83 protein-coding genes are annotated in these 99,676 nt (G+C 65.8%); 43 read left to right on the plus strand and 40 right to left on the minus strand.

Going from position 1 to position 99,676, the window contains the following annotated elements:
• Positions 1-32 precede the first annotated feature (32 nt).
• The 8 genes from ACFW0H_RS24425 to salA all read right to left on the minus strand — a co-directional run bounded on the left by ACFW0H_RS24425 (position 33) and on the right by salA (position 9,520).
• On the minus strand, positions 33-434 hold the full coding sequence (locus ACFW0H_RS24425; RefSeq protein WP_422916432.1) for a DUF1801 domain-containing protein: 402 nt from the start codon (positions 432-434) through the stop codon (positions 33-35).
• Positions 435-640: 206 nt separating this feature from the next.
• The gene (locus ACFW0H_RS24430) at positions 641-1,039 is read right to left on the minus strand and encodes a DoxX family protein (protein ID WP_422916433.1); all 399 of its coding nucleotides are present in this window, start codon (positions 1,037-1,039) and stop codon (positions 641-643) included.
• A gap of 205 nt (positions 1,040-1,244) precedes the next feature.
• Positions 1,245-2,687 (minus strand): amidase, encoded by a 1,443-nt coding sequence (locus ACFW0H_RS24435; RefSeq protein ID WP_422916434.1) that lies wholly within the window; start codon positions 2,685-2,687, stop codon positions 1,245-1,247.
• Between the two features lie 231 nt (positions 2,688-2,918).
• Positions 2,919-4,595, minus strand: coding sequence for an MFS transporter (locus tag ACFW0H_RS24440; protein WP_422916435.1), 1,677 nt, complete (start codon positions 4,593-4,595; stop codon positions 2,919-2,921).
• A 341-nt stretch (positions 4,596-4,936) separates the two neighbouring features.
• Positions 4,937-5,194, minus strand: a complete 258-nt coding sequence (locus ACFW0H_RS24445; protein ID WP_422916436.1) for a hypothetical protein — start codon at positions 5,192-5,194, stop codon at positions 4,937-4,939.
• 182 nt (positions 5,195-5,376) lie between these two features.
• Positions 5,377-6,657: an OprD family porin gene (locus tag ACFW0H_RS24450; protein ID WP_422916437.1), complete on the minus strand. Its 1,281-nt coding sequence runs from the start codon at positions 6,655-6,657 to the stop codon at positions 5,377-5,379.
• A 144-nt stretch (positions 6,658-6,801) separates the two neighbouring features.
• Positions 6,802-8,157, minus strand: coding sequence for an MFS transporter (locus tag ACFW0H_RS24455; protein ID WP_422916438.1), 1,356 nt, complete (start codon positions 8,155-8,157; stop codon positions 6,802-6,804).
• A gap of 73 nt (positions 8,158-8,230) precedes the next feature.
• On the minus strand, positions 8,231-9,520 hold the full coding sequence (salA, locus tag ACFW0H_RS24460; RefSeq protein ID WP_422916439.1) for a salicylate 1-monooxygenase: 1,290 nt from the start codon (positions 9,518-9,520) through the stop codon (positions 8,231-8,233).
• 130 nt (positions 9,521-9,650) lie between these two features.
• Here salA and ACFW0H_RS24465 point away from each other — a divergent pair, with 130 nt between their 5' ends.
• Entirely contained in the window at positions 9,651-10,553 is a 903-nt protein-coding gene (locus ACFW0H_RS24465) for a LysR family transcriptional regulator (RefSeq protein ID WP_422916440.1), read from the plus strand.
• A gap of 191 nt (positions 10,554-10,744) precedes the next feature.
• Positions 10,745-12,454 (plus strand): amidase, encoded by a 1,710-nt coding sequence (locus ACFW0H_RS24470; RefSeq protein WP_422916441.1) that lies wholly within the window; start codon positions 10,745-10,747, stop codon positions 12,452-12,454.
• Between the two features lie 358 nt (positions 12,455-12,812).
• On the opposite strand, the gene ACFW0H_RS24475 is transcribed toward ACFW0H_RS24470, so the two are convergent.
• Complete coding sequence (locus ACFW0H_RS24475; RefSeq protein ID WP_422916442.1) at positions 12,813-13,739, minus strand: carbon-nitrogen hydrolase family protein; 927 nt, start codon at positions 13,737-13,739, stop codon at positions 12,813-12,815.
• Between the two features lie 89 nt (positions 13,740-13,828).
• On the opposite strand from ACFW0H_RS24475, the gene ACFW0H_RS24480 reads away from it, so the two are divergent.
• A complete protein-coding gene (locus ACFW0H_RS24480; protein WP_422916443.1) occupies positions 13,829-14,740 on the plus strand; it encodes a LysR family transcriptional regulator in 912 nt (303 codons plus the stop codon).
• 41 nt (positions 14,741-14,781) lie between these two features.
• On the opposite strand, the gene ACFW0H_RS24485 is transcribed toward ACFW0H_RS24480, so the two are convergent.
• Positions 14,782-15,057, minus strand: a complete 276-nt coding sequence (locus ACFW0H_RS24485) for a metal/formaldehyde-sensitive transcriptional repressor (RefSeq protein ID WP_422916444.1) — start codon at positions 15,055-15,057, stop codon at positions 14,782-14,784.
• A gap of 66 nt (positions 15,058-15,123) precedes the next feature.
• Between ACFW0H_RS24485 and dmeF the strand changes: the two genes are divergently transcribed.
• Together dmeF and ACFW0H_RS24495 are read left to right on the plus strand one after the other, a co-directional pair.
• On the plus strand, positions 15,124-16,074 hold the full coding sequence (dmeF, locus tag ACFW0H_RS24490) for a CDF family Co(II)/Ni(II) efflux transporter DmeF (RefSeq protein WP_422916445.1): 951 nt from the start codon (positions 15,124-15,126) through the stop codon (positions 16,072-16,074).
• A 171-nt stretch (positions 16,075-16,245) separates the two neighbouring features.
• On the plus strand, positions 16,246-16,707 hold the full coding sequence (locus ACFW0H_RS24495; RefSeq protein ID WP_422916446.1) for a methyltransferase family protein: 462 nt from the start codon (positions 16,246-16,248) through the stop codon (positions 16,705-16,707).
• A 258-nt stretch (positions 16,708-16,965) separates the two neighbouring features.
• On the opposite strand, the gene ACFW0H_RS24500 is transcribed toward ACFW0H_RS24495, so the two are convergent.
• Together ACFW0H_RS24500 and ACFW0H_RS24505 are read right to left on the minus strand one after the other, a co-directional pair.
• Positions 16,966-18,549 (minus strand): rhodanese-related sulfurtransferase, encoded by a 1,584-nt coding sequence (locus tag ACFW0H_RS24500; protein WP_422916447.1) that lies wholly within the window; start codon positions 18,547-18,549, stop codon positions 16,966-16,968.
• Between the two features lie 5 nt (positions 18,550-18,554).
• The gene (locus ACFW0H_RS24505; RefSeq protein ID WP_422916448.1) at positions 18,555-19,154 is read right to left on the minus strand and encodes a cysteine dioxygenase family protein; all 600 of its coding nucleotides are present in this window, start codon (positions 19,152-19,154) and stop codon (positions 18,555-18,557) included.
• A 97-nt stretch (positions 19,155-19,251) separates the two neighbouring features.
• Between ACFW0H_RS24505 and ACFW0H_RS24510 the strand changes: the two genes are divergently transcribed.
• From ACFW0H_RS24510 to ACFW0H_RS24520, 3 genes are all read left to right on the plus strand, one after another.
• Positions 19,252-20,166, plus strand: a complete 915-nt coding sequence (locus tag ACFW0H_RS24510) for a LysR family transcriptional regulator (protein ID WP_422916449.1) — start codon at positions 19,252-19,254, stop codon at positions 20,164-20,166.
• 265 nt (positions 20,167-20,431) lie between these two features.
• Entirely contained in the window at positions 20,432-21,496 is a 1,065-nt protein-coding gene (locus ACFW0H_RS24515; protein ID WP_422916511.1) for an LLM class flavin-dependent oxidoreductase, read from the plus strand.
• A 9-nt stretch (positions 21,497-21,505) separates the two neighbouring features.
• A complete protein-coding gene (locus ACFW0H_RS24520; RefSeq protein WP_422916450.1) occupies positions 21,506-22,453 on the plus strand; it encodes an ABC transporter substrate-binding protein in 948 nt (315 codons plus the stop codon).
• A gap of 65 nt (positions 22,454-22,518) precedes the next feature.
• Here ACFW0H_RS24520 and ACFW0H_RS24525 read toward each other — a convergent pair whose 3' ends face one another.
• Positions 22,519-23,544, minus strand: a complete 1,026-nt coding sequence (locus ACFW0H_RS24525) for a YeiH family protein (RefSeq protein WP_422916451.1) — start codon at positions 23,542-23,544, stop codon at positions 22,519-22,521.
• A gap of 92 nt (positions 23,545-23,636) precedes the next feature.
• Here ACFW0H_RS24525 and ACFW0H_RS24530 point away from each other — a divergent pair, with 92 nt between their 5' ends.
• Together ACFW0H_RS24530 and ACFW0H_RS24535 are read left to right on the plus strand one after the other, a co-directional pair.
• Entirely contained in the window at positions 23,637-24,509 is an 873-nt protein-coding gene (locus ACFW0H_RS24530; protein WP_422916452.1) for a LysR family transcriptional regulator, read from the plus strand.
• A 640-nt stretch (positions 24,510-25,149) separates the two neighbouring features.
• The gene (locus ACFW0H_RS24535; protein ID WP_422916453.1) at positions 25,150-27,630 is read left to right on the plus strand and encodes a putative bifunctional diguanylate cyclase/phosphodiesterase; all 2,481 of its coding nucleotides are present in this window, start codon (positions 25,150-25,152) and stop codon (positions 27,628-27,630) included.
• Positions 27,631-27,705: 75 nt separating this feature from the next.
• Here the strand turns inward: ACFW0H_RS24535 and ACFW0H_RS24540 are convergent, their stop codons facing one another.
• The gene (locus tag ACFW0H_RS24540) at positions 27,706-28,665 is read right to left on the minus strand and encodes a LysR family transcriptional regulator (RefSeq protein WP_422916512.1); all 960 of its coding nucleotides are present in this window, start codon (positions 28,663-28,665) and stop codon (positions 27,706-27,708) included.
• Positions 28,666-29,093: 428 nt separating this feature from the next.
• Here ACFW0H_RS24540 and ACFW0H_RS24545 point away from each other — a divergent pair, with 428 nt between their 5' ends.
• From ACFW0H_RS24545 to pdxR, 10 genes are all read left to right on the plus strand, one after another.
• Positions 29,094-29,423: a DUF485 domain-containing protein gene (locus tag ACFW0H_RS24545; protein WP_422916454.1), complete on the plus strand. Its 330-nt coding sequence runs from the start codon at positions 29,094-29,096 to the stop codon at positions 29,421-29,423.
• Positions 29,420-31,078: a cation acetate symporter gene (locus tag ACFW0H_RS24550; protein WP_422916455.1), complete on the plus strand. Its 1,659-nt coding sequence runs from the start codon at positions 29,420-29,422 to the stop codon at positions 31,076-31,078. Before ACFW0H_RS24545 ends, ACFW0H_RS24550 begins: the two co-directional genes overlap by 4 nt.
• A 125-nt stretch (positions 31,079-31,203) precedes the next feature.
• The gene (locus ACFW0H_RS24555; protein WP_422916456.1) at positions 31,204-32,466 is read left to right on the plus strand and encodes an OprD family porin; all 1,263 of its coding nucleotides are present in this window, start codon (positions 31,204-31,206) and stop codon (positions 32,464-32,466) included.
• A gap of 513 nt (positions 32,467-32,979) precedes the next feature.
• Entirely contained in the window at positions 32,980-34,683 is a 1,704-nt protein-coding gene (locus ACFW0H_RS24560; protein WP_422916457.1) for an AMP-binding protein, read from the plus strand.
• A 108-nt stretch (positions 34,684-34,791) separates the two neighbouring features.
• Positions 34,792-36,300 (plus strand): CoA-acylating methylmalonate-semialdehyde dehydrogenase, encoded by a 1,509-nt coding sequence (locus tag ACFW0H_RS24565; RefSeq protein ID WP_422916458.1) that lies wholly within the window; start codon positions 34,792-34,794, stop codon positions 36,298-36,300.
• A 45-nt stretch (positions 36,301-36,345) separates the two neighbouring features.
• The gene (locus ACFW0H_RS24570) at positions 36,346-37,119 is read left to right on the plus strand and encodes an enoyl-CoA hydratase (RefSeq protein WP_422916459.1); all 774 of its coding nucleotides are present in this window, start codon (positions 36,346-36,348) and stop codon (positions 37,117-37,119) included.
• A gap of 36 nt (positions 37,120-37,155) precedes the next feature.
• A complete protein-coding gene (mmsB, locus tag ACFW0H_RS24575; RefSeq protein ID WP_422916460.1) occupies positions 37,156-38,046 on the plus strand; it encodes a 3-hydroxyisobutyrate dehydrogenase in 891 nt (296 codons plus the stop codon).
• 2 nt (positions 38,047-38,048) lie between these two features.
• On the plus strand, positions 38,049-39,137 hold the full coding sequence (locus ACFW0H_RS24580; protein ID WP_422916461.1) for an enoyl-CoA hydratase/isomerase family protein: 1,089 nt from the start codon (positions 38,049-38,051) through the stop codon (positions 39,135-39,137).
• A gap of 28 nt (positions 39,138-39,165) precedes the next feature.
• Positions 39,166-40,317, plus strand: a complete 1,152-nt coding sequence (locus ACFW0H_RS24585) for an acyl-CoA dehydrogenase family protein (RefSeq protein WP_422916462.1) — start codon at positions 39,166-39,168, stop codon at positions 40,315-40,317.
• A gap of 143 nt (positions 40,318-40,460) precedes the next feature.
• Positions 40,461-41,894 carry a MocR-like pyridoxine biosynthesis transcription factor PdxR gene (gene pdxR, locus ACFW0H_RS24590; RefSeq protein ID WP_422916463.1) on the plus strand — a complete coding sequence of 478 codons (1,434 nt, stop codon included), beginning with the start codon at positions 40,461-40,463 and terminating at the stop codon, positions 41,892-41,894.
• A 276-nt stretch (positions 41,895-42,170) separates the two neighbouring features.
• Here the strand turns inward: pdxR and ACFW0H_RS24595 are convergent, their stop codons facing one another.
• On the minus strand, positions 42,171-43,550 hold the full coding sequence (locus tag ACFW0H_RS24595; protein WP_422916464.1) for an aldehyde dehydrogenase family protein: 1,380 nt from the start codon (positions 43,548-43,550) through the stop codon (positions 42,171-42,173).
• A 151-nt stretch (positions 43,551-43,701) separates the two neighbouring features.
• A complete protein-coding gene (locus ACFW0H_RS24600) occupies positions 43,702-44,148 on the minus strand; it encodes a hypothetical protein (RefSeq protein ID WP_422916465.1) in 447 nt (148 codons plus the stop codon).
• Positions 44,149-44,612: 464 nt separating this feature from the next.
• Here ACFW0H_RS24600 and ACFW0H_RS24605 point away from each other — a divergent pair, with 464 nt between their 5' ends.
• From ACFW0H_RS24605 to ACFW0H_RS24625, 5 genes are all read left to right on the plus strand, one after another.
• Positions 44,613-44,924, plus strand: a complete 312-nt coding sequence (locus ACFW0H_RS24605; RefSeq protein WP_422916466.1) for a BufA1 family periplasmic bufferin-type metallophore — start codon at positions 44,613-44,615, stop codon at positions 44,922-44,924.
• Positions 44,925-44,948: 24 nt separating this feature from the next.
• A complete protein-coding gene (gene bufB, locus ACFW0H_RS24610; protein WP_422916467.1) occupies positions 44,949-45,818 on the plus strand; it encodes an MNIO family bufferin maturase in 870 nt (289 codons plus the stop codon).
• Entirely contained in the window at positions 45,815-46,591 is a 777-nt protein-coding gene (locus ACFW0H_RS24615; RefSeq protein WP_422916468.1) for an HvfC/BufC N-terminal domain-containing protein, read from the plus strand. The genes bufB and ACFW0H_RS24615 overlap by 4 nt, the downstream gene beginning before the upstream one ends.
• Positions 46,588-47,100, plus strand: coding sequence for a DoxX family protein (locus tag ACFW0H_RS24620; RefSeq protein WP_422916469.1), 513 nt, complete (start codon positions 46,588-46,590; stop codon positions 47,098-47,100). Before ACFW0H_RS24615 ends, ACFW0H_RS24620 begins: the two co-directional genes overlap by 4 nt.
• Before the next feature lie 307 nt (positions 47,101-47,407).
• Positions 47,408-48,535: a glycoside hydrolase family 5 protein gene (locus ACFW0H_RS24625; RefSeq protein WP_422916470.1), complete on the plus strand. Its 1,128-nt coding sequence runs from the start codon at positions 47,408-47,410 to the stop codon at positions 48,533-48,535.
• Here ACFW0H_RS24625 and ACFW0H_RS24630 read toward each other — a convergent pair.
• The 11 genes from ACFW0H_RS24630 to ACFW0H_RS24680 all read right to left on the minus strand — a co-directional run bounded on the left by ACFW0H_RS24630 (position 48,521) and on the right by ACFW0H_RS24680 (position 62,787).
• The gene (locus tag ACFW0H_RS24630) at positions 48,521-50,287 is read right to left on the minus strand and encodes an ABC transporter ATP-binding protein/permease (protein WP_422916471.1); all 1,767 of its coding nucleotides are present in this window, start codon (positions 50,285-50,287) and stop codon (positions 48,521-48,523) included. The two genes, ACFW0H_RS24625 and ACFW0H_RS24630, sit on opposite strands and share 15 nt — an antisense overlap.
• Positions 50,288-51,051: 764 nt before the next feature.
• The gene (locus tag ACFW0H_RS24635) at positions 51,052-52,746 is read right to left on the minus strand and encodes a PAS domain-containing hybrid sensor histidine kinase/response regulator (protein ID WP_422916472.1); all 1,695 of its coding nucleotides are present in this window, start codon (positions 52,744-52,746) and stop codon (positions 51,052-51,054) included.
• Positions 52,730-53,893, minus strand: coding sequence for an alcohol dehydrogenase-like regulatory protein ErcA (ercA, locus tag ACFW0H_RS24640; RefSeq protein ID WP_422916473.1), 1,164 nt, complete (start codon positions 53,891-53,893; stop codon positions 52,730-52,732). The genes ACFW0H_RS24635 and ercA overlap by 17 nt, the downstream gene beginning before the upstream one ends.
• A gap of 205 nt (positions 53,894-54,098) precedes the next feature.
• Complete coding sequence (locus tag ACFW0H_RS24645) at positions 54,099-55,949, minus strand: S9 family peptidase (protein ID WP_422916474.1); 1,851 nt, start codon at positions 55,947-55,949, stop codon at positions 54,099-54,101.
• Positions 55,915-57,066, minus strand: a complete 1,152-nt coding sequence (gene pqqE / locus ACFW0H_RS24650) for a pyrroloquinoline quinone biosynthesis protein PqqE (protein ID WP_422916475.1) — start codon at positions 57,064-57,066, stop codon at positions 55,915-55,917. Before pqqE ends, ACFW0H_RS24645 begins: the two co-directional genes overlap by 35 nt.
• The gene (pqqD, locus tag ACFW0H_RS24655; RefSeq protein WP_422916476.1) at positions 57,035-57,316 is read right to left on the minus strand and encodes a pyrroloquinoline quinone biosynthesis peptide chaperone PqqD; all 282 of its coding nucleotides are present in this window, start codon (positions 57,314-57,316) and stop codon (positions 57,035-57,037) included. The genes pqqE and pqqD overlap by 32 nt, the downstream gene beginning before the upstream one ends.
• Positions 57,313-58,065: a pyrroloquinoline-quinone synthase PqqC gene (gene pqqC / locus ACFW0H_RS24660; protein WP_422916477.1), complete on the minus strand. Its 753-nt coding sequence runs from the start codon at positions 58,063-58,065 to the stop codon at positions 57,313-57,315. Before pqqC ends, pqqD begins: the two co-directional genes overlap by 4 nt.
• A gap of 64 nt (positions 58,066-58,129) precedes the next feature.
• Positions 58,130-59,044: a pyrroloquinoline quinone biosynthesis protein PqqB gene (gene pqqB, locus ACFW0H_RS24665; RefSeq protein ID WP_422916478.1), complete on the minus strand. Its 915-nt coding sequence runs from the start codon at positions 59,042-59,044 to the stop codon at positions 58,130-58,132.
• Positions 59,045-59,092: 48 nt separating this feature from the next.
• Positions 59,093-59,164, minus strand: coding sequence for a pyrroloquinoline quinone precursor peptide PqqA (gene pqqA / locus ACFW0H_RS24670; RefSeq protein WP_072432761.1), 72 nt, complete (start codon positions 59,162-59,164; stop codon positions 59,093-59,095).
• A gap of 393 nt (positions 59,165-59,557) precedes the next feature.
• Positions 59,558-61,078 (minus strand): acetaldehyde dehydrogenase ExaC, encoded by a 1,521-nt coding sequence (gene exaC / locus ACFW0H_RS24675; RefSeq protein ID WP_422916479.1) that lies wholly within the window; start codon positions 61,076-61,078, stop codon positions 59,558-59,560.
• Between the two features lie 131 nt (positions 61,079-61,209).
• A complete protein-coding gene (locus tag ACFW0H_RS24680) occupies positions 61,210-62,787 on the minus strand; it encodes a methyl-accepting chemotaxis protein (protein WP_422916480.1) in 1,578 nt (525 codons plus the stop codon).
• A 410-nt stretch (positions 62,788-63,197) separates the two neighbouring features.
• Here ACFW0H_RS24680 and ACFW0H_RS24685 point away from each other — a divergent pair, with 410 nt between their 5' ends.
• Positions 63,198-63,542 (plus strand): BRO-N domain-containing protein, encoded by a 345-nt coding sequence (locus ACFW0H_RS24685; protein ID WP_422916481.1) that lies wholly within the window; start codon positions 63,198-63,200, stop codon positions 63,540-63,542.
• Positions 63,543-63,566: 24 nt separating this feature from the next.
• Here ACFW0H_RS24685 and ACFW0H_RS24690 read toward each other — a convergent pair whose 3' ends face one another.
• The 3 genes from ACFW0H_RS24690 to ACFW0H_RS24700 all read right to left on the minus strand — a co-directional run bounded on the left by ACFW0H_RS24690 (position 63,567) and on the right by ACFW0H_RS24700 (position 67,014).
• A complete protein-coding gene (locus tag ACFW0H_RS24690; protein WP_422916482.1) occupies positions 63,567-64,811 on the minus strand; it encodes a type II toxin-antitoxin system HipA family toxin in 1,245 nt (414 codons plus the stop codon).
• Positions 64,808-65,044 (minus strand): helix-turn-helix domain-containing protein, encoded by a 237-nt coding sequence (locus ACFW0H_RS24695; RefSeq protein ID WP_422916483.1) that lies wholly within the window; start codon positions 65,042-65,044, stop codon positions 64,808-64,810. The genes ACFW0H_RS24690 and ACFW0H_RS24695 overlap by 4 nt, the downstream gene beginning before the upstream one ends.
• Positions 65,045-65,229: 185 nt before the next feature.
• Positions 65,230-67,014, minus strand: a complete 1,785-nt coding sequence (locus ACFW0H_RS24700) for a PQQ-dependent methanol/ethanol family dehydrogenase (protein ID WP_422916484.1) — start codon at positions 67,012-67,014, stop codon at positions 65,230-65,232.
• Between the two features lie 228 nt (positions 67,015-67,242).
• Here ACFW0H_RS24700 and ACFW0H_RS24705 point away from each other — a divergent pair, with 228 nt between their 5' ends.
• Entirely contained in the window at positions 67,243-68,256 is a 1,014-nt protein-coding gene (locus ACFW0H_RS24705) for an AI-2E family transporter (protein ID WP_422916485.1), read from the plus strand.
• A gap of 97 nt (positions 68,257-68,353) precedes the next feature.
• Here the strand turns inward: ACFW0H_RS24705 and ACFW0H_RS24710 are convergent, their stop codons facing one another.
• From ACFW0H_RS24710 to ACFW0H_RS24735, 6 genes are all read right to left on the minus strand, one after another.
• Positions 68,354-69,289: a quinoprotein relay system zinc metallohydrolase 1 gene (locus ACFW0H_RS24710; protein ID WP_422916486.1), complete on the minus strand. Its 936-nt coding sequence runs from the start codon at positions 69,287-69,289 to the stop codon at positions 68,354-68,356.
• 9 nt (positions 69,290-69,298) lie between these two features.
• The gene (locus ACFW0H_RS24715; RefSeq protein ID WP_422916487.1) at positions 69,299-70,045 is read right to left on the minus strand and encodes a quinoprotein dehydrogenase-associated SoxYZ-like carrier; all 747 of its coding nucleotides are present in this window, start codon (positions 70,043-70,045) and stop codon (positions 69,299-69,301) included.
• 13 nt (positions 70,046-70,058) lie between these two features.
• Positions 70,059-70,937 carry a substrate-binding periplasmic protein gene (locus tag ACFW0H_RS24720; protein ID WP_422916488.1) on the minus strand — a complete coding sequence of 293 codons (879 nt, stop codon included), beginning with the start codon at positions 70,935-70,937 and terminating at the stop codon, positions 70,059-70,061.
• A 5-nt stretch (positions 70,938-70,942) separates the two neighbouring features.
• Positions 70,943-71,380 (minus strand): cytochrome c-550 PedF, encoded by a 438-nt coding sequence (gene pedF, locus ACFW0H_RS24725; RefSeq protein WP_422916489.1) that lies wholly within the window; start codon positions 71,378-71,380, stop codon positions 70,943-70,945.
• Between the two features lie 256 nt (positions 71,381-71,636).
• Positions 71,637-71,792, minus strand: a complete 156-nt coding sequence (locus ACFW0H_RS24730) for a hypothetical protein (protein WP_422916490.1) — start codon at positions 71,790-71,792, stop codon at positions 71,637-71,639.
• An 885-nt stretch (positions 71,793-72,677) separates the two neighbouring features.
• Entirely contained in the window at positions 72,678-72,812 is a 135-nt protein-coding gene (locus tag ACFW0H_RS24735; RefSeq protein ID WP_422916491.1) for a hypothetical protein, read from the minus strand.
• Between the two features lie 151 nt (positions 72,813-72,963).
• Here ACFW0H_RS24735 and ACFW0H_RS24740 point away from each other — a divergent pair, with 151 nt between their 5' ends.
• The 10 genes from ACFW0H_RS24740 (at position 72,964) to ACFW0H_RS24785 (ending at position 83,273) form a co-directional block, all read left to right on the plus strand.
• Positions 72,964-74,160, plus strand: a complete 1,197-nt coding sequence (locus ACFW0H_RS24740; protein WP_422916492.1) for an ABC transporter substrate-binding protein — start codon at positions 72,964-72,966, stop codon at positions 74,158-74,160.
• 23 nt (positions 74,161-74,183) lie between these two features.
• On the plus strand, positions 74,184-75,152 hold the full coding sequence (locus ACFW0H_RS24745) for a YVTN family beta-propeller repeat protein (protein ID WP_422916493.1): 969 nt from the start codon (positions 74,184-74,186) through the stop codon (positions 75,150-75,152).
• A complete protein-coding gene (locus ACFW0H_RS24750) occupies positions 75,149-75,865 on the plus strand; it encodes an ABC transporter ATP-binding protein (protein WP_422916494.1) in 717 nt (238 codons plus the stop codon). Before ACFW0H_RS24745 ends, ACFW0H_RS24750 begins: the two co-directional genes overlap by 4 nt.
• 220 nt (positions 75,866-76,085) lie before the next feature.
• Positions 76,086-76,877 carry an ABC transporter permease gene (locus ACFW0H_RS24755; protein WP_422916513.1) on the plus strand — a complete coding sequence of 264 codons (792 nt, stop codon included), beginning with the start codon at positions 76,086-76,088 and terminating at the stop codon, positions 76,875-76,877.
• 448 nt (positions 76,878-77,325) lie between these two features.
• Positions 77,326-79,488, plus strand: a complete 2,163-nt coding sequence (locus tag ACFW0H_RS24760; RefSeq protein WP_422916495.1) for a multicopper oxidase family protein — start codon at positions 77,326-77,328, stop codon at positions 79,486-79,488.
• 11 nt (positions 79,489-79,499) lie between these two features.
• Entirely contained in the window at positions 79,500-80,471 is a 972-nt protein-coding gene (locus tag ACFW0H_RS24765; protein ID WP_422916496.1) for an SCO family protein, read from the plus strand.
• Positions 80,472-80,499: 28 nt separating this feature from the next.
• Positions 80,500-80,994, plus strand: coding sequence for a hypothetical protein (locus ACFW0H_RS24770; RefSeq protein WP_422916497.1), 495 nt, complete (start codon positions 80,500-80,502; stop codon positions 80,992-80,994).
• A gap of 137 nt (positions 80,995-81,131) precedes the next feature.
• Positions 81,132-81,677, plus strand: coding sequence for a PQQ-dependent catabolism-associated CXXCW motif protein (locus ACFW0H_RS24775; protein WP_422916498.1), 546 nt, complete (start codon positions 81,132-81,134; stop codon positions 81,675-81,677).
• Positions 81,678-81,730: 53 nt separating this feature from the next.
• Positions 81,731-82,393: a response regulator gene (locus ACFW0H_RS24780; RefSeq protein WP_422916499.1), complete on the plus strand. Its 663-nt coding sequence runs from the start codon at positions 81,731-81,733 to the stop codon at positions 82,391-82,393.
• 22 nt (positions 82,394-82,415) lie between these two features.
• On the plus strand, positions 82,416-83,273 hold the full coding sequence (locus ACFW0H_RS24785; RefSeq protein WP_422916500.1) for an EamA family transporter: 858 nt from the start codon (positions 82,416-82,418) through the stop codon (positions 83,271-83,273).
• Positions 83,274-83,399: 126 nt separating this feature from the next.
• On the opposite strand, the gene nahK is transcribed toward ACFW0H_RS24785, so the two are convergent.
• From nahK to pqqF, 4 genes are all read right to left on the minus strand, one after another.
• Complete coding sequence (gene nahK, locus ACFW0H_RS24790) at positions 83,400-86,027, minus strand: hybrid sensor histidine kinase/response regulator NahK/ErcS' (RefSeq protein ID WP_422916501.1); 2,628 nt, start codon at positions 86,025-86,027, stop codon at positions 83,400-83,402.
• Positions 85,957-87,123: a nitric oxide-sensing protein NosP gene (gene nosP / locus ACFW0H_RS24795; RefSeq protein WP_422916502.1), complete on the minus strand. Its 1,167-nt coding sequence runs from the start codon at positions 87,121-87,123 to the stop codon at positions 85,957-85,959. Before nosP ends, nahK begins: the two co-directional genes overlap by 71 nt.
• Positions 87,124-87,472: 349 nt before the next feature.
• Positions 87,473-88,651 carry a porin gene (locus ACFW0H_RS24800; RefSeq protein WP_422916503.1) on the minus strand — a complete coding sequence of 393 codons (1,179 nt, stop codon included), beginning with the start codon at positions 88,649-88,651 and terminating at the stop codon, positions 87,473-87,475.
• Between the two features lie 249 nt (positions 88,652-88,900).
• The gene (pqqF, locus tag ACFW0H_RS24805) at positions 88,901-91,357 is read right to left on the minus strand and encodes a pyrroloquinoline quinone biosynthesis protein PqqF (RefSeq protein WP_422916504.1); all 2,457 of its coding nucleotides are present in this window, start codon (positions 91,355-91,357) and stop codon (positions 88,901-88,903) included.
• A gap of 242 nt (positions 91,358-91,599) precedes the next feature.
• On the opposite strand from pqqF, the gene ACFW0H_RS24810 reads away from it, so the two are divergent.
• The 6 genes from ACFW0H_RS24810 (at position 91,600) to ACFW0H_RS24835 (ending at position 99,576) form a co-directional block, all read left to right on the plus strand.
• Positions 91,600-91,923, plus strand: a complete 324-nt coding sequence (locus ACFW0H_RS24810; RefSeq protein WP_422916505.1) for a hypothetical protein — start codon at positions 91,600-91,602, stop codon at positions 91,921-91,923.
• Between the two features lie 393 nt (positions 91,924-92,316).
• A complete protein-coding gene (locus tag ACFW0H_RS24815; protein WP_422916506.1) occupies positions 92,317-92,541 on the plus strand; it encodes a hypothetical protein in 225 nt (74 codons plus the stop codon).
• Positions 92,542-92,676: 135 nt separating this feature from the next.
• On the plus strand, positions 92,677-94,200 hold the full coding sequence (locus tag ACFW0H_RS24820) for a sigma-54-dependent transcriptional regulator (RefSeq protein ID WP_422916507.1): 1,524 nt from the start codon (positions 92,677-92,679) through the stop codon (positions 94,198-94,200).
• Between the two features lie 541 nt (positions 94,201-94,741).
• Positions 94,742-95,119 (plus strand): glycine cleavage system protein GcvH, encoded by a 378-nt coding sequence (gene gcvH, locus ACFW0H_RS24825; RefSeq protein ID WP_422916508.1) that lies wholly within the window; start codon positions 94,742-94,744, stop codon positions 95,117-95,119.
• 9 nt (positions 95,120-95,128) lie between these two features.
• Entirely contained in the window at positions 95,129-97,993 is a 2,865-nt protein-coding gene (gcvP, locus tag ACFW0H_RS24830; protein WP_459077331.1) for an aminomethyl-transferring glycine dehydrogenase, read from the plus strand.
• Between the two features lie 206 nt (positions 97,994-98,199).
• The gene (locus ACFW0H_RS24835) at positions 98,200-99,576 is read left to right on the plus strand and encodes an L-serine ammonia-lyase (protein WP_422916510.1); all 1,377 of its coding nucleotides are present in this window, start codon (positions 98,200-98,202) and stop codon (positions 99,574-99,576) included.
• Positions 99,577-99,676: the final 100 nt, after the last annotated feature.

Here is a 99,676-nt window from a genome sequence, read left to right on the forward strand (position 1 = left end):
GGCCGGTTCGAGGTGCTGAACCGGCCGCGCGGTCATTTCCGACGGGTGTTGAGTGTGACGGCGGCGCGAATGAGCGCCTTCAGCGCCGCTTCATAGATCCTCTCGCCCTCGCGGATGTCGATGGCACGCCGGGTATTGCCCTCGAGGCTGGCGTTGAACAGAGCGGTCGGGTCATCCAGCGACGCACCCTTGGCGAAGGTCAGCTTCACGACCTGCTTGTAGGTCTCGCCGGTGCAGATGATGCCGGCGTGGGACCACACCGGAACGCCCCGCCATTTCCACTCCTCCACCACCTCGGGGTCGGCCTGGCGGATCAGCCCCCGAACCCGCGCGAGCATCTCGCCTCGCCAATCCCCCAGTTCCTCGATTCGCGCGTCTATCAGGCGCGAGGCGGAGCCGTCCCCCTGCCCTGGCTGTGCGTCGGTCTTCGTCATGCGGTCCTTGCCTCCTGCTGGTTGCCGTTCGCCGGACACCTGAGTATCGCCAAACGGCGGCGTCCTTAACTGCATCCAGCACCTGCTTGGCCAGATGCCCTACGAGTAAGTGGAACAGCCCTCGGTGGAACTGCCGAAGCGCATGCGCCACAAGGACTACGTGCAGATTCCCACGCCGAAACCCGATCGCAGCCAGGATTGCCTCGTCACTGCCGACGATCAAAGCTCCAGGCGCCACCGCCGGCCGCAGCCAGATACAGGAAAACGAAGCAGAACAGGATCGCCGGCTCACCGCCATTCAGTAGCGGGATAATCCCCTTGGGGGCATGTCCGATGAAATAGGCGAAAGCCATTTCCCCGGAGAGGATAAAGGCCACCGGTCGCGTGAATAAACCAATCACCAACAGCAGTCCGCCGACCACTTCAAGCAAACCAGCAAAGCCGATCAAGGAAAACAGGCTCAACTCATCGAAAAAAGCAACGTGCGGGAATCCAAACAACTTGGAGGTTCCATGCTGGAGGAACAGGAAGGCCGTGATGATCCGCAGGACACTGAGCAGGCGCGGGGCCCATAGCGTATCGAGCTGGGAAATGAGGGCAGACATCAAATTATCTCCTGAATGAGGTAGAGCGCTGGATGCCACTTATGAAAGCCGTAACGCACTGCACAGGAGCAATTGTAGTCGCCAAGGATGAATTGCATCTTTGCACGGAACATCGAACATTCACCGATCTTCGAGCACGTTTAAACTTCACAACTTACCGAGCTGTATGATCGATGGTGGAAAGGAAGCCCAGCAGCGAAAGTCCTCAATCTCCACTACTCAGCTGGAAATACCGCTTGAACCAGGATGACGTTCTCTCCAATTCGGCGCTGGCCCTGAGAATCGTGTCCTCAGCCCCGAAGTGCCCGATCAACTGAATACCGACAGGAATGCCCTGCGCGTTCCAGTAGAGCGGTACGCTGGCTGCGGGTTGGCCGGACGCATTGATGATCGCCAGGAACAGGGTGTACCTCGCCGCCTTCAGCCTGAACGTCCGGAAGTCGTCATTCATCGACAGGGTGCCCAGCTTGACGGGGAGCTGCGTGAGTGTCGGGGTCAGCACCAGGTCGAAGCCGCGCATGTACTGCTCCATCACCCGGGATATCTGGTGGAAGCGCGCTATTGCCGCGACGTAATCGGTCGCGTAGAGCGTCTTGCCGAAGTGGTAGGCATCCAGGATTGCAGGCTCCAGGAGCCTCTCCCAATGATCGATCCGCTTACCGCTGACCAGGGTATCGACAGAGACGACCGCATTGGAGGCGACCACCTTGATGAGCGCATCGACAAAAGCGTCGAAATCAATCTCGGGCGCTTTGACGTCGACGACTTCGTGACCGTTCTGCCGGAGCAGTCTTGCCGCCATGTCGACGGCGGCCAGGCAATCCGGGTCGACGATGATGTCGTTCCACGGCGAGACCCACTTGGCCACGCGAAGCGGCCGGTCGAATGGTGTATCCAGATTCGCCAGGTACGAGGCCGGTGTTGCAGGGGCCGCGTAGGGCGCCCCGGGATCAGCGCCTGTGATCGCATCGAGAACGGCCGCGGTATCCCTGACGGTCCGGGTAAGCACGCCGTCGGTGGCGAGTCCGCCCCACCCTTCTCCACGGGCAGGGCCCATCGGCAGGAGCCCGCGCGATGGCTTCAGGCCGAATACACCGCAGCACGATGCCGGGATTCGGATGGAACCGCCGCCGTCGCTTCCATGGGCAATGGGGACGACGCCCAGGGCGACCGCGACCGCGGCGCCACCGCTGGAGCCGCCAGAAGATCGAGTCGGGTCCCAGGGATTGAGCGTCGGGCCGCCGTACACGACGGCTTCAGTCGTGGGCGCCATGCAGAGTTCGGGAACCGTTGTCCGGGCGAAACCGAGAAGTCCCGCAGCCTCGAACCGCTCCACCAGGGTGCTATCGAAACTGAATGGCGTATCGCGAAACAGCCGCGATCCCATGGACGAAGGCAGGCGCCTGGACGGAAGGCCGGAGTCCTTGAGCAGAAAAGGCAGGGCGCCAAACGGCCCGGTCAACTGCGCCTTCTTCGCGATCTTCAGCGACTCTTCGAAACGCTGGCAGCACAGCGCATTGAATGGCATCGCCCTCTCCTCGGCGAGCTTCACCGCGATGCTCATCAGCTCGAACGGGGAGATTTCCCCGCTGCGTAGCAGGGAGGCCAGTGCGACACCATCGAGCCCGTCGTAGTCCGCTGGAGACATGGTTCCCCCTGGCTAAAGCCGTGCTATTGCTGATCCAGAAACCTTAGCTGCGTCTCAACCAATGTCGCCTCACGACCAGGTCGTTCTGAATCACAGGAGTTGGGGCGATCGAGGCCGGCGCTGATGTCCGGTCAGCCCCAAGGCGCACCCGCGCAGAAATTTCCAGCAAGGCAGTTTGCTTGGGGAAGAAAAGCCCGCCCTCCCCCTGCCGGGAGAGAGCGGGCGCCAACCTCATGCGTGATGAATCTCCCGATCCTTGGTTTCCGGCAGGAAGAAGGTGCCAAGAATGGCCGTCATCACGGCGATGACGATGGGGTACCACAATCCGTAGTAGATATCGCCCGTGGCCGCCACCATGGCGAACGCCACCGTGGGCAGGAAGCCGCCGAACCATCCGTTGCCGATGTGGTAAGGCAGCGACATCGAGGTGTAGCGGATGCGCGCCGGGAAGAGTTCAACCAGCCAGGCGGCGATCGGACCGTAGACCATGGTCACGTAGATCACCAGGATGGTCAGGAGCAGTAGCACCATCGGGTAGTTGGTCTTGGCCGGGTCGGCCTTCTCAGGGTAGCCGGCGTCCTTGAGGGCGGTGCCGAGGGTAGCGGTGAAGGCGTCGCTCTGGGCCTTGAAGTCGGCGGCGGGCATGCCGGTGCCTTCGAAGCTCGGGATCAGCTTGTCGCCGATGCGGATCTGCGCGACGTCGCCAGGCTCAGCCGTTTCGTTCTCGTACGGGATGGCCTTTTTCGCCAGCAGGCTCTTGGCCAGGTCGCAGGAGCTGGTGAATTTGGCCTTGCCCACCGGGTCGAACTGGAACGAGCACTGGCCAGGATCGGCGACGACGGTGACCGGGTATTGCGTCTGGGCGGCGAACACCGCCGGGTTACCGAATTCGGTAAGGCCCTTGAAGATCGGGAAGTAGGTCAGCGCGGCAAGGATGCAGCCAGCAATGACGATTTTCTTGCGGCCGATCTTGTCGGAGAGGCTGCCGAAGAAGATGAAGAACGGCGTGCCGAGCAACAGGGAGCCGGCGATCAGCAGGTTGGCGGTCTGCGGGTCGATCTTGAGGGTCTGCAGCAGGAAGAACAGCGCATAGAACTGCCCCGTGTACCAGACCACCGCCTGGCCCGCGGTGCCGCCGAGCAGGGACATGATCACCACCTTGAGGTTGTCCCAGCGGGCGAAGGATTCGGTCAGCGGCGCCTTGGAAGCCTTGCCTTCGGCCTTGATCTTCTTGAACACCGGCGACTCGTTGAGCTGCAGGCGGATATACACGGAGATGATCAGCAGCAGGATCGACAGCAGGAACGGAATCCGCCAGCCCCAGGCCTCGAAGGCTTCGGTGCCGAGGGAGACACGGCAGGCGAGGATCACCAGCAACGACAGGAACAGGCCGAGGGTCGCGGTGGTCTGGATCCACGAGGTGAAGAAGCCGCGCTTGCCTTGTGGCGCATGTTCCGCCACGTAGGTCGCCGCGCCGCCGTACTCGCCTCCCAGGGCCAGGCCCTGCAGCAGGCGCAGGCTGATCAGGATGATCGGTGCCGCCACGCCGATGCTTGCGTAGCCGGGCAGCACGCCCACCACGGCGGTGGAGGTACCCATGATCACGATGGTGATGAGGAAGGTGTACTTGCGCCCGATCATGTCGCCCAGCCGGCCGAACACGATAGCGCCGAAGGGGCGTACGGCGAAGCCAGCGGCGAAGGCGAGCAAGGCGAAGATAAAGGAGGTGGTCTCGTTGACGCCGGCGAAGAAGTGCTTCGCGATGATCGCGGCGAGGGAGCCGTAGAGGTAGAAGTCATACCACTCGAACACGGTGCCCAGAGACGATGCGAAGATGACCTTGCGCTCCTCCCTGGTTATCCCGCGGTTGGGAGCGCTGCCCGTGGTTGTGTTTGCGATCGTCGCCATGAGTTTTCTCCGTGTCGGCCGGAGTACCTCACTACGGTTGCCGCACCCAGGCCCAGGGGCTGATGTATCCGCATTACGGACTGCGTGAAGCGTGGATACAGGCTGACGGCCTCACATCGCTGCAAGGTCCCTGTAAAGCATAATCGCCATCACACAGATATCCACTCGCCATCGTGCTCAAACCCAGAGCGGGCGCACTGTTGAGCGGCTTTGCCCGACTGCGGTCCGGCCTGGACGTCTGGGCCAAGTCAAGGGCAGGCGGCAGGAACGCTTCGCCCCGCGCCCTGGTGGTTATTGCATGAGACCTACCCGCTCGAAAGGCGGTTCCACCGGGACGACACTCAGTATTTGATATCCCGGGCTCTCTCCCGCCCTTGCTGCTTGGTCTGGCGCTTGTCCTGCCGGCATTCGGCGTTCCATTGCTGGTCGGCGGCGCGGCAATTCTGCTTGATCTGGCGCGCATCCTGGCGCGTTTCCTGCCGCACATCCCGCGCCTCGCGCCGTATCTCTGCCCGCTCCGTAGCCCAGGCCGCTCCCGCCGAGGCCACCAGGAAGATCCCAGCTGCCGTTACCACGGCAGCCAACCGTTGAATGGGCATGACAATCCCTCCTCTCGCCCGCATACCGGGGCTATTGAGTACAGCTGATTTTGCTCCCTTTTGCAGCAGGCCGGAGAAACGGCACTCCTGGGCGAGCGCACGCGCGCCAGCCTGAGACCTGGCCGGGGGCGCCATTCGCGCCCCTCCCCGAATCCCAGGCGGGCCATCCGGCGGCGGCAGTATCAGAACACCGCCAGCGTATAGCTCAGGATCAGGCGGTTCTCGTCGATGTCGGTGCGGTAGTTGGAGCGTGCCGTGGCGTTGCGCACCCGTACCGAGAAGTTCTTCAACGGACCGCTCTGCACCGTGTAGCCGATGTCCAGGTCGCGCTCCCAGTCCTTGCCCTCGAAGCTGCCGGTTTCGACATTGTCGCCCCGGATATAGCGCACCCCGGCGATCAGGCCGGGCACGCCAAGGGCGGCGAAGTCGTAGTCGTAGCGCAGCTGCCAGGAGCGCTCCTCGGGCGAGGCGAACTCATAGGTGGGCACTTCGTTGCCAAGCGGCGAGACGGTGACGAACACCCGCGGGAAGCCCTGGTCACCGAACATCGCCTGGTAGCCCAGGTAGACGGTGTGGCCGCCGTGCCGTGCCGAGAGCAGCGAGTAGAACGCGCGGTTGTCGATCTCGCCGATGAGCTGCTGACCGTCTTCGGACGAGTCGAAATAGCCGAGGTTCGCCCCCAGCGTCCACACGCCCAGCGGCTCGCTGTGCTTGAGCCCGAGGAAGCGCTGGTCGTAGAGGTCCTCCAACTGGCCGTACCAGGCACTCAGGGTGGTGCGGTTCTGATTGAAGGTGTAGTCGCCACCGGCGTAGTTGAAGCGGTCGGAGGTGATCAGGCGAGCCTGGGCATCGCGCCGGGGCGCAAAGCCGACGATGGCGCCGATCTCTTCGTCGCCCGCTTCGCTGCGGATGCTGGTGGAATGCAGTTGGCCGGCCTGCAGCGTCAGCCCGGCAATTTCCGCCGAGCTGATGGCCACGCCCTGGTAGGTGTTGGGCAGCAGGCGGTTGTCGGTCAGCATCAGTACCGGCACGTTGGGTTGCAGTTCGCCAACGCGCAGCTCCGTCTTCGATACCCGCACCTTGGCGGTCAGGCCCAGGCGACCGTAGTCGTCCGGCGCGGTCTCGCCGAAGGCGCCGGGCAACAGGCCGGTGCCGGCGCGGTCGGGGCTGCTGTCCAGCTTCAGGCCGAGCAGGCCGATGGCGTCGACCCCCAGACCCACCGGCCCCGGCGTGTAGCCGGATCTGACATTGAGGATGAAGCCCTGGGCCCACTCCTCCGCCCTCGATTGCCGGCTCGGGCCGACGATGTCGGAAAAGTCGCGGCTGAAGTAGTAGTTGCGCGCGGTGAGGGTGGCCGTGGAGTCGGCGATGAAGCCGCCCTCCGCGGCCTGGATGCCGAATGGCAGGGCGATGACGGTGGCAGCGGCCAGCGCCGAACAGGTTTTATTCGGGTTGCAGGTCATATCGGGTTCTCTTGTTCTTGTTGTATGCAGACAGCCCACCGCTGCGCCATGGGCAGGCGCCGGGCAGTGGGGAGTCAGGTTTCACGCAGGCGGAGTCCGCTTCCTCGCCTGGTCGGCCCAGGGCGAACTCCGTGGTTCCGGTTCTCAGTTGGAGGTGGGCTCCAGCGGCCGTTCGGCCACGGTGCTTGCCTGGACGCGCTGCCCCGGCCGCTGCCAGAGGAACACCAGGATGGCGGCGGCGCCGATCAGCCCCGGCAGGGCAAAGGCCAGGAAGCTCGCCTGGATCGGTAATTGCGCGGCATGCAGCGCGCCGCCCAGCAGCGGACCGATGATGGCGCCGATGCGGCCGATGCCCATGGCCCAGCCCAGCCCGGTGGAGCGGATATGCGCCGGGTAGAACTGCACGGTGCAGGCGTTGGAGAGGATCTGCGTGCCGATGGTGCAGGCGCCGGCCACACCGATCAGCAGGTACAGCACCGGCAGCGGGGATTTCAGCGCGAGCAGGCTGAGGGACAGCGCACCGAGGGTGAAGAAGGCGAACAGCACGCGGCCGAGGCCGATGCGGTCGCCGAGCCAACCACCGCCGATGGCCCCGAAGATGGCGCCGATATTCAGCACCAGCAGGAACGCGAGGCTGGAGTTGAGCCCGTAACCGGCAGCGTTCATCAGCTTCGGCAGCCAGGAGCTCAAGGCGTAGACCATCAGCAGGCAGCAGAAGAACGCGGCCCATAGCATCAGGGTGTTCAGCGCGCGTCCGTCCTGGAAGAGCTGGGAGATGGCCACCTTGTTCGCCTGTCCCCTGGCCAGGACCAGCTCGTCGCCAGCGCTCGGCCTGGACTCGGGCACAGCCTTCGCCAACAGGGCCCGGGCGCGTTCGACTTCGCCCTGGCGCACCAGGAAGTTGAGCGATTCCGGCAGCTGGCGAACCAGCAGCGGCAGTACCAGCAAGGGCACCAGGGCGACGAAGAACACCGCTGGCCAGCCCCAGGTGGGCATCAGCGCCATGCCCAACCCGGCGGAGAGCATGCCGCCCACCGAGTAGCCGCTGAACATGATAGCGACCAGGGTGCTGCGGATTCTCTTCGGCGCATATTCGTTCATCAGCGCCACGACATTGGGCATCACGCCACCGATACCGAGTCCGGCGATGAAGCGGCAGATCGCGAACTCCTCGGGCGTGCGCGCGAAGCCGTTGATCACGGTAAAGCCGCTGAACAGCATCACGCAGGTCATGATGGTCTTGCGCCGTCCGATGCGGTCCGATAGCGGGCCGAAGAACAGCGCACCCACCATCATCCCGACCAGCGCGCAACTGCCGAGCAGGCCGGCCTGGAGCGCGGTCAGGTTCCAGGTCTGCATCAGCGCGGGCAGCACCACGCCGTAAATGACCAGGTCATAGCCGTCGAAAATGATGATCAGCGCGCACCAGAACAGCACGCGCGCATGAAAGGCATTGAAGCGGGCCCCGTCGAGCAGGGCGGAAACGTCGAGGGTACGCATGGCATGGCTCTTCTTGTCTTTGTTATAGAGCCGGGGCGGCCGCCTGGGCTCGCCCCGGTAGATCGGCGCGGAATCAGGCGCAGCGGCTGAGGGTCTGCCAGCCCAGGCGCGCGCGGGCATCACGCAGGTCGGCGTCCAGGTCGTGGTTCCACAGCCAGTCGAAACGGCTGGCCAGGGTGGTGCCCAGGGCCTGCTCGTCGGCACCCACGGCCGGATCGCGCAGTTCGTAGAGTTCGCCAGCTTCCCAGGAGCTGCGCTGCACGCGGCAGGCGCGGGGGCGGCGCAGCGCATCGTAGGCCGCCAGCAGCTCGCCGAGGTTGTCCTGGCTCGCTTGCGGGTCGCCCAGCAGACGCGCCAGGAAGTAGGCATCTTCCAGGCCCTGCCCTGCCCCGGCGCCCTGGTGCGGCAGCATGGCGTGGGCGGCATCGCCGATCAGCGCCACCCGGCCATGCACGTAGCCGGGCAGTTCCGCCAGGTCGTGCAGCGCCCAGTGGGTCGGCGCCGCGATGCACTCCAGCAGGATGCGTGCGGCATCGCCCCAGCCGGCGAAGGCCTCGAGCATTTCGCGCTGGCTGGCCTCGCGCACCCAGGGCGCATCCTGGGGCCAAGTGGGATTTGCGCTGCTGCGGTCGGAGACGAAGGCCACCACATTGATGATGCGGCCCTGCTTCACCGGGAAAGTGAGGATGTGACCATCAAGTCCAAGGTACATCTGCGGAACGTCCACCAGGCGCTCGTCGACGCCGGCGGCGCGATAGGCCTCGCGCAGGCGCAGGCTGTCGATCAGCCCACGGTAGGCGCAGGTGCCGGAAAAGCGCGGTGCAGCGGGTGGTGCACCAATACCCTCCAGCACATGACTGCGAATGGCGGACTTGATGCCGTCGGCGGCGATCAGCAGGTCACCCCGGTATTCGCTGCCGTCGGTGAACAGCACGCGGACCTCATCGTCCTGCTGCTCCACGCTGACGGCGCGCTTCTTGAACCGTGCCACGCCTTCGGGCAAGCGGCTTGCCAGCACATCCAGGAAATCCGCGCGGTGCACCGAAGACTGCCCCACGCCCGGCGCCAGGCTGGCGCCGAGGTAGCCGGCATCGTTGCTGCGGCGCCACTCGAACCAGACATCCTGCCAGGGCTCCGGAGTGCGGTCGGCGACCTCGCCATAGGGCTCGGCCAGCCCGAGACCGGCGATGGCGCGGACCGCGTTGGCGCCGAAGGAAACGCCCGCGCCCACTTCGCCGAAAGCCGGTGCGGACTCGAAGAGCTGAACGTCGAGATGGGAGTGACGGCACAGGTCCAGTGCCAGGGCGACGCCGGAGATACCGCCGCCGATGATGCCGATACGCAGGGCAGGCTTCTTGCTCATGTTCGTACCCACGATGGTGTTGTTGTTGGAGTGGGACCATCATGGCCATGCCAGGAATATTGATAAATGCAGTGGCTCGCATACAGACTATTTCAGCTATGAATATTCCTCCCGACACCCGAGACGCCCCATGGACCTGCGCGACCTGGACCTGAACCTGCTGGTGGTTTTCAACCAGTTGCTCATCGACCGGCGGGTTTCCACCGCCGCCGACAACCTGGGGCTGACCCAGCCCGCCGTCAGCAACGCCCTCAAGCGTCTGCGCACCGCGCTGCAGGACGACCTCTTCGTGCGCACCTACCAGGGCATGGAGCCGACGCCCTATGCCGAGCAACTGGCCGAGCCGGTGTCATTGGCGATCCACACCCTGCGCGAGGCATTGAGCCGACAGGACAGCTTCGATCCGCTGACCTGCGAGCGCACCTTCACCATCGCCATGACCGATATCGGCGAGATCTACTTCACCCCGCGCCTGATGGATGCCCTCGCCCGCCTGGCGCCGAAGTGCCGCATCAGCACCGTGCGCAACACCTCGGTGACCCTGATCGAAGCCTTGCAGAACGGCACCGTCGATCTCGCCGTGGGGCTGCTGCCGAACCTGCAGGCGGGCTTCTTCACACGCCGGCTGTTCCACCATCGCTATGTCTGCATGTGCCGCAAGGATCACCCGGCCACCCGTACGCCGCTGACCCTGGAGCGCTTCTGTGCCTATGGTCACGTTCGCGTGATCGCCGCCACCACCGGCCATGGCGAGGTGGACGCCCACATGGCGCGCATTGGCATCGAGCGCGACATCCGCCTTGAAGTGCCCCACTTCGTCGCGGTGGGCCATATCCTCCAGCGCACCGATTTGCTCGCCACCGTGCCCGAGCGCTTTGCCGACTCCTGCGTCGAGCCTTTCGGCCTGGTCGCCCTGCCCCACCCGGTCCAGCTCCCGGAGATCGACATCAACCTGTTCTGGCATGCGAAGTACCACCGGGACTCGGCCAACCGCTGGCTGAGGCAGTTGATGTTCGAGTTGTTCTCGGATTGATGGCGTGGCGGTTTTGCATGGGATGCCGCCCGGATCGTTCGCCAGCCCGGGTTGCCGGACCGAACCTTGTCCGCTAATGCCGCAAAACGGGAACTGTTTTGAAAGCCGGTTCTGAGATAATCGGCGTCCCTGAATTGGTGCAGCGATGGAGACATTCGCTGCACACCCCGTCAACAGCCAGCGGTGACAACATGATTGAGGTAACCGAGGTTTCCATTGCCGACCTGCGCGCCGCACTCGAGTCCGGCCGCACTACTGCGGTTGAGCTCGTCCAGGCGTATCTCGCCCGGATCGACGCCTACGATGGACCCGACACGCCCACTGCGCTCAACGCGGTAGTGGTTCGAAACCCTGATGCGCTCAAGGAGGCGGAGGCTTCCGACGCCCGCCGCGCCCGGGGCGAAACCCTTGGCCCGCTCGACGGCATTCCATACACGGCCAAGGACAGCTACCTGGTCAAGGGGCTCACCGCGGCCTCCGGCAGTCCGGCATTTGCGAACCTGGTCGCTTATCGCGATGCGTTCACCATCGAACGACTTCGCGCCGCCGGCGCCGTCTGCCTGGGCAAGACCAATATGCCGCCCATGGCCAACGGCGGCATGCAGCGCGGGGTGTATGGTCGCGCCGAGAGCCCGTACAACGCGGGCTACCTGACCGCGCCCTTTGCATCCGGATCGTCGAACGGCGCCGGTACCGCGACTGCGGCGAGTTTCTCGGCATTCGGCCTGGCTGAGGAAACCTGGTCGAGCGGACGCGGGCCCGCCTCGAACAATGGCCTCTGCGCCTACACCCCGTCCCGTGGGGTGATCTCGGTGCGCGGCAACTGGCCGCTGACCCCGACCATGGACGTTGTCGTGCCCTATGCCAGGACCATGGCAGACCTCCTCGAAGTGCTTGACGTGGTGGTGGCGGATGACCCGGATACCCGCGGCGACCTGTGGCGGATGCAACCCTGGGTACCGATTCCCAGCGCCGCCTCGGTACGCCCCGCCTCCTACCTGGAACTCGCCGCGAAGGCAGACGCCCTGGCGGGCAAGCGCTTCGGTATTCCGCGCATGTTCATCAACAAGGACCCCGATGCGGGCACCAGCGAAGCACCTGGCATCGGTGGCCCGACCGGACAGCGAATCAACACCCGCCCCTCCGTGATCGGACTCTGGGAGGAGGCGCGCAAGGCACTCGAAGCCGCCGGGGCGGAAGTGGTCGAAGTCGATTTCCCGCTGGTCTCCAATTGCGAGGGCGATCGCCCCGGCGCGCCGACCGCCTTCACCCGCGGCCTGGTGTCCAAGGAGTTCCTGCATCACGAGCTGTGGGACCTGTCGGCCTGGGCGTTCGATGATTTCCTGCGCGCTAATGGCGATCCCAAGCTGAACCGCCTGGTCGACGCGGACGGACCGCAGATCTTCCCCCACGAGCCGGGCACCCTGCCCAACCGCGAAGGCGACCTGGTCGCCGGCATGGATGAGTACGTGCGGATGGCCGAGCGTGGCATCACCCCGTGGGACCAGATTCCCACCCTCCCTGACGGGCTGCGGGGACTCGAGGAGACGCGTCGCATCGACCTCGAGGACTGGATGGACCGACTGGGGCTGGACGCCGTGCTATTCCCGACCGTGGCCGACGTCGGTCCGGCGGATGCCGACGTGAATCCGCAGTCGGCGGATATCGCATGGAGCAACGGCATCTGGGTCGCCAACGGCAACCTGGCTATCCGGCATCTGGGCGTCCCCACGGTGACCGTGCCGATGGGCGTGATGCCGGACATCGGCATGCCGATAGGGCTGACCTTCGCCGGTCGCGCCTACGATGACTCGGCTCTGCTGCGCTTCGCTTCGGCGTTCGAGTCGACCGGGTCGAAGCGACTGGTCCCGCCGCGAACCCCGCCGTTGCAGCAAAGCTGAAAGTAAACACCCACGTTCGTAGAACATGGACTTGCTTTAGCCCCCTGGAAGGGGGCGATGCCGACCCGGACTCCGTAGGTTGGTGCCGAGCGCAGCGAGGCCCAACAACCCGCAAATCGCTGGGCTTCGCAAGCTCAGCACCAGCCTACGAAAAGCCTTCGCTCCGGCCTCTTTGGCCACCTATGCCGTACACCTTTCAGCCCAGCAATCGTCACAGGCAGAGCCGGTGACTCATGACCACGCCCTAAGGACGTGGTTTCCCAAGTTCAAATGAACCTGGCGGGATTGGGGTGGCACAAGCCCCGATCCCGCCCGGTCTCGGCAAGCGCGCGCGAACCGGCGCGCCCGCCACGACATCTCACCCTTGGACGAAGCGCACGCCTGGCTTGGCCCGCTCATCGACCACCAGTTCGAAGACATCGGGTCGCGCGTAGTGACCCGTCACGTCGAAGTCATAGCGTGCGCGTACCAGGTCAGCCGTATCGATCTCCGCCACCAGCAAGCCGCGCTCCCCGGTCATCGGGCCGGCCAGCACTTCCCCCAGGGGGCCGACGATCACGCTGCCGCCATTGATCAACGGACGATTCTCGGGCCAGTTCTCGACCTCGATACCCAGCGCCGCAGGCGAGTCCTGAACCTGGCAGGCACTGACCACGAAGCAGCGCCCTTCACAGGCGATGTGACGCATCGTGGCCTGCCACATCTCCCGCTCGTCGACGGTGGGGGCACACCAGACGTCCACGCCCTTGGCATACATCGCGGTGCGCAGCAGGGGCATGTAGTTCTCCCAGCAGATAGCCGTCCCGAGGCTTCCTGCCTCACCGTCCACCACAGGCAGGGTCGAACCATCCCCTTTCGCCCAGATCAGCCGCTCGGTGCCGGTGGGCATCAGCTTGCGATGCCTGGCGACGAATCCCTCCCGGGGCGTGAAGAACAGCGCGGTGCAGTAAAGGCTGTTGCCGCTGCGCTCGATCACACCGATCACCAGGTCGGCACCGGTGCGTTCGGAAAGCGCCGCCAGCGCTTCGGTTTCAGCGCCGGGAACATCGATTGCGTTTTCGTAGTACCGGGCGAACGCCTCGCGCCCCTCCGGCAGCCGGTAACCCAGTTGGGTGCCGAATCGCTCCCCCTTGGGATAGCCGCCCAGCAGCGCCTCCGGCATCACCACCAGCTTGGCGCCGGCTTCGCGAATGGCGGCCTCGTAGGACAGTATCTGTTCAAGGGTTTCGGCCTTGCCGCCCGGTAGCGAGCCGATCTGCAGCGCTGCGACGATGGACTTGGACATATCGGTGAGGCTCCTCGGTGTGCGGTGGTGTTGCAGACATTTTCAGGGCCGGCAAACTATGAATAAATAGCCATTCACTTCTAATTGATATGAATTGCATGAATATCATCGATGTCGACCTCAACCTGCTCAAGGTGTTCGAAGCCCTGTATGAGGAAGCCAGCGCAAGCCGAGCGGCCCTGCGCCTCGGTGTCACCCAGTCGGCGGTGAGCGCGGCATTGCGACGATTGCGCGATGTCTATGGCGATTCGCTGTTCGTGCGGACCGGGCGTGGCCTGGCGCCCACGCTACGGGCGAACCAGTTGCGGCCACTGATCAGCGATGCCCTCGGCAAATGCAGGCAGAGCCTGGCCTTGCTGGACCCCGCAGCAAACGACTACACCGGCCGAGCCGTCTCACTGGGCCTGTCGGATGATTTCGAGATTGCGTTCGGCCGCCGGCTTATCGATGCCGTCCAGCAACGGGCGCCGAACCTGCGGTTGATCTTTCGCCAGACCCACAGCCAGATCGTTGCGGACGCCCTGCTTGAACGCAGCATCGACCTGGCGATCACCGCCGGAGGTTTCAATGCGCGGATGCTCAGCCGGGAGATTCTTGCCGAGGGCGGCTACAGCTGCCTGCTGGACGCGAGCAGCCTGGCGCCTGGGCAAGTCGTATTGAGCCTCGATGAATTCGTCTCCCGGGAACACATACTGATCTCCTCAGGCGGATTCATTGGCATTGTCGATGAAGCCCTGGCCGCACTCGGGCTGACTCGCCGGGTCAGCGTTTCCACCACGCACTTTGCCGCGTTGCCTTACCTGTTACGGGGTACCGGAGCGGTGGCCACCATCCCCGGCCATGCAGCCGAAGAAATCGCCCGGGTGACCGGGCTGGTCGCACTGCCCTGTCCCCTGCCCCTGCCTCACTATCCAATCGAACTGGGATGGCGGACGACGACCCAGGTCGACCCCGCACTGTTGCGGGTGCGGGACGCCATAACCGATTGCTTCCGCCGATAGGCCTGGCTGCCACGCAGACGATGCCGGGGCGTTCCGGATGACTACTTCATATAGGACCTGAGCAAGGTCGCGATCTGCTCGACCTCCACCTGCCGCTCTTGCGCTGTCAGCCCCTCCGCACCCAGGTGTTCGCGGATATGGCCTTCCATCATTTCCGCCATCAATCCGTTCACCGCACCTCTGATCGCCGCGATCTGCTGGAGGATTGCGAGACAGTCGCGCTCCTGCTCCAGAGCGGTTTCAAGGGCGCTCGCCTGCCCCTTGATCTTGCGTACTCGCGTCAGCAATTGCTTCTTTTCCTTGCTGGCGTGGGCCATCGCCTTTCTCCTCGATAGGTATACTGGGGTATAGTATATGCATTGCATTTCAGGAGCATGATAAACATGACTACCCATGGGCCGGAACAATGGGTGCATTCCCACCATTTTAACCAGGGCAACGCTCGGGCTGAGCGCAAGACCCGCCTTGCCGTGTGGCTGACCGCGCTCATGATGGTCGCCGAGATATCCGGGGGCTGGTACTTCAACTCCATGGCGCTGCTGGCCGACGGCTGGCACATGAGCTCCCATGCACTGGCACTGGGCCTTTCACTGTTCGCCTTTGCGGCAGCTCGGCGCCTCGCCCATGACCGGCGTTTCGCGTTCGGCACCTGGAAAGTCGAAATCCTGGGTGGCTACTCCAGCGCCATCCTGCTACTCGGTGTTGCCGGCCTGATGGCATTCCAATCCGTGGAACGCCTGCTTTCCCCGGGCACCATCCACTACGACGAAGCCATCGCCATCGCCGTGATCGGCCTGGTGGTGAACCTGCTGTGCGCATGGCTGCTGCGTGACGACCACGACCACCACCATGGGCACGAGCACGGGCACGAGCACCACCATCACGCAGCCGGCCATCATCACCACGACCTCAACCTGCGCTCGGCCTATCTGCATGTGGTAGCGGATGCGGCTACGTCGGTGCTGGCGATCATCGCGCTGATGGCGGGGAAATTCTGGGGCGCGGGCTGGCTCGACCCGGTGATGGGGCTGGTGGGCGCAGTCCTGGTCGGCCTCTGGGCCAAAGGCTTGCTGCGGGATACCGCGCGGGTGTTGCTGGACGCGGAGATGGATGCGCCGGTGGTGGAAGAAGTCCGCCAGGCCGTTGCGCAGTTGCCTGTGCCGGCAATCGTCACCGACCTGCACGTCTGGCGCGTCAGCAAGGATCAGTACGCCTGCGTCCTCAGCCTGGCGACCACGGGCTCGCTGGACGCCGATTCGGTTCGCCAAGCGCTCGATGTTCATGAAGAGCTGGCGCATGTGACGGTGGAGATCAACCAGTTGCATGCCGCGTAGGGCCGTCTGCCGGGGCGCTGCCATGAGCCAGGCCCCTTGGCAATGTGCCAATGGTGACGCTGGCCCTTTCAGGCGCGCTTGCTAGAGTCCCAGGAGCCCGTCGCCAGCGTCGGGCTGGAGCTACCGCGCACCTGGCGCGCTTCGACAACACACAGGCAAGGAACCGAGCCCATGCACTGGTTGGAACACCGCATACCGCCGCCCCTGGTCGCAATCCTGTTCGGGATATTGATGTGGCTGCTTGCGCGGTTGACGCCGTCCATCGACACCGCCGCCGCTTGGCGCATCGGGGCCTCGGCCGCACTGCTGCTGGCGGGTATGGCGGTCTGCCTCAGCGGCGTGCTCTCCTTCCGTCGCGCCATGACCACCGTCAACCCGCTGAAGCCGGACACGGCCACTGCATTGGTCAGTACCGGCATCTACCGCCACACGCGCAACCCGATGTACCTCGGCTTCGCCATCGCCCTGGTTGCGTGGACGATCTACCTTGCCTCCCCCATTGCGCTCCTGGGCGTGGCCGGGTTCGTGCTCTACATGAACCGTTTCCAGATCGGCCCGGAAGAACAGGCCCTGGCGGGGCTGTTTGGCGAAGCCTTCAGCGCCTATCGAATCCGCGTGCGCCGGTGGCTCTGACAGGGGCCGGCAATGGAATCGACGGCGTAGCCGGCCCATTTCACGCGTCCCACGGCCTGGGGGAACTAGACTCACATTAAGGCCCCACGGAGAAGAGCCCCTGGCCGTCGTAGCACCTTCCCCATCCGCGATTGATCGCGAAGCTCCGGCGGCCTCCTTTAGGGAAGGGTCCTTTCACGCCTCTGAGGTAATGACCGCGCGGTGGTAACCAAAGGCAATGGCGTGATGGGAGGGCCGGAAAGCCCTCCCGGAACAGCGTCAGATCACGAAGAAGCCGTGGGTGCTGTCACGCCCCAGCTGCTCCACTAGACCGAATTCCCAGTCCAGATAGCCTTGCATGGCTTCGCGGGGATTGTCGGTGCCCTCGTAGGGACGGCGGTATCGGTCGATGCGCGGGGAGGCGAGGTGCTGCTCGCCCTCTTCCACCGGCAACCCGGCGGCCACCCAGGCAGCGGTGCCCCCCGCCAGCAGATAGACGTCACGGCCGGTGGTCGCCTTCACCTCGGCCACCGCGAAACGCGCCAGCAGGCTGCTACCGCAGGTAAGTACGTAGCGCGACGCCGCCGGCACCCGCGCCAGCGCCTCAGCCAGTTGGCCGCGCAGGGCCCACCAGGCACCGGGAATGTGCCGCTTCACATGGTTGGCACTGGCGGTGAAATCCAACACCCGGGCATCACCCTCCTGCAACCAGTCGGCCAGGGTTTGCGGGGTGATCTCCTCGGTCGCGGGCAAGGCTGGCAGCGGCGCCTGCCAGGGGCCCGCCTGGGTGAAGGTGGAGGCCGGTACATCGTCCAGCACATGTACCTCCCAGCCCATCTGCGCCAGCCAGGAAGCACTCATGTTGGCGCGCACACCGTCATCGTCCGCCAGCACCAGGCGGGCGCCACGCACCGAGGCCACGTGGTCGGTTTCCTGCACCAGCTGGCCACCCGGCACCGACCGCGCTCCCGGCAGGTGGCCGGCTTCGTACTCTTCCGGGGTACGCACGTCGAACAGGTAGGTGGTACGGGCTGTCTCGGCCTGCCAGGCGCCCAACTGCGCCAGGCTCGCCCGACCCACGCCAGCCTTGTCCGCCACCGCGCGGGCCGCTTCCGCTGCCTGCCGGCGCGTGACTTCCGAAACCTCGGAGAAACGCCGTGCCTGGCCGTGGTCCAGCTGCTGGCCGGCCAGGGTCCAGCCGATGGTGCCGTTACGCAAGGCGGCCACCGGGTTGGGAATGCCGGCATTCACCAGGGACTGGGTGCCGATGATGCTGCGGGTCCGCCCGGCGCAGTTGACGATCACCCGGGTCGCGGGATTCGGCGCGATTTCCGCCACCCGCAGCACCAGTTCGGCGCCCGGCACGCTGACCCCGGTGGGAATGCTCATGGTCTGGTACTCATCGAAGCGGCGGGCGTCCAGCACCACCACATCGGCCTTGGCATCCAGCAGCGCCTTCACCTCCTCGGCCGCCAGGGACGGCGTGTGGCGCTCGCTCTCCACCAGCTCGCCAAAGGCCTTGCTGGGCACGTTGACATCCTTGAACAGCTCGCCGCCGGCCGCGCGCCAGCCTTCCAGTCCGCCCTCCAGCAGCGCCACGTCGACATAGCCCAAGTCCCGCAGCTTGTGTGCGGCCCGCTCGGCAAGACCTTCACCGGCGTCATAGACGGTAACGCGGGTATCGCGCCGGGGGATGCGCGCATAGACCTCCAGCTCCAGCTTCGATAGCGGGATATTGGCGGCGAACAGCGGATGGGCTTCGGCGAAGGGCGCCTCCTCGCGCACATCCAGCAGCGCGGTTTCCTCCCCGGCCAGCAGGGCCTTGCGGATATCGGCGTAGGAACGGTTCGGGGTCTGGCTCATGGGGCTCAACTCTCTTTTGACAGGTCCCAGATATTGGGCAGGAAGGTGTTGGAGTAACCGGAAATGAACGGCTTTTCGGTGCCTTCGGGCAGGTACACGGCGCGGCGCACCGCACCGATGTTGGCGCCGTACACGTGAATGCTGACGGAGACGCGGTCATCGAAGGCGTTGCGGACCTGGTGGATGTCCCCGATGCGCGGCGAAACCGCCTCTACCTGGCCGGGCTCAAGAAGCACGGCGGCGCCCTCCACCACCAATTGGCCGGTGGGCGAGCGGCGAAAGCCCTGGGACAGTTCCGCGCCGCGCAACATGCCGATCAGGCCCCAGACACGATGGTCGTGGACTGGCGTGGACTGCCCCGGCCCCCAGACGAAACTCACCACGCTGAAGCGCTGCCGGGAATCCACATGCAGCAGATACTGCTGGTAGCGTTCCGCATCCGGCCGGGACAGTGCCGCCGGCAGCCAGTCGTCATGGCGCACCAGCTCCGCCAGCAGGGCTCCGCCCCGTTCCAGCACGGTGGGCTCGTCGGGGTTCTCGTCGAGCAGTACGGCGAGTCGATCGATGAAGTGTCGCAGTCGGTCCAGTCGTAGTGTCTGGGTCATGGGATCGGATTCGTTCGGCGAAAAGTGGTGCTACGGTAGCAAGCGGTCTAACATTATATAAATGCAATTTATTCATAAGCTAATATGCGTACAAAGCATGAAGACAGATGACATAGAGGCGTTCGTCGCGGTGATCCGCAACCAGTCCCTAAGCCTGGCTGCCGACAGCCTGCAACTCACCCAGTCCGCCATAACCCGCCGCGTTCAGAGTTTCGAGGACGCCCTGGGGGTGGAACTGCTGGACCGCAACACCAAGCCCCTCAAGCCCACCGCGATGGGGCTGCGGGTATACGAGCGCTGCCTCGAGGTGCTGCGCGCCATGGATTCGCTGCGGGAGCTGGTGACCCAGGACGGCCCGCCTAGCGGCACCCTGCGACTGGGTGTGCCGCAGACGATCGGCGACGTAGTGCTGCTGGAAGCCCTGCAGCAGCTGCGCGACGCCTACCCGGACCTGCGCACCCAAATGGCCAACGGCTGGGGCAGCAGCCTGGTGGGCCGGATCGAGAATGGCGAACTGGACGCCGCCGCCGCGCTGTTTCCCGCCGGCAAGGTCTTCCCCGAGGGGCTGGTGGGCCGCTCCCTCGCCCGCATGAAACTGGTGGTTGTGGCGGCACGGGGCAGCACCGGCAGGCGCAGTTGCCGGCTCGCCGAATGCCAGGAACTTGGCTGGGTGCTTAATCCCGATGGCTGTGGCTTCCGTGCCGGCCTTCAGCGCGCCCTGGCCGAACAGGGCCTGGGCCTGAAGCTCAACCTGGAAACCTTCGGCACCGAGCTGCAACTTGGCCTGGTGGCCAACGGCATGGGCCTGGGCCTGGTGCCGCAGCCGCTCCTGGAAGGCAGTCAGCATCGCGATCGCCTGGAGGTGGTGAACCTGAGCGACTTCCGCCCGCTGATCGACCTCTGGCTGATCCATCTGCGCTTCCTTGGCAACCTCCAGGGGCCGGTGGAGCTCTTCGGCAACCTGATTGCCGAGCGACTGGGCCTGGCGGCTGAAAGCGCGGCAGACGTCTAGGCCTGAGTGTCGTCCTGCCGGGGTCCATTCGGGCCCCGGCTCCTCCTCCCATTTCCCGGGTCATGTCCGTCGTGCAGATTGACTCAGGACAAATTGCTAGTTTTGCATATTAGAATATGCAAAAAATGAATTTCCATCATTAAATCCTTGTCGTTAGATTCTAAGAACGAGTTCGGCAAGCTCGTTTCCTTATAAAGAAATGCGCGCCGCCGGGCCTCCGCGCTTCTAACGACAGGACAGAACAATGAGCGTTGAAATCCTCGGCATGATTACCGCCTCCCCCGGTTCGGAGGTGGACCAGCCCTTGGGCGACGCGGTGAATCCGGACTTCGTCCGGCGCTTCGCCCAGGCCCACGAAGCGGCCGGCTTCGACCGCATCCTGGTGGGCTACTTCTCCAACGGACCCGAAGGCGCGGTGGTCAGCTCCTTCGCCATCGCCGCCACCGAGCGCCTGGGCATCCTCCTGGCCTATCGCCCGGGAGTGATCGCCCCGCCCCTGGCCGCGCGCCAACTGGCGACCCTGGACCAGTTCAGCAATGGCCGCCTGGCCCTGAACGTGGTCAGCGGCGGCAATGACCTGGACCTGCAGCGCGATGGTGACTTCCTCGACCACGACCGTCGCTACGCCCGCACCGGCGAATACCTGGACGCGCTCAAGGCCATCTGGACCGCCGACCAGCCGGTGGACTTCGCCGGCGAGTTCTACCGCTTCAAGGGTGCTTCCCCCGCCGTGCGCACCGTGCAGCGGCCACACATCCCGATCTATTTCAGCGGTTCGTCGGACGCGGCCATCCGTGTCGCCGCGCGCCATGCCGATACCTACATGCTCTGGGGCGAGCCCCTTGCCGCCGTGGGCGAACATATCGGCCATGTGCGCCGTGCGGCCGCCGCCGAAGGCCGTTCTCCGCGCTTCTCGGTGTCCTTCCGCCCCATAATCGCCGACACCGAGGAAGCCGCCTGGAAGCGTGCCGCCGAGGTGCTCGAACAAGTCCGCGAAACCCGCCAGAAGCTGGGCTTGCCGCTGCACGGCCACGAGCCCGAGAACGTCGGTTCCCAGCGCCTGCTGGCGGCCGCGCAGAAAGGCGATGTGCTGGACAAGCGGCTCTGGACCGGCGTCGCCCGGTTGACCGGTGCGCGCTGGAACTCCACCGCCCTGGTGGGCACTCCCGAGCAGGTCGCCGAAGCACTGGCCGAGTACTACAAGCTCGGCGTTTCCACCTTCCTGATTCGTGGCTTCGACCCACTGAACGACACCCTCGAGTACGGCAAGGGCCTGATTCCCGCCATCCACCACCAGATCGACCGCCTGCCCATCCGCCAGGCTTCCTGAGGACAACCCATGAAACTCTCCCAGCTGATCCGCACCACCCTTGCCGGCCTGTTCCTGGCCGCGCCCCTGGCCCAGGCCGCCGAGCAGATCACCCTGCGCGTCGGCGACCAGAACTATTACAACGTGCGCGCCTCCATCGAAGCCTCCGGCGCCCTCGAAGGTGCGCCCTATAAGGTCGAGTTCAAGCACTTCCAGTCCGCCGCGCCGGTGGCCGAAGGCCTCGAGGCCGGCGCCCTGGACCTGGGCTTCCTTGGTGATTCGGGCTTTCTCTTCCTGGCCGCCAAGGGCGCGCCGGTGAAACTGGTGGGCGTGTCGCGACAAAATCTGGACACCATCGCCCTGCTGGTGCCCAAGGACTCCCCGGCCAAGACCATTGCCGACCTCAAGGGCAAGAAGGTCGCCTACTGGCCCGGTGCCTGGAGTCAGCAGCTCACCCTGCGCGCCCTGGACAAGGCCGGCCTGCCCCGCGACTACGTCGAGTTCGTCAAGCTGATGCCCATCGATGCCGCAGCCGCCCTGCCCCAGGGCAGCATCGACGCCTTCCCGGTGTGGGAGCCCTACATTTCCCAGCAGATCGTCTTCTCCGGCGCTCGCAAGCTGATCACCGCCGAGGGTCTGATGCCGGGCCTGAGCAGCATCGCCGCCCATGCCGACGCCATCGAGTCCAAGCGTGCCGCCATCGCGGACTTCCTCGGCCGCCTGCAGAAGGCGCGCGCCTGGGTCGACAGCCACAAGGAGGAGTACGCCGACATCTGGGCGAAGAACGCCAACCTGGACCAGAGCGTGTCCCGTCACTGGATCGGTCAGGCCAACATGACCGTCGGCCCCGTGGACGCCCAGGCTGCGAAGGACTACCAGGCCACCGCCGACTTCCTCGTCGAGACCGGTGCCCTGCCCAAGGCCCTGGATACCCACACGATCATCGACACGTCCTTCACCCAGGCCTTCCCGAACTGAACCCGACCAGGGGAGCGCTCCCTTCGCGAGGCGAGACGTTCCCCTGGACAGGGCTTGGAAAGCGTTCAGATCAAGCTCAGGGCGCCGCCCAGGATGATCAGTTGCGTGGTCAGCACAAAGGCCAGCAGCAGCGGTTTGATGCCAGCATTGCACAGGTCGGCCAGGCGGGTGCTGAAGCCCAGGGCGCCCATGGCGGCGGCCAGCAGCAGGTCATCCAGGCCGATCATCGTCTGGTGCATGGCCTCTGGCAGGGGCAGCCAGGAATTGAGCAGCATGCAGGCCACGAAGCCGATGACGAAGAGCGGAACCTTGACCGGAGCTGCCGCCCGGCCAGGTGCGGAGCGGCGTGCCAGCCAGAAGCCGAGGCCCAGCAGGAACGGCGCCAGCAACAGGACACGGATGAGCTTGGCCACTACCGCCGCCTCGGCGGCCTGCGGGTCCATGGCCTGGCCAGCGGCGACCACCTGGGCGACTTCGTGCAGCGTCGCGCCGGCGAATACACCGAATCCGTGGCTGTCACCGAACAGCGTCGGCATCAGGGTGAACAGCCAGGGATAGAGCAGCATGCCCAGTGTGCCGAACAGCACCACGCAGGCAATGGCGACGGCCACCTGGTCGTTGCGTCCCTTGACCAGGCCGGCACTGGCGAGGATCGCCGCGGCACCGCAGATGGCATGGCCAGCGCCGATCAGGATGGCGGTCTCAAGCTCCAGGCGCAGGACCCGGGTGCCCATCCAGATCGCCAGGCCCATGGTGGAGAGAATCAGCACTGCGTCGATGACGAAAGCCTGCACGCCCAGCGCCTGGACCTGCTGGACCGTCAGGCGCAGGCCGTAGAGCGCGACGCCGAAGCGCAGCACCGGCTGCTTGCAGAATTGCAGGCCGGCGCCGAGCAGGCCATGGATGCGCTCGGACGTCAGGTTGCCCGCCAGTAGCCCCAGCAGCATGGCCAGGGTCAGCGCGCCGAACCCCGTCCCCTGCAACGCCGGATAGTTGGACAGCCAAAGCGCCAGGCCGGCCAGCAGGAAGCTGGTGCCGACTCCGGCGAGCAGGAATAAAGGCGAACGTTCAATACGACTCAGGGCTAGCATGGCGATACCTCGCTTGTGGTAGCGCAAGCTTGCCGTCGCATATAACCTAAACGAAGCAACCTATTCTTATTGGTCATATCAGGAATGCTGATATGCAGTGCCGAATCACGCTCCGCCAACTCGCCACCTTCATCGCCATTGCCGATCTGGGCAGCGTCACTCGTGCCAGCAAGGAGCTCAGCCTCACCCAGTCGGCGGCGAGCATGTCCCTGCAGGACCTGGAGCATCAGCTCGGCACGCGCCTGTTCGATCGCAATGGCAAGCGCCTGGTGCTGAACGAGCACGGCCGTCGCCTGTACCCCCGCGCACAAGCCACCCTGGAAGGCGCCCAGGAGGTGGAGTCGCTGTTCCAGCAGCAACTCACCTGCCACCTGCGCATCGGCGCCAGCACGACCATTGGCGGTTATCTGCTGCCGGACAAGCTGGCGGCCTTCCTTGAAGCGGAGCCGGACAGTCGCCTCGAACTGAAGGTGGAGAACACCGAGCGCATCGTCGAATCGCTGTGCAACTTCACAGTCGACGTGGCCTTCGTGGAGGGTCCGGTGCAGCACCCGGATATCGATGTGCGGCCCTGGCAGGAAGACGAACTGGTCCTGATCGCCGCACCGGGCCACTCGCTGGCCCGGCAGCCCCAACCGACGGCGGAGGATCTGGCCAAGGCCCGCTGGATCATGCGTGAACCGGGCTCCGGCACCCGCAACATGCTGGAACACCTGATCGGGCCCTGGCTGGGCAGCCCGCGCCAGGTACTGGAGGTTTCCGACGGCGAGGCGATCAAGCGCTGCGTGATTGCCGGCGCGGGCATCGCCTGCGTGTCGCGCATCATGGTGCGCAGCGAACTCGCCCTCGGCCAGCTGTGTACCCTGCCCTCTCCCAGCGGCCCGCTCAAGCGCATGCTCTATCGCGCCATCCACCAGGACAAGCAGCCGACACGCGGGCTGAAGCGCTTCCTGGATTTCCTGTAGGAGCGAATTCATTCGCGCAATGGCGTGGCACCGAGCCGGCCGGCACCCACCCTCACCCCCGGCCCCTCTCCCGCAAGCGGTAGAGGGGTGACTCCCGGCCCAGCTTCGGCACAGTCCTGTAGGGGCGAATTCATTCGCGAAATGACATGGCACCGAACCGGCCGGCACCCACCCTCACCCCCGGCCCCTCTCCCGCAAGCGGTAGAGGGGTGACTCCCGGCCCACCTTCGGCACAGTCCTGTAGGGGCGAATTCATTCGCCAAGCAGGACGCAGTCCTGCCCTTGTAGGAGCGAATTCATTCGCGAAATGGCCCAACACCGAGCCGGCCGGCACCCACCCTCACCCCCGGCCCCTCTCCCGCAAGCGGTAGAGGGGTGACTCCCGGCCCACCTTCGGCCCAGTCCTGTAGGCGCCAAGAGGGATTCCGAGAAAGATTTGCGGCCAGGACGATCGGCACAGAACGATCATTCGGCGGAAAGATTAATGGCCAACTGGTAGCTATGCTTGGATTGCTGGCATTACTGGCGGGCTACTCGCGTGTTGCCTTCACACCTGCACAAACTCACGAATACGGATTAACTGGTTTCCGAACAGCGCTTTATAGATCCATCTGGAAGGAAAGTGTTTGGAGAGTGCGAAATGGATTTTTTGAAGGATAAAAGCGCCGCAGCACAAGATGCTCAAGGCAGCTCGAAGACCCCGCGCCCGACCAGATGGCATCGCATGTATTTCTTCCTCGCCGGCTTCGACGTACTGGTCGTCGTGCTGAGCGTGCTGCTAAATCACCTCATCGTCGATACCTATCACCGCTCCATCAAGGCGAACCAATCCTGGGTCAAGCAGTTGTCGAGCTATTCGACGCTGGGCAGCCTCGCGTCCGAGGTCAATGCGCCGGGCAACAACGTCTTCGATACCCATGACGTCGAGGCCGAATCGCGCAACATGAATGAAGCCTTGCGTGCGTTCAACGAACACCTGGCGATGGCCAATACCCAGTTGAATGAGCGAATCGCCCGCCAGGCTGAACACAGCGCGGATATCCAGGGCTTCACCCTTGCGTTGAAGGACGAGGTGGGCGAAGTCGACGCCGCGATGGTGGAAATGGTGAATGAGGCCCTGCTGATTTTTTCCTACTTCAGGGATGGCCAGTCGGATAATGCCGGCAAGCGCATGGCAACCATGGACAGGAAGTACGCCAAGTTGCTGTCTTCACTCGCGACCGTGCGCGAGCGCGTGGGCCAGATTCAGAGCAAGCTCCTGGAAGAGGAACTGGAATCGGTCGAAGAGCTGCGCCGGGTCGAATACGCGATCATGATGTTCGTCCTGCTGATGGTCAGCGCCGCGGTCATCTATGGGCGCAAGATCAGGCGCGAGATGGAGGCGCAGGCGGTCGAACGGGAGGGCTACCTCGCCGTGCTGCGCGAGAGCGAGCTGCAGTTCCGCCAGCAGGCGTCACTGCTGGACAAGGCCCAGGATGCCATCGTCGTTTACGGGATGGACCAGCGCATCCTCTACTGGAACAAGAGTGCCGAGCGCCTCTACGGTTATTCCAAGGAAGAGGCACTTGGCAAATCGGCACAAGAACTGTTCCGCCAGGTCAATTCCTCGTTCGATGCCGCCAACGACAGCCTGATAGAAACCGGCGATTGGGTTGGCGAAGTCACCCTTCGACGCCGCGATGGTTGCACCGTCACCCTCGAGAGCCACCGGACCCTGGTGCGCGACGACAATGGCCAACCCCAATCCGTGCTGTCGATCAATACCGACATCACCCACCGCAAGGTGGCCGAGCAGGAGGTCAAGCGCCTGGCCTTCTACGACCAGCTGACCGGACTGGCCAACAGGCGGCTCATGCTTGACCGGCTGCAGCACGTGCTGGCGGCCAGCTCACGCAGCCTGCATACCAGCGCGGTGATTCTCATCGACCTGGATAACTTCAAGGCGCTGAACGACACCCTGGGGCACGACAGGGGCGACATGCTGCTGCGGCAGGTTGCGCTGCGCCTGACCAGCTGCATACGCGAGAGCGACACGGTGGCGCGCCTTGGTGGCGATGAGTTCGTCGTCCTGCTGGAAAATCTCAGCGAGAATCCACCAGAGGCGGCGTTCCAGGCCAAGTCGATCGGCGAAAAGATCCTCAGGTCGCTGAACATTTCCTACCAACTGGATGGCTACGAGCACCACAGCACCCCCAGTCTCGGCATCGCCCTGTTCCAGGGGCAGTTGAACACCGTGGACGACATCATCAAGCGCGCCGACCTGGCGATGTACCGGGCCAAGGCAGCCGGCCGGAATACCTTGTGTTTCTTCGATCCGGAAATGCAGGCGGTGGCCACCGCGCGCGCCAGACTCGAAGCCGATCTGCGCCAGGGCCTGCAGAGCAAGGAGCTGTTGCTCTATTTCCAGCCGCAGGTGAATTGCGATGGCCGGGTCATCGGGGCAGAGGCCCTCATGCGCTGGCAGCATCCGGAACGCGGGATCGTGCTGCCGGCGGAATTCATCCCACTGGCCGAGGAAACCGGGCTGATCCTGCCGTTGGGCCGCTGGGCCCTGCAATCCGCCTGTGCCCAACTGGTCGCCTGGGCAAGGCAACCGGAAACCGCCCGCTTCGTCATGGCCGTGAATGTCAGCGCCCGGCAGTTCCACCATCCGGACTTCGTCGAGGAAGTGCTGGAGGTGCTGAGGTGCACGGGGGCCGACCCGAAGAAATTGAAACTGGAACTGACCGAAGGCCTGCTCATCGAGGATGTGGAAAGCACGGTCGCCAAGATGATCCGGCTGAAGGATATCGGCATCGGCCTTTCCCTGGACGATTTCGGCACCGGTTATTCGTCGCTCTCCTACCTCAAGAGCCTGCCGCTGGATCAGCTCAAGATCGACCAGTCCTTCATCAGGGATGTGCTGATCGACCCCAACGATGCCGCCATCGCCTGCGCAATCGTGAGCCTGAGCCAGATCCTCGGTCTTTCGGTGATCGCCGAAGGCGTGGAGACCGAGGCCCAGCGCACCTTCCTGATGAACCATGGCTGCCAGACCTTCCAGGGCTTCCTGTTTTCGCCGCCACTTACGGCCGAGCAGTTCAGGAAGTACGTGCATGAACGCCTGATGGCCGCGCACTGATCGGCCGGGGGCCGGGCTCGACCCTCGGTGCGCGCAGCGCACCCTACTCTGTCGCTCCATTCAAACCACTGATGTCTACTGAAGCTGTTCCAGGGTCGGAATGTGCAGTGTGCTGTCGTCGCCGAGCAGCCATGCCCGATTGAGTTCGGCGCAGGTGTGCAGGTATTCGGCGACCAGGGTTATCCGCTTGAGCCGGCGCAAGTCCTCGCTGTAGTAGATCCAGAACTGGCGGGTGACCTCCAGCTCGTCCGGCAGCACCGCCTGCAGGCGCGGGTCGCCGGCCACCAGGAAGCTCGGCAGGATGGCCAGCGCCTTCCCCTGCAAGGCCGCCTGGTACTGGGCGATCACGCTGGTGCTGCGTAGCTGGCTCACGGCGCCCGGCAGCAGGTCGTTCAGGTAAAGCAGCTTGGGGCTGAAGGCCAGATCCTCGACGTAGGTGATGAAGGGATGGCCGGCCAGGTCTTCACGGCGCTCGATCGGCGGATGCCTTTCCAGGTACTCGGGGGCGGCGTAGAGGCGCAGGCGGTAGTCGCAGAGCTTGGAACAGACGTAGGGCCCACGCTCCGGACGTTCGAGGGTGATGGCGATGTCCGCCTCGCGGCGTGACAGGCTGACGAAGTGCGGCACCGGCAGGATATCGGCGGAGATGTGCGGATAGCGCTCCAGGAAGCGGCTCATCTGCGCCGTCACGAAGTAGGAACCGAAGCCTTCGGTGCAACCGATCCGCACATGGCCGGACAGCCCCAGGCGGGTGCCGGACACCTGCTCGCAAGCGGCCTGCAGCGTGCTTTCCAGCGTCTCGGCATGCCCCAGCAGACGCTGGCCTTCCACCGTGAGCACGAACCCCGCGGCGCGTGATTTCTCGAACAGCAACGCACCCAGTGCCTGCTCCAGGGCACGCACGCGCCGCGACACCGTGGTGTAGTCGACGCCCAGGCGACGCGCCGCTCCGGTGGCGGTACGGGTGCGGGCGACTTCCAGGAAGAAACGGAGATCGTCCCATTTCACCTGATCAAGGTTGGGACTTTTTTGCATGTCCATCAGGATTTTTTGTCTGTTCATTGGTGGATGGATGCCTACATATACTCACAGCCATCGCCCCAGCCAAGAGATTTTTTTCGCGGCCGGGCCAGCCCCTCAGCCAACAAGAACCAAGGGCTACCCGCATGAGCGCATGCTTGATTTCCGGCTTTGCTGCCGGGCACATGCCTTGCCGGCGCGCCGCCTCGCAGGCGGTGCCCCGATCATGGATGAACGCTGCCGGCGCTGCCGCGCCCTGCCCTTGGGCCATCCATCACCTGCTGGCCCCCGGAGGGGCCGGCAGCCACTGACGACCCTTCCCACACTCGAACAGTGACGACGAACTTGGCGACGCCCCGACCGGGGCGCTGCCGGGAATGCCGCACGCCCGAAAAGGGCGGCGGAGAAAGGCATCGACAACAACAACTAAAGCGGAGCCCGACATGACACCCCACCACTCCCCCGACTCGCCGGCCTACGAACGCATCCGGTCCAATCCCAAGTTCCAGCGCCTGGCCCGCCAGCGCGCGCTGCTCGCCTGGTCCCTCAGCGCCCTGGTGCTGGGGGTTTACTACCTCTTCATCCTGCTGGTGGCCTTCGTCCCCGGCTGGCTGCACCTGCCGCTGTATGAGGGCAGCCACCTCAGCCGCGGCATCCCGGTGGGCGCCGCCATCATCATCCTCTCCTGGCTGCTGACCGCCTGGTACGTGCGCCACGCCAACACCCGCTTCGACAGCCTCAGCGCGGAAATCCTCGAGGAGCACCAAGCATGAAAGCGCGTCTCGCCCCAGCCGCCCTCCTCGCCCTGGCGCCGCTCTGCAGCTTCGCCGCCCCCATCACCGCCGAGAAGCAACCGCTGAACCTCACCGCCATCGGCATGTTCTTCGTCTTCGTCCTCGCCACCCTGGCGATCACCTGGTGGGCCGCCCGCCGCACCCGTTCCACCGCCGACTTCTACACCGCCGGCGGCGGCATCTCCGGCTTCCAGAATGGCCTGGCGATCGCCGGCGACTACATGTCGGCGGCCACCCTGCTGGGGCTGTCGAGCATGGTATTCGCCAAGGGTTATGACGGCTTCGTCTACATCATCGGCTTCTTCGTCGGCTGGCCCATCGTCACCTTCCTGATGGCCGAGCGCCTGCGCAACCTCGGCCGCTACACCTTCGCCGACATCGTCTCCTACCGCCTGGATCAGGTGCGCGTGCGCAGCTTCGCCGCCCTCGGCTCGCTGACCGTGGTCTGCTGCTACCTGATCGTGCAGATGGTCGGCGCCGGCCAGCTGATCAAACTGCTGTTCGGCCTGGACTACCAGATGGCCGTGGTGGTGGTCGGCGTGCTGATGCTGGTCTACGTGATCTTCGGCGGCATGATCGCCACCACCTGGGTGCAGATCACCAAGGCCGTGCTGCTGCTCGCCGGCGGCACGACCCTGGTGCTGATGGCCATGAGCGAATTCGGCTTCAGTTTCGAGGAGCTGGCGGGCAGGGCCGTCGCCGTGCATGCCAGCGGGGCGAAGATCATGGGGCCGGGCACCTTGCTGGCGGACCCGATCAGCGCGGTGTCGCTGTCCCTCGGCCTGGTGTTCGGCATCGCCGGCCTGCCACATATCCTGATGCGCTTCTTCACCGTGCCCAACGCCAAGGAAGCCCGCCGCTCGGTGCTGTTCGCCACGCTGTTCATCGGCTTCTTCTTCCTGGTGGTCTGCGTGCTCGGCTACACCGCCATCGTCATCGTCGGCACCGACCCGCAGTACTTCGTCGACGGCAAGCTCGGTGGCGCCCTGGTCGGCGGCGGCAACATGGTCGCCATGCACCTGGCCCAGGCGGTAGGCGGCAACCTGTTCCTCGGCTTCCTCTCCGCCGTGGCCTTCGCCACCATCCTCGCGGTGGTCGCCGGCCTCGCCCTGGCCGGCGCCTCGGCCATCTCCCACGACCTCTACGCCACCGTGCTGAAGAAGGGCCAGGCCAGCGAGAAGGACGAGATGCGCGTATCGCGCCTGGCCACCGTGGTCATCGGCGTGATCGCCATCGCCCTGGGCATCCTCTTCGAGCAGATGAACATCGCCTTCCTCGTCGGCCTGACGTTCGGCGTCGCCGCCTCGGCCAACTTCCCGGTGCTGATCATGGCCATGTACTGGCCGGGGCTGACCACCCGCGGCGCCCTCTGGGGCGGGCTGACCGGCCTGGTCAGCGCCCTCGCCCTGGTCATCTGCGGGCCTGCGGTGTGGGTCGGAGTGCTGGGCCATGCCAAGGCCCTGTTCCCCTACGACCAGCCGGCGCTGTTCTCCATGCCACTGGCCTTCGCCGTGATCGTGCTGGTCTCCAGCCTCGACCGCAGCGCCCGTGCCAGCCGCGAGCGCGCCGCCTACGCCGACCAGTCCGTCCGTGCCCAGACCGGCCTGGGCGCGGCGGCGGCCAGCAGCCACTGATCGGTCGCGTTTTCCGGGCGCGCCCCTGGCTCCTTTGGGACGCGCCCTTTTTCACTTTCCCGCAGTCCCTGCCGGCTCCCCGGAGCCGGTACGGCAGCGATTCGTCAATACAAACAGAGGCAAGCATGAAGCTCACCCCCCTCACCTCCGGCCTGCTGCTCGGCGGCGGCGCCCTGCTACTCACCACCTCCGCCAGCGCCGAGTTCATCAAGGACAGCAAGGCCAGCCTGGAGCTGCGCAATTTCTACTTCAACCGCGACTTCCGCCAGGCCAACGCGCCCCAGAACAAGGCCGAGGAATGGGCCCAGGGCTTCCTGCTGCGCTATGAGTCGGGCTTCACCGAAGGCTCCGTCGGCGTGGGCGTCGACGCCATCGGCCTGCTCGGCGTCAAGCTGGATTCGAGCCCCGACCGCGCCGGCTCCGGCCTGCTGAAGCGCGACCGCGAGGCACCCAAGCGCGCCCAGGACGAGTACGGCGAACTCGGCCTGACCGCCAAGCTGCGCGCCTCGAAAAGCACCCTCAAGCTCGGCACCCTGCTGCCCAAGGTGCCGGTGCTGCTGGCCAACGACTCGCGCCTGCTGCCGCAGACCTTCAAGGGCGGCCAGCTGAATTCCCTGGAGCTCGACGGCCTGACCTTCGATGCCGGCCACCTGCGCCAGGTCAACCAGCGCGATTCCTCCGACTACGAGGACCTGAGCATCACCACCGTCGGCGTGAAGAACATCCGCGCACGCCAGGCCACCAGCGATGCCTTCGACTTCGCCAACCTCAGCTACAAGTGGAACGACCGCCTCACCACCGGTTACGGCTTCGGCCGCCTCGACGACTTCTACCGCCAGCACATGCTGACCCTGAACCACCTGCTGCCGCTGGGCGATGGCCAGAGCCTGAAGAGCGACCTGCGCTTCGCCCGCTCCAGCGACGAGGGCGGCAGCAACGTCGACAACCAGGCCTTCGGCGCGCTGTTCACCTATGGCATCGGCGGCCATGCCTTCGGCCTCGGCTACCAGCGCATGAGCGGCGACACCGGCTTCGCCTACGTCAATGGCAGCGATGCCTACCTGGTGAACTTCGTGCAGATCAGCGACTTCGCCAACCGCGAGGAACGCTCCTGGCAGGCCCGCTACGACTACAACTTCGCCGCCGTGGGGATTCCCGGGCTGACCTTCATGACCCGCTACCTGTCCGGCGACGACATCGAACTGGGCGCGGGTCGGTCAGCAGGCAAAGAGTGGGAGCGCGACACCGACCTCGCCTACGTGGTGCAGAGCGGACCGCTGAAGAACCTCGGGCTCAAATGGCGCAACGCCACGCTGCGCTCGACGAACTTCGGCAATGACCTGGACGAGAACCGCCTGATCCTCAGCTACACCCTGCCGCTCTGGTAAGGCAGCCTGTGGGGGCGATTCAAGCACTGAGCGGACCGCGGTTCGCCCAGTCGGCCTTCGGATTTCATCCAGCTCACCTACTGCCGCATAGCCCCTCGTAGGATGGGTGGAGCTTGCGATACCCATCAGCCCTGTCCGCATGGGTATCGCTCCGCTCCACCCATCCTACGAACTACACGGCCGGTAAGCCCGAGCGATGGCCTTGTGGGGGCGATTTCAATCGCTGAGCGGACCGCAGGTTCGCCCCTTCGACCCTGAAGGGGGCGGCTTCGCCGCTCTTCGCGAAAGACCGAGCCAGCCTGAGACCTCCCTCTCCCCCGCCCCTCTCCCAGAGGGAGAGGGGTGACTCGCGCCGGATGTGAATGAGCCGGCCGACCACCCCAGCCATGATTTTTTTGCACATCGCACCGGTTTTTCTGCGCGTTCTTATTTGATTTGCGCATGCCTATACTCAACTCACCAACCCGGCCACCAGCCGGAAAGACCCTACAAAAACAATCAAGGGCACGCACCATGAATCACAACAGCCTTCCTTTCCTCGCCGCCCGTGACTTCCTGCTGGCCAACCGCACCGACTACGACACCGCCGTACGCGATTTCCGCTGGCCGCAACTCACCGAGTTCAACTGGGCGCTGGATTACTTCGATGGCATGGCCAAGGACAACCAGGCCACCGCGCTGTGGATCGTCGAGGAAGACGGCAGCGAGCGCCGCTACAGCTTCCAGGAGCTGGCGGAGCGCTCCAACCGCGTCGCCAACCATCTGCGTGCCCTGGGCGTAAAGCGCGGCGAGCGCATCCTGATGATGCTGGGCAATGACATCGCCCTGTGGGAAACCATGCTGGCCGCCTTCAAGCTGGGTGCCGTGGTGATCCCCGCCACCGCCCTGCTCACCCCCGAAGACCTGCGTGACCGCATCGAGCGCGGCCATGTCCGCCACCTGGTGGTGGGCAGCGCCAACCTGGAGAAATTCAACGGCTTGGCCGAAGGCTGTACCCGCATCAGCGTCGGCCTCGGCGCCCCGGGCTGGACGCCCCACGAAGCGGCCCTGGAACACTCCGCCGAATTCGCGGCCGATGGCGTCACCCTCGCCACCGATCCGATGCTCCTCTACTTCACCTCCGGCACCACCTCCAAGCCGAAGATGGTGCTGCACAGCCACCAGAGCTACCCGGTCGGCCACCTCTCCACCATGTACTGGATCGGCCTCAAGCCCGGCGACCTGCACCTGAACATTTCCTCGCCCGGCTGGGCCAAGCACGCCTGGAGCTGCTTCTTCGCCCCGTGGAACGCCGGCGCCTGCATCTTCATCCACAACACCTCGCGCTTCAGCGCCCTGGCCCTGCTCGGCGTGCTGGAACGCTATGGCGTGACCAGTCTCTGCGCGCCGCCCACCGTCTGGCGCATGCTGATCCAGGAAGACCTGGCCAGCTACCGTGGTCGCCTGTGCCTGCGCGAACTGGTGGGTGCCGGCGAGCCACTCAACCCGGAGATCATCGAGCAGATCCAGCACGCCTGGGGCCTCGACCTGCGTGACGGCTTCGGCCAGTCGGAAACCACCGCCCTGGTCGGCAACACCCCCGGCCAGAAGCTCAAGCCCGGCTCCATGGGGCGTCCGCTGCCCGGCTACCGGGTGACCATGCTCGACCCCGACGGCCAGCCCGGCAACGAGGGCGAAGTGGCCCTGCCGCTGGACGTGCGCCCGCTGGGGCTGATGCTCTGCTACGAGGACAGCCCGGAGAAAACTGCCGAAGTCATGCGTGACGGCTACTACCGCACCGGCGACACCGCGCAGATCTGCGAGGACGGATACATCACCTTCGTCGGCCGCGCCGATGACGTGTTCAAGGCGTCCGACTACCGCATCAGCCCGTTCGAGCTGGAAAGCGCCCTGATCGAACACCCCTCGGTGATGGAAGTAGCCGTGGTGCCCAGCCCAGACCCGGTGCGCCTGGCGGTGCCCAAGGCCTTCCTGATCCTGGCCCATGACGAACCCGGCAGCGCCGAACTGGCCTGCAACATCCTGGCGTTCGCCCGCGAACACCTGGCGCCGTACAAGCGTGTGCGCCGCATCGAGTTCGTCAGCGAGCTGCCCAAGACCATCTCTGGAAAGATTCGCAGGGTGGAATTGCGGCAGATCGAAGTCCAGCGCCGCCAGGGCGATACCCGCGGGCCGCTGGAGTTCTTCGAAGAAGACTTCCCGCAGCTCAAGGGCTGACACCGGGCCGGTACGCCGGCCCCTCGCGACACCCCCGAAAACCCGACCACTCGGACCCTAGCACCGAGGGGCCTCACTCGACCCAACGAAAGCAGGCAGGACCCGCAAATGACCTCTTCCAGCGTTCCCAGCGTCAAGCTGCTCATCAACGGCGAATTCGTCGAGTCGCGCACCACCGAGTGGCGCGATGTGGTCAACCCGGCCACCCAGGAAGTCCTGGCCCGCGTGCCCTTCGCTACCCAGGACGAAATGGCCGCTGCCGTCGCCGCCGCCCAGGAAGCCTTCAAGACCTGGCGCAAGACCCCCATCGGCGCCCGCGCGCGCGTCTTCCTCAAGTACCAGCAGCTGATCCGCGAAAACATGAAGGAGCTGGCCGCCCTGCTCACCGCCGAACAGGGCAAGACCCTGCCGGACGCCGAAGGCGACATCTTCCGTGGCCTGGAGGTCGTGGAGCACGCCGCCAACATCGGCACCCTGCAAATGGGTGAACTGGCCAACAACGTCGCCAGCGGGGTGGACACCTACACCCTGCTGCAACCGATCGGCGTGTGCGCCGGCATCACCCCCTTCAACTTCCCGGCGATGATCCCGCTGTGGATGTTCCCCATGGCCATCGCCTGCGGCAACACCTTCGTCCTCAAGCCCTCCGAGCAGGACCCGCTGGTGACCATGCGCCTGGTCGAGCTGGCCCTGGAAGCCGGCGTACCGAAAGGCGTGCTGAACGTGATCCATGGCGGCGTCGATGCGGTGAACCTGCTCTGTGACCACCCGGATATCAAGGCCGTGTCCTTCGTCGGCTCGACCAAGGTCGGCACCCACGTCTACAACCGCGCCACCGCCAACGGCAAGCGCGCCCAGTGCATGATGGGCGCCAAGAACCACGCCATCGTCCTGCCCGACGCCCACAAGCAACAGACCCTCAACAACCTGCTCGGCGCCTCCTTCGGCGCTGCCGGCCAGCGCTGCATGGCCCTGCCGGTGGTGATCCTGGTCGGCGAGGCACAGACCTGGCTGCCGGAGCTGGTGGAAAAGGCCAAGACCCTCAAGGTCAACGCCGGCGTCGAGCCGGGCACCGACATCGGCCCGGTGGTTTCCTGCGCCGCCCTGGATCGCATCAGCGGCCTGATTGCCACCGGCATCGCGGAAGGTGCCAAGCTGGAACTGGACGGTCGCAACCCGAGCGTGCCCGGCTACCAGGATGGCAACTTCGTCGGCCCGACCCTGTTCTCCGGTGTGACCGCCGAGATGACCATCTACCGCGAAGAAATCTTCGGCCCGGTCCTTTGCGTGGTGAACGCCGCCACCCTGGACGAGGCCATCGCCTTCATCAACGCCAACCCGAACGGCAACGGCACCGCCCTCTTCACCCGCTCCGGCGCCGCCGCGCGGCACTTCCAGGAAGAGATCGATGTGGGCCAGGTGGGCATCAACGTACCGATCCCGGTGCCGGTCCCGCTGTTCTCCTTCAGCGGTTCGCGCGCCTCCAAGCTGGGCGACCTCGGCCCGTACGGCAAGCAGGTGGTGCTGTTCTACACCCAGACCAAGACCATCACCCAGCGCTGGTTCGACGAGAGCGACGTCGGCGGCGCCGTGAACACCACCATCACCCTGAAATGACCCCTCCGGGCCGGCGCGTCGCGCCGGCCCGCCTGGAGCAACGCCATGGAATTCGAAACCCTGCTGGTCTCGGTGCAGGAGCGCGTCGGCCTGATCACCCTGAATCGGCCCAAGGCGCTCAACGCCCTCAACACGCAGCTGATCAGCGAACTGAACCAGGCCCTCGACCGCCTGGAGGCCGATCCCGATGTCGGCTGCCTGGTCATCACCGGTTCGACCAAGGCCTTCGCCGCCGGCGCCGACATCAAGGAGATGTCCGCCTTCGGCTTCCCGCAGATCTACCTGGATGACTTCTTCGCCGCCGCCGACCGCATCGGCGCCCGGCGCAAGCCCCTGATCGCCGCAGTCGCCGGCTACGCCCTGGGCGGCGGCTGCGAACTGGCGCTGATGTGCGACTTCATCTACGCCGCCGACAACGCCCGCTTCGGCCTGCCGGAACTGACCCTGGGGGTGATCCCCGGCATCGGCGGCACCCAGCGCCTGACCCATGCCCTGGGCAAGGCCAAGGCCATGGAGCTCTGCCTCACCGGCCGCCAACTGACCGCCGAGGAAGCCGAGCGCGCCGGCCTGGTGGCCCGCGTACTGCCGGCCGACAGCCTGCTGGACGAAACCCTGGTCGTGGCCCGCGGCATCGCCGCCAAGTCACTGCCCGCCGCGATGATGACCAAGGAGTGCGTCAACCGCGCCTTCGAATTGGGCCTCGCCGAAGGCGTGCGCTTCGAACGGCGGCTGTTCCATTCGCTGTTCGCCAGCGCCGACCAGAAGGAAGGCATGAACGCCTTCGTCGAAAAGCGCGCCCCCCACTTTAACCACCGCTGACCGAATTTCCCGGCCCCACTTCAAGAGGACGCCAACATGCATATCGGATTCCTTGGCCTCGGCAACATGGGCGGCCCCATGGCCCGCAACCTACTGAAAGCCGGCCACAGCCTCACCGTATTCGATCCCTCGCCGCTGGCCACCGCCGCCCTGGTGGAGCTCGGTGCCCGCGTGGCCCACAGCCCGGCGGAAGTCGCCCGCGACGGTGTCGCGGCGATCATCACCATGCTGCCCACCGCGGCTCACGTGAAGCAGGTCTACCTCGGCCAGGACGGCCTGCTGGCCAACATTGGCAAGGGCGCGCTGCTGATCGACAGCTCCACCATCGACCCGCTGAGCGCCCGTGAGGTCGCCAAAGCCGCCGCCGCCCAGGGCAATCCCATGCTCGATGCCCCGGTCTCCGGCGGCACCGGCGGCGCCGCGGCGGGCACCCTGACCTTCATGGTCGGCGGCACCGCCAGCGCCTTCGACCAGGCGCAGCCGATACTCGCCGCCATGGGCAGGAACATCGTCCACTGCGGCGACACCGGCAACGGCCAAGTGGCGAAGATCGCCAACAACATGCTGCTGGGCATCTCCATGGTCGGCGTCGCCGAAGCCATGGCCCTGGGCGTCTCCCTCGGGATGGACGCCAAAGTTCTGGCCGGCATCATCAACACCTCCAGCGGCCGCTGCTGGAGCTCGGAAATCAACAACCCCTTCCCCGGCGTGCTGGAGAATGCCCCGGCCTCCCGCGGCTACAGCGGTGGCTTCGGTACCGACCTGATGCTCAAGGACCTGGGCCTGGCCACCGAGGCCGCGCGCCACGCGAAACAGCCGGTGGTGCTCGGCGCCGCGGCCCAGCAGCTCTACCAGACCTTCAGCCTGCAAGGGCATGGCGGCCTGGACTTCTCCGCGATCATCAACCTGTTCCGTCGGGAAGCCTGAGCATGAGCGAGCACGAGGCACCGGTCCTGGCCAGCGTGCGCAACCACGTCGGCCACCTCACCCTCAACCGCCCGACCGGGCTGAACGCCCTGACCCTGCCCATGGTGCGCCTGCTGCATCGGCATCTGTGGGCCTGGGAGCTGGACCCGGACATTGTCGCGGTGGTGATCCGCGGCGCCGGCGAGAAGGCCTTCTGTGCCGGTGGCGACATCCGCATGCTCTACGAGAGCCATGCGGCCGGCGACAACCAGCACGAGCTGTTCCTCGAAGAGGAATACGCCCTGGACGAGTACCTGCACGGTTACGCCAAGCCGGTGCTGGCGCTGATGGACGGTTTCGTCCTCGGCGGCGGCATGGGCCTGGCCCAGTCCGCCTCGCTGCGGGTCATCACCGAGCGCACACGGATGGGCATGCCGGAAGTCGGCATCGGCTTCTTCCCGGATGTCGGCGGCAGCTACTTCCTGCCGCGCCTGCCGGGTGAACTGGGCGTCTACCTCGGTGTCACCGGTCGCCATGTGCGTGCCGCCGACGCGCTCGATGCCGGGCTGGCCGATTACTGCCTGCCCAGTGAACGCCTTGCTGATCTCGACCGCGCACTGGACAGCCTGAGCTGGAGCTACGCCCCTCGGGAGAACCTCCACCAGTTGCTGGCTGGCCTGGCCACCGAGCGTATTCCGGGTTCGGAGCTCAAGGCGTTCCGCCAGGCCATCGACCGGCATTTCGCCCTGCCCGACATCGCGGCCATTCGTCAATCGCTGCAGGCCGAGCACAGTCCGGAGTTCCGCGACTGGGCCGAGGAAACCCTCCGTCTGCTGGACAGCCGCTCACCGCTCGCCATGGCGGTGACCCTGGAACTGCTGCGCCGCGGCCGCCACCTGCCCCTGGCCGACTGCTTCGCCCTGGAGCTGCACCTGGACTACCAGTGGTTCGACAAGGGCGACCTGATGGAGGGCATCCGTGCCCTGATCATCGACAAGGACAAGAACCCGCGCTGGAACCCGCCGACCCTGGCGGAACTGACGCAACAACGGGTGCTGTCCTTCTTCAGCGGCTTCCAGGCCGCGACCGGCAAACCCCTTCGCACTGCCTGACGGCACCAGCCTGCGGGAGATACGCACGATGCACGATATCGAACTCACCGAAGAACAACGCATGATCCGCGACATGGCGCGGGAATTCGCTCGCGCCGAAGTCGCCCCCCGCGCCCAGGCCTGGGAGAAGGCCGGCTGGATCGACGACGACCTGGTACGGCAGATGGGCGAGCTGGGCCTGCTCGGCATGGTGGTGCCCGAAGAATGGGGCGGCACCTACATCGACTACGTCGCCTACGCCCTGGCGGTGGAGGAAATCTCCGCCGGCGACGGCGCCCTCGGCGCGCTGATGAGCATCCACAACTCCGTCGGCTGCGGGCCGCTGCTCAAGTACGGCAGCGAGACGCAGAAGGACCGCTGGCTGGCGGAACTGGCCAGTGGCGCCGCCATCGGCTGCTTCTGCCTCACCGAACCCCAGGCCGGCTCGGAAGCGCACAACCTGCGCACCCGCGCCGAACTCAAGGACGGCCACTGGGTGCTGAACGGCGCCAAGCAGTTCGTCAGCAACGGCAAGCGGGCGAAGCTCGCCATCGTCTTCGCGGTGACCGATCCGGAACTGGGCAAGAAAGGCCTGTCGGCTTTCCTGGTGCCCACCGACACCCCCGGCTTCGCGGTCGACCGCAGCGAGCACAAGATGGGCATCAAGGCCTCCGACACCTGCGCGGTGACCCTCAGCGACTGCCGCATTCCGGAAGCGAACCTGCTGGGCCAGCGCGGCAAGGGCCTGGCCATCGCCCTGTCCAACCTCGAAGGCGGGCGCATCGGCATCGCCGCCCAGGCACTCGGCATCGCCCGGGCGGCGTTCGAGGCGGCGCTTGGCTATGCGCGGGAGCGGGTGCAGTTCGGCAAGCCGATCATCGAGCACCAGAGCATCGGCAACCTGCTGGCGGACATGCAGGTCCGCCTCAACGCCGCGCGCCTGATGATCCTCCATGCCGCCCGCCTGAAGAGCGCCGGCCTGCCCTGCCTCTCGGAAGCGTCCCAGGCCAAGCTGTTCGCCTCGGAGATCGCCGAGCAGGTGTGCTCCAGCGCCATCCAGGTCCACGGCGGCTACGGCTACCTGGAGGACTACCCGGTGGAGAAGCACTACCGCGATGCCCGCATCACCCAGATCTACGAAGGCTCCAGCGAAGTGCAACGCCTGCTCATCGCGCGCGAGCTGGCCAATTACCAACTCTGAGCCACCCACGCTTTCCGGGCGCCCCCTGTTCCAAGGGTCGCCCGGTTTTTTTGCTGACTCCGGCGCGCAGGGCGCTGTCACTCGTGGCCACGGAAGCCAACCGGGATTTGCGGTATTTTTAGCTGTCCCCTCCGGAGCCACGCATGGAACTGCATATCGTCATCCAGGGCAGCAAGGATCTGTCCGGGCAGCTGTACCGCCAGTTGCGCGAAGCCATCGAGTCAGGCCGCCTGAAGGCGGGTACCCGGCTGCCGCCGAGCCGCCTGCTCGCCGAACAACTGGGCATCTCGCGCAAGACGGTGTCCGACACCTACACCCTGCTCACCTACGACAACCTGCTCACCGGCAAGGTGGGCTCCGGTACCTTCGTCAATGCCCAGGCCGCCGGCCAGGGCCGCAAGCAGGGCCATGAGTCCCTCGCCAGTGCGGCGATCATTTCCAAGTGGCGCAACATCTCCACGTCCCTGGGCCATCCCCCGATGGACGCGATACTGCGCTACGACTTCATCGGCGGCGCCACCAACAAGAGCCAGTTCCCCCAGGACGACTGGCGCCGCTGCGCCCAGCATGCCCTGCGGCAGACGGCCAAGTCCCGTGGGCTCTACAGCCAGCCGGCGGGACTGCCTGCCCTGCGCGACGCCATTGCCCGGCACGTGGCCTTTTCCCGGGGCGTGCGCTGCAACGCGGAAGATGTGGTGGTGTGCCACGGTGCCCAGCAGGCCCTCGATCTGCTCGCCCGGGTGCTGATCGAACCCGGCTGCAGCGTCGCGGTCGAGGACCCCGGCTACCCGCCGGCGCGCCAGCTGTTCGCCGCCCAGGGTGCCGAGGTGATCGGCGTGCCGGTGGATGCCGAAGGCATATGCGTCGAAGCCATTCCCGAGCATGTGCGGCTGATCTACGTGACCCCTTCGCACCAGTTCCCCCTCGGCATGCCCATGAGTCAGGCGCGGCGCGAGGCGCTGCTGGACAAGGCGCTGCGCATCGGTGCGGTGATCATCGAGGACGACTACGACTGCGAATTCCGCTACGAAGGCCGACCCACCGAGACATTGCAGAGCCTCGACAGCCAGGGCGCGGTGGCCTACGTCGGCACCTTCTCCAAGTCCCTGCTGCCGGAGTTGCGCCTGGGCTACTGCATCCTTCCGCCGGCACTGATCGCAGCGGTCACCGCGGCCAAGCGATTGAGCGACTGGCACTGTTCCACCCTCACCCAGTGGACCCTGGCCAGGTTCATCGATGACGGCTGCCTGCTCAAGCACATCCGCCGTTGCCACGGCATCTACGCCAGCCGCCGGGAACGCCTCCTCGAACGTTTCAATGGCGACCTGGCGCGCTGGTTCGAACTGGTGCCCTCGGCAGCCGGTTTCCACCTCGCCGCCCTGGCCAGGGTGCCGGTGAACATCCCGCTACTGGTTGAGCTGACGCGCAAGGTGGATGTCGGCCTCTATCCACTGGCCGAGTTCTCCTACCAGCAACCCCCGCGCGATGGCCTGCTTCTCGGTTACGGCGCCATAGAAACCCTGGACCTGGACCCGGCGCTGGACCGCGTCCGGGATATCCTGGAGCAGATTGGCTAGCGACAAGGGCGGGAAGCACCTTTAGGAGCGATTTCAATCGCGAAGCAGGCCGCAGGCGTGCCCTGCTGGCGCCCATGGGGCCGCTTCGCAGGCCTTTCGCGAATGAATTCGCCCCAATTCGGATGGGTCGGGCGGCGTTCCGCGAGCTTGCGATACCCATCGACCGTGGCTGATGGGTATCGCTCCGCTCCACCCATCCTACGGGGCCAAGCCCCTTACAGGGGACAACGAAAAAAGGGCTGCACCAGGCAGCCCTTTTTCATTCAACCCGAAGGCTCAGCGACGATCCCGCCAGATGGTCTGCACGTTGAGGAATTCGCGCAGGCCGAAGTGGGACAACTCGCGGCCATAACCGCTCTTCTTCACGCCGCCGATGGGCACGCGTGGATCGGAGGCGGTGAAACCGTTGATGAACACCGCGCCGCTGACGATGCGGCGGGCCAGCTTCTGCGCCTTGGCCAGGTCGGTGGTCCAGAGCGCGCCGCCCAGGCCGAATTCGCTGTCGTTGGCCAGCTCCACGGCGTGCTCTGCGTCCTTGGCGACAATGAGCGAAGCCACCGGGCCGAAGATTTCCTTGCGGAAGGACGTCATGTCCGGCGTAACGTCCGCCAGCACGGTGGGCGCGTAATAGTTGCCCTCGCCCTCCAGCTTGTGGCCGCCCAGCAGCAGGGTCGCGCCCTCGGCCAGGGTGGCCTGGACCTGGCCATCCAGTTCGTCGCGCAGGTCGAAGCGGGCCATGGGGCCGACGTAGGTGGAGTCGGCCTGCGGATCGCCGATCTGCAGCGCGCTGACCGCTGCCACGAAGCGCTCGGTGAAGGCGTCGGCGATGGGCGCTTCGAGAATGATGCGCTTGGCGGCGATGCAAACCTGGCCGGCGTTGTTGAAGCGGCTGGCGACCGCGGCCTTCACCGCGGCATCCAGGTCGGCGTCGGCCAGGACGATGAAGGGGTCGGAGCCGCCCAGCTCCAGCACGCACTTCTTCAGCGCCGCACCGGCCTGGGAGGCGATCGCAGCACCGGCACCGACGCTGCCGGTCACCGCCACCATGGCGATGCGCGGATCAGCGATGGCCACGGAAACCAGCGGCGGCTCGACGTTGATCACCTCGAACACGCCTTCCGGCAGGCCGGCCTCGGCCCAGGCGGCGCCCAGCAGGCGCGCGCCGCCCATGACGTTCGGTGCATGCTTGAGCACGTAGCTGTTGCCGCCGAAGATGATCGGCACCGCGCCGCGCATCACCTGCCACACGGGGAAGTTCCAGGGCATCACGGCCAGCACCGGGCCCAGCGGCAGGTAGGCCACCACGGCCTTGTCTTCCTCCACCAGGGTCGGCTCGTCGGCCAGCATGGCCGGGCCATGCTCGGCGTACCACTCGCAGAGCTTGGCGCACTTCTCGATCTCGCCACGGGACTGGCTGATGGGCATGCCCATTTCGCTGGTGGTCATGCGCGCCATGGCCTCGGCATTGGCGCGCAGGGCCTTGGCCATGCGCAGCAGGGTTTCGGCGCGGGCCTCGACGCTGAACTGGCTCCAGGCCTCGAAACCACGCTGGGCACAGGCCAGGCTGGCGTCCAGGGCGGCGGCGTCCTGATACGGATAGCGGGCGATTTCTTCGCCCGTGGCGGGGTTCCGGGAAATGGCGGCGGGCTGAGTCATGCTGTCCTCGTCGTACGTGAGAGCCGGTCAGGGCTCGCGATCGGTGTTGCGGCGAACTTAAGGCAGCGACCGATTCACGTAAAACGAATAATCGAGAAGAAATTCTTCACGAAAAAAGAATGGGTGGCAGCAGGTCCCACCCTCCCCGGGCTCAGGCGCGGTGCGCCAGGCGACTCCGCCCGCCATGGCCCCGGGTCAGCGGCCAGCTGCGATGCTGCTCGTCCAGCGACTGGGTGGTGACCACATAGACCCGCTGTTCATGACCATGGCGCAGCAGCACGCATTGCAGCGACTTGCCGTCCTCCACCTGGAACCAGCGTGGCTCGCCGTCGCGGGTCACCTCCATGAATCGCGTTACCCGCGCCAGCACCGTGGCCGGGCTGTAGCGATCCCAGCCTTCGGGCAGCGAACCGTCGCCCAGCAACCAGCCGGTGGCCGGGAGTTCGCCACACTCCTGGCTGCGACGTCCCCAGGGAATCCACACCACCCCGCGTAGCGGGTCGTGGATGGGCAATGCCGCATCGGCGTCGGGGTACTGGATGAGCTGCCGGCTCCCTCCGGCCGTATACAGCCCGCTGACCTCCACTGCATGACACATGACTGCCTCCCCTAGCCGAAGCAATTGTCATAGTTGCCAGTACTGCTGGTTCAGGGCGGTTGGGAAAGCGCAGTTTCTTGTTGGCCCCTGCGCCTGAGTTTCGTGGCCCCGGAACAGGAGTCAAGAAGGCGCGGCGGCAGCCTTGACAGGAGGGCGAGAGACGCGACGAATCGCAATTGCGGACGTAATCTATGGAAATTCGCCAAGCAATTGTCAGAAGTTTGACCCTACAGCATTGGCGCATCGGCGTGCAGCCGGGCACGCCTGACAGGCGTTGGGCGGCCCCGACTGCCACGTCGCCTGAAAGCACCCGCAAAAAAACTGCGGGAGCGCTGTAACGCGCTCCCGTGTGCCTTGTCTCCTATTTCGAAGGCGCTGCTTCCCCTCCCCGACTAACCTGAGGGATGCTTCGCCACCTTTGGGCAACATGCCCTTGTCGACCCACAGAAACGGAGAGAACAACCATGAAAACCCCGACTGCCAGTGTCGTCTCTGCAACCGGCCTCGCCCTGGCGCTGAGCACCGCCCTCGGCCTGGCAATGGCGCCGATGAGCGCCCAGGCCGCCGACAAGGAGAAATGTTTCGGCGTCGCCATGAAAGGCAAGAACGACTGCGCCGCCGGCGCCGGCACCAGCTGCGCAGGCACCGCGAAGATGGACTTCGAGGGCAGCCACTGGAAATACGTGCCGGCCGGCAGCTGCGAGAAGACCGCCTCCCCCACCTCGCCCACCGGTTTTGGCCAGCTGCAGGCATTCAAGGAAGAGAAGAAAAGCTGATCGCCGCCGGCAGGAGCACTGACCATGACCCCTTCCCCACGTCCCCCCGCTCCTGCCGGACAGCTCCCGGCCCGGGCCGGCATCGGGCTAAAGTCCCAGCATTACCGGGACATCCTCGAAACCCGGCCGGCCCTCGGCTTCTTCGAAATTCACGCTGAGAACTACATGGTGGCGGGCGGCCCCTTCCACCATTACCTGGGCCTGATCCGCGCGGACTATCCGCTGTCGATCCACGGTGTCGGCCTTTCCATCGGCGCAGACCAGCCGCTGGATGCAGACCATCTGCAGCGCCTGGCCGCATTGCTGGCGTGCTATGAGCCGGAGTCCTTTTCCGAGCACCTCGCCTGGTCCACCCATGGCGACGTCTTCCTCAACGACCTGCTGCCCCTGGCCTACGACCAGGCCAGCCTGGAGCGGGTGTGCGGGCACATCGACCAGGTGCAGACACAACTGAAGCGCCGGATGCTGCTGGAAAACCCGGCCACCTACGTCGAATTCGAAAGTGCCGGGCTGGACGAAGCCGAGTTCATCGCCGAGGTGGTGAAGCGCACCGGCTGCGGGCTGCTGCTGGACCTCAACAACGCCTATGTGTCCTGCATCAACCACAACCGCGATGTCCGGACCTACCTGAATGCCCTCCCGCTGCACGCGGTCGGCGAGATTCACCTGGCGGGCTTCGCCGAGGACCGCGATGCCCTTGGCGCGCGCCTTTTGATCGACCAGCACGGCTCGGCGGTGGACGCCGCCGTCTGGGCGCTATACAGCGAAACCCTGCAACGCCTCGGCCCGCTGCCGACGCTGATCGAACGGGACAACGACATCCCGGCCCTGCGCATCCTGGTCGATGAAGCCGCGCGTGCCGACGCCCTGCTGCGCCAGGAGCGGGCCGCATGAACGCCGGTGCCTTCGCCAGCGCCCTGCTCGACCCGGAACTGCCCTGCCCGGCTGGCCTTCGCGCCTGGAACGGCTCCGATCCGGCACGGCGTTTCGCGGTCTACCGCAACAATGTGCTGGCCTCCCTCATCGCAGCCCTGGCCGATACCTTCCCGGTGGTGCGGCAACTGGTGGGCGCCGACTTCTTCCAGGCCATGGCCCGCCTCTATGTGCAGGCCAACCCGCCGCGTTCGCCGCTGCTGGCGTTCTATGGCGAGGACTTCCCCGGCTTCATCGCCGAATTCCCGCCGGCCGCGGGCCTGCCTTACCTCGCCGACCTGGCCCGCCTGGAACTGCTGCGGGTGCGCGCCTACCACGCCGTCGACCTGCCGCCCGTGGACAACGCCCGCCTCGCCGGTGTCCTCGGCGACCCGGAATTGCTCCCGGGCATGCGCCTGCTGCTGCACCCTTGCGTGGCGGCCTTAAGCTCGGAGTACGCCATCGCCTCCCTCTGGGCGGCCCACCAGGGGCTGCTGGAGATCGGCAGCGTCGAACCCACCCAGGCCGAATGCGCGCTGGTCCTGCGCAATGGCCTGGAGGTGGAAGTCAGCCGGGTCGGTCCGGGCGTCGTGGCATTCATCCAGGGCCTTGGCGCCGCAGTCCCGCTGGGGCAGGCGGTGGGCGCCGCCTTGTCCGTCGATGGCGGCTTCGACCTCGGCACCACCCTCGCGCAGCTCCTTGCGGGCGGCGCCATCACCCAGTTCGCCCTCGACAGCGAGAGACCGACACCATGAACGCGACCCTACCGATCCACTCCAGCCACCTGCCGGTAAAACTGGTGCTCCAGGGTATCGAGCTGTGCAAGCGCATCCCCTACGGCCTGTTGGCCTTCGTCGCGCGCTTCTCCATCGCGGCCACCTTCTGGAAGTCGGGCCAGACCAAGGTGGAGGGATTGGCCATCGACCTGGTGGACGGGACCTTCCAGCTGGGGCTGCCGCACCTCTCGGATTCGGCCGTCCCGCTCTTCGCCGAGGAATACAAGCTGCCCTTGCTCTCCCCGGAAATCGCCGCCCACCTGGCGGCCTTCGGCGAGCACTTCTTCCCGGTGCTGATCCTGTTCGGCCTGGCCACGCGTTTCTCGGCCCTGGCCCTGCTGGGCATGACCCTGGTGATCGAGATCTTCGTCTACCCCGACGCCTACCCGACCCACGGAGTCTGGGCCGCCTGCCTGTTGCTGCTGATCCGCGAGGGGCCGGGGATGCTCTCCATCGACCACCTGATTGCCCGGCGGTACCAGGCGTGATGTCTCTCGCACTTCTGTAGGGGCGAATGAATTCGCCCCTACAGAAGCGCTCTCACCCCATCGCACCGAGTCCGCTCTGCAGGATGGGTACTGACGGCCCCCGCTACACGCACCACCCTCTCAGTCGCAGTCTGACACCCGCCTGCCCATGACCTAGGCTTGCACAGGCAGCCTGGAAGAGTTCTGCAGGTTGGGGCAAGGAACGACAAGACAAGGGATTGGCCAACAAAGGGCAGGCCATTTGGTTGCCCGCAAAGATTCTCTGTTCGTACTTCGTGCAGTTCTTACTGATCAAAGGAGTGCAGTCATGGAGCAGCAGATTCCCGTTCACGAAAACCCCCGCATGAAATTACGCGGGGTGAATCTCGGCGGCTGGCTGGTTCTGGAGAAGTGGATGACCCCCAGCCTGTTCGAGGGATTGCAGGCCACCGATGAAACCACCTGGTGCGCCGAGATGGGCGAGCGTGCCGCGGACCGGTTGCGGCGACACTGGAACAGCTTCATCACCCGAGAGGATTTTGCCTGGCTGCACGAGCACGGCATCAATGCCGTGCGCATTCCACTGGGCCACTGGATCTTCGGCCCTGACTACCCCTACCACCCCAAATACGGCGAGAGCCGCTACCCCTTCGTCGAGGGCGGGATCGAGGTTCTCGACCGCGCCTTCACCTGGGCGGCCGAATTCCAGTTGCGGGTGGTCCTCGACCTGCACGCCGCGCCCGGCTGCCAGAACGGCTTCGATAACGGCGGCATCAAGGACATCTGCGAATGGCACACCGACGTGCAGTACCGCGACCACTCGCTGAGTGTGCTGGAACGCCTGGCCGAGCGTTACCACGACCACCCCAACCTGCACGCCATCGAGGTACTCAACGAGCCGCGCTGGGATGTCCCCACCGAGTACCTCAAAAGCTACAACCTCGACGCCTACCAGCGCATTCGCCGCCACTGCGAACCGGAGCGGGTCAGCGTGGTCTTCCATGACGGCTTCCGCTCCTTCGAGGAATACCTGGGCTTCATGCAGGCGCCGGAATTCGCCAACGTGGTGTTCGATCTCCATCGCTACCAGTGCTTCGAGCGCGGTGACATCGACAGCGATATCTACACCCACATCCACAAGGCCAGCGGCCAATGGAAAGCCGAAGCCGACGCGATCATCGGCCGGCTGGGATTACCGGCCTATTGCGGTGAGTGGAGCCTGGGCCTCGATCTGAAGGTGGTCTCGCTCTGGGCCGAAGGACCGTTCAACCACGCCCTGGAAAACATGGACAGCGTCCAGCAGGATATGGCCTACCGCGGCTACGCCGCCGCCCAGTTGCTGACCTTCGAGAAATACCTGGGCTGGTTCTTCTGGAGCTACAAGACCGAAACCACGCCGGCCTGGTGTTTCCGCGAGTGCGTCCGTCGCGGCTGGCTGCCCTCAACTTTTTCTTAGTGCACGAAGGGGCGTGCCGTAGCCGACGAACTGCTCCTGCGGCAAGTGATTGAGCAGGAGCCTGCGCTGGTAGTGCCGGTCGAGGCCGGTCTGGAAGCTGATGGCCATCAGCGTCGCCTCGGGCAGTTCGCGGTGCAGCATGTCCATCAGGTAGTCCTCGCCCTTGGACTCGTAGGCGCTGGCCGCCTCTTCGATGAACACCCAGGCGGGCTGCTGCAGGAACAACCGGGCTATGCCCAGCCGTTGCTGCGCGCGCAGCGGCAACACACTCTGCCAGTTGTCGACCTCGTCCAGGCGCGCCGCCAGCCAGGCGATCCCCGCGCATTCAAGGGCATGCTGCATGGCCACGCTGGTAAAGGTGCCGGCCGGCTGCGGGTAGCTCAGCGCCGAGCACAGGCTGCCGACCGGCAGGAACGGTCGCTGCGGCAGGAAGCAGATCGACGGGCCCGCCGGCAGCCGGACCTCGCCATGCCCCCACGGCCACAAGCCGGCGAGCACCTTGAACAGGCCGATGGTGACCGTCGGATCGCCGGAAATCAGCACCCGCTCGCCTGGCTGGATCACCACGTTGAGTCCCTCGATCAGGACCTGCCCGTCGGGGTTGGCGATACACAGGTCGCGCAGCACCAGTTCCGGCTTGTTCGACTGCACCAGGCTGATGCGGTCGGCTTGCGGTTCGGCAGCCAGTTCCTCGAGACCCAGCAGGTCGTTGTAGAGACTCATGACCCGGTCCGCGGACGCCCGGCAACGCGCGAGTTCGGCCAGGTTGTCGATGGGCCAGGAGAGCGCCGAGGTCAGTTGCTGGAAGGCCTGCGCCGCCTGCATCAACACGCCCAGGGTCATGCTGCCGGAAATGTACTGGGGCGCCATGACCAGGATCGGGAACACCGGTAGCAGCACACCATAGCCCGAGGAGAACGACACGATGCCGAGATAGGCCAGCGTCTGCCGATACCAGCGGTGGCCCAGTTCGGCGAAATGGGTGTTCGAACTCCTGCGCTCGGCATCTTCGCCCTGCATCAGCGCGATCGACTCGGAGCTTTCCCGCGCATGGGCCAGCCCGAAGCGGAAGTTCGCCTCCGCGGTCTGCAGCTTGTTGGTCGCCTTGATCAGCGGCCGCCCCAGCAGCAGGCCGAAGAAGGTGCCGGCCGCGGCGTAGGCCAGCGCCAGGATCACCATGTAGCCCGGCACCAGCAGGGCCGTGCCGGGCAGGTTCACGCTGCCGGTGACCGTCAGCAGGATGTCGGCAAAACTGCCGAATATCAGCAGCGAATAAACCAGTGAGTGAGTCAGGGAAATCGCGCTTTCGGTCACGACGTGGACGTCTTCGGCGATACGACCGTCCGGGTTGTCATGCTCACCTTCGGTCAACTGCAGCTGGTAGTGATGTCCGTGGGTCATCCACTTGTCGAGGACCTTCTCCGTCAGCCATTTGCGCCAGTCCAGTTGCAACCAGCGCTTGGTCCGCATGTGCAGCGCCGTGACGCCGACGGTCAGCAGCAGGATCACCACGAAGGTGCCGATCTGCATGATCAGGCGGTCCGGCGACTTCGCTTCCAGGGCATCGAAGAGCGCGCGGTTCCAGTAATTCATCCAGATCACCAGCGCGACCTGGGCCAGGGTGAGCAGCAACAACGCCAGGGTGAAACCGCGCACCTTCCACTTCTGTGCGCAATTCCAGTACGGCATGACCAGCCGCAGGAACTGCCAGTGCAGTTTCGGCGGTTGCCGGACACCTGGCAGCCGGAGCATCAGTCGCTCCCCCGCGCAGTCAGCGGCGGCGCGGCCGAATCGTTCGGTCTGCGCCCACTGAAGTTGACGGGTGGTTGGCTGGCCTGTCCGGGAATTCCCCGCGAGGGGCTGGACTGCGTGCACGCCGGCTGTTGCCGGGCTGCTGGCGCACGGGCGGCGAGCTGCGTTCCGCCACCGGGCAGGCAATCCACCAGCGGGGCACGCGCCCCGGAATTCCCGCGTTGGGCGAAACGTTGCAAGCGAACCCCTCGCCGGCTCGCAGCGCAGAATGTTCCCCGACACAGGCGGGTATGCGCCCCCGCCATTTCTATTGGCAGATACATCATCCGACCCCCTACAGCGCAAGGTCGAAGCCCTAGTTATCAACGTGCTCCGGGGAGCGCGTTGTCTATAGCCTGCGGAACTCTTCGCGTCCCGTCAGGATTTGCCGCGCGGCGCAGCGGCGGTAGGTGTGAGCCAACGATGGCCGATGATGGTAGTTGTGCGGCTCGCTGGGCTCAGCGCCGGTCTGCACCGGATATCTTCATTCAAGCACACGGAGCTCGAACGGCACTGATGATTCCTACCGTTGAGCGGGTTCGGCGAACGGCGATTGCGCTAGGGCCTGAGCGGTCAGGCCGACGCGCTGACAGCGCCGAAACAACGACCATCCGCGCCCGCCAGCGGATAGGGGCGACTTGCCGCGAGCTCCGTTGTGCCGCCATCGCGCCGTCCGCTGCGGGGACCGACGGCTCGATCGGTCGCTCGTGTGGCAGCGTAGGCCTTCAGCCCGCCTTGCCGATCAACTGGCTCAGCACCGCGCGCAACTTGCCGGGCTTCACCGGCTTGTTCAGCAACGGTATGCCGAGGCCCAGCAGGTCGCGGCGGCACTGGTCGCTGCGGTCGGCGGTGATGATCACCGCCGGCACCTCACGGGCGAAGTGCTGGCGCAGGGTACGGATCACGTCGCAGCCGAGCATGTCGTGGTCCAGGTGGTAGTCCACCAGCAGCAGGTCCGGCGCCCGGCCCTGCAGCGCCTCCAGGGCGCCATCGAGGTCGGTGGCGGTGAGCACCTGGCAGCCCCACTGGCCGAGCAGCGCCGACATGCTCTCGAGGATGCCCGGTTCGTTGTCCACCACCAGCAGGCGCTGGCCCGGCAGCGGGTCACCGGTGACCGGTCGCGCCTCGACATTGGGTCGCACCGGCGGCAGCGAATCAGCCAGGGGCACCTCGATGCTGAACACCGAGCCCCGACCCACTTGCGAACGCACTTCCACCCGGTACTCCAGCATGCTGGCGATGCGATCGACGATGGCCAGGCCCAGGCCCACACCCTTGCGTTCCGCCGCGCGGCCCACATCCAACTGGTTGAATTCGAGAAAGATCGCTTCCAGCTTGTCCGCGGGAATCCCCCGCCCGCTGTCCCAGACCTCCAGCCGCAGCCGAGCCCCGCGACGACGCGCGCCGAGCAGGATGCGCCCGCGCTCGGTGTAGCGGCAGGCGTTGCTGAGGAAGTTGCGCAGGATGCGCGTCAGCAGGCGGAAGTCGGTGCTGATGCTGATATCCGGGATGCGCACCCGCAGGCCCAGCCCGGCGGCTTCGGCGACGCTCTCGAATTCCGAGGCCAGGGGACCGAGCACCTCGTCCAGCCGATAGACATCCAGGTCCGGCTTGATGGCGCTCTGGTCCAGCTTGGAAATATCCAGCAGGTCGGTGAGCAGGTCTTCGGCCCCTTCCAGGGCCTGGTGGGTACGCTCCACCAGTTGCTGCTCCGCGGCCGGCAGCGAGCGCTCGCGCAGGGTGGATACCAGCAGCCGGGCGGCATTCAGCGGTTGCAGCAGATCGTGGCTGGCGGCCGCCAGGTACTTGTCCTTGCTGAGGTTGGCGGCCTCGGCGGCATCGCGCGCCTCGCGCAGTTGCGCGTTCAGCGTCTGCAGCTCGCAGGTGCGCTCCATCACCCGCTTTTCCAGTTCGTCATTGAGGGTCTGCAGACGCTGCTGGGCCAGGATGCGCTCGGTGATGTCGGCGACGAAGCCCTCCACCAGCCCCTCTTCATCGGGCTTGAGCAGCAGGTTCATCAGCACATCGACATGACTGCCGTCCTTGCGTACCAGGCGTGTCTCATAGCCGAACAGCCCGCCCTCGCGCTGCAGCAGTCGGCGAATCTCCACCAGCTCGGCGGCGCCACCGACGAACAGGTGGCTGGCGAGGTCGGTGAGGCTCCACAGGCAATCCTGGGGCGAGTCGTAGCCGAGCATCCGCGCCAGGGCCGGGTTCGCGGCGCGCAACCCCTGTTGCAGGCTGGCCTGGAAGATGCCGTGCACTGCGTGCTCGAACAACCACTTGTAGCGGTTGCGCTCGGTCTCCAGCTCTTCCAGGCGCGCCAGCAGTTCGGGGTAGTGGCTCTTGCGCGCGGAATGGCTGCCCAGGCCGAGCAGCCCGGTCAGGGCCTCGCGCTGCTCGTCAGAGGGCCTCGGCATAGACCACCTCGACATCCCGCTGGCTGGACTCGCGCGGGTTGGTGAGGATGCAGGGATCGTCCATGGCGTGACGCGAGAGGAACGGAATGTCCGAAGTGCCGACGCCGTGCAGGCGCAGGGTCTCGTGGAAGCCCACCGCGTGCTTGAGAGTCACCAGGTGTTCCACCAGGCGCTGACGCACCTGATTCTGGGTCAGGCCTCGGCAGTCGATGCCGAACGTCTCGGCGATAACCTTGAAGCGCTCCGGCGCGGCGCTGTAGTTGAAGGCCACCACGTGCTCCACCAGTACCGCGTTGCACAGGCCATGGGGCAGGTCGAGGAAGCCGCCGAGGCTGTGGGACATGGCGTGTACGGCGCCGAGGATGGCGTTGGAGAAGGCCAGCCCGGCCTGCATGCTGCCGAGCATGATCTTCTCGCGCAGGGCAATGTCATTGGGGTTGGCGATCATCGCCACCAGGTTGCCGTTGATCAGGCGCATGGCCTCCAGCGCATGGGGATCGGTGAGCGGACCGTGGCCGGTGGAGACGAAGGCCTCGATGGCATGCACCAGGGCGTCGATGCCGGTACAGGCGGAGAGGAAGGGGTCCATGCTCAGGGTGGTTTCCGGGTCGATCAGCGACACGTCGGGCACCACCGCCTTGCTGACGATGGAGAACTTCATCCGCTCCTGCTGGTTGGAGATGATCACGAACTGCGACACGTCGGCCGAGGTGCCGGCAGTGGTGGGGATGAGGATCAAGGGCGGGCTGGGCACGCTGAGGGTATCCACCCCTTCGAATTCGAGAATGTTGCGGCCGTGGGCGGCGACTATGCCGATGCCCTTGGCGCAATCCATGGGGCTGCCGCCACCCACGGCGACTATCACGTTGCAGCCCATGCTGCAGTAGAACTCGGCACCCTGCATCACCTCCTCCACACGGGGGTTGGGTGATACCTGGGTGTAGAGGCAGTAATCGATGCCCTGGGCCTGGAGGCTGGCCTCCACGTCGGCGACCCAGCCGGCGGCCTGCACGCCGGGGTCGGACACCACCAGCACCTTGCGCGCGCCGAAGGTGCTGGCGTAGTTGCCGACATTGTGCCGGCAACCGGCGCCGAAAATGATCTCGGGAGAAACGAACTTGCGAAGCAGGCTGATATCGTGACGCATCAAACGGCTCGTTCTTGTAGTTATGGAATGAGTAGGACCCAGCCTACTGGATTCATGGGGCATTTCAATCAGACCTTGGGCGGCTTTCCTACAATGGCGGGGTTGGCTCTTGTTGTAGGGGCGAATTCATTCGCCAAGGGCAGCGAAGCTGCCCCGGATAGTCCGATGGGCAGACCTGCGGTCTGCTTGGCGAATGAATTCGCCCCTACAGGCTTATCACCCCTCGATAGAACTCCAGCTCCGCCTCCAGGGCATGGGCCAGGTTGGCGGCTTGGCGGAAGCCGTGGCGTTCTTCGGGATAGAGGTGGCACTCGACCCGCTGGCCGGCCTCGCGCAAGGCGCTGACCATGCTGGCGGTCTGTTCCGGCACCACCACGGCATCCAGCCCGCCCTGGAAGAAGATCAGCGGCGCGGCGATCTCCCGCGCCCGCAGCACCGCCGAGCGCTGCCGGTAGCGCTCGGCGTCCCGCTCGGGATCGCCGATCAGCCAGTCCAGGTAGTCGGCTTCGAACTTGTGGGTCTTCTCGCGCAGCACCAAGGGGTCGCTGACCCCGTAATAGCTGGCACCGCCGCTGAAGGGCGTATCCCCCAGCAGCGCCAGCAAGGTGGTGAAGCCACCGGCGCTGGAGCCACGGATGAAGGCCCTGGCCGGGTCCACCCAGCCCAGTTCGCCGAGATGACGGAGTAATGCCTTGGCATCGTCCACATCCAGTTCGCCCCAGCCACCGGCGAGCCGTTGCCGGTAGGCCCGGCCATAGCCGCTGCTGCCCCGGTAATCCAGGTCGGCCACGGCAAAGCCGCGCTGGGTCCAGAACTGGATGCGCGGGTCCAGCACCGGCTGGCAGGCGGACGTGGGCCCGCCGTGGCAGAACACCAACAGGGGCGGACGCTGGCCTTCCGGGGCCTGGTAGCGGCCATTGCAGGGCGGATAGAAAAAAGCATTGGCCCACTCCCCCGCCCCCACGGCAAAACGCAGTGGCCGCGGCCGGGAAATCTCCTCCGGCGGCAGCCCTGTGCCACCGCCCGCCAGAACCTGTGCGGCGCCGCTGGCACGGTCGATGGCCAGCACCGCACTGGTGCTTTCGGGACCGGCGGCGATGCAGTAGTAGCACCGTGGGTCCGCCGCCAACTGGCGGAAGCGGCTGTAACCGCTGGCCAGGGGCTCACCGGACGGGCCGGCCAGGTAGCCCTGACCATTTTCCAGCCAGGTGCGCAAGCCGGCCTCAGGCAGGTGATTGCTGGCGCCCATCTGCCAGGGTGCCGATGCGTGGTCCGCCTGCCTGGCAGGCAAGGGCAGGAAGCCATCCGCGTGCAGACGCCAGGGTTGCCACCAGCCATTGCGGTCACTCAGGCAATGCAGGCGCCCTTCGGCATCGAAGCACGGCTGCTGCAGGGACTCGCCACCCTCCCCGCCCGCGACGATTTCAACCGTCCCCCAAGCCCCATCCTGGAGCCGGCGCAGGCAGAGCCGGGATTCCGTCCAGGGCTGCGCCGGGCGGTTCCACTCGATCCAGGCCAGGGTCCGGCCATCCGGGCTGATGCGCGGCGCGGCATAGAAGTCGGCGCCCTCGGCCAATACCTGGCGCTGGCCATCGTCCAGGGCAACGGCAATCAGCCGGTGGTCACCCTGCTCCTCCTCCACCGCCAGCACGAGCCGGCCCGACGGCCAGAGATCGCCATAGCGGCACCGGCCATTGCGGGTCAGCGCAACCGGCACGCCGGACAACGGCTGGAAGTAGAGCTGCTGGTCCGCCTCGTTGACGAACGCCACGCCGCCGTCAACCAGGCAGAAGGCGCCGCCGCCGTACTCGTAGACCCGGCTGCGCAGCGAGAAACCCGCCGGCGTCAGGCACTGGGCCCCGGCCTCACGCCAGTGCCACAGGGTGGTGCGGCTGTCGGCCGGATCGAACGACGTCCAGAACAAGCCGGCCGGGCCGCAACGCAGTTCGGCGAAGTCGCGGCTGGCGGCGACGGCCCGCTGCGCGCTCCAGGGGCTGTCCCAGAAGCCGAAGCCGCGAGTTTCAAGCGCGGCAGATGATCTTGGAGGTGCGCTCATTGCGATAGGTCAGTTGCTCCAGGGTCCCGGGAGCATGCTCCGCCTCCTCCCGCGCCGCCAGTATCTTGCCGTGGTGGGGGGACTTGGCGCACACCGGATCGGCATTGCTGGCATCACCGGTGAGCAGGAAGGCCTGGCAGCGGCAGCCGCCGAAGTCGCGCTCCTTCTCGTCACAGGAACGGCACGGCTCGGGCATCCAGTCATAGCCGCGGAAGCGGTTGAAACCGAATGAGTCGTACCAGATGTGCTTGAGGTCGTGGTCCTTGACGTTGGGAAACTGCACCGGCAGTTGGCGCGCGCTGTGACAGGGCAAGGCAGTGCCGTCCGGGGTGATGTCGAGAAACAGGCTGCCCCAGCCGTTCATGCAGGCCTTGGGACGCTCCTCGTAGTAGTCCGGGGTGACGAAGATCAGCTTGCAGGGGTGGTTCTGGGCCGCCAGCTTGGCTCGGTACTGGTTGGTGATGCGTTCGGCGCGTTCCAGCTGGGCACGGGTCGGCAGCAGCCCGGCGCGGTTCAGCTCGGCCCAGCCGTAGAACTGGCAGGTCGCGAGCTCGACGAAGTCCGCCTCCAACTCGATGCACAGCTCGATGATCCGCTCGATGCTGTCGATGTTGTGCCGGTGGGTGACGAAGTTCAGCACCATCGGGTAGCCCTGGGCCTTCACCGCGCGGGCCATGGCCAGCTTCTGGGCGAACGCCTTGCGTGAGCCGGCCAGCAGGTTGTTCACCTCCTCGTCGGCGGCCTGGAAGCTGATCTGGATATGGTCCAGCCCGGCCTCCTTGAACGCCGCCATGCGCGCCTCGGTCAGGCCGATGCCGGAGGTGATCAGGTTAGTGTAGAAGCCCAGCTCGCGGGCGGCGCGGATCAGCTCTTCCAGGTCCTGGCGCACCAGCGGCTCGCCACCGGAAAAGCCCAGCTGCGCGGCGCCCAGCTCACGGGCCTGGCGGAACACCTCGATCCACTCGGCGGTGGTGAGCTCCTCGCTGTGCTTGGCGAAATCCAGCGGGTTGGAGCAGTACGGGCACTGCAGCGGGCAGCGGTAGGTCAGCTCGGCCAGCAGCCAGAACGGCGGCCCCGGCTGGTTCTCAGGCTTCGAGTTGCAACCAGAACTGGGCATGGGCCACCTCGATGAACGCCAGAATGTCTTCGTCCAGGCCGGGTACGTCGGGGAAGCGCCGGCGCAGGTCGAAAATGATCTGCGCCACCGACCGCTGGCCATCCACCAGCCGGAGGATTTCCCCGGCGCTCTCGTTCAGCCGCACCATGCCTTCCGGGTAGAGCAGCACGTGGCAACCCTGGGCCGGCTCCCATTGCAGGCGAAAGCCCCGGCGCAAGTTGGGCACCTGGTGTACGTCGAAATCACTCATAGGGCGATCCCCCGGTGCCAGACCCGCTCGCGGGTCACGGTGTGATAAGGCGGACGCTCCAGCTCGTAGGCCATGCTCATGGCGTCGAGCATGCTCCAGAGCACGTCCAGCTTGAATTGCAGGATCTCCAGCATGCGCTGCTGGGCCTCCCAGGTGCGGTAATGCGCCAGGGTGATGCGCAGGCCGTGCTCGACATCACGGCGCGCCTCCTTCAGGCGCTTGCGGAAATAGTCGTAGCCAGCCGGGTCGATCCAGGGGTAGTGCTGCGGCCAGGCGTCGAGCCGCGACTGGTGGATCTGCGGGGCGAACAGCTCGGTCAGCGAACTGCTCGCCGCTTCCTGCCAGCTGGCGCGGCGGGCGAAGTTGACGTAGGCGTCCACCGCGAAGCGCACCCCCGGCAGCACCAGCTCCTGGGACAGCACCTGCTCGCGCGGGAGGCCGACCGCTTCGGCCAGGCGCAGCCAGGCCTCGATGCCGCCTTCTTCTCCGGGCGCGCCGTCGTGGTCCTGGATGCGCTGGATCCATTCGCGGCGGGTGTCGCGGTCCGCGCAGTTGGCGAGGATCGCCGCATCCTTCAGCGGGATGCTCACCTGGTAGTAAAAGCGGTTGGCCACCCAGCCCTGGATCTGCTCGCGGCTCGCGCGGCCCTCGTACATCGCGCGATGGTACGGGTGATGGATGTGGTAGCAGGCGCCCTTGGCGCGCAGGGCTTGCTCGAATTCCGCGGGGCTCATGGCTCTCTGGCTCATGCTCGATTCCCTCGTAGGGTGCGCCGTGCGCACCGGAAACAGGTCATGGTGCGCACGGCGCACCCTACAACTCGATGCTCATGCCGTCCCAGGCGACTTCGATGCCGTGGCGGCCGAGTTCGGCGCGCTCGGGGGAATCGACGTCAAGGATCGGGTTGGTGTTGTTGATGTGGATCAGCACCTTGCGCGGGCCGGGAATGCCGTCGAGCACTTCGATCATTCCGCCGGGGCCGCTCTGCGGCAGGTGGCCCATCTCGCTGCCGAGCTTGTCGCCCACCTCGCAGTGGCGCAGCTCGTCGTCACGCCAGAGGGTGCCGTCCACCAGCAGGCAATCGGCGCGGCGCATCCAGGCCAGCAGGGCGTCATCCACCTGGCCGAGGCCGGGGGCATAGAACAGTGTGCCGCCGGTTTCCAGGTCCTCGATGAACAGGCCGATATTGTCGCCAGGGTGCGGGTTGCCGCGGTGCGGCGAGTACGGTGGCGCGCTGCTCTGCAGGGGGATGGCGGTGAAGCGCAGGCCCGCGCAGGCCGGGGTTTCGAAGGTGGGCGCGGCGAGGTCGATGGGGTTCCAGATGAGGCCGCCATTCCAGTGCCGCAGCATGTTGAACAGCGGGAAGCCGCTGGTGAGGTCCTGGTGGACCATGTCGGTGCACCAGACCGAGTGCGGGCAGCCTTCGCGCAGGCTGAGCAGGCCAGTGACGTGGTCGATCTGACTGTCCAGCAGGACGATCGCTTTGACGCCGGTGTCGCGCGCCCGGCGCGCCGGCTGCAGCGGCCCAAAGGCCTCGAGCTGGGCGCGGATATCCGGAGAGGCGTTGCACAACACCCAGTCGACGCCGTTGGCACTGAGGGCGATGGAGGACTGGGTGCGCGGCTGGGCGCGCAGCTTGCCGCTGCGTACGCCACGGCAGTTGCGGCAATTGCAGTTCCACTGGGGGAAGCCGCCACCGGCGGCCGAACCGAGAATCTGGATGTGCATGGGATTTGCCCTGGCGGGGGCCCCGGCACAGGGCCGGGGCGATGCGGATCAGCGGTTGGCGAAGTACAGGGTCACTTCGAAACCAATGCGCAGATCGGTAAAGGCGGGTTTAGTCCACATGGAGCAATCCTCTTGTTATGGCGCCGGAGGATTCCGGCAAGTCCAGTTAATCACCGGGCCGGAGGGGGCCGAATGGTACTTTCGGAGGAGATTCGCTCGTGATTTGGTAGGGGCTGCGAGGTGGTTGGGCGCCCTCATTTGTAGGGGCGAATTCATTCGCCAAGGGCTGCGCAGCAGCCCCTGCTAGGCCCAAGGGCAGGCCTGCGGCCTGCTTGGCGAATGAATTCGCCCCTACAGGATCTTGCCCATGCACCAAACAAAAAACGCGGCCGAGGCCGCGTCGCGATAAAGCCCTGCAGGGCATGGGATGGGGTGCGCAGTTCCCGCTGACAGGGCGCCATCGGCAAAGGGCGTGTGGCGCCCGTCCAGCGCGCCACACGGGTCGACAAGGGATCAGAAGAAGCCCAGCGGGTTGATGTCGTAGCTCACCAGCAGGTTCTTGGTCTGCTGGTAGTGGTCGAGCATCATCTTGTGGGTCTCGCGGCCGACGCCGGACTTCTTGTAGCCACCGAAGGCGGCATGGGCCGGGTACAGGTGGTAGCAGTTGGTCCACACGCGGCCGGCCTTGATGCCGCGGCCCATGCGGTAGGCGCGGTTGATGTCGCGGGTCCAGAGGCCGGCGCCGAGGCCGAACTCGGTGTCGTTGGCGATCGCCAGGGCTTCGGCTTCGTCCTTGAAGGTGGTGACGCCCACCACCGGGCCGAAGATCTCCTCCTGGAACACGCGCATCTTGTTGTGGCCCTTCAGCAGGGTCGGCTGGATGTAGTAGCCGCTGGAAAGGTCACCACCCAGGCGCTCGGAGCTACCGCCGGCCAGCAGCTCGGCACCTTCCTGCTGGGCGATGTCGAGGTAGGAGAGGATCTTCTCGAACTGCTGCTGCGAGGCCTGGGCGCCGACCATGGTCTCGGTGTCCAGCGGGTCGCCGCGCTTGATCGCCTTGATCTTCTTCATCACCTCGGCCATGAAGGGCTCGAAGATCGACTCCTGTACCAGCGCCCGCGACGGGCAGGTGCACACCTCGCCCTGGTTGAAGAAGGCCAGTACCAGGCCTTCGGCGGCCTTCTCGATGAAGGCCGGCTCGGCCTGCATGATGTCTTCGAAGAAGATGTTCGGGCTCTTGCCGCCCAGTTCCACAGTGGAGGGAATGATGTTCTCGGCGGCGCAGTGAAGGATGTGGGCGCCCACCGGGGTGGAGCCGGTGAAGGCGATCTTGGCGATGCGCTTGCTGGTGGCCAAGGCCTGGCCCGCTTCCTTGCCGAAGCCCTGGACGATGTTCAGCACGCCGGCCGGCAACAGGTCACCGATGATTTCCGCCAGCACCATGATCGACAGCGGGGTCTGCTCGGCGGGTTTCAGCACCACGCAGTTGCCGGCGGCGAGCGCCGGGGCGAGCTTCCAGGCGGCCATCAGCAGCGGGAAGTTCCACGGGATGATCTGGCCGACCACGCCCAGCGGCTCGTGGAAATGGTAGGCGGCGGTGTGCTCGTTGATCTCGGCGGCGGAACCTTCCTGGGCGCGGATGCAGCCGGCGAAATAGCGGAAGTGGTCGGCGGCCAGCGGCACGTCGGCGTTGAGGGTTTCGCGCACGGCCTTGCCGTTGTCCCAGGTTTCGGTAACAGCCAGCACTTCCAGGTTCTGCTCGATGCGGTCGGCGATCTTCAGCAGGATCAGGGCGCGGTCCTGGACCGAGGTGCGGCCCCAGGCATCGACGGCGGCATGGGCGGCGTCCAGGGCTTTTTCGACGTCTTCGGCGCCGGAACGGGGGAATTCGGCGATCACTTCGCCGTTCACCGGAGAGGTATTGGTGAAGTACTCGCCGCCCAGCGGCGGTACGAATTCGCCACCGATGTAATTGCCGTAACGCGGCTTGAAGCTGACGACGGCGCCCGGAGTGCCTGGTTGTGCGTAGATCATGGCGTTGCTCTCTCTGGTCGGTGCCTGCCCGACTGGGCAGGTTGTGGACCGATCTTAGTCAGCCGCCGCCGGAGCCCGGAATGCGCCCATGGGAGAGACGCCCTCGTCATTTGGTAGTAGTCGACTCGCTCTCAGGCCCGTGCCAGAGCGCCCCTGCGGGAGGCCTGGGTCGCCGGCGCAGCGGCCTGTTCCGGCCGGTAACCCAGGCGCAGGCCGCCCCAATGGCGCCCCTGGACGATGATCGGCACCGAGAGGTCGTGCATCAGCTCACCGGTATCGCGGGTGTAGGTCTGCAGCAGCAGCGGCTGCTGGTGACTGCCGCAACGGATGCCGGTGCGGTCGTTGAACATGCGCTTGCTGCGGCTGCGGGCCATGTCCTGCTCGCGATCCCCGCTGGGCGGCTGGCTGAAGGCCAGGTTGTGGGTGGGCACATAGCCTTCCTGCGTACAGGCGATGGCGAACACCAGGCCCTCGTGGCCTTTGAGCAACGGCTCCTGGATGTCCGGCAGGACCTGGTCGGTGTAGCGGTCGAAGCGCGAGCCGTACTTCTGCGGGTAGGTGCCGGGCACCACTTGGAAGCGCCGGTCGAACAGGTCGTCGAGGCTGATCCGGCCGTCCCGCACATCGGCCGCGAAGCGCTCGGAAATGGCCGCCGCAGCTCCGCGCGCCAGGTCGTAGACCCGCTGGTGATAGTCATCCAGGCCCACTTCGGCGAGGCGCTCGCTGATGGTTTCGGCCTGCCCCTCCAACTGGCTGGCGGCTTCGGCCAGGCGCCGGGTCTGCTGGTCGCTGACACCCAGGTCGCTGCGCATCTGCCCTACCGCCTCGAACAAATCGGCCAGCTGGTCGCGGTTGGTCCGGGCACCGTGGGCAATCTCATCCACCTGCCCTTCCACCGCGGCCGCCAGGCCGGCGATCTTCTCCAGTTGGCGTCCCGTCAACTCCACCTGGCCGACGCCGGCGTCCAGGTCGGCGGAGAGCTGCTGGATCTGCTCCACCACCAGGGCGGTCTGGCGCTGGATATCGGCGACCATCTGCCCGACTTCACCGGTGGCGCTGGCAGTACGTCCGGCCAGGCCGCGCACCTCGTCCGCCACCACGGCGAATCCGCGACCATGCTCGCCAGCCCTCGCGGCCTCGATGGCGGCATTGAGGGCCAGCAGATTGGTCTGACTGGCAATGGACTGGATGACCTGGGCCACCTGCTGGATTTCCTCGCTGCGCTGGCTGAGGGCGCCGATCAGCTCACGGCTGGCGCCGGCGCGGGCGCTGAGCTGGTGCATGAGTTCGATGGCCTGCTGCAGCACCTCACGGCCTTCATCGCTGCTCTGCCGGGCGTCATGGGCGGCGGCGAAAGCCTGCTGGCTGAGCGCGGATGTCGCGGCCTCCGTTCCGATCATCACCTCGGCGCTGCCGACGATGCGCTCGGCGGCCTGCAACTGGGATTTCAAACGCTCAGCCAGACGATCCACCGAGTAGGCCACGCCAGCGGCGGACAGGGCGTTGTGACTGGTGCTGCGGGACAGGTCGCGGGTGAGGCGCGCAACGTCGGTACCCTCTTCCACTGCTCTGTGCTCCTGCCGCCTCGGCCGGAACAGCCAAGGCAATGGCAGGCAAAGCAGGATTCCCAGCCAGGGCGGCAGGCCTGCGAAGGTCACGGCGCCGGCAAGGAGGAGGATGAGGAGACTCTGGAACAGGCAGTGGCGCATCGCTTACCCCTTTCTTGTCATTGTTTGGGGCGTATTAAGCGGCCTTTGGCCAGTACAAAGCCATGGTTCCTTGGTCGTAGAGCCCGCGGGATCGCTCTCAGCACGAAGGAAAATCGCGCTCCCGAACAGGAAATGGGCCTACGCGGAGACTGCATTGCTGGACTACAGAGGACTTGGATAGGGTTTGCGCCGTTGTGCCCCTCGGGTCGCAATCGGGTGTGGAAGCCCGTTCATTGATAATCAGCACGCCATAGCGACAGGTCACACGTCGGCAGTCTATGGCGGACCGTGCGAGCGGGCTCCGGCCCGACCGGTCTTGCTGATTATCCCGGTACTTCCACACTCGCACGGTCCGCCACCCTTCAAGGATTTGGTGGCGGCTCCCCAACCCAATGGACGGAGCTCTCCCTATGAACCTTCCCGAAATCACTCCGCAGGTCTTCCGGCGCCACCGCCGCCAACTTCGCGCCTTCCTCATCGGCCATGAAGCCTGGTTCTCCACCCGTGACCTGCGCCGCGTGGTCAATGCCAACATCAACGACTGCATCACCCGACAACTCTGTGACGACCAGCATCAGCACGTACTGCTGCGAACCGCCAATGGCTGGTTCGACGAGGAAATGGTGGTCAGCGAATCCGGCCTCCACGCCTTGCTCTACGTGTACTGCTACCACCCGGAGAACCGGATGCTGAGGCAGTGGATCAGCCAGGAAGTGGTCGCGGGGTTGTGGAGCGGCCGAGCGCTGGCTGGATAAGCTCCTGGCCCGAGCGGTGCCGGCTTATGCCAGCTTCCGGTACCGTCGGCACTGCTGCACCACGTACTTGCGCACATGCTGGAGCTTGCTCCAGTCGCCCTCTTCCATGCCGGCATCGATCAGCGCTTGCCTAACCTCGTTGCCTTGGGCAGCCGGCTCCATGGCATCGACCATCTCCCGTAACTCTCGCAGCACGAAGGGTGGCGCCAGGGTCATTTCCCGGGCGAATTGTTCCCAGTCCTTGAGACGAAGCTCCTGGGGGTGGAAGTTCTCTCCGACTGCAAACCCTAGCTGTGGGCTGTAGTTGAGTACACGGGTGCAGACCAGGTCGTAGGCCGGTGCGAGGTTCCAGCGGCCGTTGGCGTCCTGAAGCAGGGAAAGGTTCTTGGCGTGTCCGTCGCTGTTGCCGGCCAGCACGTTGAATATCTGCCAGTGCAGCAATTGCCGGACCTGCAGCGCGGGCTTGGCGGTCACCGCCCGAACCAGTTCGGCGCAGCGGCCAAGGCTTGGGCCTCCTTCTTCCTGGTACTTCAGTCGCCGCGGCACGCCGAGCGCCTGGCACATGTCTTCCTGGTGTACGCGCAGCATACGGCCACCGCTGTCGATGCGGTCATAGCGGGCCACGGCCAGGTAGCTACCCTTGCCGGAGCGGCCGATGAAGCTGTCCGGCACTGGCAGACCGGCCAGTTTCGCCAGTCGGTTCATGTAGAGCTCGTTGAGGATGAGCCCCGGATTGGCTGCGAACTTGATCAGGTGCGAGGACGCGTTGCTGCCCTGGGGCAGAAACATGGCGCCGTCCCGAATCAGTACCGGCACCTTGTCCTGCGCCCCCGCCAAGGACAGTCGGGTCTCCTGCTCGCGCCCCGGCCGGAACAGGGCATAGCGCTCGGTACCTTCGGCCCAGCGGGCGAGTTGCTGTTCCTCGACGGGCACCAGGTCCGCTGCTGCTTCGTCTTGCGCGCCGGCCGGCAGCAGGCGCAAGGCGCCGGCGCAATCGCCGCCGATGGCAGCCAGCAGCGAGAAGTCCTCATCCGCCACACCTAGCCTGCGCACCAGCACCTGGCGCGCCCCCTCTTCCGGCAGCAGGTTGGCGAACCAGTTATGCGCGATACCGATGTCTTCCGGGAATGGCGAACCGGTCAGGGGCAGGCTGTTGGAAATGGGCATCTCGGCAGCGTCATAGGCAAAACCCATAGAGCGGCCATCCTCACCCAGCCACAGTTCGCCGATGCGCTGCTCGCTGCGCCAGACTTCCAGGCTTGGCCTCACAGTTCACCCCCATCACGGCGCGTGGCCGAGAGGTCGATGCCCAGGGTCTGGCAGACCTGGATAACGCGGCCTATGGAGCAACTGTCCCGGCCGTTTTCCAACTCGCTGAGGAAACGCATGCTGACGCCGCACAGACCCGCGGTGTCCGCCAAGGTCAACTGCTGCGCCTTGCGGGTCTTGCGGATCATCCGGCCCAGTTCGGCCATGCTGGAGAAGTGCGCGGTAGAGGCCATATTTTTCCCGATAGGTAAAAAAATGGATGTCGGCTGGGGATCAGCCGAAAATTTTCCCAATCGGGAAAATACTCCTACCGGTTGGTGAAATGCACGTAATTTTTCCCGAACGGGAAAATAAACCTCGCCAAGGTGTTTCTCAAGGAGAAAGCAAAGGCCCGCCGAAGCGGGCCTTTGCGTGGCGGTCAGCGCTTGGCGACCACCGCTTCCTTCGGCAACTTGAAGGTCCAGAGCATGCCGCCCTGGTTCAGGTCCTTGATGCGCTTGGCCACTTCGCCACCCCAGAGCGGTACGGCGCCGCCCCAGCCGGACAGCACCGAGACGTACTGCTCGCCGTCCATTTCCCAGGTAATGGGCGAGCCGATCACGCCGGAGCCGGTGTTGAACTCATAGAGTTTCTTGCCGGTCTTGGCGTCGAAGGCCATCAGGAAGCCCTCGGGGTTGCCGGTGAACACCAGGTTGCCCTTGGTGGCCAGCACACCGCCCCAGAGCGGCGCGTAGTTCTTGTAGCGCCAGACTTCCTTGCCGCTCTTCGGATCGATGGCGCGCAACACGCCGATGTACTCCTCGTTCAGCGGCTTGATGGTGAAGCCGGCGCCCAGGTAGGCCGCGCCCTTCTTGTAGGCGACGTTTTCGTTCCACATGTCCATGCCCCACTCGTTGGAAGGCACGTAGAACAGGCCGGTGTCCTGGCTGTAGGCCATGGGCATCCAGTTCTTGCCACCGAGGAAGGACGGTGCGACGAACACCGGGCTGCCGTGCTTGCCATCGCCACCCGGTGCCCCCGGGCGCTTGGTGTCGTCGTAGATCGGGCGGCCGTCCTTGTCCAGGCCCTTGGCCCAGGTCACCACATCGACGAAGGGGAAGCCGCGGATGAACTTGCCATTGGTGCGGTCCAGCACATAGAAGAAGCCGTTACGGTCGGCAGTGGCGGCGGCCTTCACCGTCTTGCCGCCGTCCTTGTAGTCGAAGGACACCAGCTCGTTGACGCCGTCGAAGTCCCAGCCGTCATGCGGGGTGGTCTGGAAGTGCCACTTGATCGAACCGTCGTCCGGGTTCAGCGCCAGGCGCGAGGAAGAGTAGAGGTTGTCGCCAGGGCGCAGGTGGGAGTTCCAGGGCGAGGGGTTGCCGGTGCCGAACAGCAGCGAGTCGGTTTCCGGGTCGTAGTAGCCGCCCAGCCAGGGGGCGGCGCCGCCGGTCTTCCACAGATCCCCGGGCCAGGTCTTGCCGGCTTCGCCGCCGGAGATACCGCTCTCGACCTTCTTGCCGTCCTTGTAGACGTAGCCCATGTGGCCTTCCACGGTGGGACGGGTCCAGAGCAGCTCGCCATTCTTCGGGTCGTAGGCCTCGATCTTGCCCACCACGCCGAACTCGCCACCGGCCACGCCGGTGATCAGCTTGCCCTTGACCACCAGCGGCGCGGCGGAGATGGAATAGCCGGCCTTGTAGTCGGCCACCGTCTTGCGCCACACCACCTTGCCGGTGTCCTTGTTCAGCGCCACCAGCTTGGCGTCCAGGGTGCCGAAGATCACCAGGTCCTCGTACAGCGCCACACCCCGGTTGATCACGTCGCAGCAGGGCATGATGCCGTCGGGCAGGCGCGCGTCGTACTGCCAGAGTTTCTTGCCGGTGCGCGCGTCCACGGCGAACACCCGCGAGTAGGAGCCGGTGACGTACATCACGCCATCCTTCACCAGTGGCTGGGCCTGCTGGCCACGCTGCTTCTCGCCACCGAAGGACAGCGCCCACACCGGGCGCAGCTGCTGCACGTTGTCGGCGTTGAGGGCGTCCAGGGTGCTGTAGCGCTGGCCCTGCAGGCCCAGGCCGTTGGTCACCACCTGGTCGGTGGACTTGGCATCGTCGAGGATGTCTTTGTCGGTGACGCCAGCCAGGGCCAGGCTGCTGGACAGCATCAGGGCGACGGACAACAGCGTCCGGGCGAAAGGCTGGTGGGGTGTGGCGAGCTTCATTAGCGGCTACCTCTGCGGGCTTGTTGTTGTGATCCGGGAAAATTTCCCGGTCTGCCGCAAATTCTTGGTTTGCCAGGGGTGGCCAACAATTGGACGCAGTGCGGATTTTCCTCCTCCGTTGGTAGCAATACCGCCACGCCCCTGCATACTTCAGCTGCCGATTGTGCAGCGGCGCCTACCACTGGCAGACTGCCGCCCCTGCTCCGCTTTCCAATGCCCACGGGACCTATGCAACTCTTCACTGATCGTCAATTGCTCCTGGCCAGCTGGGCCATCGTCCTCATCGGCCTGCTGCTGGTGTTGCCCTTCCACCTGTTGCCATCCCTGCTTTCGGGCCTGCTGGTCTATGAGCTGGTGATCAGCCTGGCCCCGCGCCTGCAGCCGGTGATCCCCGGGGGGCGCCGCGCCCGCTGGCTGGCGGTGGCGCTGCTGGGCACCCTGGTGGTGAGCCTGCTGTCGCTGTTCTTCGTCTGGATCGGCGGTGTGGTGACGCAGGAATTGCACAACCCCGGCCAGTTGCTGGAGAAGTTCATCGTCCTGACCGAACAGGCCCGGGCGCAATTGCCGGCGTCCATCGAGAACTACCTGCCGGCCAGCGCCGATGACCTGCGCCGCGAACTGATGGACTGGCTGCGCGCCCACGTCGGCCAGCTGCAACTCTTGGGCAAGGGTGCGGCGCATACCTTCGTGACCATGCTGATCGGCATGATCCTCGGCGCCATCATCGCCCTGCAGCCGATCCCCAATTTCGAGACCCTGCGCCCGCTCAGCCGGGTGCTGCTGGAGCGCATGGCCATGCTGGTGACCGCGTTCCGCAACATCGTCTTCGCGCAGATCAAGATTTCCCTGGTCAACACCACGCTCACCGGCATCTTCCTCGCCGTGGTGCTGCCGCTGATGGACATCCACATGCCGCTGACCAAGGTGCTGATCCTGCTGACGTTCATCCTCGGTCTGCTGCCGGTGATCGGCAACCTGATGTCCAACACCCTGATCTTCATCGCCGGATTCTCGGTATCGCTCTGGGTGGCGGTCGGAGCCCTGGGCTACCTGATCGCCATTCACAAGCTGGAATACTTCCTCAACGCGCGCATCGTCGGTGGCCAGATCAGCGCCAGGGCCTGGGAGCTGCTGCTGGCGATGCTGGCGTTCGAGTCGATCTTCGGCCTGCAGGGGCTGGTGGCGGCGCCGATCTACTACGCCTACCTGAAGAGCGAGCTGAAGCACGCGGAATTGGTGTAGCGCCAGAGTTCGAAACGGTGCGCACGGCGCACCCTACGAGGCAGACCCAGCACTCGGGCTCGACCGTAGGGTGCGCCGCGCGCACCGATGAACCCGTTCACTCCGCCGCGTCATCCACCCTCGGCATCCGCTGCAGTTCGTACTTCGGATACAGGTGGCTGACGCTGCGGATCAGCTCGTAGCGGTTCAGACTCACCGAAGCGAACCGCTCCGGAATCGGCGACCGGATCACTTCATTCATCTCCTCCCCCTTCAGTGCCGCCTCCTTCAGCAAGCCATCCAGCCAATCCAGGTAATCGCGCATCTGCGCAAAGGGCGCCGGGTCCTGGCTGATGGGGCCGTGGCCGGGCACCAGGGTTTTCCAGGGCAGTTGCTCCAGGCTGTCGAGGTCCGCCAGCCAGGCATCCAGGCCGGGGCTGTTGGGTGTGGTCAGGGCGCGCTGGTAGAACACCAGGTCGCCGGCGAAGAGCACGCCGGTGCGCTCGTCCAGCACCGCCAGGTCGGCGCCGGTGTGGCCGCGCAGGGCCAGCAGGCGCAGGCGGTGGCCGCCGATCTCACGGACGCCGGGTTCGAGGACTTCGTTCGGCAGTACTACTTCGGTGCCGCGCATCCAATCGCCGACGAGCCGGTACATGTTCTCCGCCATGGCATCGCCCTGCTCCTCCAGCAGCGTGCGGGTACCGGCCAGGGCCGCGATGGGCGCGCCGGCGAAGGCCTGGTTGCCCAGCACATGGTCGGGGTGATGGTGGGTCAGCAGCACCAGGCTCACCGGCTGGTCGGTGACCCCGGCAATGGCGCGGCGCATGGCTTGGCCATAGGCTCTGGACGGACCGGTATCGATCACCACGACACCGGCATCGGTGACGATGAAGCCGGTGTTGACGATATTGCCGCCATTGGCCTTATCGAAATTGTCGGTGCTGCCCTCCAGCAGCCAGGTGCCCTCGGCGATCTGCCTGGGCTTGAGGTCGTAGTCCTGGCCTGCCTGGACGGAGAAGGTCAGGCAGGCCAGCAATAGAGTGATCAAACGCATGCTCCCTCCCTAGAAACTCGCCTCGAATTCGTTGCCATTGTTGTCCCGCAGCCACAGGCGTGCCCCATCCCTGCCCTGCACTTCCAGGCTGATGGTCGGGTTCTCGCTCACCGCCGGGAACAACTCCAGGGTGGCCAGGGCCTTGCCGTCGGCGTCACGCAATTCGGCCTGGTTGAGAAAGAACTCCGGGATGCCGCCGATAAGGCCGTTGTCCATGGGGTGGTCGATGCGCAGGCGCAGGCGGCTGGTGTCGCCATGGGCGAAACGGCCCCCGTGGACCTGGCCGAGCCGGTCCTCCCAGCCTGACTGGGCGCGCACCACGCTGGGCGCGGTGCAACCGCCACCGGCGGCATCGATGCGGGTCGAGCCGATGTGCCAGAGACCGTCGCGGGTCAGCACGGCGGCGCGGATGGGGGTGGCCTGCTCGACGCGGATGCGGATGGCCAGCAGCGGCGCTACCCGCTCGCCAGGGTGGAAGATGAAGATCTGCGGGATCGGATTGAGCTCGGCCCAAGCCATGATTTTCACCACCTCGCCGGCGAAGGCGCGGGCATCCACCTGGATCGGCACCTGTCGCGAGTCCTCGGCGAAGGGCGGTGCTTCCAGCACCACGCCGTGGTCATGGACGAAGGGCTGGCCACCGAGCAGACGCTGGTGGAAATAGTCCCACATCACCGATTCCACCGGGTCCTGCGCGGCCCAGAGCGGCGCCGCGCAACCCAGCATGCCCAGCAACAACACCGAACGCCTGTGCATCCCGCACCTCCGGTCATTGAACGTCCTGATAGAGCCCCGGCAATTCGTAGCGCAGCCCGTAGCCGGCGTAGAGTTTTTCCATGCGGCCATCGCGCACCATGGCGTCGAGGGTCTCCTCCAGCGCATTGGCGAGCTGGCGATTGCTCTCGTGCACGGCCATGCCGATGTCCCACTCGGGCTGCCCCAGGTTGGGATAGGTGTTATCGGCATTGCGGATCTGCGGGTCCCGGGCCTCGTGCTCGAGCCAATCCAGTTCGCCACGCAGCGCCATCACCGCGTCCACCTCGCCTTTGCGCATGCCCTCGAAGGCGGCCTGCGGCCCCGGATAGTGATGGGTATTGCGCGAGAGGCGCCCGGCGAAGACCGAGGTGAGGTAGAAGGACGGCACGCTATCCAGCTCCACGCCTATGGGGTGGAACTGGAACACCCCCATGCTCGGCACCTCGTCCAGCCGGCGGCTGTCGTAGGCCACCTGCCAGCGCTCGCGCTGGTAGGGACCGAACATCACCACCTGGTCGTTGGAGATTTCCCCCACGTCATTGCGCTTCTGCGCGAAGTCGCGGTCATACGGCACCCGCAACATCACGTCGGCGAGCACCCCGGGGCGCATGTAATGCCCCTTCCAGACGTAATTGCGCAGGTCGTCGTCGAGCTTCTCGCCGGGGGTCACCCAGAGCAGTTCCAGCTCCAGGCCCAGTCCTTCCGCCAGGGCACGCGCCAGGTCGACGTCCACGCCGCGCGCCTGACCTTTCTCCTGGAAGCTGTAGGGCGCGAAGTTCTCGTAAACGGCCACCTTGAGCACGCCGGAGTCGACGATGTCGTCATAGGGCCGAACCTGTGCCTGCGCCAATGGCAGGCACAGCAGCCAGCACAGCAGGAGCAGCGGGCGCATGACCGTCACTCTTCCACGTGCACGCTTTCCAGGTAGCTGCGGATGGCCCAGAGCGCTTCCTGGCTGAGGTAGTCGGCCATCTTCGGCATGTACACCGCGCCGTCGCGCACCGCGCCGTTGATCACCCGCTCCTTGAACCACTCGTCGCCGTCAGCGCTGATCTCCAGGTAGCGCAGGTCGGGGGCGATGCCGCCGGACTTGGCTTCCAGGCCGTGGCAGCGGGCGCAGTTCTGGTTGTAGGCCGAGGAGCCGATTTCCACCGCCAGGTCGTTCTTCTCATAGGGCTTGCGGTAGGGGTTCTCGTCACGCCATTCCTTGCCCAGCGGCTCCAGGCCATCGGTGTTCACGGCTTGGGGCACCACGTCGCCATGGGCGAGGACGATTCCGCTGAGGGTCAGGCCGGCCAGGAATGCGAGGCCGCGCAGTGCGCTGTTCTTGTTCATCTGTTACATCCTCATTGAGCTGCTGGGCAAGGCGGCGCCCCATCGGAGCGCTGTGGGGACATGGTAAGAAGCCCCCGGCAGCGCCCCCATGCTGCTTTGGTGGCCAGGCACTACTCCCTTGGTAGTAATGCGGGCGGAGGCAGGTCGACGGCTTGCCAGGCGCTATCGATCGCGCAGGCGCAAGCGCGCTGGCGAACGGCGGGAAGCCGTTCGCCAGCACGCTGGCTGTTGCGGAAAAGACGGGAGGTCGGGCCGTTCAGTCGGCCCCAAGCTGAGGTACCGGGAGGGATTGGACCGGTCCGGACATATGGATGCCGCAGCCGGCAAGATCATCGGACGCCCTGGCCAGTTCGAATTCGAGCGCGCAGCAGATCACCAGCAGTGGTAGCAGCAGATGCTTGATGATGACCATGGCGGCGTCCTCTTGCAGGTTCCTCTGGTTGTCAGGCTAGGACCGGGCGACCCGCCTGGCTGTACTACCTTGGTACCGCCAGGGCAGTACCTTGGGGTGGGTGGTCGTTCTACTCCCTGGGGTTCCTGGCGACGGAACTGTGGGGCGAGTTCATTGGCTATGTCTGCGTTAGCTGTTGCAGAACCGAATAGAAGCCTCTAGTACGGTGATTTCAGGCCTTCGTGCCAGCCTGATATAGCCCTCTCCCCCGGCCCCCGCCCTGCGCCCCCGCCTGATCGCTTCGCGCTCAGGCGTTCATCGGCAGCGGAAGCGGTGCTTCCGAAAGCGTGCCTCTTCACCCCTGAAGAGGAGAGGGGTGACTCGCGCCTGACAGGGCTCGGCAATCCTGATGCCTGGTCAGTGCCTGAATCAGCGCAGGAGAGGTGGGGCGGCGACTCCGCCCCGTCAGGAGGCCGAGCGGATTCGTTGCAGAGGGGGACGAGCGGCATGGATGCCGCGAGAGGCGTGCGGGGCCATGGATGGCCCCTCACGCCGGGCCCCTGGCGCAACGATGGAGCAAGGGAAACGCAGTAACAGCCGAAGGCTGGTCACCCGGCGAAGCCGGGCCGGATGCAGGGGCAAGCGTTTTTGGTTTCTTTTTTGTGGGCGGCATTCCGACGACTGAAAAAAGAGACTCGCCGGGAGGCGAAACAGGGACTCGCAGCCTGCACGATAATCAGCTTGGCTCTGGACGTTCCAGCAACATTCAATGCAGACATAGCCAATTCATTCGCGAACCGGACCGCAGGTTCGGCCTGGGAGTCAGCTTGGGGCTGCTGCGCAGCCCTTGGCGAATGAATTCGCCCCCACAACAAAGGCCCCGCAAGAACGCGGACTTGCCCGGCCTCACTCATCCAGCCAGATGACCGGCAGCACCAGGGCGCCGCTCCGATAGCCGGAATCGGAGGGCCTGGGGTGGTCGAAACCGACCATGCTGAGGATCAGCAGCAAGGGCAAGAGCAGGTGCTTGAGGATGTGCATGGCGGCCTCCTTCTGGTTCTTGTGCGGCCATGCTAGGGCCGAATCGCCGACCGGTTCCTACTACCTTGGTAGCGCCCGACCGGTACTTTCTTCATATTTCCCAGGCGCTGCCCCATTCCTATGCTGGCTCCACGTACAGAGGAGCCATGAAATGCGCCATTACCTGCTTCACGGCCTAGCGTACTTGCTGGCACTATCCGGCTCCGCCCTGGTCGCGACACACGTCCATGCCGAAGACGACAGCCTGGACGTGCGCATCGGTTACCTGGCCTGGGCGCCGGCCCCCGGACCGCTGCTGTCCAACGTCATCCCGGAGCCGGAGGACGCGGGGCTGCGCGGCGCCGAACTGGCCATCACCGACAGCAACAGCACCGGTCGCTTCCTCAAGCACAGCTACACCCTGACGGCGGTCCGCACTTCCACCCCCGAAGCCTTGCTGACCCAGGCCCGCGCCCTGCATGACCAGGGGCTGCGCCTGTTCGTGGTCAACGCCCCAGCTGAACAAGTCGTGCAGCTGGCCGACGCCCTCCCCGACAGCCTGCTGTTCAACGCCGGCAGCCCCAGCGATGAGCTGCGTGGCGCGCAATGCCGGTCCAACCTGCTGCACAGCCTGCCCAATCGCGCCATGCTGGCCGATGCCCTGGCGCAGTTCCTCGCCACCCGCCGCTGGCAGCGCTGGCTGCTGGTGAACGGCCAGACGCCCGACGACCAAGCCTACGCCGCCGCCCTGCGCCGCGCCGCCGGGCGCTTCGGCGCGAAGATCATCGAGGAGAAGCCCTGGAGCTTCGACAACGACCAGCGCCGCAGCGCCCAGGCGGAAATGCCGCTGTTCACCCAGGCCAGCGAGTACGACGTGGTGCTGGTGGCCGACGAGCGTGGCGACTTCGGCGAGTACCTGCCCTACAACACCTGGTATCCGCGCCCGGTGGCCGGCACCCAGGGCCTGACGCCCACCGGCTGGCACAAGACGGTAGAGACCTATGGCGCCGCGCAGTTGCAGAAGCGTTTCGAAGCCCTGGCCGGCCGCTGGATGAACGACCGCGACTTCGCCGCCTGGATCGCCGTGCGCAGTATCGCCAGCGCCGTGACCCACCTGAAGAGCGCAGACTCGCAGGCCGTTCGCCGCCTGGCGCTGTCCGCCGACCTGCCCCTGGACGGTTTCAAGGGCCGCAAGCTGAGCTACCGCGACTGGGATGGCCAGCTGCGCCAGCCGATTCCCCTGGTGCAGCCCCGCGCCCTGGTCAGCACCTCGCCCCAGGATGGGTTCCTGCACCCGGTGAGCGAACTCGACAGCCTCGGCTTCGACCGCCCGGAAAGCGCCTGCCGCCAGTTCGCGGCGGCCGACTGAGCACAACAAGAAGGACAACTGCCATGCCCACGCCCCTTGCCGCCGCCGTCGGCGCCGCCCTGCTGGTCCTCGCCGGCCCGGCCCTGGCCGCCACCGCCTACGTCTCCAATGAAAAGGACGACAGCGTCAGCGTGATCGACCTGGACAGCCTGGAGGTCACCGCCAGCCTGCCCGTGGGCGCGCGTCCCCGCGGCCTCGCGCTGTCCAGCGACAACAAGCTGCTCTACATCTGCGCCAGCGACGCAGACACGGTGCAGGTGATGGACCTGGCGACGCGAAAGATCGTCAAGGAACTGCCCTCCGGCGCCGACCCCGAGCAATTCGCCCTGCATCCCAACGACCGCTGGTTGTACATCTCCAACGAGGACGATGCCCTGGTGACGGTGGTCGACACCCAGAGCGACCAGGTGCTGGCGCAGATGGAAGTGGGCGTGGAGCCCGAGGGCATGGCGGTGAGCCCGGACGGCAAGTGGGCGGTGAACACCAGCGAAACCACCAACATGCTGCACTGGATCGACACCGCCACCCAGAGCCTGGTGGACAACACCCTGGTGGACCAGCGTCCGCGCCATGTGGAATTCAGCCAAGACGGCAAGCTGCTCTGGGCCTCCGCCGAGATCGGCGGCACGGTGACGGTGGTCGACGTCGCCAGCCGCCAGGTGCAGAAGGTGCTGAAGTTCCAGATCAAGGGCGTGCACCCGGACAAGGTGCAGCCGGTGGGCGTCAAGCTGACCCGCGACGGCAAGTACGCCTTCATCGCCCTGGGGCCGGCCAACCACGTGGCGGTGGTGGATGCCAGGACCTACGAGGTTCTCGACTATCTGCTGGTGGGCCGGCGGGTCTGGCACCTGGCCTTTACCCCGGACGAGAAGCGACTGCTGGCCACCAATGGCATCAGCGGCGATGTCTCGGTGATAGACACCGACAGCCTCAAGGTGACCAAGTCGATCAAGGTCGGCCGCTATCCCTGGGGCGTGGTGGTGACGCCATGAGCGCGCTGGAACTGACCGGAGTCGACTTTGCCTACGGTCCACGCCGCGCCCTGGAGCAGGTGGGTTTCGTCCTGCAGCCGGGCAGCTTCACCGCCCTGCTCGGCCCCAACGGCGCCGGCAAGTCCACCCTGATCGCCCTGCTCACGCGCCTCTACGACCTGCAGCAGGGCGAGATCAGCGTGTGCGGCCACTCCCTGCGCCGCGAGCCGCGCAAGGCCCTGGCCAGGCTCGGCGTGGTGTTCCAGCAGAGCACCCTGGATCTCGACCTCAGCGTCGAACAGAACCTGCGCTACCACGCCGCCCTGCACGGGCTGCCCGGCAAGCTCGCCGGCAAACGCATCGAGCGCGAGCTGGAGCGCCAGCAGCTGGGTCCGCGCCGGCACGACAAGGTGCGGCTGCTCAACGGTGGCCACCGGCGGCGGGTGGAGATCGCCCGCGCCCTGCTCCAGGAGCCGCACCTGCTGCTGCTCGACGAAGCCAGCGCCGGCCTCGACCCGGCCAGCCGCGACGGCCTCAACCGCCACGTCCGCCAGCTCTGTCGCGACCGCGACATGGCCGTGCTCTGGACCACCCACCTGCTGGACGAGGTACAGCCCGAGGATCGCCTGCTGCTGCTGCACCAGGGGCGGATCATCGCCAATGACAGCGCCGCCGGCCTCGGCTCACGCGACGAAGGCGGACTGGCCGGTGCCTTCGAGCGATTGACTGCATGAACAGGCACGGGCGAATCCCCGTAGGGTGTGCCGTGCGCACCAGCGGCGCATCGGTCTGGTGCAGAGTTCATCCGGTCGCTCGAATCGGTGCGCGCAGCGCACCCTACGGTCGGGCGCGGAGTGTCCCGGCAGGGTACGCCGCGCGCACCAGCGACCCCGCACGGAAACACCGGTGCGCACGGCGCACCCTATCCATTGGCATTTCGGAGTCCATCCCATGCTGACCCCCTACTGGCAATGCCTGCGCGGCATCCTGCTGCGCGAGTGGCTGCGCTTCGTGCTGCAGCGCACGCGATTCCTCAGCGCCCTGGTGCGCCCACTGCTCTGGCTGCTGGTGTTCGCCGCCGGTTTCCGCGCGGCCCTGGGGATCGCCATCATCGAGCCCTACGACACCTACATCACCTACGAGACCTACATCGTGCCGGGGCTGGCCTGCATGATCCTGCTGTTCAACGGCATGCAGGGCTCGCTGTCGATGGTCTACGACCGGGAAATGGGCAGCATGCGCCTGCTGCTCACCAGTCCCCTGCCCCGGCCCTTCCTGCTGGCGGCCAAGCTGTTGGCGACTTCGCTGGTGTCGCTGCTGCAGGTCTATGCCTTCCTCGCCATCGCCTGGCTCTACGGGGTTCAGCCGCCGGCCGCGGGCCTGCTCGCCGCGTTGCCGGCACTGCTGCTGGCCGCCCTGCTGCTCAGCGCCCTGGGCCTGCTGTTGTCCAACGGCATCCGCCAGCTGGAGAACTTCGCCGGCGTGATGAACTTCGTGATCTTTCCGCTGTTCTTCCTCTCCTCGGCGCTCTACCCGCTGTGGAAGATGCGTGAGGCCAGCGAGTGGCTGTACTGGCTCTGCGCCCTGAACCCCTTCAGCCATGCGGTGGAAATGGTGCGCTTCGCCCTTTACCAACGCTTCAACGGGCTGGCGATCAGCGTCTGCCTGGTGCTGACCTTGCTTTTCGCCGTGGCCGCCCTGCTCAGCTTCAACCCCCAGCATGCGGCATTGCGCAAGGCGGGCTGACGAGGTTTGCGCGGCGAGTTGTAACGCAGCAGAGACGCCTGGCCCCCCCATGCTTCCGCCCGGAATCAGCCACACAGGGTTAGTCGCAAAGAGCCTGAAGACAGCACAATGGCCAATTGACGCTATCGGTTGTCAGTAACAAGATATTTCGAGATGGATAGGGAGCCGCCGGAAGCTTTCTCCCGCCTCGGTTCTGCATTCGATCATGACCCACGGGGTTGAAGTGGGGGGTCGGGTCGTTACCTCGCGAAAGCCGCTGGAAATGTGCCGTGCTCTCATTCTTCCGACACGCCGCTCAGTCGGAAGTCTTTTCCTTGCTGCCCCTTTTGGCGCGCAGGGACGTGATGCACCAGGGGACTATTGCGAGGAGGAGTCAATGTACCTTCCAAGGGATGTGTCTAGGGCACGCCTCAGGGACGCGGAAATTGCCAGTAGGAATTTCAAGGAGTTGGCGACCGCCATTACAAGAGGCGAGGTCACACGACGCGATTTCATCAAATGGGGCCTGGCCACCTCCGGCGGATTGCTGGTCCCGGTTCACGGCCTGAGTCCCTTCACCAGCAGCGCCTATGCCGGCGTCTTCGATATTCCCTCCGGGCTCCCACCCAGCCCGCTGTTCGGCGTCCAGCCTTTCACCCAGGCCATGCCGCGCTTCGATGTTCTGCCACGCAAGGCCTATGTGCCGGGTACGGGGGTGATGGACCCCATTCCCGCTTTCCCCGGAACGCCGGGCCCTGACCCCACCGAGCAGGCGAACACCACCCAGCAGCCGGTAGCGGAGGTGCTGGGCGGCGGAACCGGGCCGATCGAAGGCCGTCCACCGGGACCGATCTGGGCCCACCAGCGTTGGGGCGAGTTTCCGCCCAAGGTCGTGGTGGAGGTCACCCAGGAAGGCGCCAAACCCAATGCCGTCTACAACCCCGGCGTGCCGTCAACCCTGAATTCCGGGATCGATCCGGCACAGGCTTTACGTCCGGCCTTCCACCCTGGCCTTCCGGACCAGGGGCCGCTGGCGCTGTGGACCTTCAACGGCACGCTGCCGCCCAAGTTGATGATCGGCCGGTACCACGAGCACATCCTGTTCCGCCATCACAATCGGCTGCCGGAGGACCCGACGCAGAACGGCGGCTTCGGCATCCACACCATCAGCACCCATGAGCACAACGGCCACCACGGTGCGGAGAACGATGGCTTCACCGGGGCCTACTTCTTCCCCCAGCAGTTCTATGACTACCACTACCCGATCTGCCATGGCGGCTACTTCAGCGCCAACCCGGACGCGAACGACCCGCGCTGCGGCAGCCCCAACGACGCCGGTGGCATCGACAACCTCCAGGGCGACTACCACGAGACCATGAGCACCCACTGGTTCCATGACCACATGTTCAGCTTCACCTCGCAGAACGTGTACAAGGGCATCGCCGGGATGTTCAACCTCTACAGCAGCGTCGACCGTGGCAACGAGGAGATCAACGATGGCGTGAACCTGCGCCTGCCCAGCGGCACGGCCAATTCCTACGGCAACCTGGACTACGACGTTAACCTGATGCTCGCCGACAAGGCCTGGGACGGCGAGGGCCAACTGGCGATGGACATCTTCGACTTCGACGGTTTCCTCGGCGATGTCATGACGGTGAACCTGGTCTACAAGCCCTACTTCGAGGTCGAGCGGCGCAAGTACCGTTTCCGCATCCTCAATGCGGCAGTGGCGCGTTTCTTCAAGCTCGCCCTGAGCGACGCCTCGCCGATGATCCAGATCGCCAATGACGGCAATCTGCTGCCGTCCCCCGTGGTGCTCTCGACCCTCGACGAAATGGGCATCGCCGAACGCTATGACATCGTCATCGACTTCGCTCGCTATCCAGTGGGCGCGAAAGTCTGGATGGTCAACCTCGCCGAGCACGAGAACGGTCGCCGGCCCGTGCAGGACCTCTCGCTACGCGAAGCGATGTCGGGCAATTCCAGCGATCCTTGCGTGGGCCGCTTCCTCGAGTTCCGCATCGTCCGCGACCCGGCCCGGCCCGATATCAGCCAGGTCCCCGATGTCCTCGTGCCGAACCCGGACCTGTCGCACATTCCCGTGGCGGCGGAGCGGACGTTCGAGTTCGGCCGTGGCGCCATCCAGACCACCAGCGACCCCATATCGAGCTTCTTCGGCCACTGGGGCGTCGGCACCGATCGCGGCGACAAGCTGGCTGCCGATTTCGGCCGCATCTCGGCGGCCCCGCGCTTCGGCACCCGCGAGATCTGGACGTTGAAGAACGGCGGCGCTGGCTGGGACCACCCCATCCACATCCACTTCGAGGAGGGTCAGATCCTTGCCCGCGACGGCCGCCCGGACAATGTCCCGGCCTGGGAACGGGGCCGCAAGGATGTCTACCGGCTGCACCCGGGTAGCAGCGTCACCCTGACCATGCAGTTCCGCGATTTCGGCGGGATGTTCATGGAGCACTGTCACAACACCACCCACGAGGACAATGCCATGTTGCTGCGCTGGGAAATCGACAACGCGGGCGGCGCCTTCCTCCGGCCGCTGCCGACGCCGATCCCGACCCCGCAGGGCGTACGCTTCGTGGACCCGACCGAAATCCTGCCAACGGCCTTCAGGTAGGAGGTCCCAGCATGGGCCGCTTGAGGTGGTGGGGCAGTCTGGCGGCCTGCTTGCTGTTGGCCGGACGCATGGGTATGGCCGGGCAACCCTGGGGGGCCGGCTATTTCCCGGATGCGCCCCTGGTCACCCAGGACGGCCAGGAGGTCCGTTTCTACAGCGACCTGCTCAAGGGCAAGTCGGTGGTGGTGAACATGATCTACACCCGCTGTCAGGACACCTGCCCGCTCAGCACCGCCAATCTGGCACGGGTGCAAAAGCTGCTTGGCGATCGGGTGGGCAAGGATATTTTTTTCTACTCCATTACCGTCGACCCCGAGCACGACACGCCGGAGGTGCTCAAGGCCTACGCGGAGAAGTTCCATGCGGGGCCGGGCTGGCTGTTCCTCACCGGCAAGCCGGACGACCTCACCCTGGTGCAGAAGAAGCTCGGTCTGTGGTCGAGCTCCGATGCCGTCGACCCGGACGGCCACCTCTCCAGCCTCATGGCCGGCAACGAGCCCACCGGCCAGTGGATGCGCCAATCCACCGTGGACAACCCGCAATTCCTGGCCACCAAGCTCAGTTCCTTTCTGCTGGGGTGGCAGAACCAGGCTGGGGTCAGCAGCCAGAGCTACACCGCCGTCAAGCCGATCGAAAACCTCGAGGCAGGTGGCTACCTGTTCCGCAGCGCCTGCGCCGCTTGCCACACCATAGGCCAGGGCGAGGCCCTGGGCCCGGACCTCAAGGGCGTCACCGCGCGCCGCGACCGCGCCTGGCTGAGCCGCTACATCAAGACGCCGGATGAACTGCGCGCGCAAAAGGACCCGATCGCCCTGGAACTCTTCGGCAAGTACCGTCAGGTGGCGATGCCCAATCTGCGCCTGGGTGACGAAGACGTGGAACTGCTGATCCGTTATCTCGAACAACAGGGCGCCGCCCCAGCCCAGCTGCCAGCGCTACAGCCGGTCGCGGCCCCTCACGACCCACACGCCGGAGGCAACTAGGACTCCGCAAGGAGTCCAGGAGGACAAGATGAACATTACCCATGGAAAAATCCCGCCAGCCCTGGTCGCGTTCGTCGGGTTGCTGGCCAGTCTGGTTTCCAGCAGTGCCGCCACCTCTCCGCTCTTCCAGCGCCGCACCGACGTGAGGACGACCCCCATCGCCGGCACCCTGGCCGGCAAGACCGAAGACATCGACCTCAGCGGGCTCGCGCGCATCAACGCCACCGCCTTCACCGATGACGACCCGGGCTCGCCAGCGGGGGTCTTCCTGCTTGTCGATTTGCAAGAAGTGACCGGTGTCGGCCAACAGACGGGGACTCGCTATCTCGCCCATGGCCAGAACCAGGTGCTCCGCGAGTTGCAGCAGGTAACAGTAGTGGAACTGGTCTTCCCCGTCTCGCCGGAAAACGCCAGCAAGACCGAGGCCACGGAAGCCGTGCTGGCCACTTTCCAGCTGACCTTCGACGTCGCCCAGGGCCAACTGAAAGACGCCACGGCCAGCTTTTCCACCCCTGTTTTCTAGGCGCTGGACAGGCAACGCCGGGCTCCGGCCCGGCGCACCTCTACTACTTTGGTACTGATCACCCCCTCTCAACGTCGAATTCCAAAAGCAGCGGCGCTGGCCTGTAATGGCTGCATAAAAAGAACAGAGAGCCCGCCATGAAGCGTCTCCTCGCCTGCCTGACCTGCCTTGCCCTGGTGCTGCCCGCTGCTGCCAACGACGCGGCTGATACCGCGTTGTTCTCCGCCGACGGCTATCGCCTTGGCCGCTATCGCAGCCCCACCCCGGAACGGGTCGAGCCCGCCCGCACCCTGGATACCACCCAGCTCCAGGCGCAATTGAAAGAACGACCCGACACGCTGCTGATCGACGTCTACCGTCGCCAGTGGCTCAATGGCCAGTTCATCGCCGACGAACCCCACGCGAACCTGCCGGGCAGCCTGTGGCTGGCCAACACCGGCGATGGCCAGCTCGCCCCGCAATGGCAGGGTTACTTCGCCCACCATCTGCGGCGGGCCAGCCAGGGTCGCCAGGACCGGCCGCTGGTGTTCTACTGCCGTTCCGACTGCTGGCTGAGCTGGAACGCGGTCAAGCGCGCCGCCACGCTGGGCTATACCAACCTCTACTGGTACCGTGACGGCATCGACGCCTGGGAACAGGCCGGCCTGCCCCTGCAGCCCGCCCGTCCAGAGCCACTCCCCTGACCCGGCGCACCCGGGCATGCCGCACCATAATCAAAACAACGAGGTGAAAGGCCGTGTACAAGATTCTGATTGCCGATGACCACCCGCTCTTCCGCGAAGCCATCCACAACGTCATCAGCGACGGCTTCCCGGAAAGCGAAGTGATGGAGACCGCCGACCTGGACAGCGCCCTGGCCCTGACCCAGGAGCACGACGATCTGGACTTGATCCTCCTCGACCTGAACATGCCCGGCATGCACGGGCTGAACGGGCTGATCAACTTGCGCAACGAAGCCCCCACGGTGCCCGTGGTTATCGTCTCCGCCGAGCAGGACAAGCAGGTGGTGCTGCAAGCGATCACCTACGGGGCGGTGGGTTTCATCACCAAGTCCTCACCTCGGGCGCAGATGACCGACGCCATCGAGCAGATTCTCAACGGCAACGTCTACCTGCCGTCGGACATCATCCGCACCCAGAAAGCCTCGCCGCGCCGCCACCACGAAGAGCCCGGTATCCCGCCGGAACTCTTGCAGGCCCTGACCCGCAAGCAACTGCTGGTGCTGGAACGCATGACCAAGGGCGAATCGAACAAGCAGATCGCCTACAACCTGGACATCGCCGAAACCACAGTGAAGGCCCATGTCTCGGCCATCCTGCGCAAGCTCAATGTGCACAATCGCGTGCAGGCCATTCTCTCGGCCAGCGATATCGACTTCACCGCCTACCTGCGCCGCTGAACGCCCGCTCACAAGGACGAAGATGCCTGCCGCTCGCACCCTGCTGCTCACGGCCCTGGCCATGCTGGCCTTCGCCGGCAATTCCCTGCTCTGCCGTATCGCCCTGAAGGAAACCGCCATCGACGCGGTGAGCTTCACCGCCATCCGCCTCGCCTCCGGCGCGCTGATGCTCTGGCTGCTGCTGCGCCTGCGGCGCCAACCCCTGGCCGCCACGGGTAACTGGCGCGCGGCGGCGGCGTTGTTCGTCTACGCAGCGGCCTTTTCCTATGCCTACCTGCAGCTGGACGCCGGTAGCGGCGCCCTCCTGCTGTTCGGTGCCGTGCAGCTGTGCATGGTGGTGTTTGGCCTGCTGCGCGGTGAGCGCCTGAATATCCAGCAGGCGCTGGGTTTCGCCCTGGCCACAGGCGGACTGGTGGTCCTGCTGCTGCCCGGCGCCAGCGCGCCACCCCTTGTCGGCGGCCTGCTGATGCTGCTCTCGGGTCTCGCCTGGGGTGCCTACACCCTGCTGGGGCGTCAGGCCGGATTGCCGCTGGCGGCCACCGCCGGCAACTTCATTCGCACGCTGCCTTTCGCCGGCCTGCTCCTGCTGCCTTTCCTCGGCGAATTGCGCTGGGACCTGCCGGGGTTGATCTACGCGCTGCTTTCCGGCGCCCTGACCTCGGGCATCGGCTACGCCATCTGGTACAGCGCCCTGCCCGGCCTCGGCGCCCTCCAGGCCGCCAGCGTGCAGCTCAGCGTCCCCATCCTCGCCGCCCTCGGCGGCGCACTGCTGCTGGGCGAAACCATCAGCCTGCGCCTGGCGCTGGTGTCGCTGGCGGTGCTGGGCGGCATCGCCCTCGTGCTGCGGGCGAAGTTTCAGGCGGTGCCGCAGCGGGCCTGACCCTCAGTCGCCGACCTGTTCCCCTCGTAGGGTGGAAATCGCTCTTCATTTCCACCATTCGGAGTCCGGCCAGACCACCCATGGTGGACCGGTGAAGCGTGGTCCACCCTACACCTGGCCCAGCCTTCACCGCTCCAGCAAATGACTCATCGCCGTCTTCAGCTTCATCGGCCGCACAGGCTTGTGCATCAGCGTATGGCCCAGTTCGCGCATCTGTTGCTTCAGCTCATTGCTGTAATTGGCGGTGATCATCAGCGCCGGTAACGGCGTGCTGCGGCGGGCGTTGATGGTGGCGACGGCGTCGACGCCGTTGCAGCCGTCATCCAGGTGGTAGTCGGCGATCAGCAGGTCGGCATCGGCGTGGAAGTTGTCCACCTGGCGCGCCAGGTCCTGTTCGGAAAGCGCGGTGGTGACCCGGCAACCCCAGCCTTCCAGCAAGGTACGCATGCCGGCGCAAATGGCGGCGTCGTTGTCCAGCACCCAGACCCGCGCCCCCTGCAGCCGCTCCAGCACCGCCTGGGGTTCGTCGCGCTCCTGTCTCTGCCGCGGCACGCGCCGGGCCAGGGGTACTTCCACGGAAAACAACGAGCCCTTGCCCACCGCCGAGGCGACCCGGATGCGGTGGCCGAGCATGCGCGCGATCTTCTCCACGATGGCCAGCCCCAGACCCAGGCCGCGATCCTGCTTGGCGCGCACGGTCTCGCCACGCTTGAACTCCTGGAAGATCTCGCCGAGCTTGTCCGCGGCGATGCCGACGCCGGTGTCGTGCACCTCGATCCACAGGCTCTGCCGCCCGCGCCGGCAACCTAGCAGAATGCGGCCATGGGGCGTGTAGCGGATGGCGTTGCTCAGCAGGTTGCGCAGGATCCGCGCCAGCAGTTGCAGGTCGCTGCGGACCAGCGCGGAACTGGGCACGAAGTCCAGTTGCAGGCCCTCGCTGGCGGCGATCTGGCGGTACTCAACGGCCAGGTTGTCGAGCAACTCACCCACGGCGAAGGGCGCGATATCCGGCTTGATCACCCCGGCGTCCAGCTTGGAGATGTCCACCAGGGTACCCAGCAGGTTCTCCACGTCCTCCAGCGAGTTGCTGACATTGCGCACCAGGGCCAGGTTGCAGCGCTGCTCGCGCTGTTCCAGCAGCGCGCTGGTGAACAGCCGCGCGGCATTCAGCGGCTGCAGCAGGTCGTGGCTGACGGCGGCGAGGAACTTGGTCTTGGACAGGTTGGCCTGGTCCGCCTCGTGCTTGGCCTCGCGCAGGCGCAGTTCCACCTGGCTGCGCTCGTCGATCTCGCGGCGCAACTGGCTGTTCAGGGCGGTCAGCTCGGTGGTGCGCTCGCGCACCCGCTGTTCCAGGTTCTGGTAGGCCTGGTGCAAGGCTTCGGCGGTACGGCGGCGCTCGGTGATGTCGCGGATCAGCACGAAGATGCCCACCACCTCGCCATTGGCCAGGCGGTTGGGCACGTAGGACCGCAGCATGCAGCGCTCCTGGCCGTTGAGGTTGGTCTCGGTGACCTCGAAGGATAGGCTCTCCCCCGCCAGCACCCGCTCCACGTAGGGCTCCAGGCGGCGCCAGTGCTCGTCGCTGTGGACCTCGCGCAGGCTCTGGCCGAGCATCGCGCCGCGCGGCCAGCGGTACCACTCCTCGTAGACCTTGTTGGTGAACTCGTAGACCAGGTCAGCGCTGAGGTAGGCGATCAGCGCCGGCACGTGATCAGTGATCAGGCGGATCCAGCGCTCGCTTTCGGCCAGTGCTTCGGCGTGGCGGTAGCGCTCGGTGATGTCGGTGAAGGTATTGACGAAGCCGCCGGTGGGCAGCGGATGGGTACGCACCTCCAGCACCCGGCCGTTGTACAGGCGCTGCTCCATTTCGCGGATCGGGCGGCCATGGCTGTCGCGGGTGTCGGGGGTGAGCAGGGGCAACTCGCTGTCAGCCATGACGCCGGCGAAGCTGCGATGCGCCTCCACCGGCGCCAGGCCGCAGAGTTCGAGGAAACGGTGGTTCCAGAGTTCGAGGATGCCCTCGGCGCTGACCATCGCCACCCCTTGCGAAAGGTTGTCCACGGCGCGCTGCAACAATCGCGACTTCTGCGCCAGGGCCTGCTCGCGGCGTGCGGTCTCGCTCTGCTTCACCTCGGTGATGTCGGTGTAGAGGATCACCAGGCCGCCTTCGCGGGTGGGTCGCTCGCTGACCTGTACCCAGCGCCCGTCGTGGAGGCGGTAGAGGATGTTGTCGTCGCTGCCGCGGTGCTCCTCCACTATCAGGCCAGTGCTGTTGGCCAGCCGGCGGATTTCCGACAACCGCGTGCCGCTACCGATGCGCGCGCGGGTACGGGCCCAGAAGGACTTGAAGCGGCTGTTGAAGAGCACAATGCGCTGTTCGCGGTCGAACAGCACGAAGGCATCGGAGATGCTTTCTATGGCGTCGATCAGGTGCTGGTGGGCGGTTTCCGCGCGCAACCGGGCATCGCTCAACAGCCGGTTGCTGGCCTTAAGCTCGGCCATGGCCTGGTTCAGGGCGTCGGTGCGCTCGCGCACCTGCTCGGCCAGCACCACCGAGTGCTGGAACGCGGCGTAACTGCCGTCGCGGCGGGAAGCGCTGGACTCCACCCGCTCGATCAGCGCCGCATTGATCCGCTTGAGCTTGCGGTTCTCCTCCTCCAGCGCCGCCAGCCGGGCCTGCTGTTCAGCGGCAGCCATTGCGACCCCGGCGGCCGATGGCGACTCCGGTGAAGGTCTGGTTGATGTGCATGCCATTGAACTGCTCTCCATAGGAGTTGAAGCCGATGACCCGATGCCGGCGCAAGACCTCCGAGGTGCGGGCGACGGCGTCGGCGTCGGCCTCGATTTCCAGGCGGCGCAGCACGCAATCGCAGCCGATGGTCAGCAAGGGCGGGCCGAGCCGTTGACCGAGGCGCTCGAACAGCGCCTCGAGGTTCGGCAGCAAGGGGCCGGGACGCATGGCGGTCAGGACGATGCCGTTTTCCACCGCGCAGTAGAAACTCAGGCTGAGGTCCGGGTTGACCCTCTGGATGGAACGCACGTAGTAGGAATCGCCCAGGCGCACGGCCAGTGGGTGGGCCGCGAACACGCGCTCATCCAGGTTCTCCAGGGGTACGCCCATCAGTTGGGCATAGGCCAGGGCGGCCGGCTCGGCATTGAGCTCGAAGACCCGCCGGGTCGCGTTGTCGGCACGGGTGACCACCAGTTTGTCGCTGCCTGGAAGGATGTGGTGGGTGCTGAACACCTCGAAATCCAGGGCCGTATTGATCAGCACCACCACTGCCGCACCGGCATGGAAGCGACCTTCGTGATAGACGTGGGTGTGCCTGAGGTGGTTGTCGTCGGCTGCCGAGCCGCCGAAGTGCGGAATGCTGCCGAAGGCCGCGCCGAGGGCCGCCAGCACCACTTCCTCGCGGCTGGAAAGCCCGTCCAGCAGGGTCAGGGCGAAACTGTGGTCCTTGATCGGCGCCAGGGAGTTGACCCGGCAATCCTGCACCAGGCGCTCGACCAGTTGCTGGGCGTCGATCAGGCCGAAGCGGTCCATCTCGTCCACCAGGACGCTGGCGATGGAGAAGCTGCGGTGGTCGAAACCCACTGCGCTGACGCAATTGCGGCCGTAGCCCTGGGGCGTGATTTCGCCGGCGCTGGTGCAGCCGACCAGGCGTACGCCACCGAAGTACTGTTCCAGCGCCTGCCCCAGGGCTTCGAGGTCGTACTCGGCCGAACAGAAGAACAGCACGAATCCCAGGTGCGGGTGGATGAGCTGGCGCGCCAGGTCCTGGGCCACCGCTTCGGCCTCGCTGGCCTGGGACATGGCGGTGACGACGCCCTCTGCTGGTTCCTCGAGCATCCCGGTTCTCACTCAATTAGCCTGCTGCTGATGGGGAAATTCTACGGAGGCGTTCCGGGACGCCCCATTCTCCTTGGGTAGCGGCGGGCTAGTTCGAAGGTAGGGGGCGGCTTTTCTACCCGCACCTTCCCGGCTTAGGGCAGCCGGGGGTTGGCATTAATCTGTAGGGGCGAATTCATTCGCCAAGGGCTGCGCAGCAGCCCCTGACAACTCCGTCGGGCAGGCCTTCGGCCTGCTTGGCGAATGAATTCGCCCCTACAACAGAGCGTCCCCGCCTGGCGACTGAAAATAAAAAAAGCGGGAGGACTAGCGCCTCTCCCGCCAAAACCGGAGCAATCAGGATCGAGCCTTACCAGGTCAGCACGGCACCCAGGGCGACGGTGTCGGTGTCTTCGTTCTGCGTATCGCCCTCGTGGCCATCGATCTCGAACTGGTTGTACTCGGCCACCAGCTTGAGGTTGTCGTTGATGTCGTGGAACAGCGCGATGCCGCGGGTCTCGTAGTCGGCGCCGGTGTTGACCACGCCATTGCCGTCGTCCTTGGTCTTGCCGTAGGACAGCGCCAGGCGGTTCTTGCCGAAGCGGTAGGAGCCCTGCAGCAGGTAGCCGTCGCTGTCCACTTCTCGCAGGGTCGGCTCGCCGGCGTTGTTGGTGAAGAAGGGGTTGATGCCCTTGGCGTGGAAGCCCGAACCCACCAGGGTGAAGCCGCCCATCTTGGCCTGCACGCCATAGCCCAGGCCCTTGGAGGTGACGCTGTCGACGTTGGGATCGGTGTTTTCCGAGGTCTGGTAGGCGCCGTTGACCCAGGAGTAGAGCTGCGCGCCGGCCAGGTCGAACTCGTAGGTGACCTCGCTCTCGAAACGCGGGTTTTCCTGGTAGGCCTTGCCGGTGGGGCTGTCGTCGTTGGTGTCCACCGGGTCCATGATGCCCACGGCGGCGCGCAGGCCGTCGGTCTTCGGGCTGCGGTAGGTGATCTGCGAGGTCGGGAACGGATAGGGATAGCCGGTGCCGATGTTGCCGAAGGACACGCCGCCGCCATCCACCAGACCCAGGGTGTCGCTGACCTGGCCGTAACCGGCGAGCAACTCATCGAGCAGGATGTTGGAACGGGCGAACAGGCCGAAGTCCTTGCCCACCAGCACCTCGCCCCAATCCGCACCGGCGGTACCGTAGAACTGGCGGACGTCGATGGCGGTGGCGGTGCCGTTGGTCTCGCTGTCGTTGATGGTGACCCAGAAGGAAGAGCGGGCGCCGAGCTTGAGGTCATCCACCTGCTTGCCCATGTTGAAACCGATCCAGTTGGGCAGGAACCCCATCTTCACCCGGGACTGGCGGCGGTCGAACTGCTCGCCGTCGCGATCAACGTCGCTGTTGACGTAGAAGGCGTTGACGTAACCGTCGGCGGAGAAGGTGGTCTGGTCCTTGTCGTAGAGGACGATTTCGGCGGCGGCCTGCTGGGTGGCCAGGGCTACCGCCGCCGCGAGGGCAAGGCGGGACAAACGGGCTTGGGCGATCTTCTTGTTGTGCATGACGCTCTCCGCTGTGGGTGGACGACCGGCAGGTCTGTCGTGTCGGAGGCGATTATCGAAACGCCGCAGGGCCCGCCATACGCTGCCTTGGCAGGCTTTCGCCGCTGCCTTGGCAGGGGCTCGGGAGCCGCGTCGGCTGGGTGTACGACCGGACGAGGCTTAGGTCGTAGGCCGACGGAGGGACGCGCAGGCACGAAAGGACGAGACCTGTTCGTCTCGCCCGCTGAAGAAGATGTGGAATGCGCCGGATCAGCCGCGGACGCGCCAGCTCGACGAAGGCGGCTCGCCATTGGCCAGGGCATGGCAGGCCCGGCCGGCGACCAGGCGGCGGTGCTGTTCCAGCAATTGCGCGGGCTGCAGCGCCGACAGGCACAGGCGGACCCGACCCGCGTGGCCCGCCGGTAGGCCGGCCAGGTGATCGAGCCAGGACTGCCAGGCATGATCGGCGAAGTTCGCCGCCCGCTGCTCCAGTTGCTGTTGCAGGGTAGCGGCCAGTTGTTCCAGCCGGCGCGGGTCCAGGCGCGCCAGGCCGGCGTACTGGCGGGCAAGGAAGTCGTCGACATGGTCGAAGAGCCCGGCGACCGGGGTACGGGGCGACTGCACGGCGAACAGTAGACCGCGATGGCGGCCGAACTGGCGGAAACCGCAGGCCAGGGCGTAGCCCACCTGCAACTCGCCGCGCAGGCGCTGGTGGAAGGCCGGTTCCAGGATGCAGGCGAGCAGTCGCCAGAGGGCCTCGGCTTCCGGCTCGGGTCGTTCGAGGGGATAGAACAGCAGGATTGCCGCTTCCCCTTGGATGTCCTCTCGCTGCCAGACGCGTTCGCCCTCGCCGGCCGCAGTGCCGATGGTCGTCGGGCGGCCGGGCAGTTCCACCCCCAGCGCGGCCTCGCCTATTCCCAGCCCTTGCCATCGCGCCTGCCGCCAAAAGCGCGCCAGGTCCCGCGCAGCAGATACCGCCGGCCCCGGAGATGGCGAGTCCTCCAGCCGATCGGGCAGGCATTGCAGCAACTGGCGGATGGGTAACTGGCCTGCCAAACGGCGCGCGGCCTGTTGCTGCAAGCTTGGCCCCTGGGCCAGGGCCCAGGGTGTCGGTGCCGGCAGGATGCCGAGGAGGTCGCCTGCTACCTGGCTTACTTGGTGGGTGTTGCCGAGCAGGGACAATGCCAGGCTGCCCTGCTCCGCCTGCAAGCTGGCGTCCAGGCCGGCCTGGACGGCGGCGGCCAGCACCGGCCATGCCGCCCGCTGCAGACCATGGGCGAGGCCACAGGGCAGCCCGCCTCGTTCGGGTCGCCAGCGCAGGTACAAGGCCCCCCTGTCGGGCGCTGCCGGCAGACCGGGCAGCAGCGGCAACCGGGAATAACCCGACACCCTGGCGGCTCGCGGGTGCAGATAGGGGTTGCCTGGCGGCAACCGCCACTGCGTGCTGGCCGGGGCAACGGCCCGTGCGTCCAATGGCTCGAGGCACAAGGGGAAGCCAGCCGACTCCAGGTTCGGCCCGGCGACAGGATGGCCGGTCTCCAGACGTACCAACCGTTCCGGACGGAGTTGCTCGAGCAGCCCCTGGACGTCCGCAAGCCGCGGCAGGCCGGGCGCCATCGCGGTATCCAGCGGCCCCAGGGCAGCGGCCTGGCGACCCAGGATCTCCATCCGTTCTTCCCAGACGCCCGTCCAGGGCGAGGCCGAGCGCAGGAAAGTCAGCCACCCTAGTACTTCGGCCTCCAGGCGCGCACCGTCGGCGTCACTGGCGAGCTCAAAGTCCATCAGCAGCAGCCCCTGGCCGCCGTGGGCATAGGGCAGGCGCAGATGCACGCCCTCGCTCAGGCCGAGGGACGCCAGGCGCTCCTGCAAGCCGCCGGCGGCAGGATCGGCCATGAGGCTTTCGACGAACCTCATGGCGGCTTCCAGGCCGACGCATTCATGGTCCAGCACGAACGCCAGCAGCAGCCGCCCCTCGCCGGGGCAACCGAGGCGCAGGCGGCCCGCGCGCAGGGGCAGCATCGCTGGCAACACAGGCTCAGGCAGCACCGCCCCCGCCTGCAACGCCGAGCCATGCTGGCGCGCGAGCTCCGCCAACCGTTCCAGCGGCTGCGGCCCGACCAGGGTCAGGCACATGCGGGCCGGTTGGTAATGGTCGCGATGGAAGCGCTGCAGCGCCGGTCGGAAGTCCGGGGATTCCAGCTGCAGGCTGGCGGCATTGCCCGCATGGAAGTCCGCCAGGGGATGGCCGGGCGCCAGGGCCCAGGCAAGGGCGGCCTCACAGAGGGTCTGCGGGTCCCGCGCACGGGCGCTGTATTCGGCGTCCAGTACCTGGCGCTCGCGCCAGAGCGCTGCCTGATCCAGCGAGGGGTTGGCGAGCATGTCCAGCAACCGCGCCAGGGCCGGCTCCAGGTGCGTCGCCGGCACCTCGCAGAAATATCGTGTGCGGCGCGGGCCGGTGCTGGCATTGACCCGGCCACCCAACCCCTGGACGAAGGGCATCAGCCCATCGCCCGGAGGGAAGCCCTGACTGCCGAGGAAGACCAGGTGTTCGAGAAAATGCGCCAGCCCGGGATGCTCGGCCGGCTCGTCATGGCTGCCGCCGTCGACCTCCACCAGTGCCGCGGCCAGGCCGGGCCCCGCCTGCTGCAGCAGGCGCACCCGCAGGCCATTGCCCAGTTGCAGGGTCAAAGGCGATGACGGCTTGGACGGCTCTATGAACGTGGACATGGCTGGCCGGAAACCAGGTGGGATCGCCCGTAGCTTCGATCGCGACCAAAGAATCGACAATGCTGCTTTGGGCGTAATCCTGTGGTCTATGCGGATAGTTCTTCCAGGCCATGGCAATTTTCCTACAAACCAATCAGATATTTGCCAGCAGACGTTATGGACGTGACTCCATCGTAGGCACTAGCATCTCAACGCGATAATGGCGCATTGCCACATGCCCTGGTAACCCTAGCGGAGCAAGCATGGACCAGACGCCCCAACAGATACCCCAGAGTGAAATCGCCCTGCTGGCCAATATCCTGGCTCTCACCACCCGCAACATGACCGCTGTCACCACGCTGCTGGCGCAGGTCACCGCCAATCTGGCCAACGCCACCGACAGCAGCCTGCAGGCGGCTTCCGTCGGCCTGCTGGACAGGATCACCGGCCTTGGCCATGACCTGGAACTGCAGTGGGACCTCATCCAGTCCCTGGACCGCTTCTGCCCCCTGCTGGCCCGCACCCCGCCGGCGCGGACTTCCCTGGTCACCGAAATCGATATCAGCCAGTTGCCCCAGAATCACTGATTGGCTTGATTTTTTCCGGGCGATCCGTTAGGGTCGCCGCCGTTAGTACCAAGTTGTAAGTCAATCCGGCCTTTCGATCCCTCGCCCCCAGCGGGCCCAAGCAAAGGGACAGAGCCATCCCCGCCGCCTCACCGACCGCACATCGCCCCGTGCGATGCAGTAAAGCTGTCATGAGCGCACGGTAGATTGACCAGGACTGCCAGCCAGGCCAGACCCTTGCCCGGCGCAGCACCTGGCATCCCAAGTACCAGCTGCCAGAGCCAGATCCCATCGGGGAACTTAGTGCCGGCACCCTTGCTCCGATAAGGATCATCCGACTTGAGCCTGTTGCTCGGCGGATTCGGAGTCATTTGTCTGGCGGCCAGTTGGCCGCAAAACGAAGGAAGCAACACGATGACCATCCATCATCAAGCCCAAGCTGCCATCAGCACCCTGACCAGCGCCTTTGCGCCGTTTACCTGCCATATCACCGCCGCTCGCAACGGCAACTTCAGCTTCACCGTCGTCAACGAATACGGTGTGGCCCGCCACAGCGAGCGTCTGTACCCCGAGCACTACGGCGACGTCGACAACCTGAAGACTGTGATCGATCGGGCGCAGAAGGCCCTGACCTGCTGAGCAGCAGCAAACGAAAAGCCCCGCAAGAGCGGGGCTTTTTCATGGCCGTCAGATAGTCGCTGGGCGACGGCCCGTTACCCAAAGGCGACAGACCGGGCATAATTCGCCCCCTCATTCCGCCAGCCCTGCGTTTCCATGCGAATTCACGTCACCTTCATCGACCGCGTCGGCATCACCCAGGAGGTCCTGGCCCTGCTCGGTGGCCGCAATCTCAACCTGGACGCGGTGGAAATGGTGCCGCCCAACGTCTATATCGACGCCCCCACCCTCAGCCCCGAGGTGCTCGACGAATTGCGCGAAGCCCTGCATGCCGTGCACGGCGTACAGGAAGTGAAGGTGGTGGACATCCTCCCCGGTCAACGCCGGCGCCTGCAGCTGGATGCGCTGCTGGCCGCCATGAGCGACCCGGTGCTGGCGGTGGACGGCGATGGCCGTGTCCTCCTGGCCAACCCGGCGCTGATCGCGCTCTACGGCTCCGAGCCCGAAGGCCAGATCCTGGCGCAGCTGTTCGGTGACGACAGGCTGCACCGCGCCCTGCTGGAGCAGGATTTCCGCCTGCCCCTGCGGGAAATCACCCTCAAGGGCCAGGCACTGCTGCTGGATGCGGTGCCCATTACCGAGGGTGACCAACTGGCCGGCGCCCTGCTCACCCTCTATCAGCCCAATCGCATCGGCGAGCGCCTCTCGGCCCTGCATCACGATCATGCCGCCGAAGGCTTCGATGCCCTGCTGGGCGACTCGGCGCCGATGGCCACCCTCAAGGCGCGCGCCCAGCGGGTCGCGTCCCTGGATGCGCCGCTGCTGATCGGCGGCGAAACCGGCACCGGCAAGGAGCTGGTGGCCCGTGCCTGCCACGCGGCCAGCACCCGCCGCAACCAGCCGTTCCTGGCCCTGAACTGTGCCGCGTTGCCGGAGAACCTGGCCGAAAGCGAGCTATTCGGCTATGCCCCGGGGGCCTTCACCGGCGCCCAGCGCGGCGGCAAGCCGGGCCTGCTGGAACTGGCTCACCAGGGCACGGTTTTCCTCGATGAGATCGGCGAAATGTCGCCCTACCTCCAGGCCAAGCTGCTGCGGTTCCTCAGTGACGGCAGTTTCCGCCGGGTGGGCGGCGATCGCGAGATCAAGGTGGACGTGCGCATCCTCAGCGCCACCCACCGCGACCTGGAGAAAATGGTCAGCGAAGGCGCCTTCCGCGAAGACCTCTTCTACCGCCTCAACGTGCTCAACCTGGAAGTGCCGCCCCTGCGCGAGCGCGGCCAGGACATCCTGTTGCTGGCGCGCTTCTTCATGCAGCAGGCCTGCACCCAGATCCAGCGCCCGGCCTGCCGCCTGGCTCCCGGCACCTTCCAGGCGCTGCTGGCGAACCGCTGGCCGGGCAATGTCCGCCAGCTGCAGAACGTGATCTTCCGCGCCGCCGCCATCTGCGAAAGCAGCCTGGTGGAGATCGGCGACCTGGATATCGCCGGCACCGCGGTGGCGCGGGAACGCGATGGCGAGGTGAGCAGCCTGGAAGAGGCCGTGGAGAACTTCGAGCGGGCATTGCTGGAAAAGCTCTTCGTCACCTATCCCTCGACCCGCCAGTTGGCCGCGCGCCTGCAGACCTCCCATACCGCCATCGCCCACCGACTGCGCAAGTACGGGATCCCGGGCAAGAGCTGAAGCTGATTCTTCGTTTATCTTCTATCATATTGAAATATATAGGTTTTAATTGCCGCCTGTAGGGGCGAATTCATTCGCCAAGGGCAGCGTAGCTGCCCCCTTGGTGGCACGAAGGGCACGCCTTCGGCCTGCTTGGCGAATGAATTCGCCCCTACAAGGAAGCGGGGCACACCAATTCTTCACTTAATTTGTCACGAAATACCTACAACATACTGTTTCACATAGACTTATATGAATGATAACGACAATCCGTAGCGATATCGCTACAGCGTAACGATTCCGCAACAAGCCCCCAGAACCCCCGCCACGCCTGAGTCCGCACCCAGTCCTCGGCAAAACCCTCCCCACCTTGTAGCGATTTCGCTACACGCCATTTCAGCCACTTTCTTCAGAAAACACCTCAAAGCCTTGATTTACAAGGCATGCAGCCTTCTGGCACTGCCCTTGCTAATGGGCGGGCTACGGCGCGCGGCAATGACCGCGTGCGGGGCTAAGCGCCTGGCAGAAGAAACAGGCGCGTCATACGAGTTGAGGACCAAAGATGAGCGAATTGCGTTTCACCGCCGACCACGAATGGCTGCGCCTTGAACAAGACGGTCGCGTCACCGTCGGCATTACCGAGTACGCGCAGGACGCGCTGGGCGACGTGGTCTTCGTCCAGCTGCCGGAACTGCAGGCTTACGCCAAGGGCGAGGAAGTCGCCGTACTGGAATCGGTGAAGGCCGCCAGCAACATCGTCATGCCGCTGGACGGCGAGGTGGTGGAAATCAATGACCAACTGGTGGACAGCCCCGAGCTGGTCAACGAAGAACCCCTGGGCAAGGGCTGGTTCTTCCGCATGCAGCTGGCCGACGCCAGCGTCCTCGACGGCCTCCTCGACCAGGCCGGCTACGAAAACCTGCTGAAAGCCAACGGCTGAGGAATGACCATGAGCATCGAAACCCCGGCCCTCGGCACCGCCAACGAATTCATCGCCCGCCATATCGGCCCGCGCGACGCCGATATCCAGGCCATGCTGCAGCTTCTGGGCTATGCCGATATCGAAGCCCTGACCGCCAGCGTCATCCCTGACAGCATCAAGGGCACCAGCGTGCTCGACCTGCCGGCCGGCCAGAGCGAGGCCGAAGCCCTCGCCGCGATCAAGGCCATCGCCGCCAGGAACCAGCTGTTCAAGAGCCACATCGGCCAGGGCTACTACCCCTGCCACACCCCCAGCCCGATCCTGCGCAACCTGCTGGAAAACCCGGCCTGGTACACCGCCTACACCCCCTACCAGCCGGAAATCTCCCAGGGCCGCCTGGAAGCCCTGCTGAACTTCCAGACCCTGGTCAGCGACCTCTCCGGCCTGCCGGTGGCCAACGCCTCCCTGCTGGACGAAGGTACCGCCGCCGCCGAAGCCATGACCTTCTGCAAGCGTCTGGCGAAGAACAAGGCCAGCAATGCCTTCTTCGCCTCGCAGCACTGCCACCCGCAGACCCTCGACGTCCTGCGCACCCGCGCCGAGCCGCTGGGGATCGAGGTGGTGATCGGCGACGAGCGTGAAATCACCGACGCCAGCGCCTACTTCGGCGCCCTGCTGCAGTACCCGGCCGCCAATGGCGACATCTTCGACTACCGCGCGCTGGTGGAGCGCTTCCACGCCGCCAACGCCCTGGTGGCGGTGGCCGCCGACCTGCTGGCGCTGACCCTGCTGACCCCGCCCGGCGAGTTCGGTGCCGACGTCGCCCTGGGCAGTGCCCAGCGCTTCGGCGTGCCGCTGGGCTTCGGCGGCCCGCACGCGGCCTACTTCGCCACCCGCGACGCCTTCAAGCGCGACATGCCCGGCCGCCTGGTCGGCGTGTCCATCGACCGCCACGGCAAGCCGGCCCTGCGCCTGGCCATGCAGACCCGCGAGCAGCACATCCGCCGTGAGAAGGCCACCAGCAACATCTGCACCGCCCAGGTGCTGCTGGCCAACATCGCCAGCATGTACGCCGTTTACCACGGCCCGCAGGGGCTGACCCGCATCGCCAAGCGCGTGCACCAGCTGACCGCGATCCTGGCCCAGGGCCTGGCCAAGCTGGGCATCAGTGTCGAGCAGGAATCCTTCTTCGACACGCTCACCCTGGCCACCGGCGCCAAGACCGCCGAACTGCACGCCAAGGCCCGCGCCCAGCGCATCAACCTGCGCATCGTTGACGCCAACCGCCTCGGCCTGTCCCTGGACGAGACCACCACCCAGGCCGACGTCGAGCAACTCTGGGCGATCTTCGCCGACGGCCAGGCCCTGCCCGCCTTCGCCGAACTGGCCGCCAGCGTCGCCAGCCGCCTGCCGGCCGCGCTGCTGCGCCAGTCGGCCATCCTCAGCCACCCGGTATTCAACCGCTATCACTCGGAAACCGAGCTGATGCGCTACCTGCGCAAGCTGGCCGACAAGGACCTGGCGCTGGACCGCAGCATGATCCCGCTGGGCTCCTGCACCATGAAGCTGAACGCCGCCAGCGAGATGATCCCGGTGACCTGGGCCGAGTTCGGTGCCCTGCACCCCTTCGCCCCCGCCGAGCAGAGCGCCGGCTATCTGGAGCTGACCACCGAGCTGGAGGCCATGCTCTGTAAGGCCACCGGCTATGACGCCGTGTCCCTGCAGCCCAACGCCGGCTCCCAGGGCGAGTACGCCGGCCTGCTGGCCATCCGCGCCTACCACCTCAGCCGTGGCGACGACCAGCGCGACATCTGCCTGATCCCGCAATCGGCCCACGGCACCAACCCGGCCACCGCCAGCATGGTGGGCATGCGCGTGGTGGTGACCGCCTGCGACGCCCGCGGCAACGTGGACATCGCCGACCTCAAGGCCAAGGCCGAAGAGCACCAGGACCGCCTCGCCGCGCTGATGATCACCTACCCGTCCACCCACGGCGTGTTCGAGGAAGGCATCCGCGAGATTTGCGAGATCATCCACGCCAATGGTGGCCAGGTGTACATCGACGGCGCCAACATGAACGCCATGGTCGGCCTCTGCGCCCCGGGCCAGTTCGGTGGCGACGTGTCCCACCTGAACCTGCACAAGACCTTCTGCATCCCCCACGGCGGTGGCGGCCCGGGTGTCGGCCCGATCGGCGTGAAGGCGCACCTGGCGCCCTTCCTGCCCGGCCACGCGCACATGGCGCGCAAGGAAGGCGCCGTGAGCGCCGCGCCCTTCGGCAGCGCCAGCATCCTGCCCATCACCTGGATGTACATCCGCATGATGGGCGGCGAGGGTCTGCGTCGCGCCACTCAGATGGCGATCCTCAACGCTAACTACATCGCCCGCCGCCTGGAGGAGCACTACCCGGTGCTCTACACCGGCAGCAACGGCCTGGTGGCCCACGAGTGCATCCTCGACCTGCGTCCGCTCAAGGAAACCAGCGGCATCAGCGTCGACGACGTCGCCAAGCGCCTGATCGATTACGGCTTCCACGCGCCGACCATGTCCTTCCCGGTGCCCGGCACCCTGATGATCGAGCCCACCGAGAGCGAGTCGAAGGAAGAGCTGGATCGCTTCTGCGAGGCCATGATCCGCATCCGCGAGGAAATCCGTGCGGTGGAGAACGGCGAGCTGGACAAGGACGACAACCCGCTGAAGAACGCCCCGCACACCGCGGCCGAGCTGGTCGGCGACTGGACCCACCACTACAGCCGCGAGCTGGCCGTGTACCCGACCGCCAGCCTGGTGGACGGCAAGTACTGGCCGCCGGTGGGCCGCGTGGACAACGTCTACGGCGACCGCAACCTGGTCTGCGCCTGCCCGTCCATCGAGGCCTACCAGGACGCCTGACCGCCGCTGGAGTGATCTCTGTGGGGGCGAATTCATTCGCGATCGAGGTTCCAGGGGGCTGCTGCGCAGCCCTTCGCGAATGAATTCGCTCCTACAGGAACCCTGGCAGGACATGACTGCTCGGCGGTCGGGCCTTGGCGCCTGATCCGCCGAGCTGTCTACGCTGACTAATAAGAAAGAGCCGAGCACACGCTCAGGAGCGCGACATGTCCCTCAGTGTCTTCGACCTGTTCAAGATCGGCATTGGTCCCTCCAGTTCCCACACCGTGGGCCCGATGCGCGCCGCCGCGCGCTTCGTCGAGGGCCTGCGCCGGGAAAATCTGCTGGACGATACCCATAGCCTGAAAGTCGAGCTGTACGGCTCCCTCGGCGCCACCGGCAAGGGCCACGGCAGCGACAAGGCCGTGCTGCTGGGCCTGGAAGGCGAACAGCCGGATACCGTGGATACCGAAAGCGTCGACGAACGCCTGGCGAGCATCCGCCAGCGCGGCGAACTGCTGCTGGGCGGCGACAAGCCGGTCCACTTCGTGGAGAAGGAGCACCTGGCGATGATTCGCAAGCCGCTCCCCTACCACCCCAACGGCATGATCTTCCGCGCCTTCGACGACGCCGGTATCCAGATCCGTTCGCGCGAGTACTACTCGGTGGGCGGCGGTTTCGTGGTGGACGAGGAAGCCGCCGGGCTCGATCGCATCGTCGAAGACCGCACGCCGCTGCCCTACCCGTTCAAGACCGCCAAGGACATGCTCGCCCACTGCACGGCCACCGGACTGTCCATCAGCGACCTGATGCGCGAGAACGAGAAAGCCTGGCGCAGCCCGGAAGACACCAGCGCCGGCCTGATGAAGATCTGGCAGGTGATGCAGGATTGCGTGAAGACCGGCTGCCGCAAGGAAGGCATCATGCCCGGCGGGCTGAAGGTCAGGCGCCGCGCCGCCGCGCTCTACCGCCAGCTCAGCGAACAGCCGGAAGCCAACCTGCGCGACAGCCTCTCGGTGCTTGACTGGGTCAACCTCTACGCGCTGGCGGTGAACGAGGAGAACGCCACCGGCGGCCGCGTGGTCACCGCGCCCACCAACGGCGCGGCCGGCATCGTCCCGGCGGTGCTGCACTACTACAGCCGCTTCGTCCCCGGTGCCAACGACGACGGCGTCGAGCGCTTCCTGCTCACCGCCGCCGCCATCGGCATCCTCTACAAGGAGAACGCCTCCATCTCCGGCGCCGAAGTCGGCTGCCAGGGCGAGGTCGGCGTGGCCTGCTCGATGGCCGCCGGCGCGCTCTGCGAAGTCCTCGGCGGCACTCCGCAGCAGGTGGAGAACGCCGCCGAGATCGGCATGGAACACAACCTCGGGCTGACCTGCGACCCGGTCGGCGGGCTGGTCCAGGTGCCCTGCATCGAGCGCAACGCGATGGGCTCGGTGAAGGCCATCAACGCCGCGCGCATGGCCCTGCGCGGCGACGGCCAGCACTTCATCTCGCTGGACAAGGTGATCCGCACCATGCGCCAGACCGGCGCCGACATGAAGAGCAAGTACAAGGAAACCGCCCGCGGCGGCCTCGCCGTGAACATCATCGAATGCTGAAGCACAGCGGCAAGCGGCAAGCCACAAGCTTCAAGTAGAAATCACTGTTTCGCTGCCTTCTTGCGGCTTGCCGCTTGAAGCTTGCAGCTCCCGAAGGAGA

Origin of the sequence: Metapseudomonas cellulosilytica (assembly GCF_049334135.1) — a bacterium.
Taxonomy (GTDB): Bacteria; Pseudomonadota; Gammaproteobacteria; order Pseudomonadales; family Pseudomonadaceae; genus Metapseudomonas.

Excerpts from the sequence above, each read along its gene's own strand:
- ACFW0H_RS24425 (WP_422916432.1), bottom strand. The coding sequence starts at position 434 with ATGACGAAGACCGACGCACAGCCAGGGCAGGGGGACGGCTCCGCCTCG.
- ACFW0H_RS24430 (WP_422916433.1), bottom strand. The coding sequence starts at position 1,039 with ATGTCTGCCCTCATTTCCCAGCTCGATACGCTATGGGCCCCGCGCCTG.
- ACFW0H_RS24435 (WP_422916434.1), bottom strand. The coding sequence starts at position 2,687 with ATGTCTCCAGCGGACTACGACGGGCTCGATGGTGTCGCACTGGCCTCC.
- ACFW0H_RS24440 (WP_422916435.1), bottom strand. The coding sequence starts at position 4,595 with ATGGCGACGATCGCAAACACAACCACGGGCAGCGCTCCCAACCGCGGG.
- ACFW0H_RS24445 (WP_422916436.1), bottom strand. The coding sequence starts at position 5,194 with ATGCCCATTCAACGGTTGGCTGCCGTGGTAACGGCAGCTGGGATCTTC.
- ACFW0H_RS24450 (WP_422916437.1), bottom strand. The coding sequence starts at position 6,657 with ATGACCTGCAACCCGAATAAAACCTGTTCGGCGCTGGCCGCTGCCACC.
- ACFW0H_RS24455 (WP_422916438.1), bottom strand. The coding sequence starts at position 8,157 with ATGCGTACCCTCGACGTTTCCGCCCTGCTCGACGGGGCCCGCTTCAAT.
- salA (WP_422916439.1), bottom strand. The coding sequence starts at position 9,520 with ATGAGCAAGAAGCCTGCCCTGCGTATCGGCATCATCGGCGGCGGTATC.
- ACFW0H_RS24465 (WP_422916440.1), top strand. The coding sequence starts at position 9,651 with ATGGACCTGCGCGACCTGGACCTGAACCTGCTGGTGGTTTTCAACCAG.
- ACFW0H_RS24470 (WP_422916441.1), top strand. The coding sequence starts at position 10,745 with ATGATTGAGGTAACCGAGGTTTCCATTGCCGACCTGCGCGCCGCACTC.
- ACFW0H_RS24475 (WP_422916442.1), bottom strand. The coding sequence starts at position 13,739 with ATGTCCAAGTCCATCGTCGCAGCGCTGCAGATCGGCTCGCTACCGGGC.
- ACFW0H_RS24480 (WP_422916443.1), top strand. The coding sequence starts at position 13,829 with ATGAATTGCATGAATATCATCGATGTCGACCTCAACCTGCTCAAGGTG.
- ACFW0H_RS24485 (WP_422916444.1), bottom strand. The coding sequence starts at position 15,057 with ATGGCCCACGCCAGCAAGGAAAAGAAGCAATTGCTGACGCGAGTACGC.
- dmeF (WP_422916445.1), top strand. The coding sequence starts at position 15,124 with ATGACTACCCATGGGCCGGAACAATGGGTGCATTCCCACCATTTTAAC.
- ACFW0H_RS24495 (WP_422916446.1), top strand. The coding sequence starts at position 16,246 with ATGCACTGGTTGGAACACCGCATACCGCCGCCCCTGGTCGCAATCCTG.
- ACFW0H_RS24500 (WP_422916447.1), bottom strand. The coding sequence starts at position 18,549 with ATGAGCCAGACCCCGAACCGTTCCTACGCCGATATCCGCAAGGCCCTG.
- ACFW0H_RS24505 (WP_422916448.1), bottom strand. The coding sequence starts at position 19,154 with ATGACCCAGACACTACGACTGGACCGACTGCGACACTTCATCGATCGA.
- ACFW0H_RS24510 (WP_422916449.1), top strand. The coding sequence starts at position 19,252 with ATGAAGACAGATGACATAGAGGCGTTCGTCGCGGTGATCCGCAACCAG.
- ACFW0H_RS24515 (WP_422916511.1), top strand. The coding sequence starts at position 20,432 with ATGATTACCGCCTCCCCCGGTTCGGAGGTGGACCAGCCCTTGGGCGAC.
- ACFW0H_RS24520 (WP_422916450.1), top strand. The coding sequence starts at position 21,506 with ATGAAACTCTCCCAGCTGATCCGCACCACCCTTGCCGGCCTGTTCCTG.
- ACFW0H_RS24525 (WP_422916451.1), bottom strand. The coding sequence starts at position 23,544 with ATGCTAGCCCTGAGTCGTATTGAACGTTCGCCTTTATTCCTGCTCGCC.
- ACFW0H_RS24530 (WP_422916452.1), top strand. The coding sequence starts at position 23,637 with ATGCAGTGCCGAATCACGCTCCGCCAACTCGCCACCTTCATCGCCATT.
- ACFW0H_RS24535 (WP_422916453.1), top strand. The coding sequence starts at position 25,150 with ATGGATTTTTTGAAGGATAAAAGCGCCGCAGCACAAGATGCTCAAGGC.
- ACFW0H_RS24540 (WP_422916512.1), bottom strand. The coding sequence starts at position 28,665 with ATGCAAAAAAGTCCCAACCTTGATCAGGTGAAATGGGACGATCTCCGT.
- ACFW0H_RS24545 (WP_422916454.1), top strand. The coding sequence starts at position 29,094 with ATGACACCCCACCACTCCCCCGACTCGCCGGCCTACGAACGCATCCGG.
- ACFW0H_RS24550 (WP_422916455.1), top strand. The coding sequence starts at position 29,420 with ATGAAAGCGCGTCTCGCCCCAGCCGCCCTCCTCGCCCTGGCGCCGCTC.
- ACFW0H_RS24555 (WP_422916456.1), top strand. The coding sequence starts at position 31,204 with ATGAAGCTCACCCCCCTCACCTCCGGCCTGCTGCTCGGCGGCGGCGCC.
- ACFW0H_RS24560 (WP_422916457.1), top strand. The coding sequence starts at position 32,980 with ATGAATCACAACAGCCTTCCTTTCCTCGCCGCCCGTGACTTCCTGCTG.
- ACFW0H_RS24565 (WP_422916458.1), top strand. The coding sequence starts at position 34,792 with ATGACCTCTTCCAGCGTTCCCAGCGTCAAGCTGCTCATCAACGGCGAA.
- ACFW0H_RS24570 (WP_422916459.1), top strand. The coding sequence starts at position 36,346 with ATGGAATTCGAAACCCTGCTGGTCTCGGTGCAGGAGCGCGTCGGCCTG.
- mmsB (WP_422916460.1), top strand. The coding sequence starts at position 37,156 with ATGCATATCGGATTCCTTGGCCTCGGCAACATGGGCGGCCCCATGGCC.
- ACFW0H_RS24580 (WP_422916461.1), top strand. The coding sequence starts at position 38,049 with ATGAGCGAGCACGAGGCACCGGTCCTGGCCAGCGTGCGCAACCACGTC.
- ACFW0H_RS24585 (WP_422916462.1), top strand. The coding sequence starts at position 39,166 with ATGCACGATATCGAACTCACCGAAGAACAACGCATGATCCGCGACATG.
- pdxR (WP_422916463.1), top strand. The coding sequence starts at position 40,461 with ATGGAACTGCATATCGTCATCCAGGGCAGCAAGGATCTGTCCGGGCAG.
- ACFW0H_RS24595 (WP_422916464.1), bottom strand. The coding sequence starts at position 43,550 with ATGACTCAGCCCGCCGCCATTTCCCGGAACCCCGCCACGGGCGAAGAA.
- ACFW0H_RS24600 (WP_422916465.1), bottom strand. The coding sequence starts at position 44,148 with ATGTGTCATGCAGTGGAGGTCAGCGGGCTGTATACGGCCGGAGGGAGC.
- ACFW0H_RS24605 (WP_422916466.1), top strand. The coding sequence starts at position 44,613 with ATGAAAACCCCGACTGCCAGTGTCGTCTCTGCAACCGGCCTCGCCCTG.
- bufB (WP_422916467.1), top strand. The coding sequence starts at position 44,949 with ATGACCCCTTCCCCACGTCCCCCCGCTCCTGCCGGACAGCTCCCGGCC.
- ACFW0H_RS24615 (WP_422916468.1), top strand. The coding sequence starts at position 45,815 with ATGAACGCCGGTGCCTTCGCCAGCGCCCTGCTCGACCCGGAACTGCCC.
- ACFW0H_RS24620 (WP_422916469.1), top strand. The coding sequence starts at position 46,588 with ATGAACGCGACCCTACCGATCCACTCCAGCCACCTGCCGGTAAAACTG.
- ACFW0H_RS24625 (WP_422916470.1), top strand. The coding sequence starts at position 47,408 with ATGGAGCAGCAGATTCCCGTTCACGAAAACCCCCGCATGAAATTACGC.
- ACFW0H_RS24630 (WP_422916471.1), bottom strand. The coding sequence starts at position 50,287 with ATGCTCCGGCTGCCAGGTGTCCGGCAACCGCCGAAACTGCACTGGCAG.
- ACFW0H_RS24635 (WP_422916472.1), bottom strand. The coding sequence starts at position 52,746 with ATGCCGAGGCCCTCTGACGAGCAGCGCGAGGCCCTGACCGGGCTGCTC.
- ercA (WP_422916473.1), bottom strand. The coding sequence starts at position 53,893 with ATGCGTCACGATATCAGCCTGCTTCGCAAGTTCGTTTCTCCCGAGATC.
- ACFW0H_RS24645 (WP_422916474.1), bottom strand. The coding sequence starts at position 55,949 with ATGAGCGCACCTCCAAGATCATCTGCCGCGCTTGAAACTCGCGGCTTC.
- pqqE (WP_422916475.1), bottom strand. The coding sequence starts at position 57,066 with ATGCCCAGTTCTGGTTGCAACTCGAAGCCTGAGAACCAGCCGGGGCCG.
- pqqD (WP_422916476.1), bottom strand. The coding sequence starts at position 57,316 with ATGAGTGATTTCGACGTACACCAGGTGCCCAACTTGCGCCGGGGCTTT.
- pqqC (WP_422916477.1), bottom strand. The coding sequence starts at position 58,065 with ATGAGCCAGAGAGCCATGAGCCCCGCGGAATTCGAGCAAGCCCTGCGC.
- pqqB (WP_422916478.1), bottom strand. The coding sequence starts at position 59,044 with ATGCACATCCAGATTCTCGGTTCGGCCGCCGGTGGCGGCTTCCCCCAG.
- exaC (WP_422916479.1), bottom strand. The coding sequence starts at position 61,078 with ATGATCTACGCACAACCAGGCACTCCGGGCGCCGTCGTCAGCTTCAAG.
- ACFW0H_RS24680 (WP_422916480.1), bottom strand. The coding sequence starts at position 62,787 with ATGCGCCACTGCCTGTTCCAGAGTCTCCTCATCCTCCTCCTTGCCGGC.
- ACFW0H_RS24685 (WP_422916481.1), top strand. The coding sequence starts at position 63,198 with ATGAACCTTCCCGAAATCACTCCGCAGGTCTTCCGGCGCCACCGCCGC.
- ACFW0H_RS24695 (WP_422916483.1), bottom strand. The coding sequence starts at position 65,044 with ATGGCCTCTACCGCGCACTTCTCCAGCATGGCCGAACTGGGCCGGATG.
- ACFW0H_RS24700 (WP_422916484.1), bottom strand. The coding sequence starts at position 67,014 with ATGAAGCTCGCCACACCCCACCAGCCTTTCGCCCGGACGCTGTTGTCC.
- ACFW0H_RS24705 (WP_422916485.1), top strand. The coding sequence starts at position 67,243 with ATGCAACTCTTCACTGATCGTCAATTGCTCCTGGCCAGCTGGGCCATC.
- ACFW0H_RS24710 (WP_422916486.1), bottom strand. The coding sequence starts at position 69,289 with ATGCGTTTGATCACTCTATTGCTGGCCTGCCTGACCTTCTCCGTCCAG.
- ACFW0H_RS24715 (WP_422916487.1), bottom strand. The coding sequence starts at position 70,045 with ATGCACAGGCGTTCGGTGTTGTTGCTGGGCATGCTGGGTTGCGCGGCG.
- ACFW0H_RS24720 (WP_422916488.1), bottom strand. The coding sequence starts at position 70,937 with ATGCGCCCGCTGCTCCTGCTGTGCTGGCTGCTGTGCCTGCCATTGGCG.
- pedF (WP_422916489.1), bottom strand. The coding sequence starts at position 71,380 with ATGAACAAGAACAGCGCACTGCGCGGCCTCGCATTCCTGGCCGGCCTG.
- ACFW0H_RS24730 (WP_422916490.1), bottom strand. The coding sequence starts at position 71,792 with ATGGTCATCATCAAGCATCTGCTGCTACCACTGCTGGTGATCTGCTGC.
- ACFW0H_RS24735 (WP_422916491.1), bottom strand. The coding sequence starts at position 72,812 with ATGCACATCCTCAAGCACCTGCTCTTGCCCTTGCTGCTGATCCTCAGC.
- ACFW0H_RS24740 (WP_422916492.1), top strand. The coding sequence starts at position 72,964 with ATGCGCCATTACCTGCTTCACGGCCTAGCGTACTTGCTGGCACTATCC.
- ACFW0H_RS24745 (WP_422916493.1), top strand. The coding sequence starts at position 74,184 with ATGCCCACGCCCCTTGCCGCCGCCGTCGGCGCCGCCCTGCTGGTCCTC.
- ACFW0H_RS24750 (WP_422916494.1), top strand. The coding sequence starts at position 75,149 with ATGAGCGCGCTGGAACTGACCGGAGTCGACTTTGCCTACGGTCCACGC.
- ACFW0H_RS24765 (WP_422916496.1), top strand. The coding sequence starts at position 79,500 with ATGGGCCGCTTGAGGTGGTGGGGCAGTCTGGCGGCCTGCTTGCTGTTG.
- ACFW0H_RS24770 (WP_422916497.1), top strand. The coding sequence starts at position 80,500 with ATGAACATTACCCATGGAAAAATCCCGCCAGCCCTGGTCGCGTTCGTC.
- ACFW0H_RS24775 (WP_422916498.1), top strand. The coding sequence starts at position 81,132 with ATGAAGCGTCTCCTCGCCTGCCTGACCTGCCTTGCCCTGGTGCTGCCC.
- ACFW0H_RS24785 (WP_422916500.1), top strand. The coding sequence starts at position 82,416 with ATGCCTGCCGCTCGCACCCTGCTGCTCACGGCCCTGGCCATGCTGGCC.
- nahK (WP_422916501.1), bottom strand. The coding sequence starts at position 86,027 with ATGGCATGCACATCAACCAGACCTTCACCGGAGTCGCCATCGGCCGCC.
- nosP (WP_422916502.1), bottom strand. The coding sequence starts at position 87,123 with ATGCTCGAGGAACCAGCAGAGGGCGTCGTCACCGCCATGTCCCAGGCC.
- ACFW0H_RS24800 (WP_422916503.1), bottom strand. The coding sequence starts at position 88,651 with ATGCACAACAAGAAGATCGCCCAAGCCCGTTTGTCCCGCCTTGCCCTC.
- pqqF (WP_422916504.1), bottom strand. The coding sequence starts at position 91,357 with ATGTCCACGTTCATAGAGCCGTCCAAGCCGTCATCGCCTTTGACCCTG.
- ACFW0H_RS24810 (WP_422916505.1), top strand. The coding sequence starts at position 91,600 with ATGGACCAGACGCCCCAACAGATACCCCAGAGTGAAATCGCCCTGCTG.
- ACFW0H_RS24815 (WP_422916506.1), top strand. The coding sequence starts at position 92,317 with ATGACCATCCATCATCAAGCCCAAGCTGCCATCAGCACCCTGACCAGC.
- ACFW0H_RS24820 (WP_422916507.1), top strand. The coding sequence starts at position 92,677 with ATGCGAATTCACGTCACCTTCATCGACCGCGTCGGCATCACCCAGGAG.
- gcvH (WP_422916508.1), top strand. The coding sequence starts at position 94,742 with ATGAGCGAATTGCGTTTCACCGCCGACCACGAATGGCTGCGCCTTGAA.
- gcvP (WP_459077331.1), top strand. The coding sequence starts at position 95,129 with ATGAGCATCGAAACCCCGGCCCTCGGCACCGCCAACGAATTCATCGCC.
- ACFW0H_RS24835 (WP_422916510.1), top strand. The coding sequence starts at position 98,200 with ATGTCCCTCAGTGTCTTCGACCTGTTCAAGATCGGCATTGGTCCCTCC.